83 protein-coding genes, 3 pseudogenes and 1 riboswitch (1 of these 87 cut by a window edge) are annotated in these 115,343 nt (G+C 73.3%); of the genes and pseudogenes, 30 read left to right on the top strand and 56 right to left on the bottom strand.

Going from position 1 to position 115,343, the window contains the following annotated elements; all coding sequences use genetic code 11:
• The 4 genes from BLU95_RS31405 to BLU95_RS31390 all read left to right on the top strand — a co-directional run.
• Positions 1-2,350 carry the 3' portion of a hypothetical protein gene (locus BLU95_RS31405; RefSeq protein ID WP_093862947.1) on the top strand. The gene continues 494 nt to the left of window position 1, outside the view, so 2,350 of the gene's 2,844 nt are visible here — the last part of the coding sequence; its start codon lies beyond the left edge, outside the window; its stop codon occupies positions 2,348-2,350.
• A 114-nt stretch (positions 2,351-2,464) separates the two neighbouring features.
• On the top strand, positions 2,465-5,341 hold the full coding sequence (locus BLU95_RS45275; RefSeq protein WP_093862946.1) for a helix-turn-helix transcriptional regulator: 2,877 nt from the start codon (positions 2,465-2,467) through the stop codon (positions 5,339-5,341).
• A gap of 131 nt (positions 5,342-5,472) precedes the next feature.
• Positions 5,473-6,060 (top strand): DUF6426 family protein, encoded by a 588-nt coding sequence (locus tag BLU95_RS31395; RefSeq protein ID WP_093862945.1) that lies wholly within the window; start codon positions 5,473-5,475, stop codon positions 6,058-6,060.
• Positions 6,057-7,172 (top strand): Fic family protein, encoded by a 1,116-nt coding sequence (locus BLU95_RS31390; RefSeq protein ID WP_093862944.1) that lies wholly within the window; start codon positions 6,057-6,059, stop codon positions 7,170-7,172. The genes BLU95_RS31395 and BLU95_RS31390 overlap by 4 nt, the downstream gene beginning before the upstream one ends.
• A 7-nt stretch (positions 7,173-7,179) precedes the next feature.
• Here BLU95_RS31390 and BLU95_RS31385 read toward each other — a convergent pair whose 3' ends face one another.
• The 9 genes from BLU95_RS31385 to BLU95_RS31345 form a co-directional block, all read right to left on the bottom strand.
• Positions 7,180-9,606: a serine/threonine-protein kinase gene (locus BLU95_RS31385; protein ID WP_093862943.1), complete on the bottom strand. Its 2,427-nt coding sequence runs from the start codon at positions 9,604-9,606 to the stop codon at positions 7,180-7,182.
• Between the two features lie 2 nt (positions 9,607-9,608).
• Positions 9,609-11,900 (bottom strand): serine/threonine-protein kinase, encoded by a 2,292-nt coding sequence (locus BLU95_RS41685; RefSeq protein WP_107452617.1) that lies wholly within the window; start codon positions 11,898-11,900, stop codon positions 9,609-9,611.
• A 60-nt stretch (positions 11,901-11,960) separates the two neighbouring features.
• On the bottom strand, positions 11,961-13,208 hold the full coding sequence (locus BLU95_RS31375) for a styrene monooxygenase/indole monooxygenase family protein (protein WP_093862942.1): 1,248 nt from the start codon (positions 13,206-13,208) through the stop codon (positions 11,961-11,963).
• Positions 13,209-13,390: 182 nt separating this feature from the next.
• Entirely contained in the window at positions 13,391-14,422 is a 1,032-nt protein-coding gene (locus BLU95_RS31370; protein ID WP_093862941.1) for a LacI family DNA-binding transcriptional regulator, read from the bottom strand.
• Between the two features lie 43 nt (positions 14,423-14,465).
• Positions 14,466-16,223, bottom strand: coding sequence for a glycoside hydrolase family 36 protein (locus BLU95_RS31365; protein ID WP_093862940.1), 1,758 nt, complete (start codon positions 16,221-16,223; stop codon positions 14,466-14,468).
• A gap of 8 nt (positions 16,224-16,231) precedes the next feature.
• Positions 16,232-17,140 carry a carbohydrate ABC transporter permease gene (locus BLU95_RS31360; protein WP_093862939.1) on the bottom strand — a complete coding sequence of 303 codons (909 nt, stop codon included), beginning with the start codon at positions 17,138-17,140 and terminating at the stop codon, positions 16,232-16,234.
• Complete coding sequence (locus BLU95_RS31355) at positions 17,137-18,069, bottom strand: carbohydrate ABC transporter permease (RefSeq protein ID WP_231977919.1); 933 nt, start codon at positions 18,067-18,069, stop codon at positions 17,137-17,139. The genes BLU95_RS31360 and BLU95_RS31355 overlap by 4 nt, the downstream gene beginning before the upstream one ends.
• Positions 18,066-19,409, bottom strand: a complete 1,344-nt coding sequence (locus tag BLU95_RS31350; protein WP_093862938.1) for an extracellular solute-binding protein — start codon at positions 19,407-19,409, stop codon at positions 18,066-18,068. The genes BLU95_RS31355 and BLU95_RS31350 overlap by 4 nt, the downstream gene beginning before the upstream one ends.
• Before the next feature lie 200 nt (positions 19,410-19,609).
• The gene (locus BLU95_RS31345) at positions 19,610-20,839 is read right to left on the bottom strand and encodes an aminotransferase class V-fold PLP-dependent enzyme (protein ID WP_093862937.1); all 1,230 of its coding nucleotides are present in this window, start codon (positions 20,837-20,839) and stop codon (positions 19,610-19,612) included.
• A 361-nt stretch (positions 20,840-21,200) separates the two neighbouring features.
• Here BLU95_RS31345 and BLU95_RS31340 point away from each other — a divergent pair, with 361 nt between their 5' ends.
• Complete coding sequence (locus tag BLU95_RS31340) at positions 21,201-23,555, top strand: collagenase (RefSeq protein WP_231977918.1); 2,355 nt, start codon at positions 21,201-21,203, stop codon at positions 23,553-23,555.
• Between the two features lie 157 nt (positions 23,556-23,712).
• Here the strand turns inward: BLU95_RS31340 and BLU95_RS31335 are convergent, their stop codons facing one another.
• The 15 genes and pseudogenes from BLU95_RS31335 to ribB all read right to left on the bottom strand — a co-directional run.
• Positions 23,713-24,867 carry an iron-containing alcohol dehydrogenase gene (locus BLU95_RS31335; protein WP_093862936.1) on the bottom strand — a complete coding sequence of 385 codons (1,155 nt, stop codon included), beginning with the start codon at positions 24,865-24,867 and terminating at the stop codon, positions 23,713-23,715.
• A complete protein-coding gene (pgk, locus tag BLU95_RS31330) occupies positions 24,857-26,152 on the bottom strand; it encodes a phosphoglycerate kinase (RefSeq protein ID WP_231978886.1) in 1,296 nt (431 codons plus the stop codon). The genes BLU95_RS31335 and pgk overlap by 11 nt, the downstream gene beginning before the upstream one ends.
• Before the next feature lie 5 nt (positions 26,153-26,157).
• Positions 26,158-27,249 carry an N-acetyl-gamma-glutamyl-phosphate reductase gene (gene argC / locus BLU95_RS31325; protein ID WP_231977917.1) on the bottom strand — a complete coding sequence of 364 codons (1,092 nt, stop codon included), beginning with the start codon at positions 27,247-27,249 and terminating at the stop codon, positions 26,158-26,160.
• Positions 27,246-28,271 carry a zinc-dependent alcohol dehydrogenase gene (locus tag BLU95_RS31320; RefSeq protein ID WP_093862933.1) on the bottom strand — a complete coding sequence of 342 codons (1,026 nt, stop codon included), beginning with the start codon at positions 28,269-28,271 and terminating at the stop codon, positions 27,246-27,248. Before BLU95_RS31320 ends, argC begins: the two co-directional genes overlap by 4 nt.
• A complete protein-coding gene (locus BLU95_RS31315; RefSeq protein WP_093862932.1) occupies positions 28,265-30,766 on the bottom strand; it encodes an amino acid adenylation domain-containing protein in 2,502 nt (833 codons plus the stop codon). The genes BLU95_RS31320 and BLU95_RS31315 overlap by 7 nt, the downstream gene beginning before the upstream one ends.
• Positions 30,753-31,724, bottom strand: a complete 972-nt coding sequence (locus BLU95_RS31310; RefSeq protein ID WP_093862931.1) for a phytanoyl-CoA dioxygenase family protein — start codon at positions 31,722-31,724, stop codon at positions 30,753-30,755. The genes BLU95_RS31315 and BLU95_RS31310 overlap by 14 nt, the downstream gene beginning before the upstream one ends.
• Complete coding sequence (locus BLU95_RS31305) at positions 31,721-33,025, bottom strand: condensation domain-containing protein (protein ID WP_093862930.1); 1,305 nt, start codon at positions 33,023-33,025, stop codon at positions 31,721-31,723. Before BLU95_RS31305 ends, BLU95_RS31310 begins: the two co-directional genes overlap by 4 nt.
• A complete protein-coding gene (locus BLU95_RS31300; protein WP_093862929.1) occupies positions 33,018-34,790 on the bottom strand; it encodes a thiamine pyrophosphate-binding protein in 1,773 nt (590 codons plus the stop codon). Before BLU95_RS31300 ends, BLU95_RS31305 begins: the two co-directional genes overlap by 8 nt.
• Positions 34,787-35,719 (bottom strand): transketolase family protein, encoded by a 933-nt coding sequence (locus BLU95_RS31295; protein ID WP_093862928.1) that lies wholly within the window; start codon positions 35,717-35,719, stop codon positions 34,787-34,789. The genes BLU95_RS31300 and BLU95_RS31295 overlap by 4 nt, the downstream gene beginning before the upstream one ends.
• Positions 35,703-36,524 (bottom strand): transketolase, encoded by an 822-nt coding sequence (locus tag BLU95_RS31290; RefSeq protein WP_037849208.1) that lies wholly within the window; start codon positions 36,522-36,524, stop codon positions 35,703-35,705. Before BLU95_RS31290 ends, BLU95_RS31295 begins: the two co-directional genes overlap by 17 nt.
• Before the next feature lie 50 nt (positions 36,525-36,574).
• On the bottom strand, positions 36,575-37,441 hold the full coding sequence (locus BLU95_RS31285) for an isocitrate lyase/phosphoenolpyruvate mutase family protein (RefSeq protein ID WP_093862927.1): 867 nt from the start codon (positions 37,439-37,441) through the stop codon (positions 36,575-36,577).
• A 9-nt stretch (positions 37,442-37,450) separates the two neighbouring features.
• The gene (locus BLU95_RS31280) at positions 37,451-38,722 is read right to left on the bottom strand and encodes an MFS transporter (RefSeq protein ID WP_093862926.1); all 1,272 of its coding nucleotides are present in this window, start codon (positions 38,720-38,722) and stop codon (positions 37,451-37,453) included.
• Positions 38,723-38,887: 165 nt separating this feature from the next.
• The gene (locus tag BLU95_RS31275) at positions 38,888-40,141 is read right to left on the bottom strand and encodes an ATP-grasp domain-containing protein (RefSeq protein ID WP_093862925.1); all 1,254 of its coding nucleotides are present in this window, start codon (positions 40,139-40,141) and stop codon (positions 38,888-38,890) included.
• 3 nt (positions 40,142-40,144) lie between these two features.
• Positions 40,145-40,387: a phosphopantetheine-binding protein gene (locus tag BLU95_RS31270; RefSeq protein ID WP_231977916.1), complete on the bottom strand. Its 243-nt coding sequence runs from the start codon at positions 40,385-40,387 to the stop codon at positions 40,145-40,147.
• A 290-nt stretch (positions 40,388-40,677) separates the two neighbouring features.
• Positions 40,678-41,346: pseudogene (ribB, locus tag BLU95_RS31265) on the bottom strand (3,4-dihydroxy-2-butanone-4-phosphate synthase); the annotation flags it as partial.
• A 147-nt stretch (positions 41,347-41,493) separates the two neighbouring features.
• A riboswitch (FMN riboswitch) is annotated at positions 41,494-41,624 on the bottom strand.
• Positions 41,625-41,980: 356 nt separating this feature from the next.
• On the opposite strand from ribB, the gene BLU95_RS31260 reads away from it, so the two are divergent.
• The 6 genes from BLU95_RS31260 (at position 41,981) to BLU95_RS31235 (ending at position 48,138) form a co-directional block, all read left to right on the top strand.
• Positions 41,981-42,667 (top strand): ribonuclease FAU-1 family protein, encoded by a 687-nt coding sequence (locus BLU95_RS31260; protein WP_231977915.1) that lies wholly within the window; start codon positions 41,981-41,983, stop codon positions 42,665-42,667.
• 214 nt (positions 42,668-42,881) lie between these two features.
• Positions 42,882-43,901: a zinc-dependent alcohol dehydrogenase gene (locus BLU95_RS31255; protein WP_093862921.1), complete on the top strand. Its 1,020-nt coding sequence runs from the start codon at positions 42,882-42,884 to the stop codon at positions 43,899-43,901.
• An 88-nt stretch (positions 43,902-43,989) separates the two neighbouring features.
• The gene (locus BLU95_RS31250) at positions 43,990-44,802 is read left to right on the top strand and encodes an LLM class F420-dependent oxidoreductase (protein ID WP_093862920.1); all 813 of its coding nucleotides are present in this window, start codon (positions 43,990-43,992) and stop codon (positions 44,800-44,802) included.
• Positions 44,799-46,061, top strand: a complete 1,263-nt coding sequence (locus BLU95_RS31245) for an MFS transporter (protein ID WP_093862919.1) — start codon at positions 44,799-44,801, stop codon at positions 46,059-46,061. Before BLU95_RS31250 ends, BLU95_RS31245 begins: the two co-directional genes overlap by 4 nt.
• A gap of 326 nt (positions 46,062-46,387) precedes the next feature.
• A complete protein-coding gene (locus BLU95_RS31240; RefSeq protein ID WP_286158662.1) occupies positions 46,388-46,972 on the top strand; it encodes an ABC transporter permease in 585 nt (194 codons plus the stop codon).
• A gap of 134 nt (positions 46,973-47,106) precedes the next feature.
• A complete protein-coding gene (locus tag BLU95_RS31235) occupies positions 47,107-48,138 on the top strand; it encodes an ABC transporter substrate-binding protein (protein WP_093862917.1) in 1,032 nt (343 codons plus the stop codon).
• A gap of 62 nt (positions 48,139-48,200) precedes the next feature.
• On the opposite strand, the gene BLU95_RS31230 is transcribed toward BLU95_RS31235, so the two are convergent.
• From BLU95_RS31230 to BLU95_RS31205, 6 genes are all read right to left on the bottom strand, one after another.
• Positions 48,201-49,514 carry a UDP-glucose dehydrogenase family protein gene (locus BLU95_RS31230; RefSeq protein ID WP_093862916.1) on the bottom strand — a complete coding sequence of 438 codons (1,314 nt, stop codon included), beginning with the start codon at positions 49,512-49,514 and terminating at the stop codon, positions 48,201-48,203.
• Between the two features lie 113 nt (positions 49,515-49,627).
• A complete protein-coding gene (locus BLU95_RS31225; RefSeq protein WP_093862915.1) occupies positions 49,628-50,851 on the bottom strand; it encodes an MFS transporter in 1,224 nt (407 codons plus the stop codon).
• A gap of 193 nt (positions 50,852-51,044) precedes the next feature.
• Positions 51,045-52,904 carry an asparagine synthase (glutamine-hydrolyzing) gene (gene asnB, locus BLU95_RS31220; RefSeq protein WP_093862914.1) on the bottom strand — a complete coding sequence of 620 codons (1,860 nt, stop codon included), beginning with the start codon at positions 52,902-52,904 and terminating at the stop codon, positions 51,045-51,047.
• Between the two features lie 129 nt (positions 52,905-53,033).
• The gene (locus tag BLU95_RS45270) at positions 53,034-55,049 is read right to left on the bottom strand and encodes an NAD-dependent epimerase/dehydratase family protein (RefSeq protein ID WP_286158591.1); all 2,016 of its coding nucleotides are present in this window, start codon (positions 55,047-55,049) and stop codon (positions 53,034-53,036) included.
• A gap of 44 nt (positions 55,050-55,093) precedes the next feature.
• Positions 55,094-55,930: a phytanoyl-CoA dioxygenase family protein gene (locus tag BLU95_RS31210; protein WP_093862913.1), complete on the bottom strand. Its 837-nt coding sequence runs from the start codon at positions 55,928-55,930 to the stop codon at positions 55,094-55,096.
• Positions 55,931-56,214: 284 nt separating this feature from the next.
• Positions 56,215-56,853, bottom strand: coding sequence for an LmbU family transcriptional regulator (locus BLU95_RS31205; RefSeq protein WP_093865255.1), 639 nt, complete (start codon positions 56,851-56,853; stop codon positions 56,215-56,217).
• A gap of 403 nt (positions 56,854-57,256) precedes the next feature.
• Between BLU95_RS31205 and BLU95_RS31200 the strand changes: the two genes are divergently transcribed.
• Positions 57,257-57,922 (top strand): hypothetical protein, encoded by a 666-nt coding sequence (locus BLU95_RS31200; protein ID WP_093862912.1) that lies wholly within the window; start codon positions 57,257-57,259, stop codon positions 57,920-57,922.
• A 31-nt stretch (positions 57,923-57,953) separates the two neighbouring features.
• Here BLU95_RS31200 and BLU95_RS31195 read toward each other — a convergent pair whose 3' ends face one another.
• Both BLU95_RS31195 and rpe read right to left on the bottom strand, forming a co-directional pair.
• A complete protein-coding gene (locus tag BLU95_RS31195) occupies positions 57,954-61,028 on the bottom strand; it encodes an AAA domain-containing protein (RefSeq protein WP_173862171.1) in 3,075 nt (1,024 codons plus the stop codon).
• 581 nt (positions 61,029-61,609) lie between these two features.
• Positions 61,610-62,293, bottom strand: a complete 684-nt coding sequence (gene rpe / locus BLU95_RS31190) for a ribulose-phosphate 3-epimerase (RefSeq protein ID WP_093862911.1) — start codon at positions 62,291-62,293, stop codon at positions 61,610-61,612.
• Between the two features lie 298 nt (positions 62,294-62,591).
• On the opposite strand from rpe, the gene BLU95_RS31185 reads away from it, so the two are divergent.
• On the top strand, positions 62,592-63,452 hold the full coding sequence (locus tag BLU95_RS31185; protein WP_093862910.1) for an SCO6745 family protein: 861 nt from the start codon (positions 62,592-62,594) through the stop codon (positions 63,450-63,452).
• A 64-nt stretch (positions 63,453-63,516) separates the two neighbouring features.
• On the opposite strand, the gene BLU95_RS31180 is transcribed toward BLU95_RS31185, so the two are convergent.
• The 6 genes from BLU95_RS31180 to BLU95_RS31155 form a co-directional block, all read right to left on the bottom strand.
• Positions 63,517-64,059, bottom strand: coding sequence for a DUF4188 domain-containing protein (locus BLU95_RS31180; protein WP_093862909.1), 543 nt, complete (start codon positions 64,057-64,059; stop codon positions 63,517-63,519).
• A gap of 136 nt (positions 64,060-64,195) precedes the next feature.
• Positions 64,196-64,837, bottom strand: coding sequence for a TetR/AcrR family transcriptional regulator (locus tag BLU95_RS31175; RefSeq protein WP_093862908.1), 642 nt, complete (start codon positions 64,835-64,837; stop codon positions 64,196-64,198).
• Positions 64,838-64,850: 13 nt separating this feature from the next.
• On the bottom strand, positions 64,851-66,428 hold the full coding sequence (locus BLU95_RS31170) for an amino acid adenylation domain-containing protein (RefSeq protein WP_159425054.1): 1,578 nt from the start codon (positions 66,426-66,428) through the stop codon (positions 64,851-64,853).
• On the bottom strand, positions 66,425-67,954 hold the full coding sequence (locus BLU95_RS31165; RefSeq protein ID WP_093865253.1) for an FAD-dependent monooxygenase: 1,530 nt from the start codon (positions 67,952-67,954) through the stop codon (positions 66,425-66,427). The genes BLU95_RS31170 and BLU95_RS31165 overlap by 4 nt, the downstream gene beginning before the upstream one ends.
• A 280-nt stretch (positions 67,955-68,234) precedes the next feature.
• Positions 68,235-69,221, bottom strand: a complete 987-nt coding sequence (locus tag BLU95_RS31160; RefSeq protein WP_093862906.1) for an aldo/keto reductase — start codon at positions 69,219-69,221, stop codon at positions 68,235-68,237.
• Between the two features lie 63 nt (positions 69,222-69,284).
• A complete protein-coding gene (locus BLU95_RS31155) occupies positions 69,285-70,766 on the bottom strand; it encodes a serine/threonine-protein kinase (protein ID WP_159425053.1) in 1,482 nt (493 codons plus the stop codon).
• 126 nt (positions 70,767-70,892) lie between these two features.
• Between BLU95_RS31155 and BLU95_RS31150 the strand changes: the two genes are divergently transcribed.
• Positions 70,893-72,041: a serine hydrolase domain-containing protein gene (locus BLU95_RS31150; RefSeq protein WP_093862904.1), complete on the top strand. Its 1,149-nt coding sequence runs from the start codon at positions 70,893-70,895 to the stop codon at positions 72,039-72,041.
• 75 nt (positions 72,042-72,116) lie between these two features.
• On the opposite strand, the gene BLU95_RS31145 is transcribed toward BLU95_RS31150, so the two are convergent.
• Positions 72,117-76,577, bottom strand: a complete 4,461-nt coding sequence (locus tag BLU95_RS31145; RefSeq protein WP_093862903.1) for a LamG-like jellyroll fold domain-containing protein — start codon at positions 76,575-76,577, stop codon at positions 72,117-72,119.
• Positions 76,578-77,017: 440 nt separating this feature from the next.
• Here BLU95_RS31145 and BLU95_RS45265 point away from each other — a divergent pair, with 440 nt between their 5' ends.
• The 4 genes from BLU95_RS45265 (at position 77,018) to BLU95_RS45645 (ending at position 85,965) form a co-directional block, all read left to right on the top strand.
• The gene (locus BLU95_RS45265; RefSeq protein ID WP_093862902.1) at positions 77,018-84,346 is read left to right on the top strand and encodes a polymorphic toxin-type HINT domain-containing protein; all 7,329 of its coding nucleotides are present in this window, start codon (positions 77,018-77,020) and stop codon (positions 84,344-84,346) included.
• Positions 84,325-84,723, top strand: coding sequence for a hypothetical protein (locus tag BLU95_RS42550; RefSeq protein WP_159425052.1), 399 nt, complete (start codon positions 84,325-84,327; stop codon positions 84,721-84,723). The genes BLU95_RS45265 and BLU95_RS42550 overlap by 22 nt, the downstream gene beginning before the upstream one ends.
• Before the next feature lie 427 nt (positions 84,724-85,150).
• Positions 85,151-85,492 carry a hypothetical protein gene (locus tag BLU95_RS42545; protein ID WP_159425051.1) on the top strand — a complete coding sequence of 114 codons (342 nt, stop codon included), beginning with the start codon at positions 85,151-85,153 and terminating at the stop codon, positions 85,490-85,492.
• A gap of 2 nt (positions 85,493-85,494) precedes the next feature.
• The gene (locus BLU95_RS45645; protein WP_093862901.1) at positions 85,495-85,965 is read left to right on the top strand and encodes an SUKH-3 domain-containing protein; all 471 of its coding nucleotides are present in this window, start codon (positions 85,495-85,497) and stop codon (positions 85,963-85,965) included.
• Positions 85,966-86,062: 97 nt separating this feature from the next.
• Here BLU95_RS45645 and BLU95_RS31130 read toward each other — a convergent pair.
• The 5 genes and pseudogenes from BLU95_RS31130 to BLU95_RS31110 form a co-directional block, all read right to left on the bottom strand.
• Positions 86,063-86,854, bottom strand: a pseudogene (locus BLU95_RS31130) (tyrosine-type recombinase/integrase); the annotation flags it as partial.
• 1,376 nt (positions 86,855-88,230) lie between these two features.
• Complete coding sequence (locus BLU95_RS31120) at positions 88,231-88,413, bottom strand: helix-turn-helix domain-containing protein (RefSeq protein WP_093862899.1); 183 nt, start codon at positions 88,411-88,413, stop codon at positions 88,231-88,233.
• A gap of 232 nt (positions 88,414-88,645) precedes the next feature.
• A pseudogene (locus BLU95_RS45640) lies at positions 88,646-88,843 on the bottom strand (hypothetical protein); the annotation flags it as partial.
• Entirely contained in the window at positions 88,840-89,307 is a 468-nt protein-coding gene (locus BLU95_RS31115; RefSeq protein ID WP_159425050.1) for a hypothetical protein, read from the bottom strand. The pseudogene BLU95_RS45640 and the gene BLU95_RS31115, both read right to left, overlap by 4 nt.
• A gap of 190 nt (positions 89,308-89,497) precedes the next feature.
• Positions 89,498-90,901: an MFS transporter gene (locus BLU95_RS31110; protein ID WP_093862897.1), complete on the bottom strand. Its 1,404-nt coding sequence runs from the start codon at positions 90,899-90,901 to the stop codon at positions 89,498-89,500.
• 356 nt (positions 90,902-91,257) lie between these two features.
• On the opposite strand from BLU95_RS31110, the gene BLU95_RS31105 reads away from it, so the two are divergent.
• The gene (locus BLU95_RS31105) at positions 91,258-92,061 is read left to right on the top strand and encodes a hypothetical protein (RefSeq protein ID WP_197698636.1); all 804 of its coding nucleotides are present in this window, start codon (positions 91,258-91,260) and stop codon (positions 92,059-92,061) included.
• A complete protein-coding gene (locus BLU95_RS31100; protein WP_093862896.1) occupies positions 92,058-93,359 on the top strand; it encodes a nucleotidyl transferase AbiEii/AbiGii toxin family protein in 1,302 nt (433 codons plus the stop codon). Before BLU95_RS31105 ends, BLU95_RS31100 begins: the two co-directional genes overlap by 4 nt.
• Positions 93,360-93,486: 127 nt before the next feature.
• Here BLU95_RS31100 and BLU95_RS31095 read toward each other — a convergent pair whose 3' ends face one another.
• From BLU95_RS31095 to BLU95_RS31085, 3 genes are all read right to left on the bottom strand, one after another.
• Positions 93,487-94,296 (bottom strand): alpha/beta fold hydrolase, encoded by an 810-nt coding sequence (locus BLU95_RS31095; RefSeq protein ID WP_093862895.1) that lies wholly within the window; start codon positions 94,294-94,296, stop codon positions 93,487-93,489.
• An 82-nt stretch (positions 94,297-94,378) separates the two neighbouring features.
• Entirely contained in the window at positions 94,379-95,101 is a 723-nt protein-coding gene (locus BLU95_RS31090; protein WP_093862894.1) for a hypothetical protein, read from the bottom strand.
• A gap of 20 nt (positions 95,102-95,121) precedes the next feature.
• Positions 95,122-95,553 carry an ATP-binding protein gene (locus BLU95_RS31085; protein WP_159425049.1) on the bottom strand — a complete coding sequence of 144 codons (432 nt, stop codon included), beginning with the start codon at positions 95,551-95,553 and terminating at the stop codon, positions 95,122-95,124.
• 186 nt (positions 95,554-95,739) lie between these two features.
• Between BLU95_RS31085 and BLU95_RS31080 the strand changes: the two genes are divergently transcribed.
• Genes BLU95_RS31080 through BLU95_RS43450 form a run of 3 tightly spaced genes read left to right on the top strand, consistent with a single transcriptional unit; the run spans position 95,740 to position 97,119 of the window.
• Complete coding sequence (locus BLU95_RS31080; RefSeq protein ID WP_159425048.1) at positions 95,740-96,600, top strand: helix-turn-helix domain-containing protein; 861 nt, start codon at positions 95,740-95,742, stop codon at positions 96,598-96,600.
• A complete protein-coding gene (locus tag BLU95_RS31075) occupies positions 96,597-96,830 on the top strand; it encodes a DUF397 domain-containing protein (RefSeq protein ID WP_173861988.1) in 234 nt (77 codons plus the stop codon). Before BLU95_RS31080 ends, BLU95_RS31075 begins: the two co-directional genes overlap by 4 nt.
• A gap of 55 nt (positions 96,831-96,885) precedes the next feature.
• Positions 96,886-97,119, top strand: coding sequence for a DUF397 domain-containing protein (locus BLU95_RS43450; RefSeq protein WP_197698635.1), 234 nt, complete (start codon positions 96,886-96,888; stop codon positions 97,117-97,119).
• A 57-nt stretch (positions 97,120-97,176) separates the two neighbouring features.
• Here the strand turns inward: BLU95_RS43450 and BLU95_RS31065 are convergent, their stop codons facing one another.
• Together BLU95_RS31065 and BLU95_RS31060 are read right to left on the bottom strand one after the other, a co-directional pair.
• Positions 97,177-97,725, bottom strand: a complete 549-nt coding sequence (locus tag BLU95_RS31065) for an NIPSNAP family protein (protein ID WP_093862890.1) — start codon at positions 97,723-97,725, stop codon at positions 97,177-97,179.
• Entirely contained in the window at positions 97,722-98,198 is a 477-nt protein-coding gene (locus BLU95_RS31060) for a hypothetical protein (RefSeq protein ID WP_093862889.1), read from the bottom strand. The genes BLU95_RS31065 and BLU95_RS31060 overlap by 4 nt, the downstream gene beginning before the upstream one ends.
• Positions 98,199-98,271: 73 nt before the next feature.
• Here BLU95_RS31060 and BLU95_RS31055 point away from each other — a divergent pair, with 73 nt between their 5' ends.
• Complete coding sequence (locus tag BLU95_RS31055) at positions 98,272-99,213, top strand: helix-turn-helix transcriptional regulator (RefSeq protein ID WP_093862888.1); 942 nt, start codon at positions 98,272-98,274, stop codon at positions 99,211-99,213.
• A 30-nt stretch (positions 99,214-99,243) separates the two neighbouring features.
• Here the strand turns inward: BLU95_RS31055 and BLU95_RS31050 are convergent, their stop codons facing one another.
• The 3 genes from BLU95_RS31050 to BLU95_RS31040 all read right to left on the bottom strand — a co-directional run bounded on the left by BLU95_RS31050 (position 99,244) and on the right by BLU95_RS31040 (position 103,864).
• Positions 99,244-101,991: a hypothetical protein gene (locus BLU95_RS31050; RefSeq protein ID WP_159425047.1), complete on the bottom strand. Its 2,748-nt coding sequence runs from the start codon at positions 101,989-101,991 to the stop codon at positions 99,244-99,246.
• A gap of 322 nt (positions 101,992-102,313) precedes the next feature.
• Positions 102,314-102,742 (bottom strand): SSI family serine proteinase inhibitor, encoded by a 429-nt coding sequence (locus BLU95_RS31045; RefSeq protein WP_093862886.1) that lies wholly within the window; start codon positions 102,740-102,742, stop codon positions 102,314-102,316.
• 129 nt (positions 102,743-102,871) lie between these two features.
• Positions 102,872-103,864, bottom strand: a complete 993-nt coding sequence (locus tag BLU95_RS31040) for a GlxA family transcriptional regulator (protein WP_502689873.1) — start codon at positions 103,862-103,864, stop codon at positions 102,872-102,874.
• Between the two features lie 207 nt (positions 103,865-104,071).
• On the opposite strand from BLU95_RS31040, the gene BLU95_RS31035 reads away from it, so the two are divergent.
• On the top strand, positions 104,072-104,983 hold the full coding sequence (locus BLU95_RS31035; RefSeq protein WP_093862884.1) for an NAD(P)-dependent oxidoreductase: 912 nt from the start codon (positions 104,072-104,074) through the stop codon (positions 104,981-104,983).
• Complete coding sequence (locus BLU95_RS31030; protein WP_286158590.1) at positions 104,980-105,714, top strand: maleylpyruvate isomerase N-terminal domain-containing protein; 735 nt, start codon at positions 104,980-104,982, stop codon at positions 105,712-105,714. The genes BLU95_RS31035 and BLU95_RS31030 overlap by 4 nt, the downstream gene beginning before the upstream one ends.
• Positions 105,715-106,072: 358 nt before the next feature.
• Here BLU95_RS31030 and BLU95_RS31025 read toward each other — a convergent pair whose 3' ends face one another.
• Together BLU95_RS31025 and BLU95_RS31020 are read right to left on the bottom strand one after the other, a co-directional pair.
• Positions 106,073-106,279 (bottom strand): hypothetical protein, encoded by a 207-nt coding sequence (locus BLU95_RS31025; RefSeq protein ID WP_093865250.1) that lies wholly within the window; start codon positions 106,277-106,279, stop codon positions 106,073-106,075.
• 239 nt (positions 106,280-106,518) lie between these two features.
• On the bottom strand, positions 106,519-107,223 hold the full coding sequence (locus BLU95_RS31020; RefSeq protein ID WP_107452615.1) for a TetR/AcrR family transcriptional regulator: 705 nt from the start codon (positions 107,221-107,223) through the stop codon (positions 106,519-106,521).
• Positions 107,224-107,277: 54 nt separating this feature from the next.
• Between BLU95_RS31020 and BLU95_RS31015 the strand changes: the two genes are divergently transcribed.
• The gene (locus tag BLU95_RS31015) at positions 107,278-108,321 is read left to right on the top strand and encodes a threonine/serine dehydratase (RefSeq protein ID WP_093862883.1); all 1,044 of its coding nucleotides are present in this window, start codon (positions 107,278-107,280) and stop codon (positions 108,319-108,321) included.
• 252 nt (positions 108,322-108,573) lie between these two features.
• On the opposite strand, the gene BLU95_RS31010 is transcribed toward BLU95_RS31015, so the two are convergent.
• The gene (locus tag BLU95_RS31010; protein ID WP_093862882.1) at positions 108,574-109,581 is read right to left on the bottom strand and encodes an ArsR/SmtB family transcription factor; all 1,008 of its coding nucleotides are present in this window, start codon (positions 109,579-109,581) and stop codon (positions 108,574-108,576) included.
• 55 nt (positions 109,582-109,636) lie between these two features.
• Here BLU95_RS31010 and BLU95_RS31005 point away from each other — a divergent pair, with 55 nt between their 5' ends.
• Positions 109,637-110,947 (top strand): MFS transporter, encoded by a 1,311-nt coding sequence (locus BLU95_RS31005; protein ID WP_093862881.1) that lies wholly within the window; start codon positions 109,637-109,639, stop codon positions 110,945-110,947.
• 253 nt (positions 110,948-111,200) lie between these two features.
• Complete coding sequence (locus tag BLU95_RS31000) at positions 111,201-111,662, top strand: hypothetical protein (RefSeq protein WP_093862880.1); 462 nt, start codon at positions 111,201-111,203, stop codon at positions 111,660-111,662.
• 236 nt (positions 111,663-111,898) lie between these two features.
• Here the strand turns inward: BLU95_RS31000 and BLU95_RS30995 are convergent, their stop codons facing one another.
• Positions 111,899-113,263, bottom strand: coding sequence for an FAD-dependent oxidoreductase (locus BLU95_RS30995; RefSeq protein ID WP_093862879.1), 1,365 nt, complete (start codon positions 113,261-113,263; stop codon positions 111,899-111,901).
• Between the two features lie 451 nt (positions 113,264-113,714).
• Between BLU95_RS30995 and BLU95_RS30990 the strand changes: the two genes are divergently transcribed.
• The gene (locus BLU95_RS30990; protein WP_159425046.1) at positions 113,715-114,818 is read left to right on the top strand and encodes a hypothetical protein; all 1,104 of its coding nucleotides are present in this window, start codon (positions 113,715-113,717) and stop codon (positions 114,816-114,818) included.
• Positions 114,819-115,343 lie beyond the last annotated feature (525 nt).

The following is a 115,343-nucleotide window of genomic DNA, read 5'->3' as shown; positions in this document are numbered from 1 at the left end:
CCCCGGCCGGCCGCTGGCGATCGTGATCGCGGAGCAGGCGGCCGAGAAGCTGAACATCCGGGTCGGCGACGTGCTGACGGAGGAACACCTGCCCGGCGGCAGGCCGTCGCCGGACACCGAGGTGGTCGGCACCTTCCGGGTGAACGACGACCACGACCCGTACTGGACCGACCTCTACTGCCTGCGCCGGCCCTGCCTGGAGATCCCGGAGACCTTCGAGTGGCTCCGGCTCTGGAAGGCGGTCGGCCTGACCGGCGGCGACGACCTGCCCCGGCTGATGGAGTGGGCCAAGGGCGGTGAACTCTCCTGGCGGCTGCCCATCGACCCGGACTCGCTGCGCGCCGACCGGCTGCCCGAGGCCGCCCACGAACTCGCGAGCTACCTGAGCGGCCCCACCGGCGCCGAGCTGGCGGCCGCCACCGGCCGCTCCGACCTGCGCACCTTCTCCACGCTGCCGGACCTCTTCGCGCTCGCCACCGCCCGCCGGGACGCCGCCGCCCCGCTGGCGGCGCTCGGTCCGGCCGGGCTGGCCGGCGTCGTCACCGTCGTCCTGTGCCTGGCCGCCGCACTGGCCGCCGACCGGCGCGGCCCCGAACTCCTGCTGCTCCAGGCCCGCGGCGGCTCCCGCCGGGGCCTGCTGCGGAGGCTGCTCGGCGAGGGTGCCGCGGTGGTCCTGCCCGGCGCCGCCCTCGGGACCCTGCTCGCCCTCCTGCTGCTGCCCACCCCCCGCTGGGGCCCCGCGCTGTCCGCCGCGGTGGCGGCCACCCTGTGCGCGCTGCTGGCCTTCCCGGCCCGCGCCCTGGTGCTGCTGACCCCCCGTCGTGCCGTCCGGCGCGGCGGTGCGCGCCGGCTCGTCGGGGAACTCGGCCTGCTCCTGCTGACGGCCGCCGCGGTGGTCGAGGTCCGCCGGCGCGGCGCCGCCCCGCCCGGCGCCGGGATCGACCCGCTGCTGATCGCCGCCCCGCTGCTGATCGCCCTCTGCACCGGCCTGCTGCTGGCCCGGATCCAGCCGCCGCTGATCGGTGCCCTGGCCCGGGCGGTCGGCCGGCGGCGCGGCGCGGTCGGCTTCCTCGGACTGGCCGGCGCGGCGCGCGGCGCCGGCGGCCGACCGCGCCCGGCCGTGCTGCCGACGCTCGCGCTGCTGCTCGCCGTCACCACGGCCGGGTTCGGCGCCGACGTGATCGGGGCGGTCGACTCCGGCCGGACCCGCGAGGCCCGCCTCGCCACCGGCGGCGACGTCATGGTGAGCGCCCCCAAGGGCTTCGGCCTGGCCGGTTCCTTCGCCGAGCGGGCCGGCCGGCTGCCCGGCGTCCGGGCCGCCACCGAGGTCACCCTGCTCACCGACGCGGCGGTGCTGCGCCCGGACCGGCCCCACCTCACCATCAGCCTGGTGGTCGTCGAGCCGACGGCCTACGCGGAGATCTCCCGCTCCCTCGGACGCGGCGCCTTCGACCCGGCGCTGCTGGCCGCGCCCGACGGCCCGACCGGACCGGACGCGCGCGAGGTCCCCGTCCCCGCCCTGTACTCGCGCGGGCTGGTCGAGCAGCTCGGCGGCCGGGCCGGGGCGGAGCGGATCTACCTGACCAGCACCGGCGAACTGCGCGCCCAGTACGCGGGCACGATCGACGCCACCCCGGCGCTGCGCGACTCCACCCACCCGTTCGTCGTGCTCCCGGCCGGGCCCGCCACCGCCCGGGTGCCCGGACTCGCGGACCACGGCCACTGGTTCGCCGTCGGCGACATCGACGCGACGGCCGTCCGCTCGCTGACCCGCGACCTGCCCGTGCACCCGATCGTCGCGGACACCGCGCGGCGGACCGGCGTCCCGGTGGTCGGCCCGGACCCGGACGACATCCCGGACGGCTACCTGGTGAAGACCAGCGCCGCGCTCACCGCCGAACTCACCGAGGACCCGCTGCGGCAGGCCGCGGTCCTGGTGTTCCGGGTCGGGACCGCCGGGGCCGGCGCGTTCGCCCTGATCGCCGCCCTGCTCACACTCGTCCGCGCCGCCCCCGACCGGTCCGCCGCGCTGGCCCGGCTGCGCACCATGGGGCTGCGCCCCCGTCAGGGGCTGGCGCTGATCCTGGTCGAGACCCTGCCGCAGACGCTGCTCGCGGCGGCCGGCGGCCTGCTGGCCTCGCTCGCCGCCGTCGTCCTGCTCGGCCCGGCGCTCGACCTGTCCGCCCTGCTCGGCACCGACGTGCCGCCGGGCCTGCCGCTGCGCCCGGGCGCGGTCCTCCCCCCTGCGCTGGCGCTGACCGCGCTGGTCACCGTCGGGGTGCTCGCGCAGGCCCTGATCGCCGGGCGCCGCCAGGTCGCCAAGGAACTCCGGGCCGGCGACACGGTCTGACCCCGGCCCGGACCGGCCCGCCGGAGGAACCTTGTGGCCCGGTTGTGAAGATCGCTAACATGCGCCGAGCGGCCTCGTGGAGCGGCCCCGGGGAGCGCCGGAGAAGGGCGGACCGTGGCAGGGCTGTCGGCGTTACCCGGACGGGACAAGGAGCGCGCCCTGCTGGCCCGGGCCGTGGACGGGCTGTGCGCCGGGCACGGCGCGGTGCTCGACCTCGCGGCCGATCCCGGCCTCGGCAAGACCGGCCTGCTGCACCTGCTCGCCCGGCTGGCCGCCGACCGCGGCGCCACCGTCCTGCGGGCCCGCGCCGAGGGCCCCGACGCCAAGCCGTACCAGGTGTACCGCGACGCCCTGGGCGGCGACGTCCCGCCGCCGGGCAGCGCCGACGGCATCCCCTGGGACACCGGCGCCGACCGCGACCTCCTCCGCGCCCTGCGCGACCGGTGCGCGGACCCGGCCGGCACCGTGCTCCTGCTCGACGACTTCCACCACTGCGACCCGGCCTCCGCCCGGCTCACCGAGCGCCTCCTCGGCGAACCGCCGCCGGACCGGCTGCTGCTGGTCCTCGCCCACCGCCCCCGGCAGACCCCGCCCGCCCTGCTCGCCGCGCTCGACGCCGCCAAGCAGACGGGCGCCGTCCTGCGCGTCGAACCCGCGCCGCTCACCGCCGCCGCCGTCGCCGCCCTGCTCCCGGCGGCCGACGAGCACCGCGCCGAGCGGCTGCACGCGGCCTCCGGCGGCAACCCCCGGATCCTGCACCTGCTGCTGGCCGCCGGCCCCGACCCGGACGACTGGCCCGAGCGTTCGGACGCCGCCGCCGGACCGCTGCTGCGCGCCGCCGCTCCCCTGATCGCCGAACTCGACACCCTCCCCCCGGCGGTCGCGGACGTCCTGGCGGCCGCCGCCGTGCTCGGCGAACCGTTCCGGCTCGGCGACGTCGCCCGGGTCGCCGGGGAGCACACCGACCGCACCGCCGACGCGCTCGCCGAACTCGGCCGGGCCGACCTGGTCCGCTCCCTCGGCCCGGGCCGCGACCTGGCCTTCCGGCACCCCGCACTCGGCCGCCTGGTCCACCACCGGCTCAACCCCGGCCTGCGACTGAACGCCCACCGCCGGGCCCTCGCCCTGCTCGAGGCACGCGGCGCCCCGGCCGCCGCCCGCGCCCGGCACGCCGAGCAACTGCTGCTCGGCGGAGGCCCCGCCGAGGCCGTGCCGGTACTCGTCGAGGGCGCGGCCGAGGTCGTCGTCCGCTCACCCGCCACCGCCGCCCGCTGGCTGCGGGCCGCGCTGGAGTCCGCGCCCGCCGACACCCATGACGCCCGGACCAGGGTCGCCCTGGCCCTGGACCGCTGCCGGGCCCTCACCGCCGCCGGCCGGCTGGAGCAGGCCCGGGCGCTCGGCCACGAGATCCTGCGCACGCCCGGCGGCCTGCCGGAGCCGCTCGACGTCCAGGCCCTGGCGGTCTGCGTCGGTGTCGAACGGCTGCTCGGCCGGTACGCCGAGGCCGACGCGATGGCCCGCACCGTCGTCGACCGGCTGCCCCGCCCGCTGCCCGCCCCGCTGCCCGCCGCGACCGCCGACCTGGTCCTCGACTACGGCCTGCTGCACGCCGTCCGCGGCACGGCGGCCGAGGTCCGCGCGCTCGCGCACGAAGGCGCCGCCGCCGCCGCGGCCACCCCCGGCGCCGAGGACGGCCGCACCGCGCTCCGCGTCCTCGCCGCCTTCTGCGACAGCTACGCCGGCGACTTCGCGCTCGCCGCCCCCGAGGTCGAACGCTGCGGCCGGCTCGTCGACGCCCGCCCGGACACCGTCGCCGGACGCGCCCCCGACGTCCTGGCCCTGCTCGGCTGCGCCGAGCTGTACGTGGAGCGCTTCACCGACGCCCACCGGCACCTCAGCCGCGGCCTCGCCACCGCCAGCGGCGGCGCCCACAAACACCTCGCCGTCAACCACCTGCTCGGCCTGTCGATCCTGGACCAGTGGGCCGGCCGGCTCGACCTGGCGCAGCGGCACGCCCGCGAGGCCGAACGGCTGGGCACCGAGATCGGCGCCCCCGACGTCGTCGGCCTGGCCATGGCGATGCGCGCCAGCGCGCTCCTGTGGGCGGCGCCCCGGCGCCGGACCGCCGAGGTGGTGGCGCTGGCCGAGCAGGGCCTGCGGCGCACCGTGCCCGGCAGCGGCTGGTGGGCGGGTTCCGCCGTCGGACTGCTCGCCCAGGCCCGGCTGGTCGGCGGCGACCCGGCCGCCTGCCTGCGCACCCTGCTGGAGGAGAGCGGCGGCGAGGACCTGCACCTGCTCCAACCGGCCGCCCACCCCTCGCTGTTCGCCCTGATGACCACGGCCGCGCTGCTGTGCGGCGACCTCGACACCGCCCGCCGCAGCGCCCGCGCGGCGGACGCGGCCGCCGAGCGGCTCGGGCGGCTGCCGTTCCAGCAGTCGCAGGCCGACCGCGCGGCCGCCGCGATGGCGTTCGTCGACGGCGACCCGGCGCGCGCGGCCGAACTCGCCCTGGGGGCCGCCCGGGTGCTCCGGGGGCTGCGGATGCCCGTCCAGTACGCCTGGACGGTGATCGCCGCCGCCCCCGTGCTCGCCCAGGCGCACGGCCCCGCGGCCGCCCTGGGCGAGCTCGACGAGGCACTCGACGCGGCCCGTGCCTGCGGCGCGCTGCGGTTGTGCGAGGACGGGGCCCGGGTGCGGGCCGCCCTGACGTCCGGCGGCGCCGGCGGCTCCCCCGCCGACCCGGTCCCCGACCCGTCCGAGCCGGCCGCCCTGCTCGGCTCCCTGCTCAGCGCCCGGGAACGCGAGGTGGCCGAACTCGCCGCCGACGGCCTGCCGTCCCGCCGGATCGCCGAGCGCCTGGTGCTCAGCCCCCGCACGGTCGACACCCATCTCGGCAGCATCTACCGCAAGCTCGGCGTCTCCTCCCGCTCCGCCCTCGCCCGGCTGCTGCACGGCCCCGGCGATCCGGCAGGTCGGGACCCGATTAGGTAGGCAACTTGCGCAGTTCTACCGATGCCCCGGTACGGGAGCGGCCGCGAGACTCGTCCGCGACGGGGGCGGGACACCGCACGCCGGACGCCCCGCGTTCCCCTCACCCTCGACCCCCCGACCGTGGAGAGACCGTGCAGCTCAAGAAGGCCCTCGGGGCCGTCGCCCTCGGCGTCACCGTCCTGACCGCCGTGCCCGCCCTGGTGGTGCCGCAGATGGCCGCCGCCGCCGACTGCTACACCAGCTGCGACCCCTGGGACGACCCGAACTACGTCAACGACCCGATCGTCGTCATCGGCCACAACCCCCCGCCGCCCAGCGAGGGCTGGCCCTTCCCCTGGCACGGCGGCGGTGGTGGCGCGGCCTCCGCGCACGTCCAGGCGTACGGCGAGAAGTTCGAGGACAAGCAGTTCTGCCGGAAGAACGGCACCCCCAATCCGGAGAAGCTCAACGTCACGGTCCAGGTGGCGACCGGGTACAAGGTGACGGCGAGCCTCTCGGCCGAGGCGCTGGGCGCCCTCAAGGCCGCCATCGGCGCCGAGGTCAACTCCACCGTCACGACCACCCACAGCGTGGACGTCACGCTCCAGCCGGGCCAGAGCTTCGGGGTGTTCGCGCAGTACCAGACGGTCACCTACTCGATCACCCTGCCCGGTGGTCAGACCCAGCTGGTCGACGTGCAGGTGCCGACCAACACCATCATCGACCACGCCTGCCAGTGACCGGCACACTCTCCGTGGCGGCACGACGGATCAAGCCCGTCGTGCCGCCGCCCGGCGCCGAGGCGGTGCCCGCCGAGGACCGCGCCCGGGCGCTCGAGGCCCTGGCCGCGCTGACCGCCGCCGCGGCGCACCTCGGCGACCCCGACCTCTTCCACCGGCCCCGGGCCCGCGACCGGCTGCACCTGCGCCACGTCGGGGCGACCGATCCCCGGCTGCTCGCCGGACAGTTGGCCTCGGCGGCGGAGAACCGGGTCGCGGCAGGGCTGCTCGCCGTCCGTTCGGTCCGCGCCGAACTCGCCGAACAACCGCTCGAGCGCCCGCACTTCACCCCGGACGCGATCGCCGAACTGCACCGGCTGCTGGTCGCCGCCGACCCCAACATCCCCGGCGGCGGCGGATTCCGCCGCACCACCGCCAGGATCACCTGGCCCGACGGGCAGCGCTTCGTCATCGCCGTCGCCCCGGGCCGGCCCCTGCTCGGGCAGATGGAACGCTGGTACCGCTGGGGCGCCCGCACCACCTCCCCCGCGCTGGACCTGGCCGCCCTCCAGGTGCTGCGGCTGTTCACCGTCCATCCCTTCCCCGACGGGAACGGCCGGATCGCCCGACTGCTGGCCCAGTGCGACCTGGTGGGCGCCGGGCTGCTGTCCGGGCTGCTGCTCGACCTGGACGGCTGGGTCGACGCCAACCGGGAGGCGCACGACCGGGCCGTGGTCGCGGCGGCCGAGGGCGATCTGCCGCTGTGGGGGCACTGTTCGCCCGCGCAGTCACAGAGACCGCCCGCCACCGCACCGCCACCCTCGCCGAGCACCGGCGGATCCTCGCCGCCGCCACCGCCCGCGTCGCCGACGACCCGGCGGCGGTCTCGGTGCTGGACGCGCTCCGCGCCGCCCCCGCCGTCTCGGCCGAGTCCCTGCGCGAGCTGCTTCCGGAGGACCCGCGCCCGGCCCTCGCCCGCCTGCGGAGCGCCGGGATCCTCGCCCCGCACCCCCGCCTGCCCGGGGCACTCGTCCACCCCGGCCTGCTGGCCGTGCTCGACGCCCCGTACGCACCGCCGGCGGACCACTGACGGACCGCCGGCGGACCACCGGGCGATCCCTGACGATCCCTGACGCTCGGTCAGCCCCGGGGCTTCCCGTCCGCGGGGATCGCGACCAGGCCCTGATCGGTGTTGCCGAGCAGGAGTCCGCCGCCCGCCCAGAGCGCGACCGGGCCGAAGCCGCTCGGCGAACCGCCGAACCGGAACGTCCACCGGGTGGCGCCGGTGGCCGCGTCCAGCGCGTAGACCGTGGTGCCGATGTAGAGGTAGACGTTGCCGTCCGCGCAGTGCAGGGCGGGCGGCTTCAGCGCGGTCGGTTCCCGGGGCATCCGGGCGGTCCACCCCGGCCGACCGGTGGCGGCGTCGTAGGCACGGACCTCCAGGGTCATGCCCAGGTTCGCGGTGTCGAACCCGGCGGCGTAGACGGTGGCACCGTCCGGGGCGGCCACCACGGCCTGGTGGAGCGTCGTGTCGGCGGACTGCCAGGCCACCTGGCCGGTGTCGGGCTCCAGCGCGTAGAGGTGGTCGGACAGGAAGAGGAAGCGCCCGCCGGCCGAGGTGTGCGGGCCGTCGTACCAGAGGGCGTTCAGCGCCGGGGTCGCCTGGGAGGCCGTGGTGGACACACCCGGGGCCGGTTGGTTCCAGCGGATCCGGCCGCCGTCCTGGGTGTCGACCCCGGTGATCCTCGGCGCGTCGCCGCGCAGGGTGGCCCGGGTCCACAGCAGGGTCCGCCCCGAGGAGGGCACCATCAGCTTGATCCGGCCCCAGTCCTCGTCCGGGGTGCGGGCCGTCCAGTTCACCTTGCCGGTCTGCGCGTCGACGGCCCAGACGGTGCCGGTCGACCGGTCCCCGTTCGCGCCGACGTTGGCGAGGCCGGTGACGAAGACCGAGCCGTCGAGCATGCCCGGCAGCGCGAAGGCCTGCACCAGGTTCGCCAACTCCCCGGTGTTCCAGACCTCCTGGCCCGTGCCGAGGTCGAGCGCGCGCAGCAGCCGGTCGAAGCCGACCCGGCCGCCGCTGGTAGCCGTGTACACCCGGGAGCCGTCCAGCGCGACCGTGGTGCCGCCCAGGTAGGTCGTGGTCGAGTCGATCCGGTTGGGCACCGGGCCCCAGAGCGGGCGGCCGCCGAGGTCGAAGGCCCAGATGTTGTCCTTGCCGACGGCGAGCACCGCCTTCTCCGAGCCCGCCACCTGGACCAGCGCCTCGGTGACCGGTCCGGTCCACAGCGGGGTGGCGACGGTGTCGGTCCCGATCGTGACGGCCGCCGAGGGGGTCGGGGAGGGCGTCGCCGAGGGGGTCCCGGACGCGGCGGCCGGGGCCGCCGCCACTCCGGACGAGGAGCTGCCGGGCGGCGTGCCACCGCCACGGCCGGAGCCGCCGCCGTCCGGCAGCCCGAGGGCGAGCGCGGCGCCTCCGCCCGCCAGCGCCGCGGCGCCGCCCGCCAGACCCCACAGCAGCTTGCGGCGGGACGGGCCCGCCGGCGGGGTCGGCGGCGGCGCGGCGGGGAGCAGCGGCAGGGTCGGGCGCGGCGGCGCGTCCGGGCGCAGCGGCACGGTCCGGTCGTCCACCGGGTGCTCCGGCAGCGGCATCGGTGGCGGTGTCGCGGCGGCGTCCGGTGCCAGGACGGCCGCGGCTTCCTCGATCCGCTCCACCAGCACCGGGTGCAGCCACGGTCCGCGCACCCCGAGCGGCGATCCGTCCCGCGCCACCGCGGCCAGCACCTGCGCGGGCGCCGGCCGGGCCGCCGGGTCCTTCGCCAGGCAGGCGGCCACCAACAACCGCAGCCCTTCCGGCACCGCCGACAGGTCCGGTTCCTCGTGCGCGACGCGGTTGAGCAGCGCCAGCGGGTGGCCCCCCGGCTCGCCGTCGAAGGGCCCGCGGCCGCCGGAGGCGGCGTGGACGAGGGTGGCGCCGAGCGAGAACACGTCGCTCGCGGGTGTCGCCGTCCGCCCCAGCGCCTGTTCCGGGGACATGTAGGCGGGCGTGCCGAAGATCGCGCCCTCGGCGGTGATCACACTGCCGTCGGCGGCCCGGGCGATACCGAAGTCGATGACGTGCGGGCCGTCCAGGGCCAGCAGCACGTTGCTGGGCTTGAGGTCCCGGTGGGTGAGCCCGACGGCGTGGATGGCGCGCAGTTCCTCGGCGATCCCGGCGGCCAGGATCCGCAGCACGTGCTCGGGGAAGGCCCCGACCAGCCGCGCCGCCTCGTCCAGTCCGACCCCCGGCACGAAGGCGGTGGCCAGCCACGGCAGCGGCCCGTCCGGATCGGCGTCCACCACCGGCGCGGTGAACGCCGAGGAGGCCGCGCGCGCCGCCCGCACCTCGTGCCGGAACCGGGCCCGGAAGCCCTGGTCCCCGGCGAGTTCGGGGCGGACGAGCTTGACCGCGACGGTGCGGCCGCCGGCCGAGCGGCCGAGGAACACCACGCCCATGCCGCCCGCGCCGAGCCGGCCGACCAGGGTGTAGGGGCCGATCCTGGTCGGGTCCCCCGGTTCCGTTCCGCGCATGGTCAGACTCCGTTCGCGAAGAGCGAGGCGACGGTGCCGGCGGAGCGGTCCGCGAGGCAGACCCGTCCCCCGCCCGCCGTCCAGGACAGGTTCTGCGGGTCGGTGCCGCGCAGGCCGGTGAACTTCCACCTCGGCCTGCCGTCGGCGGGGTCGAGCGCCCACAGCACGGCGTCCGGGCCGAGCCGGTACACATTGCCGTCGGCGCACTGGAGCCGGGCGGCCGCGGGCAGTCCCTGGTCGGGCTCGGGCGGCAGCGGGGTGCGCCGGCGGACCGTGCCGGTGGCGGCGTCCAGGGTGCCGAGCGAGGAGCCGCCGTCGGTGTCCTTCAGCTGGCAGAACAGCAGCGTGCCGTCCTCGGAGGCGGCGACGGCGTTCCAGGAGCCGCCGGTGGTCGGGAGCACCCCCGGCACGGTCCAGACCGGTTCGCCGGTGGCCGTGTCCAGGGCCGACAGCACGCCGTCGACGACGGTCAGGAAGCGCCCGCCGACGGCACCGAAGCCCTGCAGGGCGGCGTCCCGGGACCAGGCGGTCCGGCCGTCCCGGTCCAGGCCCTGCACGGTCTTCTCCCCGCCGACGAGCAGCCGGTCGCCCTCCGGCGGCAGCCCTCCGAACAGGGCGTATCCGTCGAGGCCGCGGAACCACGCGGTCCTCCGGGCCGCGAGGTCGACCGCCCAGACGTGGCCGCCGGTGGCCTTGCCCGTCCCGTCGCCGAGCCCGAACAGGTAGGCCCTGCCCGCCCGGACGCCGAGCACCTGGAGCACCCCGCCGGTGCGGAAGCCCTCGGTCTCGGCCCGCCAGGCCTCCTTGCCGGTCGCCGGGTCGACGGCGAGCAGCACCGTGGTGGTCGACACGGCCGGCTGCCCCGCCCCCGTGACCGCGGCGATCCGTGTCGCGCCGGTGTACAGCAGGCCGCCGTCCAGGACCGCCCGCCGGCCGGGGGTCCTGGTGATCGCCAGGATCAGGCCGGCCGCCCGGCCGTCGAAGGTCCAGGCCGCCGTGCCGTGCCGGTCGAAGGCGGTCAGGGTGCCCTCCCCCACGCCCACCACCAGGTCGCCGGCGGCGAGCGCCTGCGAACAGGACTCCGGCGGGGAGGTCTTCCAGGACAGCACGCCCTCCTTGACGTCGGCCCACGTGGGCCGGTCGACGGCCTGCGCCGCGCCGGACGCCGTCCCGCCGGGGGGTGCGCCCGCGGACGGCGTCCGCCGGCGCTGCCGGACGACGACGGTGGCGACGGTCCCCCCGGCGGCGAGCACCCCGCCACCGAGCCCCAGGCCGAGCAGCAGCGCGCGCCGGGGCGGGCGGCGCTCCGGCCCGGCCGGTGCGGGCGGGAGGTCCGGGGCCTCCGGGACGGTCGGCGCCGGGAGGACCGGCCCGTCGGCGACCGGGGGGACGCCGGGGTGCGGGCCCGGCTGCGGGGCGGTCAGCAGGCGCCGCACCGCCAGCACGTCCGCCGCCACGCCCGGCGGGAGCCAGCCGCCGGAGGTGTGCGGGCGGCCGGTGCGCTCGACGAGTTCGACCAGCTGGCGCGGCGTCGGCCGGTGGGCCGGGTTCTTCGCCAGGCAGGCCGCCACCAGGTGCCGCAGGCCGTCCGGCAGCCCGCCGAGGTCCGGCTCGGTGTTCACCACCCGGAACAGCACGGCCGCCGCCGCGCCCTCTCCGAACAGGGGCCGGCCGAGCGCCGCGTGGGCGACGGTCGTACCCAGCGAGAACACGTCGCTCGCCGGGGTCAGGGGTTCGCCGAGCGCCTGCTCGGGCGACATGAACGGGGCCGAGCCGATCACCGACCCGGTGGTGGTCAGCCCGGTGCCGTCGGCCGCCCGGGAGATGCCGAAGTCGATGACGTGCGGGCCGTCCAGGGCCAGCAGCACATTGCCCGGCTTGAGGTCCCGGTGGATCAGCTCCGCCCGGTGGATCTCGCCCAGGGCCTCGGCGAGCCCCGCGACCAGCGTCCGGAGCGTCGCCTCCGGCAGCGGACCGTGCGCGGACACCGCCCGCTGGAGCGACACCCCGGGCACGAACGCCGTCGCCATCCACGGCATCGCGGCCTCGGTGTCGGCGTCCACCACCGGCGCGGTGAACGCCCCCGACACCCGCCGGGCGGCCGCCACCTCCTGCCGGAACCGCGCCCGGAAGGACCCGTCCCCGGCCAGGTCCGGCCGCACCACCTTCACCGCGACGGTCCGCCCGCCGGCCGCCCGGCCCAGGTACACCGCCCCCATGCCACCGGCGCCGAGCCGGCCGGCCAGCACATAGGGCCCCGCCTGCCGCGGATCCGTCGGTCCGAGCTGCTCCACCCGTGTCCCCTCCCCGTGAGCCCCTCACCCTAGGCCGCACGGCGCGATCATGACAGCGGATCAGCCGCTTCCGCCCGGACCGGGAAGCGAGGCCAGATAGGCCGCCGTCAGCTCCGGCGTGGCCAGCCAGGCCGCGTGGTCGGCGGGTTCGGCGTAGGTGTTGGCCAGCCGGCGGGCCACCTGCTCGTGCTCGGCGGCGGCGCCGAACACCCCCTGGAGGTGCTCCGGCATCGTCAGCAGGTCCGCCGTCAGCGCCACCCCGTGGCGGGCGTGCCGCTCCCAGTGGCCCTCGAACAGCTCCGTCATCCACTCCACCGTGAACGGCCCGTCGCCCCGGCCGACGATCGCCCGCAGATACGTCTCGGCCGCCCGCGCCGCGCTGTTGGCGCCCTGGCCGGTGATCGGGTCGTTGACCACCAATGCGTCCCCGATGCCCAGCACCGCCCCACCGTCGTCCAGCCGTGCCACCGGGTGGCGCACCACCGGGGTCAGCGCGCCGTACAGCGAAGCGCCCGCGTCGGTCGGCTCGGCAGCGGCCCACGACTCCGCCTCCCACGGAATGAACTCCGCCATCAACTCCCGCATCCGGCGCAGTTGTTCGGTGCCCGTCGGCCGGTCGCCGAAACAGTCGAAGACGCTCCCGGGCACCGCCTCCCAGAGCAGGATGTCGCACGGTCCCGACCGGGTGAGGGCCGGCTGGAGGTACAACTCGCCGATTCCGGGCACCGCGTGCATCCGCGCCCGCGGGCCGGCCGCCGGATCGGGCGCGCCCACGCCGTGCGCGTACAGCGCCGCCAGTCGCCGCTGCGGGGCGTCGAAAGGCGAGCGGGCCGCGTCCCGTGCGAAGATCCCGGCCAGTTCGCCCCGCCCCACCGCGACCAGGGTCAGTTCGTGTGCCGCCGCCAACTCCCCCAGCCCGGACCGGTCCAGCTCCCGGTACTCGACCCGCCCGCCGCGCTCCTCGACCAGCTCCAGCCAGCGCGCCATCTTGATGCGCTGGTCCACCGACTGCGCGGGCTCGTCCAGGGTCATCGTGAACTCCAGTGCCCGCAGGCCGGGTTCGGGCACCAGTACGGCGTCCACCGAGCGCACCTGGGGTGCCTCCCCCGCCCACAGGTCCAGCCCGGCCGCCCGCTCCACCCGCAGCGCCGGGCCGAACATCGCCTGCGTCGACAGCACCGGCCCCGACCGCAGTTGCTCCGCCGTCCGGCCGGACACCACCGTCACCTCGTACCCACCGGCCGCCAGCAGCCCCAACGCCACCTGCAACCCCGCCTGTCCCGCCCCGACGATCGCAACCCGACGCATCCCGCACCTCCGTGCCGACGACGAACGAAGGAGGTGATGTTACGTCAGTTCGAGTGCTGAACCTCCGGTTTCCGCCGACGAGGCCCGGCATCCCCCGGTCGCCGGCGACGCCGGACGTCCGGTGGCCGTCCCCGAGGGGCGAGGGGCAGCAACCTCGGCCGGGACCTCCACGGTCCGCCCGGTCAGGTGCGCGGCACCGGGTGGTCGGAGCTCTCCCGGACCACCAGCTCGGCCGCCAGCTCGACACCCTCCGCCGGAGTCGGCACGTCGGAGCGCAACTGGGCCAGCAGACGGGTGACGACCGTGGTGGCGATGGTCCGCAGGGGAAGCCGCACCGAGGTCAGCGGCGGGTGGAGGTGGCGGGCGAGGGGGGTGTCGTGGAAGCCGGTGACGGCGAGGTCGCGGCCGACCCGGAGGCCCTCCGCCCGGGCGGCCTCGTAGATGTCGAGGGCGGCGAGGTCGTTGTCGGCGGCGAGGGCGGTCGGCCGGTCCGGGTCGCGCAGCAGGGCACGGAGGCCGCCGGCCGCGTCCTGCGGGGCGAGGGAGAGGCCGAGCCGGGCAGCCTCGCGGTGGAAGCCCTCGCGGCGGGCGGCGAGCCACGGCAGGGCGGTGGCCGCGCCGACGAAGGCGACCCGGCGGTGGCCGCGGGCGGCGAGGTGGCGGGCGACCTCGGCGGTGGCGGCCGCGTTGTCGATGTCGGCCCAGTGCTGCGGGAGGCCGGGCCCGGTGCGGCCGAAGGCGGCGAAGGGGATGCCGACCCGGGCCGCGTGGGCGGCGCGGGGGTCGTCGGGGAGGACGTCGGCGAGGACCAGGCCGTCGACCTGGCGGGCCGCCACCACGCCGTCGATCACCGCCCGGACGTGCTGCTCCCCCGCCGCCGGGCGCAGGAGCAGCACGTGGTGGCCCACCGCCCCGGCCGCGTCGACGAGGGCCTCGAGGAAGCCCGCCATCAGCGGGTTGGGGTCGAAGGGGTCGTCGACCGGGGCGAGGTAGCCGATGGTGCGGCGCTCGCCGGTGCGCAGCGACCGGGCGGACTGGTCGGGCCGGTACCCGAGCCGCTCGATCGCCGCGTTGACCCGGGCGAGGGTGTCGGGGCGGACCCGGTGCGGGGCGTTGAGCGTGTTGGAGACGGTCTGCCGGGACACCTCGGCCGCCCGGGCCACGTCCGCGATGGTGGTGACGCGGCGCGCGGGGCGTGCTCCCGGGGTGGTCATCGGTTCTCCTTCACATGGGCGCCGCGCCGCCGGGTGCCGGCCGTCAGACCCGGCGGAGGGTCAGCAGGCCGCCGCGCGGGACGTCGACGAGGCCGCCGTCCAGGTGGACGGTCGAGGTGCCGACGGTCCGGCCGCGGGCGTCCTGGACGGTTGCCTCGGCGGTGCCCCGGCCGCCGGTGAGACGGACCCCGGGGTCGGCGTCGGCGTTGGCGACCAGCAGCGTACGCCACTCCCCGGCGCCGTCCGTGCCGGTGGCGACCGGCAGTGCCGCGTACCGGGCGACGACGGTGGTGCCGTCGCCGACCGCGACGGCCATCGGGTAGCCGAGATCGGGCCGGGCCGGGCGGAACTCGCCGAGCTGCAGGGTGTCGACGTGGGCGCGGGAGACACCGAGCCAGAACGCGAGCGCCTCGCGCTGGGCGGGGCTCTGGACGGCGAGGTCGACGGAGATCTGCGGCACGCCGAACAGGACGTTGATCAGGTGGCAGGCGATCTGCTCGACCGGTTCGGCGGGGTGCCACATCAGCATGTCGGAGTGGACGGCGAGCGGTCCGGCGATCAGCCGGGTGTCGAGGACGCGCTGCCGGTTCTCCTGCGGGCTGAGCGGGCAGTCGACGGCCCGGACCATGGTGGCGTAGGGCCACAGGCCGGGGCTGACGTAGGGCTGGCGGTGCTCGATCATCGACTCGGGCGCGGCGGCCGCGGTCCGGCGGCGGATCCCGGCGAGCAGCAGGTGCAGTCCCTCGTCGACGGTGGCGCAGTCGGCCTCCGGCCCGGGGGCGGGCGGGTCCTGGACGCCGAACCAGTCGACGAAGTCGACCTTGAGCCCGTCCATGCCCCATTCCTCGACGGCCCGGGCGAGCCGGTCGACCAGGTGGGCGCGGACCGCCGGGTACCGGGGGTCGACGACGACGGCGCCCATGTGGGCGGCGTCCACGAGGGCGTACCGGCTCAGTTCGGCCCAGGCGGCGCTGTCCTTGCCGACGAACGGCAGCGCGTACCAGAGCATGTACTGGACGCCGAGGTCGTGGACGCGGGCCACGTGGGCGGCGGTGTCGGGCAGCGAGTGGGGTTCCCAGTCGCCGCAGTGGGCGTAGCCGCGGGTGCGGTCGGTGGTCATCCAGCCGTCGTCGACGATGATCGTGTCGAGGCCGAGCTCCTTGCCGAGGGCGGCCTGCCGTTCGACGCTCTCCGGGGTGATGTTCTGGTGCAGCGCGTACCAGGTGGAGTAGGCGGGGAGGCGGGCGGCGTCGGGGACGTGGACCGGGCGGTCCCCGGCCCACCAGCCCGCGAGTTCGGCGAGGCTGCGGCCGAAGTGCCGGCCGGAAGTGTCGATGCGGACGGTGAGGCGGCCGGCGGCCTGGACCCAGAACCGGAACTCACCGGTCTCCTCGACCACGCCGCCGCTCGCCAGCACCTCCTCGCGGTCGGCGGCGAAGGCGCAGACGGTGGTGTCCCCGGTGCCGACGAGGGCGGCGACGGGGGCGCCGCGGGAGAGGCCGACACGGCGCGGGGCGCTCCAGGAGGCGGGCAGCCAGCCGGTGCCGCGCGGCTCGGGGGTCCAGAAGGAGGTGACGTCGACGCAGGGGACGCGCCACTCGATCCGCACGTCACCGGTGCCGCCGTCGGGGTCCTCGGCGGTCACCTCGACGACGCCCTCGGCGAGGACGTCGACGGTCGCCGTCCCGGCGACCAGCAGCTCCAGCCGTCCGGCGAAGGGGGCGGGCACGTCCACCCTGCGGGGGCGGGCGGTGGTGGTGGGGGCGTGGGGTTCCCAGATCTCTTCGCTGGTGTCCGTCATGGTCGGGTTCAGCCCTTCGTGGCACCGGCCAGCAGGCCGGAGATGAACTGCCGCTGGAGGACCAGGAAGAGGACCATCATCGGCAGGGTGGATATCGCGGTTCCGGCGAGGATCGAGCCGTAGTCGGTGTTGGCCTTCATGCCCTGGAGGGTGGCGAGGGCGACCGGCAGGGTGTGCATGTCGGTGCTGCGCAGGGCGATCAGCGGCCAGACGAAGCTGTTCCAGGAGCCGAGGAAGAGGAAGATGCCCAGCGCGGCGAGCACCGGCCGCATGACCGGGACCACGATGCCGAACAGCACCCGCAGTTCGCCGGCGCCGTCGACCCGGGCGGCGTCGAGGAGTTCGTCCGGCATGGCGCTGAGGGACTGCCGCATCAGGAAGATCGCGAACGGCACGCACAGGCCGGGCAGGATCAGCGCCTGGTAGCTGTCGAGCAACCCGAAGGACATCATCATCTTGAACAGCGGGACGAGCATCACCTGGTCCGGCACGACCAGGGTCGAGAGCAGGACCGCGAACAGCACCGTGCGGCCGCGGAACCGGAACTTGGCGAAGGCGTACCCGGCCAGCAGTGCCACGACGAGCCCGCCGAGGGTCTGCAGGCCGGACACCAGGAGCGAGTTGAGCAGGACCCGGCCGAGGCCGATCCGGTCCTGGAGGTGCCCGATGTTGTCGCCCAGGTGGGAGCCGGGCAGCAGCTTCGGCGGCCAGGAGAAGATCTCGCCGTCACTGCGGGTGGCGGAGACCACCAGCCAGTAGAACGGGGCGATCGAGAGCCCGGTGACGGCGGCGAGCACCAGGGTGAGCGGCCAGCCGCGCAGCCGGCGCCAGGGACTCGGGCCGGTCGGCTCCGGGGCGGCGGGCGGGGCCGCCGGGCCCGGCGCGACGGGCCCGGCGGAGGTGGCGGCAGTGGTCATTCGCGTTCTCCCATCAGGCGCATCTGGGCCGCGCCGAGCACCGAGACGAGCAGGGTGAGCGCGTAGGCGATGGCGGAGGCGTAGCCGAAGTCGAAGTAGCGGAAGCCGTTGTCGTACAGGTACATCGAGACGGTGAGGGTCGCGTTGTCGGGGCCGCCGCGGGTCAGGACGTAGGGCTCGTCGAAGAGTTGGAGGGTGCCGATGGTGGAGAGCACCACGGTGAACAGCAGCACGGGCCGCAGCGCGGGCAGGGTGACGGAGCGGAACCGGCGGACCGGTCCGGCGCCGTCGACCATGGCCGCCTCGTACAGCTCCTTGGGGATGCCCTGCAGGCCGGCCAGGTAGATGACGGCGTTGTAGCCGGTGTAGTGCCAGGTCAGCACGAGGACGACGGCCATCCGGGCCCAGAAGCCGTCGCCGAACCAGTCGACGCCGGGCAGGCCGATCGCACCCAGGGCGTTGTTGACCGCACCGTCCTTGGTGTTGAGGAGGAAGGAGAACAGGATGCCGGTGGCGACCAGCCCGGTCACGGTGGGCATGAAGACGCCGAGCCGCCACACGGCGCGCCAGCGGACGAAGGCCGCGTTGAGGCCGACGGCGAGCAGGAGGGCGAGCGCGAGCATCACCGGGACCTGCACGACCAGGATCCGGGCGGTGTTGCCGAGCGCGGTCCAGAACAGCGGGTCGTGCAGCAGCCGCTGGTAGTTGGCGAGGCCGGCGCTGTGGGTGACGCTGCCGGAGCCGGCGGTCAGCGACAGCAGCATCGAGGAGATGATCGGGTAGGCCTTGAAGACCCCGAAGAGGATCAGCGCGGGCGCGAGCAGCAGGTAGGGCACGGCCCGGCGGCGGAGCCTGGCGCGCCGGACGGCGGCCGGGCGGACCGCCGCCGGGACGGCCGGCCGGGTGGCCGGAGGAGCGGCGGCGGTCACTTGATCTTGCGCCCGGTCTGCTGGGCCAGCTGCTTGGCCGCCTCCTGGAGCGCCTCGGCCGGGTCGCCGCCCTTGACCAGGACCTTGGTCTGGGCGTCGCTGACCAGCTTGAGGGCGCGGGCGTAGTCGCCGGAGTAGTTGGTGGCGTCGCCGCCCTCGGTGAGCAGGTCGGTGAAGGTCTTCAGGACCGGCTGGCCGCCGTAGTAGGCGCTCGGCTCGCTGTAGATCGGGTCCTGGTAGGCGGCGGTGAGCGCCGGGAAGACGCTGCCGGCCTTGAACATGGCGTTGACCGAGTCGGCCCGGGTGAGCGCGTACTCGACGAACTTCCAGGCGGCGGCGCGGCGGGGGCTGGAGGAGGCGACGGCCAGGTGGGTGGTGTTCACGATGGCGGTGCGCTTGCCGCCGGGGGTGACGGCCGGCGGCCGGGTGAGCCGCCAGTTTCCGCTCAGGTCGGGGAACTTGGTCTCGATGTAGTGCGCGGCCCAGGAGGGCTGCGGGCCGGCGCCGAGCTGGCTGTCCTTCATCTGGGTGCGCCAGGCGGTGGAGCCGGGCGTCTCCAGGACGAGCCCGGCGTCGTTGAGGCGCTTGACCAGGGTGAGGGCGCGGACGCACTCGGTCGAGGTCAGGGTGATGTCGCCCTTGAGGTCGAAGAAGAACGCGCCCTGCTGCTGCATCAGGGACTGCAGGAAGTCGACGTCGGGGCCGGGGGTGCCGGGCTTGTTGATGCCGACCAGGCCGACGCCGGGGTTGGCCGCCTTGAAGGCGTCGGCGGCGGCGATCACGTCGTCCCAGGTCTCGAACGTGGTCGGGTCGAGCTTGGCCCGGTCGAACATGTCCTTGCGGTAGAAGAAGCCCTGGGCGTTGACCTCCCAGGGGAGGGCGCGGGCCTTGCCGTCCTTGTCCGTGACGACCGGCCACAGGCCCTTGGTGAACTTGTCCTTGTGGGCGTCGGCGCCGAGGGCGGAGAGGTCGGCGAGGCCGTCGGGGAACTTCTCCAGGTAGCCGGGCAGGTAGTCGCAGCCGATGTGCAGGACGTCGGCGAGTCCCTGGCCGCCGGCCGCCAGGCCGACGGTGATCTTGTCCCAGATGGCCGGGTTGCCGACGTCCTGGACGTCGACCTTGATGCCCGGGTTGTCCTTCTCGAAGGCGGGCACGACGCCGCGCAGGGCGTCGGCGGCGCTGGTCCAGGACCAGACGGTGACGGTGCCGGTGGCGGCGTCCCCACCGGAGGAGCCGGAACCGCCGGAGCCGCCGCAGGCCGCGAGGGCGCCGCCGGCGGTGAGGGTCAGCAGGCCGGCGCCGGAGGCGCGGAGCAGGTCGCGGCGGGAGAGGTGTGACATGGCATGACCTTCCGAGGGGGTGGACGTCGAGCGGGACGGGTGGGACGTCGGTGGTGCCAGGTGGTGCATGCGGGTGGTGCGGACGGTGCGTCGGGGTACTCCGTGGTGCGGGGTACTCCGTGGTGCGGGGTGTTCGGGTGGTGCGGGGTGCCGGGCCGCCCCGCCGGGAGGCGGGGACGGCCGGGCCGCGGGGCGTCCGCTCAGGCGGTGCGGGCGCCCCGCCGTACATGGGCGAGCGTCGCGCCGAGCAGTTCGGCGGCCGCGGGGTCGGTGCTCGCGTGCGGGGAGAGCCGGATCCAGCCGGCCCGCAGGGTGGTCGCCAGGCCCGCGTCGGTCAGCGCGCGGTGCACGGCGACGGGGTCGGCGCCGGGGAGCCGCAACCGGGCGATGCCGCTGCCGACGGCGACCGGGTCCCCGGCACCGCGGTGGGTGCCGTAGGGGGCGTCCGCCGTCGGGCCGCCGCCGGTCTCGGCGCCCGCGGCGCGGGCGGCGGCGAGCAGTCCGCCGAGCACCTCACCGATCCGGGCCTCGATCCGGCCGGCACCCTCCTCCCGCACCAGGGCGAGCGCGGCGCCCAGGGCGGCGACGGCGGGGCCGTCGGGGTTGGTGAGGGTGTGGGCGACGGCTCCGGGCCGGGGCGGGCACGGGTGGGCGGGCGCGTCGATCGGGTCGACCACCCCGGACCAGCCGCCGAGCCCGGGTCCGATCCGGTCGGCGGTCCGGTCGCGGACCATCAGCACCGCCGCGCCCCAGCCGGCCCGGAGCCACTTCTGGCCGCCGGCGGCGAGCACGTCGGCCGCGTCGGCGGCGAACTCCACGGCGCCGAGGGCCTGGACGGCGTCGACCACCAGGATCCGGTCCGGCCCGATCAGTTCCTTGATCGCGGCCAGCGGCGCCCGGTACCCGGTGGCCGCATCGACGGCGCAGACGGCGACGGCGCGCACCCGGTCGTCCAGGTGGGCCCGGACCAGGTCGGCGGTGACCGGGCCCTCGATCTGACGGACCGTCAGTCCGCCGTTGCCGGCGGCGCGCAGCCAGGGGTAGACGGCGCCGGGGAAGTCGTTCCGCGCCACCAGCACCGTCCCGTCCGGGGCGGACCGGCGTCCCTCCGCACCGGCACCCCCCGCGCCCGCACCCCCCGCACCGGCGCCGACCGCACCCGCGCCGACCGCGTGGGCGGCGGCGAAGAGCCCGTGCGAGGTGGAGCCGACGAAGGCGATCTCGTGCGGCGCGCAGCCCAGCAGCCCGCCGGCCGTCCGGGCCGCCGCCGCGGTGTCCGCGTCGAGGCTCTCGAGCGCGTCCCAGCCGTGCCGGTGGAGCCGGTCGGCCTCGCGGAGCAGCACCCGGCGGACCGGTTCCGACACCGGCCCGAAGCGGGCGAAGTCCAGGTAGCCGAACGGCTCGGCGAACTTCTTCAGGTACTCGGGCATGACCTTTCCTTGGTCGGGCGGCGCAGTGATTTGAACGTTCAAATCCCACACAAACGAACAGAACCGATCAACCTTCAACGAGCGGGAGCCAGCAAACGCCCCCGGCCGATTCCCCGTCAAGACCCTGCGCGCCACCGACCCCCGGTCGAGACCCTCTCGTTACCGGCGGCCGATCTGCCCTCCGACCAGCCCTTGCGCAATGCAATTTGACATTACTATTTTACTGGCCAGTGAGTCGAGAGATCATCTTCGTTTCCCTCGGCGTCACCCGTACTCCCGCACGGTCCGGCGGACCCGGCGCCCCCCACGGCTCCGGCCCCCAACCCGCCCACCCCGCGCGCCCCCACCCCATGGAGTTCCTGTGCCAACCACCCCGCGCCTGCGCTCGGCCCTGCTCTCCGCGGCCCTCGCCGTCACCATGGCCGCCCCGCTCGTCCAGAGCGCCCGGGCCGTCGCACCCCCCGCCGCCGAGCGGGCCACCGACCCGGCCACCGCCTTCGGCGGGACCGCCGCCCATCCCGCCGGCCCCACCGGCGACGTCGCCCACGGCAGCAGCACCACCGGCGCCCCCGGCCCCGAGGGGGCACCCGGCAACGAAGCGCTCCAGCCCACCACGGACGCCACCCGGCCGGCCACCGACCCGGCCACCCCCGTGGCCCAGGCCGCCCCGGCCGCCGCGGACGCCTCCGCGGCGTGCTCGCTCGCCTCCTTCACCGCCCTGTCCCCGGCCGCCCTGGCCGACTTCCTCGCCGACCGATCGCACACCTACGAGGGCTGTCTGCGCCCGCTGCTGGTCGACTGGAGCCCCGGGCTCGCCAAGGTGCTGACCCCGGCCCACGTGCGCGCCGTCGCCGACCGGATCACCGCCCTCTCCCCCGGCTTCGACAGCGCCAACAACCGCAACCAGCAGGAACTCTGGTACTACCTGCACGTCGCGGTCTACTTCGACTACGGCCGTGCCGAGCTCGATCTCAACGACGACGCCACCGCGGCCGCGATCGACCGCGCGATCGCCGCCTACACCGCCAACCCCCGCGCGTTCGACCCCACCACCGCCGCCGGCAACACCATGGGCGAGCTGCTCCAGACCTCCACCGCCCCCAAGCTGCGCCCCGGCCGGCTCCCGCTGCTGGAGCGGGTGCTGCGCCAGTACGCCACCCCCGGCACCGCGTACATCGGCGACCGGGGCTGGAACTGGGCCCTGCAGGCCGTGCTCCAGCTCAACTTCCAGGGCGTCAACAACGTCACCGAGGACGGCGGCGCCTTCCGGGCCGCCGCCGTCGCCGCCCCCGGCTACCGGCAGGCGATCCGCGCCTTCGCCGGCTACGGCCACCTCAAGGGCACCGACACCGAGTGGGCCGTCGGCGACGCCATGAACGAGTACGCCCGGTACGCCGCGGTGGACTCGCTCAAGGCCGAGATCAGGGCCGAGATCGGCGCGGTGGTCGGCACCGTCCAGAACACCTTCGGCCGCCTCAGCCGCCCCTGGCTCAACCTGGCCGTCCCGCTCAACGACTTCGGCCTCTGCGGCCAGTACGGGGCCTGCCGGGCCGAGCTCACCCGGCAGTTCTTCCCGAACACCTACACCTACGACAACGGCTCCCTGGTCATCCGCACCGCCCTCGACCGGGCCACCGCGGACCAGCTGTACTACGCCACCAAGCAGGTCAAGGCCCAGTTCTTCCGGGTCCTCGGCACCGACCGGCCGCTCGCGGACGACACCCACCCCACCCTCACGGTGCAGCTGTACGACACCAAGACCAACTACCGCTCGCTCCAGTACCTGCTGTTCGGGATCGGCGACGTCGAGAACGGCGGCATGTTCATCGAGGAGAACTCCACCTTCTACACCTACCAGCGGACCACCGCCGAGTCGTACTTCAGCCTGGAGGAGCTCTTCCGGCACGAGTACACCCACTACCTGAACGCCCGCTGGGCGATCCCGGAGTCCGGCTACACCACCCGCTGGCCGGGCAGCGCCACCTTCGCGATGAACGAGGGCACCGCCGAGTACTTCGCCGGCTCCACCTCCAGGGACGGCGTCAAGGCCCGCAAGTACATGGTCCGCCAGATCGCCCAGGAAGGCGCATCCGGCACACCGCGCCTGACGATCGATCAGATCCTGCACGCCAGCTGGGAGACCCTCGGCTTCCGGGTCTACCCGTACGCGGCCACGTTCTTCAACCTGCTCGGCGAGCACCACCCCGACCAGCTCGCCGAGATGTACCGGCTGCTGCGCGCCGACGACGTCACCGGCTACAACGCCTGGCGCGACCGCCTCGGCCGGGACGCCGCCCTCCAGCGCGAGTACAACGCCTTCCTGGACGCCGAGATCCCGCTCGCCGACAACCTCTACGTGCCGGTCACCACCTACACGCCGAACAGTCGGCTCAGCTACGCCTGGGCCTCCGAGGTCCAGGACGCGTTCGCCCGCGCCACCCAGAACACCCCGGTCTGCAAGGACAACGCCGACTGGAACAACACCATGCGGTTCACCTGCACCGGCCGGATGACCGCCAACCTCACCAACACCCTCGACGCCGGACAGGTCCGTGCGGACATGGCCGCCACCGTCGACTACTTCCTGCTCGCCCGCGGCGGCGCCGCCGCCAACAACCTCGCCGACATGAACTGCTGGTTCGGCCAGGTCGAGGTCTGGCCCACCGGCCGCGCCGGCAGCGCCGACTACACCTGCGAGGGCCCGCTGCGCCGGTGACCCCTCCCCGCCACGGCGCGGCGGTGCCCGACCGGCCCGCCCTGCACTGACCCGCGCGGCCCCGGACCGACCGTCCGGGGCCGCGCGGCGTTCCGGGCCCCGGACCCGGTCGGCGGGCCAGCGGGTCGGCGAGTCGGCGAGTCGGCGGGTCAGCGGGTCAGCGGGTCAGGCTGGCGCGGTAGAGGGAGCGGACCAGCCCGGTGCCGACCTCGGGGTGCGGGTCGTTCTCCAGGTTGCCGCTGAGCCCCGCCACGAAGGTGTCGATGTCCCGTTCGGTGTAGCCCTGTTCGGTCAGCGAGGTGCCCAGGCCGGTGCGCGCGAGCAGCGCGTCCACGGCGGTGGCGGCGTCCCGGTGCCCCAGGGTGTCCCCGATGGCGTCGAACGCCTCGTCCGCGAAGGGGCGGGCGCTGCGCAGCCAGGCGGGGTAGAGCATTGCCAGGCCGCGCCCGTGCGAGAGCGGGTTGCCGGCGACGGCACCCATGGCCTGCTGGAGGCGGTGCGGCAGGCAGGTGCTGACGGTGGTGACGTTCACCCCGCCCAGCAGGGCGGCCAGTGCCATCGCCTCCCGGGCCTCGGGCGTGGCCGCGCCGCGGGCGAGCCCGGGCAGGTGGTCGCGGATCAGGGCGAGGGCCCGGTGGGAGTACGCCCGGCTGCGCTCGGTCGCGCGCTTGGCGACCGCGCCCTCGACCGCGTGGGCCAGCGCGTCGAAGCCGCTCTCCAGGGCGACGGCGACGGGCAGCCGGTCGGTGAGGTCCGGGTCGACGAGCGCGATCCTGGGGGCCACGTCCTCGCCCCGGATCCCGGACTTGAAGCCCCGCACCACGTCGGTGACGATGGCGCCCTGGGTGACCTCCGAGCCGCTTCCCGCGGTGGTCGGGACGGCGACGACCGGCAGCGCGCCGGCGGAGCCGGGCAGGGTGCGGCCGATCAGCTCGCGCACCGTGTCGGCGTCGCCCGCGACCGCGACGGCCTTCGCGGCGTCGATGGCGCTGCCGCCGCCGAGGCCGACCACCAGGTCGCAGCCGTTCGCCCGGGCCAGTGCGAGCGCCTCGTCGATCTCGTCCGAGCGGGGGTTGGCGCCGATCCGGTCGAAGACCGTGACGGCGAGCCCGGCAGCGGTGAGCGAGCCGAGCGCCCGGTCCAGGATGCCGGTGCGGCGCATCGCGGTCCGGCCGCAGACCAGCAGGGCGTGGCCGCCCAGCGGGGCCGCGAGCGGGCCGAGCCGGTCGAGCACGCCCCGGCCGAGCAGCACCCGGGTGGGGACGGGCAGGTCGTCCAGGTCGACGGTGCCGGGGTGCGGGTCAGCGGTCATCGTGGGCGGCTCCTCGCCGGGGCTGGTGCGGGGTCGGATCGGTGCCCGGCCGCCGCGGGGCCGGGTCGGTGCGGGCGGCGTTGGCGTCGAGTGCCTCGAACACCGCGCAGGTGCCCTCGACCAGGTACTGCAGGGCCGAGCCCCCGCCGGTGGAGCGCGGCCCGTCCCAGGGCAGTTCGGCCACGGTGTCGCCGCCCAGCAGCAGCGTGCGGCCGGGGGCGTGCGCCCGGGCGGCGAGCACGGCCGCCGCCGCGTGCCGGTTGCCCTCGGCGTGGCGGCCGGGGGTGCCGGCGACCAGGACCCGTCCGGCGCGGCGGAGCAGCTCGATCGCGCCGGGCTGGACCTCGAAGTCGACGATGGCGTGGTCGTCCGGCACGCCCCGGTCGAGCGGCAGGTGCCGGACGGTGCCGTCCGGGCCGGCCGCGACGACCACGCGCGGCAGGTGGATGCCGGCCCCGCCGGTGCGGGCCAGGACCTCGCGGGCCACCCGGGCGCAGCCCTCGGGGTCGCTGCCCAGCTCGGAGCGGCCGATCCGGTGGCCGGTGACGGCGAGCAGGGTGTTGAGCACGACTCCGCCCGGGATCACCAGGTGGTGGGTGCGGGTGAGGCCGCGCAGGCCGATCAGGGTCTTCTCCGGTTTGACGCCGCCGAGCACCGCGACCGAGGGGCCGTCGTCGCCGGCGCCGTCACCGGCGCGGTCACCACTACCGTCGGCTCCGGCGTTGCCACCGGCTTTGCCACCGGCCGCGGCTCCGGCCGCCCAGGGGTCGAGGGCGCGGGCCTCCCCGACCAGCCCGGCCGCGGCCCAGCCGGGAAGGTGGTCGAGCAGCCCGGTGTTGGAGGCGTGCCGCCGGTGCGCCTTGGAGAAGCCGCCGATCGCCACCCGGTCGCCCAACCTGGCCAGGTCACGGGCGAGTTCGGGGTCACCGCGCTCCTCGCGCGGGTCCAGCCGGGTGTTGCCGAACAGAGCGATCCCGCCGGGCTCCAGCGCCAGGGCCCAGCCCCGGGCGCGGGCCGTGCTGTTCTCCGGCAGGTACGCCACCGGACGGCCGAGCCGCCGGGTGAGGTAGTCGGCGAGGTAGTCCAGGTGGCGGGCGCTGCCGTCCTTGGCGCTGCCCTGGTGGCTGAGCAGGGCGGTCCGCGCGCCGGCGTCGGACAGCCGGGCGAGGTCGGCCAGTTCGACGTCGATCCGGCCGGTGTCGGCGAGCGCGGGACCGGCGTTGAACCCGGCCGAGTAGATCCAGCGCTCGCCGGGCGCCGGGGTGTGGTCGGCGAGCAGCCGCATCCTGGTCACAGGCCGTAGTGCCCGAGGCCGGCGCGCTCGTCGAGGCCGAACATCAGGTTCATGTTCTGGATCGCCGACCCGGCCGCCCCCTTGACCAGGTTGTCGGTCACCGCGACGACCTTGGCGAAGCCGCGCACCGGGTCGTAGTCCACCCCGATGTGGCAGAAGTTGGAGCCGATCACCGAGGTGAGGCTCGGGTAGACGCCGTACTCCTTGGCGTTGAGCCTGCCCTTCTTGGCGAAGGTGTTGACGCGCACGAAGTGCTCGCCGGCGTAGTGCTCCCGGTAGAGGTCGAGCAGGGCGGCGCGGTCGAGGTCCGCCCGGGCCTCCGCCCGGACCGCGACGCTGGCCTGGATGTAGATGCCGCGGACGAAGTTGCCGTGGGCGGTGGTCATGTCGACCACGGGCGCGCGGCCGGCCAGCGGGGCGAGCTGGGTCTCCAGCTCGGGGGCGTGCCGGTGGCCCTCCAGGCTGTAGGGCAGCATCGAGGCGAAGGCCTCGGCGTGCATGATCTCGGTGAGCGGCTTGTTCCCGGCGCCGGAGGTGCCGTTGACCGCGGCGAGGTGGATCGCGGTGTCGAGGTCGGCGAGCCCGGAGCGCAGCAGCGGGGCGAGGCCGAGCACGGTGGTGATGGCGTAGCAGCCGGGGTTGGCCACCAGCCGGGCCCCGGCGACCCGGTCGCGGTACAGCTCGGTGACGCCGTAGACGGCCTCCGGCAGCAGCTGCGGGCTGGCGTGCTCCTCGCCGTAGACCTCGCGGTAGCGGTCGGCGTCGGCGAACCGGAAGTCGGCGCTGACGTCGACCACCTTGACGCCGCGGTCCAGGAAGTACGGCGCGGAGCGCATCGCCTCGCCCGAGGGGGTGCAGAAGAACACCACGTCGAGGTCGCCGGCCCGCTCCCGCAGCTCCTCGACGGTGGTGAAGGCGAGCCCGCTGCCGAGCAGGTTGGGGTGGACCCGTTCGAGGTCCTCGCCGCCGCGGGCGGTGGGCAGGACGGTGCCGACGCCGGGGTGGTTCAGCAGCAGGCGGCAGAGTTCGCCGCCCGCGTGCCCGGTGCCGCCGACGATGCCGATGGTGAGCGTCATTCGTGTCCTCACGGGGTGATGATGATCTTTCCGGTGGCCGGTTCGCCGGCGGCCATCAGCGCCATCGCGGCGCCGGTGCCGGCGAGGCCGAAGTGGTGGGTGACCATGGGCCGCGGGTCGACGCTGCCCTCGGCCAGCCAGCCGATGACGGCGTGGAAGTCCTCGGCGGTGGACAGCGAGGAACCGATCACCCGGACCTCCTTGCCGACCAGGGCGTTGACCGCGACGGCGGGCGGGTGGTCGAAGAAGCTGACTACGACCACGGTGCCGCCGGGCCGTACCGCCCGGACCGCCTCGTCCACCGCGCCCGGGTGGCTGGCGGCCACGAGCACCACGTCGGCGTCCGGCACGTCCGGGCCCGGGGCGGTCCCGCCGGCCAGGACGTCGAGATAGCCGTCGGCGCCGAGGGCCCGGGCACGGCGCCCCTTGTGCGGGCCGAGGTCGGAGCAGACCACGGTGCCGAAGCCGAGCCGTTTGGCGGCGACCAGGCAGCCGAGGCCGATGTTGCCCGCGCCGATGATCCGCACGGCCCGCCCGTCCGCCGGTCCGGCCAGCGCGACGGCGTGGTGGGCGATCGACAACGGCTCGACCAGCGCGCCGAGTTCCGGGTCGGTGCCGGCGGGCAGGCGGTAGGTCATGGCGGGCCGCAGCGTCACGTACTGCGCGAAGGAGCCGTCCCAGCCGAGGTCGCACAGATTGGCCTTGGCGCCGCACAGGTTGGTGCGCCCCCGGGCGCACATCGGGCAGTCGCCGCAGTGCGCGTAGGCGGCGGCGCAGACGAGCTCGCCCTCCGCGAACCCGCCGGCCGGGGTGACGACGGTGCCGCACAGTTCGTGGCCGAGCACGGTCGGCGCGGTCTTGTACGGATGGGCGCCGCGGTAGGTGGCCAGGTCGGAGCCGCAGATGCCGGTGGCGAGCACCCGGACCAGCAGCTCGCCGGGGGCGACCGGCGGCAGCGGGGTACGCCGGTGCTCGATCCGCCCGTAGTCGATCAGAACCGCGCTCTCCATCGTGTCCTGACGTGTCGTCAGCACTGGTTGGGCACCTCCTGGCCGGCCAGGGCGGCGGCCACCGAGTCGACCAGGATGCGGCCGATCCGGACCTGCGAGTCGACCGACATCGCGCCGATGTGTGGGGTGATCACCACGTTGTCCAGCTCGTGGAGCCGGTTCGGGCGACCCTCCTCGGCGACCACGTCGAGCCCGGCGCCGGCGATCCGGCCCTCGGCCAGCGCCTCGTACAGCGCGTCCTCGTCGACGACCAGGCCGCGCGAGACATTGACGAGCAGGGCGGTCGGCTTCATCGCGGCCAGCGCGGCGGCGTCGATCAGGTGGTGCGTCCGGTCGGTCAGCGGGACGGCCAGGCAGACCACGTCGGCGGCCGGCAGCAGCGTCTTCAGCGGAGCCAACTCGTAGTCGAGACGCTCCAGTTCGTGGCGGCGGTCGTCGTCGGGACGGGCCACGTCGACCAGTACCCGCATGCCGAGGGCGCGGCCGAGCGCCGCGATCCGGGAGCCGATCCGGCCGTAGCCGACCAGGCCCAGGGTCTTGCCGCCGAGTTCGGCCCCGGAGAGCGCGGCCTTGTTCCAGATCCCGGACCGCACCTGGCGGTCCGCGAGCGCCAGGTGGCGCCCGACCGTGAGCATCAGCCCGAGGGCCAGCTCGGCGACGGCCGGGGCGGAGACGGCGGGGATGTTGAAGACGGTCGCACCGGCCTTCCGGGCCGCCCCGACGTCGATGTTGTCGATCCCGGAACCGGCCCGGGCGATCACCTTGAGCCGGCCGGCCGCCGCGATGACGGAGGCGTCCAGGCGCACCCCGCTGCGCAGCACGATCACCTCCTGGTCGCGCACCAGTCGGAGGAGTTCGTCGACGGGCGGGCGCAGCGCCACGGTGACGTCGTAGCGGCGGCGCAGCTCGTCCAGCGCCCCCGGGTCGATCGGGTCGAGCACCAGGACGCGGACGCGCGGCGCCCCGGCCCGCGGCGCCAGCTCGGCCAGGGCCCGCCGGTCGAGCTTGCCGGAGGAGGTGAGCGGCAGCTCGTCCACCGGGTGGAAGCGGTTGGGGACCAGCTGCGCGGGCATGGTGGCGCGGGCGAACCGCCGCAGCGCGGCGACGTCCGGCTCCTCCGGCCCGGCCGGGACGACCAGCGCGGTCAGCAGTTCGTTGCCCGCGCCGTCCCGGACGACCAGCGCGGCCGCGTCGCGGACCTGCGGGGCGGCCCGCAGACCGGCCTCGACCTCGCCGAGTTCGACCCGGTGGCCGCGGAGCTTGACCTGCTGGTCGTTGCGGCCGAGGTAGGCGAGCCCACCGTCGGGCAGCCGGCGGGCGAGGTCGCCGGTGCGGTACATCCGGCGGCCGTCGAGGGTGCGGAAGCGCTCGGCGGTGAGTTCCGGCCGGTTCAGGTAGCCGTCGGCGACCCCCGACCCGGCCACCCACATCTCGCCGGTCGCGCCGTCCGGGACCAACCGGAGTGCGTCGTCGCGCAGTTCGATCGCCAGGTGGGGCAGCGGGCGCCCGATCGGCGAGGCGGTGCCGGCGGCCAGCTGCTCCGGGGTGAGCACCAGGTGGGTGGCGTGAACGGTGATCTCGGTGATGCCGTACATGTTGACCATGACGGGCGCCGGAGCGGGCGCGGCGGCGAGGAAGCCGCGCACCACGTCGAGGTCGACGCTCTCGCCGCCGAAGACCACGTAGCGCAGCGCGGTCGCCGGGGCGCCCGAGTCGCCGTACTCCCGGGCCAGGTGGCGGAAGGCGGACGGGACCTGGTTGAGCACCGTGATCCGCTCGTCGGCCAGCAGCCGCAGGAAGTCCTCCGGTGCCTGCGCCGTGGCGGCGGGCACCGGCACGGCGGTCGCGCCGGTCGCCCAGGCGCCCCACAGCTCCCAGACCGAGAAGTCGAAGGAGGCGGAGTGGAAGAGCGTCCAGCGGTCCCCGGTGCCGAGGTCGAACAACGGCAGGGTGGCCCGCAGCAGCTCCAGGACGTTGCCGTGGGTGACCACACAGCCCTTCGGCACGCCGGTGGAGCCGGAGGTGTAGATCACGTACGCCGGGTCGTCCGGGCCGGGTGCGGCGCCGGCCGGACCGGCGGGCCCGGCGGCCTCCGGGTCGGCGGCCTCCGGGTCGGCGGCCTCCGGGTCGATCACGGGCAGCGCGTCCAGCCCGCAGGCCGCGGCCCGGCCGGGATCCCCGACCAGGGCCGCGAGTCCGGCGTCCGCGGCCATGAAGCGGAGCCGCTCGGCCGGGTACGACGGGTCGAGCGGCACGTACGCCGCACCGGACTTCAGGATGCCGAGGATCCAGGCGGGCGCCCGGTGCGAGCGCTCCAGGAGCACGCCCACCAGGTCGCCCCGGCCCAGGCCGGCGGCCGTCAGCCGGGCGGCGACGGCCCCGGCCCGCCGGTCGAGCTCGGCGTAACCGAGCTGCTCGCCGCCGCCGGCCACCGCCGCCGCGTCGCCGCGCACGGCGGCGACGCGGGCGAACAGCTCCGGCAGCGACCGGGCGCCGGCCGGCAGGTCAGACAGCTGCATGGTTGCCACCGACCGCCATCACGTCGCCCTGGCCGACCGGCTTGTAGTAGTCGGTGGGGTGGACCTGGTCGCCGAAGTCGCCGAACATCCGGCGCAGGCGCGGCGACATCCGGTCCAGCACCTCGGCCGGCTGCTGGAGGTAGTCGTGCGGGCGGTGCCACAGGTGCCCGTAGCGCAGGATGAAGGTCTTGCGCTCCTGGACCTTGTTGGGCGCCACGGCGTGCCACAGCGAGTACGGGAAGATCAGCACGTCGCCCGGCGCGGCCTTGACCTCCAGGGCGTCGTCGGGCAGCACCCCCTGGCGCAGCGGCTCGTCGAGCTCCTCGATGTAGCAGAGCGCCGTCCGGTCGGTCGGCACCTTGCGGTGGCTGCCGGGGACGAGCAGGAAGTTGCCGCTGTCGGACTCCGTGGTGTCGGTGAAGAACACCTGCGCCTTGATCTGCAGGCTCGGGCTGCCGTGGACGAGCCGCAGCTGCTGCAGGTACTCGCCGCCGTCGGTGTGCCAGTACTCGAGCGCCTCGTCCTGGAGCGAGCGGACGAAGATCTCGGTGCCGAGCAGCTGGACGCTGCCGGCGAGCAGCGACATCATCGGGCCGACCAGCTTCGGGTGGTCGAGGAAGTAGTCCATGCCGGCGGTACGGGCCACCGCGTCGCGCACCCGGACCGTGTGGGCGCGGTCGGTGAAGCTGGCGTGGTTCTCGATGGTCCGCGCGCCGTCGGCGACCACTTCGTCGATGACGGCGAGACCGCGCTCCACCTCCTCGGGGCTGAACAGGCCCTTCAGGTGGAGGTAGCCGTTCTGCTCGTAGCTCTCGAACTGCTCGTCGGTGAGCGGCGTCCAGTCGCGCTCGACGGCGGTCTCGACGGTCGACTCGCGAATGGTCGCGATGTGCATGCCGGTGTCGTGCATGGTGTTCTCCCTCGTCGACGGGTCGGTGGGTGCGGGCGCGCCGGTCACGGGCGCAGTTCCTCGGCCCACTCGTACAGCCGGGCCTCCACCGCGTCCCACAGGGCCAGGACGTCGGGGGCGGTGTACCAGTCGGTCTTGAACATGACGTTCACGGTGACGCCGTCCTCGTCCTCGTCCCAGAAGGTCGCGATCGCGGCGTCGTGCCAGCCGTTGGAGATCCGCAGCGGCTCGGTCCGCACACCGGGGATCTCGATCTCGCCGACGCTGCGGCGCATGCCGAGCGGCCGGGCGTTGAAGGTGACGTACGGGACGGTGGCCTGCCGGCCGAGTGCCGACGGGTCCATCAGGCCGATCAGGGCGGGCCACGGCAGGTCGCTGTCGTCCAGGGTGACCAGGATCCGCTCGCGGAAGTGCCGCAGGTACTCCACCGGGTCGGGGTGCCGGCCGGGCTCGCTGGCCAGCACCGTCTTGCTGGCGAACCAGCCCACGGCGTGGGTGAGTCCGGGCAGCTCCCGGTTGGCGGTGGACAGCGTGGTGGCGACCACCGGGCGGCCCGAGCGCTCGTACAGCGCCCGGTGGAGCGCGGCGTGCATGAGGTTCAGCGCGGTCATCCGCAGCGGGCGGGCCACCGCGGCGAGGTCGCGGCACAGCTCGCCCGGCAGACGGCGGACGAAGTCCTCGTTCTCCTCGTACCGGATGCCGGTCGCGCCGCTGAACCCCTCGACCGGCATGGCCGGGATCGCGCCGACGCCGTCCAGCCGGGCGGCCAGCCGGGCGAGCGCGGCGCGCCCGGCCGGCGAGTCGACGGCGAGGTTCTGCCGGCGGACGAACTCCTGGAAGGGGAGTTCGACCGGCGGCAGCGGCGGCACCGCCGCGCCCACCTCCTGCCCGTAGAGCACGGCGAGGTCCCGGATCAGGGCGTTCAGCGACCAGCCGTCGCTCACCATGTGCTCGGTGACGAGCGCGAAGTACGTCTCCTGCGGCGAGCGCGGGAGCACCACCAGCCGCGCGACCGGCCCGTTCTCCAGGTCGAAGGGCTCGATCACGGCGTCCCGGACGGCGGTCCGGTCGGCCTGCTCGTCCGCCCCGGCGGGCAGCCGCCGGACGTCCTGCGGCTCGGCGGCGCCGACGTGCCACAGCGCCCGGTCGGTGTCGAAGCCGCTGAGCAGGGCCGGGTGCCGGCGCTGCACGGCGTGCCAGGCGCGGTTCAGCGCGGCCACGTCGAGCGTGCCGTGCAGGACCAGCGGCAGGGTGCTGTGGTGCGGGTTGAAGACGCCCCGCCCGGCGTCCTCCCGGGTCTGGCCGAGCCGGTGCCGGTGGTTCCAGGAGGCCCGCAGGGTCTCACGCATGGTTCAGCTCCCGCTCCCGGACCAGGTCGGTGAGCGCCGGGAGGTCGTCCGGCCCGCCGGCCCGGACCATCGAGGCGCCGTCGTGGGCGCGGCGCCCGCCGTCGGCCCGCAGCGGACGCAGCAGCAGCTGCGCCGGGTCGCAGACCACCTCGACCAGGGCCGGCCCGTCCTCGGCCAGCACGGCGGCGATGTCGGCGTCGAGCGTGCCGGTGTGCTGCAGCGTGCGGTACGGCAGCCGGAACGCGGTCGCGACGGCGGAGAAGTCGAGGGTCTCGGGCTCCTCCAGCTCCGGTCCCCCGACCAGCGCGGCCTGGGACTCCCGGATCGAGGCGTAGCCGCCGTTGTTCAGCACGAACACCTTGATGCCGAGCCCGTACTGGCTGATGGTGGCGAGCTCCTGGATGTTGAGCTCGATCGCGCCGTCGCCGACGATCACCAGCACCTGGGCGTCCGGCCGGGCGAAGGCCGCGCCGACCGCCATCGGCACGGCCGCGCCCATGTTGAGGAAGGCGGCCGAGGTGATCTCCCGCTGGGAGGCGGTGAACTCCAGGGTCTGGCCGGTCACGTAGTAGGCGCTGCCGGTGTCGACCACGAAGACGTGGCCGGGGCCGGTCTGCGCCTCCAGCCGGTCGACGAACCGGTAGGAGTTGATCGGGCCGTCCGGCCGCTGCTCGCCGACGGTGGGGTGGGCGGCCTTGAGCGCGGCGCACTCGGCGAGCCAGGCCTCGTGGGCGGGGGCGGCGGGTTCGGCCGCCTCCTCCTGGAGCGCCTCGACCAGCCGGCCGACGTCCATGCAGACCGGGAAGTCCACCCGGACGCCCTTCTTGGTCAGCTGCGACGGGTCGATGTCGACCGCGACGACGGTGGCGTCCGGGTCGAAGGCGTCCGCGTCCTCGCCGACGAAGGCGGTGGACAAGCTGGAGCCGAGCGAGATCACCAGGTCCGAGCGGCCCATGATCAGCCCCGGGTAGAGCCGGCCGCGGATGCCGCCCTGACCGAAGCAGAACTCCGAGTCGTAGGGCAGCAGGTCGGTGCCCAGCCGGGAGGTGACCACCGGGATCCGCAGCTTCGCCACCATGGCCTGGAACGCCTGCACGGCGTCGGCCTGCCGGACGCCCTGGCCGGCGACGATCAGCGGGCGCTCGGCGGAGCGCAGCATGGTCATCAGCTGCCGGGCGGTCTGCCGGGCGCCGGAGCCGCGCGGTTCGGCGGCGGGCGGCTCGGCCCCCTCCAGGGCGTCCGGGTCGACCAGCGCGGCCTGGACGTCCAGCGGGATGTCCAGCCAGACCGGGCCCGGGCGGCCCTCCAGGGCGTGCCGGACGGCCTCGTCCAGGTGGCGGCGGATGTCGCCGGGGCGCTCCACCACCGCGGAGTACTTGGTCATGCTGCGGGCGCTGTGCACCACGCCGAAGCCCTGGACGCCGAAGGAGCGGACGCCCTCCTCCATGTGCCGGGTCTCGACCTGGCCGGAGACCACCAGCACGGGCACGCCGTCGGCGTACGCGTCGACCAGTCCGGCCAGCGCGTTGACGGCGCCCGGGCCGCTGGTCACCAGCGCCACCCCGAGCTCGCCGGTCAGCTTGGCCGCGCCGGTGGCCATCAGCGCCGCCGCGGTCTCGTGCCGGGCGCAGATGGTGACCAGGCCGGGCCGCTGGCTGAAGGCCTGGTCGAGGTGGATGGAGCCGGTGCCGGAGAGGCTGTAGCAGGTGTGCACGCCCAGCCCGTGCAGGTAGGCGGCCGTGTAGTCGGCCACGGTGACGGTCATGCCAGCCACTGCGCCACCCGCTTCGCCACGCCCTGCGCCGTCAGGCCGTAGTGCTCGTAGAGGAACTCGGCGGGGCCGATCGGTGCGTACTCGTTCGGCACGCCGAGCTGCAGCACGGGCACCGGGTGGGTGCGGACGACGGTCTCGGCGACCGCGCCGCCGAGGCCGCCGTTGAGCACGTGGTCCTCCGCGACCACCAGGCGTCCGCTCCGGCGCGCGGCCCGTCCGATCGCCTCCGCGTCGATCGGCCGGACCGAGCCCAGGTGCAGCACGCCGGCCCGGATGCCGTCGGCCTTCAGCAGCTCGGCCGCCTCCACCAGGCGGGTGGTGAGCAGGCCGGTGCCGACCAGGGTGACGTCCTCGCCCTCGCTCAGCTGCACCGAGCCGCCGGACGCGAAGGTGTGGTCGGCCGGGAACAGCTCGGGCGTGTCCAGCTTGCTGACGATCCGGATGTAGACCGGACCCTCGATGGTCATCGCCTCGCGCAGGGCGGCCACGGTGTCGTTCGGGGTGGCCGGCGCCAGGACGGTCATCCGCGGGATCGACCGCATCCAGGCGAGGTCCTCGACGGCGTGGTGGGTGCCGCCGAGCGCGCCGTAGGCGAGGCCGCTGACGAAGCCGCAGAACACCACGTTGGCGTTGGTGTAGGCGGCGTTCTTGATCTGCTCCAGCGCCCGGGCGGTCAGGAAGCAGGAGGCCGAGTAGACGAACGGGCGCAGGCCCGCGTTGGCCAGGCCGATCGACACGCCGACCAGGTTCTGCTCGGCGATGCCGACGTCGACGAAGCGGTCGGGCAGCTCGGCCTGGAAGCCGAGCGCCGAGTGGGTCTCGGCCGAGTCGTTGTTGACGATGCAGATCCGCTCGTCGGCGCGGGCCATGTCGAGCAGGGCCGCCGAGAAGGCGGCGGCGCAGTCAGTCGTCGGTGCCATGCTCAAGCTCCCGGAGTGCCTGGTCGAGAAGGTCGGGGGTCAGTCGGCGGCTGTGCCATTCGAGGTTGCGCTCCATGAAGGAGACGCCCTTGCCCTTGACCGTGGAGGCGATCAGGCAGGTCGGCCGGCCCGGCTCGAGCGGCGCGCCGCCGAGCACGGTCAGCAGTTCCTCGACGTCGTGGCCGTCGACGACGCGCACGGCCCAGCCGAAGGAGCGCCACTTCTCGTCCAGCGGCTCCAGGGCGTTGATGTCCTCGGTGCTGGCGCCCTTCTGGGCGAGGTTGCGGTCGACGATCACGACCAGGTTCTCCAGCCCCCGCGACGCCGCCAGCATCGCGGCCTCCCAGTTGCTGCCCTCCTGGAGCTCGCCGTCGCCGGTGAGCACGAAGGTCCGGCGGCCGGAGCCCTGGACCCGGGCGGCGAGGGCCGCGCCCACGCCGAGCGAGAGGCCGTGGCCGAGCGAGCCGGTGTTGAACTCGATGCCCGGCACGCGGGTGGAGACCACCGTGCTCAGCCGCGAGTCCGCCGCGCCGTAGGTCGCCAGCTCCTCCTCGGGCAGGATGCCCCGGAGCGCGAGCACGCTGTACATGGCGGCCGAGGCGTGGGCCTTGCTGAGGATGAAGCGGTCGCGGTCCGGGTCGTCCGGGCCGCCGCGCAGCACGCCGAAGTGGAGCGCGCAGAGGATGTCCATGGCGGAGAGGTCCGCCCCGATGTGGCCGGTCCCGGCGGTGCTGACCGTGGTCAGCGCGAGTGCTCGGGCCCGTGCCGCCCGACGGCGCACCAGCGCCACGTCTTGCGACGACAAGTCTTGATCCTTTCGGTGGGTCGGGGTCGTGGTCGAGGTGGTCCCGGCGGTCAGGCCGTGAACTCCTGCCACTGGTCCAGGCGCTGGAGCGCGAAGACGTCCTTGACCCCGGCGATGCTGTCCTCCAGGTGGGCCGAGTGCCCGGTCTCGTAGATCGAGCCGAGGGCGGACCGCAGGGAGGTGATGGTGGCGCGCAGGCCCTGGTTGGCGTAGATGACGGCGGACACACCGGCCGCGCGGGCCTCGTCGGCGTGCCAGTCGGGGTAGGTGGTGGGCACCACGACGACCGGCAGCCGGTCGTCCCACTGGTCGAGGAAGGACAGCACCTCGTCCTTGGTGGCCTGCTTGGAGTGGACCAGGACGGCGTCGGCACCGGCGTCGGCGTAGACCGCGCAGCGCTTGAGCGCCTCGTCGACACCCAGTCCGCTGATCATCGCCTCGGTGCGGGCGATGACGAAGAAGTCCTCGCTGCGCTGGGACTTCTTGGCCGTCTCGATCTTGTGGGCGAAGGCGTTCACGTCGAGCAGGCTGTGGTCGGCCGCCGCGAAGCTGTTCATCTTCGGGAAGATCTTGTCCTCCATGCACACGGCGGTGATGCCGGCCTGCTCGTACTCGGCCACCATGTACGCCACGTTCATGCTGTTGCCGAAGCCGGTGTCGCAGTCGGCCACCACCGGGACGGAGAGCGCCTTCTGGATGTGCGCGGCCGCGTCCAGGTACTCGCTCATGCTGAGCAGGCTGGCGTCGGGCAGGCAGCGGGCGGCGGAGATCTCGAAGCTGGAGGCCCAGACGGCCTGGAAGCCGACCTGCTCGGCGATGACGCCGCCGAGCGCCGAGTGCGCGCCGGCGATCCGGACCAGCGGGTGCTCCGCGAGGACGCTGCGGAACGAGGGGTAGCTGTGGGGGGTGGGACTCACGTGGTGCTCCTACGTCTGGGGTGATGGTTCATTTGACGGTTCGTCGGACACGCCGGCCGGCGGGGCGTCCCGGACGAAGGCCCACAGGGCGATCAGGCCGCAGATCACGAACACTCCGGCCAGCAGCAGCCAGCCCGCGGCGCCCATGCCGAGCGGCAGCATGACCACCAGCGCGGGCCCGAAGAACTGCTGGAGCCCCCGGCCGAGCCCGAACACGCCCTGGTACTCGCCCATCCGGCCCTCGGGCGGCAGGGTGAAGGACAGTCCCCAGCCGCCGGCGGACTGCGCGAGTTCGCCCAGGGTCATCAGGACCGTGCCGGCGAACAGCAGGACGACGGCCAGTGGGGTGTCGGCGGCGCCGGACCCGGCGAACAGGCAGCAGGCCAGCGCCATCAGCAGGCCCGCCCGCAGCAGCAGGCGACCGGAGCCGGACACGGTGTCCGAGCCCTTGCCCGCGGCGACCTGGAGCAGCACCACCAGCACGGTGTTGACCACCGTCAGGGCCGCCACCAGGGCGCCCGGCGCACTGGTGCGGTTGACGATCCACAGCGGTACGCCCACCGCGAGCACCGGCTGGAACAGCTCCAGGATCCCGGAGAGCGCGGTGGCCAGCAGGAACCGGCGGTCGCGGAAGGCCTCCCAGGAGCGCCCCGCGGTGGCCGGGACCACCTCCGGTCCGTCCGGCCGCAGGCCCAACGCCATGATGGCACACAGCAGTTGGAGGGCCACGTTGACCGCGATCACGAGCAGGAAGGCGATCCGCGAATCCGTCGCCAGCGCGGCCCCGGCCAGGCCGGCGCCGGCCGTGAAGCCGAGATTGAACAGGCTGCGCATCCTCGCCCGGACCCCCGCGGAGCGGGCGGAGCCGAACAGGGCGTGGGTCAGGGCCGCGCGCAGCGGGCTGCCGACAGTCTCGCACACCGCTATCGCGCAGGCCACGGCCGTGAACGCGGGCACGCCCTCGACGAAGGCGTAGCCGACGAACAGCACCGCGAGCAGACCGTAACTGGCCGCCAGCGGCCGGCGCGCGCCGAACCGGTCGGCGACCCGCCCGCCCGGGACGGTGGCGAGGAACCCGCACAGCCCGGCCGCCGACATGGCCACCGAGACGCTCTCGGCGGACAGCCCGACGGTCCTGGTGAAGAAGATGGCACTGGAGGTCAGGAAGAGGCCGGTGCCGAGCGACTGGGTGAGCGTGAGCACACCCATGCGGCGCTCGGCCCCGGGCGCCGGGACGAGTTCCCTCAGGAACCCGGCGGCGGCCGAGCCGATGGTAGGCATGAGTCATCCAGGGGGTGGTTCGCGGAGGTGGGCACGTCCGGGGCGTGGTTCGCGGGGGTGGACGCGACCGGGGCCGGGCCGCGGCCCTCCGAACCCGGCGGTCCGGGCAGTCCGGGCGGTCCGGGCGGCGCCGACGGCCCACCGGGCGTCCCCGGACGGGACGCCTCAGACGTGGTCGAGCAGGTCCCGGGCGGTGCGTCTGACCGGCCGGCCGTCGACGTCGAACTCGTAGGCCAGCAGGGCGACCGCCTGCTCCACCAGCGCGGTCATGCCCCGGTGGTCGGCGGCCGAGCCGCACAGCATGTCGAGCAGGGTGGTGGAGGTCCCGGCGGCCAGCTCGGTGCCGGGCCGCACCGCGAGCCGGTACGACTCGACCCCGGGCAGCGCCCGGACGGCGGCCTGGCCGTCGACCCGGGTCAGCCGGCCGCCCCCGGTGGGGCCGGGGGTGTAGTACTGGAAGTGCACCCGGTCCGGACGGGCCGGGAGCGGCCCGGGCTCGCGTCCGAGCGCCAACTCACCGGCCAGCGCGACCAGATCGAGCCCGACGGACCGTCCGGCCAGATCGGTCTGGTCCCCGCCGAGGCGGCCGTTGACCTCGATCAGCCGGGGCCCGGCGGCCGTCAGCTTGATCTCGGTGTGCACCAGACCGTGCGTGACCCCGAGCGCCCGGAGCGCCCGGTCGGCCAGCCCGACCACCTCCGCCTCCGGCCCGGGGGCCAGCTGCGAGGGCCAGAACTGCCCGGACTCCCGGAACGGCGGCGCCAGCGGCAGCTTTCCGGTGACGGCGAAGTGGCGGATCCCGGCGGGTGTGACGGCACTCTCCACCGACACGTAGTCCCCGAACGGCGCGCAGTCCGCGCCCCGCAGGAACTCCTCGACCACCAGCGCCGGTTCGGACCGCAGGAACTCCTCGACCACGGCGGCGCCGCGGTCCGGATCCGTCACCAGGACGGTGTTCCGGCTGCCCTCCCCGCGGACCGGCTTGACCACGGCGGGCAGGCCCACCTCGGTCAGCGCGGCGCGCCAGCCCTCGGCGTCGGTGAGCAGCGCGCTGCGCACACTGTCCACCCCCGCCTCCCGCAGCCGTCGGCGCTGCGCCGCCTTGTCGGTCAACACCCGGACGGTCTCCGGGGTGTTGAACGGCAGGCCGAGCAGTCCGGCGAGCCGGGCGGTGTCGGCGAGCATCCGTTCGCTGAACGTCAGGATGCCCGCGGCCCCGTACTCGCGCAGCCGGGCGGCGGCGGCCCCGTCACCTTCGGCCAGCGTGACGACGCCCGCGCAGTTCTCCTCGAACAGCGGGCCGACCTGCCGGGCGTGGTCGGAGTCGGCCAGCGCGACCAGTACCGGAGCCGTGCGCCCCAGGGCGATCACCTCGCGCGGCGAGGCCGAGCCCTGGTCGTAGACGACGACGATGGCCATCGCTCAGGCGCGATCGAAGAGTCGTGGGTCCTCGACGGCCTCGGCGAGCTGCCGGAGGGTGCTGCGGCGCAGCACCGCCGACCGGGGCATGTCCAGACCGGACTCGATGGCCCGGGTGGAAATCGCGAGGGCCAGCAGGGAATCCCCGCCGAGATCGAAGAAATCGGCGTCCAGGTCGTCGACCGGCGTGCCGAGGACTTCTTCCCAAATAATTCTGAGTGTTTCCGTGGTGCTGGTGTCGGACATACCAGGCCTCTCCCCGTCGGCGTGCATCCGTGAATCGATTATTGGAGCAGGGTTGCGGAACTGTCAATTCCGGGAAAACAGCCGGTTAACCGGAGCCGGTGCCGGAATTCCTGCGGGCAGGGCGAATCACGGCACCGCCCCGGAAATGGAATTCCCGGCGGAACCGCCCCCCTGCGGCCGGTTTCCCGGCGGAATCAGCCGGCGGCCACCGCGACCGCCGTCCGTGCCGCTCCGGCCGGGACCGCCGCCCCGGCCGCACCCTCCGGGACCGCCGCCCCGGCCGCACCGCCCGCGGTGCGCAGGTACTCGATCAGGTCGGCGATGGAGATCAGCGCCAGGCCGTGCCGGCCGGCGAACTCGCGCAGCTCCGGCAGTCTGGCCATGGCACCGTCGGCCATCGCGATCTCGCAGATCGCCGCCGCCGGACGCAGGCCGGCCAGCCGGCACAGGTCCACCCCGGCCTCGGTGTGACCGGCCCGCGCCGGCACACCGCCGTCGACCGCCCGCAGCGGAAAGACGTGGCCCGGGCGCACCAGCTCGGCCGGGCGGGTGCCCGGCTCGGCCAGCAGCCGCAGGGTCAGCGCCCGGTCGGCCGCCGAGATGCCGGTGCTGATGCCGGCCGCGGCGTCGACCGAGACGGTGAAGGCGGTGCGGTGGTGCTCGGTGTTTTCACGGACCATCTGGTCCAGTTCCAGCCGGTCGAGGTCGGCGCCGGTCATCGGGGCGCAGAGCAGTCCGCGGCATTCGGTCATGGCGAAGGCGACCAGCTCGGTGGTGGCGAGCTCGGCGGCGAAGACCAGGTCGCCCTCGTTCTCGCGGCTCTCGTCGTCGACGACGACGACCGCCCGGCCGGCCGCGATCTGCGCGACCGCGTACTCGACGGAGTCGAACGGCTGCTCGGTGTCGCCGGCCGCGTACGAGGTCGCGTCGGCGGTGGTCGTGCCCGTGGTGTGGCCCATCGGAACTCTCCTCGCGCTCGGGGCGCGGACTTCCGGGGCTGCTGGAGCATGGGCGTGCAGGGGCGGTCGTCGACCGCATTCCGGTGGAAGCGGCCCGCGACCGACCGGCCGACGGGAATCCCCCCGGCCGTCGGAAAAACCTGCCCGCCGCGCACTGCCTCCCTTCCGGACTTTAACCGTCGGTCCAGGAGTTTCACCTGGTCAACCGGCCGCTGGCGGCGGACGGGTCGCGGACTGTAACCGCCGGTTCGGAATTTCACCGACCCCGGAGTGCGCAAACGTCTTGAACAACGCCCGTCAACCTCGCACACTTGCCGCGATCTTGACAAGACGTCGGTGAACGGGTGGAGCCGTGGGCTGCATCACACGCCGAACCGGGGGTTCCCGACCCCGCCGTTCGGCGGGCATTGCCAATGCCGTCCGAGCGTGCTTAAGATCCGGACCGCCGATGCCTACCCACGAGTAGTGACCCCCGTTCGACCTGCGTCGAACCACTGGGGACGGGGTCCGAGGGGCGGGCGTTCGGCACTCCGGCGGGGGCCGGAGTCTCGCCGCCCGCGTTCCGGGGGCGGCATTGCGAAACGGGGGCAAGACGTTCATGCACGATCCTTCGAGGAGTCCGGGGCGCTCCGCCGTGTCCGTCGGCGACGAACCCGGCGCAGGCGCGGCCGGGCCGGCGAACGACCTCGGCGCAGCCGTTCCGACGGCCGTCCCGGTCTCCGAACCCGTCTCCGCAGGCACCTTGTTGACGCCGGGTCAGGTGGTGCTGCGGCGGGAGATCCTCGACGGACGGGTCTGGCTGAGCCACCCCGTCCGGGTCGTCGCCCACGAACCCGACCTGCTCGCCGTGTACCTGGCCCACGACACCCGGCTCTCCTTCGGCGAGGGCGAGTTCAGCTGGGGACCGCACGGCTGGAGCACCGTCGCCGACCGCTGGCGCAGCCCCGGTGTCCTGCAGCTGCAGCGCCCCGGCGAGGCCTACGCCGTCTGGGCCTTCCGCGACCCGGAGACCGACGAGCTCTCCGGCTGGTACGTCAACTTCCAGGACCCGTACCGGATCACCGACGAGGGCGTCGACACCCTCGACCACGAGCTCGACCTCTGGATCCCGGCCGACGGCGGCCCGTACCGCTGGAAGGACGTCGAGGCCTTCGAGGAGCGCGCCCGCACCGGCGGCTTCACTCCCGAACAGGCCGCCGCCGTCCGTGCCGAGGCCGCGGCGCTCGCCGCCCGGATCGACCGCGGCGACACCTGGTGGACCGAGCGGTGGACGCACTGGCGACCCGCCGCGCAGTGGACCGCTCCCCCTCCCCCGGCCTGAGCCGACCCCCCGCCGTCCGGGCGGTCCACCCGACCGACCGGCCCGTCGGGGCGCCACCCGTGCCCCGGCGGCGCGACCGCACGGCGCCACCCGCACCGCGGCACCCCCGTGCCCGCGGCGGCCCGCACCGCGGCAGTCGCACCGCAGCAGCCGACACCGCTGCACCACCGCAGTACCGCACCGCAGCACCACAGCACCGCGAAAGGAACGACCGATGCGCATAGCCCTGGTGACCTCCCCCGGCTCCGTCGAGATCCGCGAGACCCCGCGCCCCGAGATCGGCGAGGACGACGTGCTCGTCCGGATCGCCGCCTGCGGGCTGTGCACCATGGAGGCCAAGCTCTACACCGGCGCCATGCCCGTCTACCCCGTGGCCGCCGGCCACGAGGTCTCCGGCCGGGTCGAGCAGGTAGGTGCGCGCGCCGCCGCACTGGAGGACGCCCCCGCCGTCGGCGATCTGGTCACCGTGGACCTGCTGACCCGCTGCGGCACCTGCCGCCACTGCCGCTCCGGCAACAGCGCCATCTGCGCCTCGCCGCAGGGCAGTCTGCTGCCGGACGGCAGCATCAGCATGGGCGCCGGGCTCGCCGAGTACGTGCGGGTGCCGGCCGCCCACGCCTGGCCGGTCGGCGACGCCGACCCGCTGCACGCCGCCATGGGCGAGCCGCTGGCCTGCGTGGTGCACTCGTTCCGGCGCGGCTCCTTCCAGCCCGGCGACCGGGTCGCGGTGATCGGCGGCGGCTTCATGGGCCGACTGCACCTGCTGCTCGCCCAGCACCACCAGGCCCGCTCGGTCACCGTGGTCGAGACCGACGGCACCCGCCGCACCGCGGCCCTGGCGGCCGGCGCCGACCACGCCGTGACGCCCGAGGAGCTCGCGGAACTCCCCAAGGCCGACGTGGTGTTCGTCACCATCGCCTCCCGCGAGGCGATCGCCGCCGGCTTCCGCGCCGCGGCCGACGGCGCCCGGCTGGTCCTCTTCGGCGGCTCCCACGACACCCCCGACGCCGTCCTGCCCGGCTACGAGGTGCACCGCCGCCAGCTCACCGTCACCGGCTCGTACAGCCAGGAGCCCGCCGACTGGCGTGCCGCCGCCGCCCTGCTGCGCGGCGGAGCTCTCGCCGCCGGCCTGGCCCCGCTGGTCACCTCCCGCCACGAACTGGCCGACACCGGCGAGGCGCTGACCGAGAGCTCCGGCTCCCCGGTGTTCCGGGTCTTCGTCGAACCCCGCTGACTCCGCACCCCCACACCCTCCTGACACCCCGTCGGGCGCCCGCCAGGCGTCGGACACCCACCCGCACCCGCACCACCAGGAGACCCCCATGAGCACCACCCCCGACGCCACCCGCCCCACCCTGCGGATCGGCGCCCAGCTCCACCCCCAGCACTGCGACCTGGTCGACCTGCGGGCCGCCTGGCGTGCCGCCGACGAGCTCGGCGTCGACTCGCTGTGGACGTGGGACCACTTCATGCCGCAGACCGGCGACCAGAACGGCCGCCACTACGAGTGCTGGTCGCTGATGGCCGCGATGGCCGTCGAGACCAGCCGGGCCACCATCGGCACCCTGGTGACCTGCACCGCCTACCGCAACCCGCACCTGCTCGCCGACCAGGCCCGCACCGTCGACCTGCTCAGCGGCGGCCGGGTCGTCCTCGGCGTCGGCGCCGGCTGGTTCGAGCAGGAGCACCGCGAGTACGGCTACCCCTTCCCCGGCCCCGGCGGCCGGATCGACGCCTTCGAGGAGGCCGTCACCGCGATCCGCGACCGCCTCACCAAGCTCAACCCCGCGCCCGCCGGCCCGCTGCCGATCCTCATCGGCGGCGGCGGCGAGAAGCGCACCCTCCAGGCCGTCGCCCGCTACGCCGACCTGTGGAACTGGTACGGCTGGGACTCCACCGACCCGGTCGCCGAGTTCGCCCGCCGCAGCGGAGTGCTCGACGACTGGTGCGCCAAGGTCGGCCGCGACCCGCGCGAGATCGGCCGCACCGTGATGATCGACGCCCCGCAGACCGGCCTGGCCGAGGCGTTCGCGGCGGCCGGCGCCACCGAGATCATCGTCTCCGTCCCCGGCCCGTTCGACCTCGCCCCGGTCCGCGAACTGCTCGCGCTGCGCGACGGCCTGGCCGGCCGATGACCGGATCCGGGCAGCCGGGCGGGCGTCCCGGCGCCGGGTTCCACGGCCTGATGGCCGCCCTGCTGGCGTCCAGCGCCGGGATCGGACTGGTCTTCCCGCTGACCAGCATCTACATCAGCGACCGGCTCGGGCTGGGCGGAACCGGCGCCGGCACCTACTTCGTGGCGATGGCGGCCGCCGGGTGCGCCGCCGCGGTCCTCGGCGGCCCCCGGGCCGACCGGGGCAGCGCGGCGGCGGTCGGCGCGGTCGGCACCACCTCGCTGGTGCTCTCGTACGCGCTGCTCGGCGCGGCGGGCGGCAGCCTGCCCGTGACGGCCTCCGGCCTGCTCGCGGGCGTCGGCTACGGCCTGCAGTACGCGGCGATCACCGGGGTGGTCACCGCCCTGGTCCCGGCCGCGCAGCAACGCCGTGCCTTCGTGCTGCGCCATGTGATGACCAACGCGGGCATGGGCCTCGGTGCCACCGGTGGCGGGCTGCTGCTCGCCGCCGGGCACCCGGCGGGCACCCTGCCCTGGCTGTACGAGGCGGCGGCCGCCGCCTCGGTACCGCTCGCCGTGCTCTTCCTCCTGGTCCACCGGCGCCGCCCGGCCGTGCCCGCGGTGCCCGGCGTGCCCGGCGTGCCCGACGTGCCCGGCGGCGTCGCTCCGGACCGGGAACCGGACCCGCCGGGCTACCGGGCACTGCTGCGCAGCCGTCCGATCGCCCTGCTGATGCTCGCCCAGGCGCTCTTCGCGACCGCCGGATTCACCCAGATCGAGGCGACCGTCCCGCTGCTGCTGCACCACGGCATGGGCATCGGCCTGGCCGGCGTCAGCGCCGTCACCGCCGGCAACGCCCTCGTCCTGCTGCTGCTCCAGCGCCCCGTCGCCCGGCGCCTCGAGGGGCTGGCCGAGGAGGCCGCCCTGATCGCGGCGCCACTGCTGTGGTGCGCCGCGTTCGGCGCCGGCGCCCTCGCCACGGCGACCGACGGCGCCGCCAGGACCGCCCTGCTGGCCGGCTTCGCCGCGCTGTTCGCGATCGGCGAGATCGCCTACTCCTCGGCGTTCTTTCCGCTGCTGGTACGGTTCTCGGGCCCCGCCTCGCTCGGCCGGGGCAGTGCGCTGTCCTCGCTGGCCTGGAGCACGGGGACGGCCGTCGGGCCACCGCTGGGCATCGCGGTCGTGACGGCCACCGGCACCGGCACGGGCTGGCTCGCGCTCGCCGCGGGCGCCGCGGCGGTCCTGGCCGTCACCCTCCTGCTGCGCCACGCGGCCCGATGAGGAGCGCACCGAGCCGGCCGCAGCCCGGCGCCAGAACCACCCACCCTGCGTACGGGGAGACGAACGGAGCTTCCGTGTCAGAGCTGAAGACCGCCCACCGGACACCGTCGGCACCGGCCACCACCCCGGTGTCCCGGACCGACGCCCCCGGCCGGTCCGCACGGACCACCGGCCGGCTGGCGACGGTACTGCCGCCGCTGGTGTTCGGCCTCCTCCTGGTGGGCACCTGGGACCTCGTCACCCGGACCAAGGCCGTCTCGGCGTTCTTCCTGCCCTCCCCCGGCACCGTCGCCCGGGCCTTCGTGGACGCGATCACGGACGGCGGACTGCTCGGCTACGCCTGGCAGACCGTCGTGGAGAGCGCCGCCGGCAGCGGCCTGGGCATCGCGGCGGCCCTGCCGCTCGGCTACCTGATGGCCCGCAGCACCGTCGCCGCCCGCGCCCTGCAGCCCTACCTCGCCGCCTCCCAGGCCGTACCGGCGGTGGCGCTCGCGCCGCTGCTCGCCCTGTGGATCGGCTACGGGCTGCTGCCGATCGCCATCCTCTGCGCGCTGCTGGTGTTCTTCCCGATGCTGGTCAACACCATGCTCGGCCTGCGCGAGCTCGACCGCGAGGTGCTCAACGCCGCCCGGGTCGACGGGGTGGGCCGGTGGGGCATGCTGCGCCACATCGAGTTCCCGCTGGCGCTGCCGAGCATCCTCGCCGGGGTGCGCACCGGGTGCACGCTCTCCATCACCGGCGCGGTGGTCGGCGAGTTCGTGATGGGCGGCGAGGGCCTCGGCCAGTTGCTGGCCGTCCAGCGCGGCCAGGCCGACTCCACCGGCCTGTTCGTCTCGCTGCTGACCCTCACCCTGCTGGCCGCCGCCACCTACGGAGCCGTCCGGCTGGTCGAGCTGACCGTGGACCGCTGAGCACGGGCTCCCCGCTCCTCCCGCTCCCTGCCCGTTCCCGTTCCCGTCGGCTCTCCCGCACCCTGCCTTTCCCCGTGCCCGTGCCCGTACTCGCGCCCGTACCCGTCGAAATCCCTACGAACAAGGACTGTCGCATGCCCAAGACCACCGCCCGCGCCGCCGGGGCGCTCGCCCTCCTCCTCGCGGGCAGCGCCACGCTCTCGGCCTGCGCCTCCGACCCGACCGCCGCCGAGTCCTCGGACGGCAAGACCGGCGGCGCCGTCACCGTCGGCCTCACCTACATCCCGAACATCCAGTTCGCCCCCTTCTACGTGGCGGAGAGCAAGGGCTTCTACAAGGAGGCCGGACTCAAGGTGACACTTCGTCACCACAGCTTCACCGACGACCTGTTCGGCGCCATGACGGCCGGCCAGGAGGACGTGGTCTACGCCGGCGGCGACGAGATGCTGCAGGCCCGGGCCAAGGACGTGCCGGTGGTGGACATCGCCACCCTGTACCACACCTACCCGGTCGCGATGCTGGTGCCGCAGGACTCCCCGATCCGCACCATCGCGGACCTGCGCGGTCACAGCGTCGGCACCCCCGGCCCCTACGGCGAGACCTACTTCGGTCTGCTGGCCCAGCTGAAGGCCGGCGGACTGACCACCAAGGACGTCGACGTCCAGCACATCGGCTTCACCCAGCAGGCCGCCCTGGTCGGCAAGAAGGTCGACGCCGTGATGGGCTACCTCAACAACGACGCCGTCCAGTTCCAGCAGGCCGGCCTGGCCGTCCGCGCCGTCGAGGGCACCGGCGACGCCTCGGCCCTGCCCCTGGTCGCGGCGGGCCTCGGCGCCACCAGGACCACCCTGGACAAGCGCGGCGACGACATCCGCAAGTTCGTGGCGGCCACGCTGCGCGGCGTGCAGTACACCGTCGACCACCCGGACGAGGCGGTGACCCTCAGCAAGAGCTACATCCCGGGCATGAACGACCAGAAGCAGCAGGACTCCGCGCTCGCCGTCCTGCGGGCCACCGCCCCGCTGATGCAGCCGCCCGCCACCGGGAAGCCGGGCCTCAACGACCCGGCCACCTGGGACCGGATGGCCGCGTTCATGCAGGAGCAGGGCCTGATCGAGAAGCCCGCCGCCCCGGCCGAGGCCTTCAGCAACGAGTACCTCCCGTAAGCTGCGGGCGCTTCGGACGCAGTGGGGGCCGGCCGGGTCCGGCCCCCACCCTCGGCCCCCGGTCAGCGGCGGCCGAGGGAGCGGTACGTCCAGCCGGCCGCGCGCCACGCCTGCGGGTCCAGCACGTTGCGGCCGTCGACGACGGCCCGGACGGCGACCTCCTCGCCCAGGGCCACCGGGTCGAGCTCCACGAACTCCCGCCACTCGGTCAGCAGCAGCACCACCTCGGCCCCGCGGGCGGCCGCCGCGGCCGAGGCCGCGTAGGACAGCTCGGGGAAGGCCTTGCGGGCGTTGTCCAGGGCCGCCGGGTCGTACACCGAGACCTGCCCGCCCTCGCGCGCGACCGCCGCCGCGACGCCGAGCGCGGGCGAGTCGCGGATGTCGTCCGACTCGGGCTTGAAGGCGGCGCCGAGCACGGCGACCTTCCGTCCGGCGAAGGACCCGGCCACCAGCTCCCGGGCGTGGTCGACCGCGCGGGTGCGGCGGCGCAGGTTGATCGCGTCCACCTGCCGCAGGAACTCCAGCGACTCGCCCGCGCCCAACTCCTCGGCGCGGGCCACGAACGCCCGGATGTCCTTGGGCAGACAGCCGCCGCCGAAACCGAGTCCGGCGGCGAGGAAGCGCCGGCCGATCCGCTCGTCGTGGCCGAGCGCCTCGGCCAGCCGCACCACGTCGGCTCCGGCCGCCTCGCACACCTCGGCGATCGCGTTGATGTACGAGATCTTGGTCGCCAGGAAGGCGTTCGCGGCCGTCTTGACCAGCTCGGCGGTGGCGTAGTCGGTGACGACGGTCGGAATGTCGCCCAGCGGTCCGTACAGGTCTCGCAGCAGGCCCTCGGCGCGTCCGGGGCGCACCCCGAGCACGATCCGGTCGGGCGACAGGGTGTCCTCCACCGCGTGGCCCTCCCGCAGGAACTCGGGGTTCCAGGCGAGTTCGGCGGCCTCCCCGGCGGGCGCCAGTGCGGCGATCCGGGCGGCCAGCCGCTCGGCCGTGCCGACCGGGACGGTGGACTTGCCGACGACCAGGCAGGGCCGGTCCAGGTGCGGGGCCAGGGCCGTTACGGCGGCGTCGAGTTGGGAGAGATCGGCGGCCCCGGAGTCCTTGCGCTGTGGCGTGCCGAGGCAGAGGAAGTGCAGGTCGCCGAAGGCGGCGGCCTCCTGCGGGTCGGTGCCGAAGCGCAGCCGCCCGGCGGCCAGGTTGCGGCGCAGCAGCTCCCCCAACCCCTGCTCGTGGATGGGCAGTTCACCCTGATTGAGGGAGCGGACCCGGTCCTCGTCGATGTCGGTTCCGAGGACGTCGTGGCCGAGTTCGGCCATGCAGGCGGCGTGGGTGATGCCGAGGTAGCCGCTGCCGATCACCGTCAGGCGGTGGCGCACGGTCGGTCTCCTGTCGTTGTGGGGGTGCGTGGCATTGCCGGACGGGGCAGGGAGACCGGCCGGCGGAGGGACCGGCCGGGGAACGGAGGGGCGGCCGGGGGGAGACGGCGAGGTCAGTCGACGGCCCGGGTCAGCCGGCGCACGGGCCGGACGGCGAGCAGCGCGAGCGCGCAGCCCAGCCCGACCACGGCGCCGAGGAACAGCAGCCGGTGCACGCCGACCAGGCCGCTGACCGGACCGGCCACCGCCTGACCGAGCGGCACGGCCAGGATGGAACCGGCGATCTCGTAGGCCGCGACCCGGTTCAGCTTGTCCTCCGGAATCCGGGTCTGCACCGAGGTCGCCCACTGGACGCCCCAGAACGCCCACCCGATGCCACTGACCAGGTAGCCCGCCATCAGCAGCGGCACCGGCGGCACCAGCGCGGCGGACAGCGGCATCAGCGGGAAGAGCAGCATCGCCACCGCCCCGCCGAACAGCGGCCGGGCCGGGCGCAGCCGGATCGCGACCAGGCCGCCGAGCACGCAGCCGACGCCGAAGGCGCTCTCCGCCCAGCCGAAGGCCGCCTTGCCGTGGGCGTCGATGATGGAGACCGCGCCGACCGGTGTGATCGGGCCCCAGACCGCGACGCCGAGGACCCACCAGATCAGGATCACCGACCACAGCCAGGAGCGGGAGCGGAACTCCGTCCAGCCCTCGCGCAGGTTCTGCAGGGTCGAGGCGCTGCGGTCGGGCTCGACGTGGGGCAGTCGCAGGGCCGTCAGGCAGAGCCCGCTGACCACGAAGGTGATCGCCGTCGCGGCGAAGACCGAGGCCGGGGAGACCACGGCGACCAGGGTGCCGGCGAGGGCCGGGCCGGCCATCGTGGCGACGCCCTGGCTGACCCGCAGCACGCCGTTGGCCTGCTGCGGGTCGGTGGCGACCTGGGGCACGAGGCTGGTCAGCCCCGGCTGGAACATCGCGGTGGCGAGCCCGCCGAGCACCGACGCGAGGACCAGCAGCCACAGCGGCGGGTGGCCGAGCCAGAGGCAGAGCGCCAGACCGGCCTGGATCGCGCAGCGCGCCCCGTCGGCGGCGATCATCTGCGGCCGGGGGTGGAACCGGTCGGCGAACACCCCGCCGAACACCACGAACAGGGCGAACGCCCCCATCCAGGCGCCCAGCGCGACGCCGACGGCGCCCACCCCGAAGCCGAGCGAGAGCATCGCCACGGCCGTCGCGACGGGGATCATGGTGTCGCCCAGCACCGCCATGGTGCGGGCGGTGAAGTAGAACCCGAAGTTGCGGGTCCACAGGCGGGCCGGCGGGGCGGGCGGCGCGGCCAGGGTCGCGGCCATGGGGCTCCTTCGAGGGAGGTTCGGACGTCCGCCGGGGCGGGCGGGTGCTCGGGGACGGGCGGGTGCGCTGCTTCGAGGGGCGGCGTGCGCGGGGAGGCTGCTTGTGTCGGGAGGCTGCGTGTGTCGGGAGGCTGCGGGTCGGGAGGCTGCGGGTCGGGAGGCTGCGTGCGTCGGCGCCGGTGTCGGCGCCGGTTCAGAGCGCGAGTTCGACCCCGTACGCGCGCAGCCAGGCGTCAGTCTGCAGGGCGGTCTCGAGCGCGGCCCGGCCGACCCCCTTCACCAGGGCGTCCGCGCCGTCCCGGGCCACCGCCGCCCGGAGCCCGGGCGCGAGCAGCGGAGCGACCGGGCTGTCCGGGTCCAGCACGACCCCGGCCAGCCGCTCCCGCAGCACCCGGTCGTAGCCGGCGTCCCGCAGGTTGGGGTAGGGCGTCTTGATCCGCATCGCCACCGGTTCGGGCAGCAGGTCCTTCATCGCCGCCCGCAGCAGGCTCTTCTCCCGGCCGTCGAACGCCTTCATCTCCCAGGGGATGTTGAAGGTGTACTCGACCAGCCGGGGGTCGGCGAACGGCACCCGGATGTCGAGCCCGGCCGCGCTGCCGAGGCGGTCCAGCCGGTCGAACAGCACCCGGGTGTGGCGGGTGTGCGCGAGGTAGGTGACCTCGCGGTAACGGGCCTCGACCGGGTCGGCGAGCGCGTCGGCGGCGGCGAGTTCGGCGACGGCGTCCCGGTGGCAGTCCTCCTCGTAGCCGGCCAGGTCGAGCTTGCCGAGCAGTCCGGCGTCGAAGACGACGTCGGTGCCGAGGAAGCGCGGACGGCCCTCCGCCACCCACGGGAAGGTCGGCCGGGCGATCCACTCGGGCAGCCGGTTCCAGTTGTAGCCGCCGAAGACGTCGTCGCCGCACTCGCCGGACAGCGCGACGGCGGCGTGCCGGCGCGCCTCGCCGAACAGCAGCCGCAGCGAGGCGTACTGGTCGCCCTTGTTGATCGGGATGTCGTAGGCGGCGAGCACCGAGGCGCGCAGCGCGGGGTCGAGCAGGTCCAGGCCGGCGAGCGAGATCTCACCGTGCTCGGTGCCGGCGTGCTCGGCCATCAGCCGGGCGTAGTGGTGGTCCTCGTTGCCCTGCGCCGCCACGCCGTCGGCGCCCGGCTCCTGGTCGTTGACGGCGAGCGAGCGGATCGGACCGCGGCCCTGGCGGTGGGCGAGGTCGGCGGCCAGCGCGGTGAGGGTGCTGGAGTCGAGGCCGCCGGAGAGCAGCGAGAGGGGCAGTTCCTCGCCGTCCAGGTGCGGGGCGACGGCGTCCTCCAGCAGCGTGCGGACGGTGTCGACGGTGGTGGCCAGGTCGTCGGAGTGGCCGGCGACCCGCAACTGCCAGTAGCGGCGCTCGGTCGCGCCCGTGCGGCCGACCCGCAGCAGCGCGCCGGGCAGGACCTCGCGCAGGCCGCGGAAGATCGCGTGGCCCGGGACCCGGGCGACGGAGAGGATGTCCCGCAGGCCGTCGGCGTCGAGGACGCGCCGGAAGCCGGGGTGGGCGAGCACGGCCTTGGGCTCGGAGCCGAACAGCACGCCGTCCGGGGTGGCCGCCCAGAAGAGCGGCTTGACGCCCATCCGGTCGCGGACCAGCAGCAGTTCCTCCCGGCGCGGGTCCCAGAGGGCGAGCGCGTAGCTGCCCTCGATCCGGGTGACGAAGTCCTCGCCCCAGGCCAGGTACGCCTGGAGCACGGCCTCGGCCTCGCCGCCGGTGACGGCGCGGTGCCCGGCGGCGGTGAGGCGGTCGCGCAGCGCGCGGGCGTTGGTGAGATGGCCGGCGAAGGAGAGCACGGCGAGCGGGCCGGTGTCGCCGGGGGCGGTGACCGGCTGGGGGTGCGGGTCGCGGGCGGTGCGGCGGTGCCCGAGGGCGGCGTGCGCGGAGCTCCACAGCCCCTCGCCGTCGGGCCCGCGCCCGGCCAGTGCGGTGGTCATGGCCCGGACGACGTCCTGCCCGTCCGCGGGATCCGCGGGGTCGTGGGAGGGGGTGGCGTGGGAGAAGTCGACCCAGCCGGCTATGGCGGACATGCGGTACTCCAGGGGTGGGCGGTGGCGGGCTCGTTGCGCTGGCGGCAGCGTGCGGGGAGGGGACGCGGTGGGGGCGGGGCGGGGCGGGGTGGCCGGCGGCACCGGACGGGGCGCCGCCGGCCGGTACGGTCACGCCCGCGCGTCGGGCCCGTTCGGGGCGCCGGGGACGGCGGGTACGGAGGCGGCGACGGTGTAGTCGCCGTGGATGTCGCAGGCCCACCACTGGGCGAGGGCGCGCATGCTCTCGCGCAGCTCGGCCGAGGGCTGCCAGTGGAGTTCGGCCCCGATCAGGTCGGTCGCCATGGTCCAGCGGTCGACCGTCGGGTCCTGGACCCACTCCCAGGGCGTACGGCGCGAGACGTCGGCCAGGAACCCGGCGAGCTCCTGCTCGTCGAAGGCCGCCGAAGCCACGTTGAACACCGGCCGGGCGGGCGGCGCCGCCAGCACGGCGCGCAGCGCGTCCGCGAGGTCGCGGTGGTCCAGCACCTGGTGGCGGCCCAGCGGGTTCAGGGCCAGCGGTCGCCGGGTCCAGGCCAGGTTCACCCACCGCACCAGCGGGCTGTCCTGCGGCGCGTACCGGCCGACCGGGTCGGCGAGGCGCAGGAGCTGCACGGCGACGCCGTGTTCCGCGCCCCAGGCCAGGACGGCCTGCTCCTCCCGCCACCAGGCCAGGGCCACCGGATCGGCCGGGGCGGCGGCCGGGAGTTCCTCGGTGACGGTCCGTTCGCGGATGCCCCGGTAGACGGCGGAGGACCCGGCGTAGACCACCCGCTCCACCCCGGCCTTGGCGGCGGCGGCGAGCACGTCGGCCAGCAGGCCGTCGTCCTCGGGGCGGCCCAGGTGCACCACGTACCGGACGCCGTCGAGGTCCCCGGCGGACGGGCGCCCGGCCGGCTGCACCGCGTCGTGGCCCGCGCCCCGGCCGGTGCCGTGTCCTGCGCCCTCGCCGGTGCCGTGTCCTGCGTCGGCGAGCAGCCGGGCCAGCTGCCGGGCGAAGGCGGGGTCGCCACCGGTGACGGCCACCCGGGCGAGCGGGGCCGGGCGGGGCGTGCGGGCGGCCGGGTCGGCTCCGGCGCGGCGGCCTGCGGCGAGCGCGGTCAGCGCGAGGTCGCGCACCGCCGGGGCCGCCGCGAGCAGTTCGGCGGCGGTGAACTCCTCGCACAGACCGCCCGATCCGAGCGTCTCCATGACCGCGGCGGCGATCCCCGGGTCCGGCTCCGGCAGGTCCGCGGTGACGGCGCCGAGGGCGAACGCGGTCAGCCACACGGCCCGGCCGGCGCCGTCCGGCAGACCTGCCGCGGCGTCCGGGCCGGCGGCCGCGAGGGCGGCCAGGCAGGCGTCCAGCAGGCCGGTGCGGGCGAGCTGCCGCTCGGTCTCCAGGTACTCCCACTCGGTGCCCCGCAGGACGGCGCAGCGGGCCTCGCCGTACTGGTAGAAGGGCACCACCGGGAAGCGCGGGCACGGCCCGTCGGCTTCCGCCGGACCGGCCGCGCCGGTGAACAGGGTCGCCTGCCGGAAGCCGTGGTAGGTGTTGCCGGCGAGGCTGGGCAGGTCGTCGTGCTGCACCGTACTGGGGGTGCAGAAGCGCACCGGCATGCCGATCGCGTTCAGGTAGCGCTGCACCACCACGTCGTAGGGCCAGCCGCCGCCGTGCTCCCGCTGGTACGCCTCGTAGCCGCGGGCGGCCTCGGCGGGCAGCATCAGCGCCTGGCAGGGCACGTGCTCCTGGAGGGTGTACGCCCAGGGCGCGCCGGCGAGCGCGGCGAGCCGGGCGACGGCACCGTTGCGGGCCTCCCAGCCCGCGTAGAGGGCGATCGCCTCGCCGGGGGCCGCCGCGGCGGCGCGCTCGGCGTGCTCGTAGAAGCCCTCGGCGAGCACCACGTCGTCCTGCAGCACCAGGTGGTGGGTGGCGTCGGGCGCCACGCAGGACCAGGAGAGCGGCGCCACCCGGAGCGCGGTCGGACGGCCGTCCGGCTCGGGGTCCATGATCACGAGGACGCGGCCCCGGGGGTCGGCGTCGGCGAGCCGCCGCGCCTCCTCCGCACGCTTGGGGTGGCTCATCACCGCGCCGCTCAGCCGTACCCGGGCCGAGTCGCCACGGGCGTCCGTGCGGCTGTCCTTACTGCTGTCCGTACTGGCATCCATCGAAGTACCTCGCTGTGGGGGGGTGGGGGTCCGTCGGGGTCGGATCAGCGGGTGGCGCCGGCGGTCCCGCCGTTTCCGGCGCTCCCGTCCACGCTGTCGGTGCCGTCCGCGCCGGCGTTGCGGACCTTGCGCTCGTTGTCGTTCAGGCCGTGGTCCGACCCCTGCTCGCGCTCCAGCCGGATCATCGCCGCGGGGCGGTAGTTGAGGATGTACGCCCGCCGCACGCGGTCGCTGGTGTTGCCGCGGGAGTAGTGCAGGGTGGTGCCGGAGTGCGCGATGCCCTGACCGGCCGTCACCGGCACCGCGGTGGCCCCGGGCTCGTCCTCCGAGCAGTCGCACTCGATGTTCTTGCCGTCGCTGGTGGGGCGGTGCGGGCGCAGCGGCCGGGTGTGCGAGCCCTTCACGTACCACATGCAGCCGTTGTCCGGCCCGGTGTCGTCGAGGGCCACCCAGAGCGAGACGGCCCGGGTGTCCGGCAGGTCGATCCAGTACGCGGCGTCCTGGTGCCAGGGGGTGGGCACCGCGGTGTGCGGGGCCTTGTGGATCAGCATGTCGAAGTCGAGCATCGCGTCGTCGCCGATCAGCTCGCGGGCGAGGGCGAGTCCGCGTTCGTGCAGCGGCAGGTCGAGGATCGGCGGGTGGAGCGCGGAGGGCCACATGATCTGGGTGATGTTCTCGACGCCGGCCTCGGCGCCCTCGGCCCGCGGCGCGTGCGAGCCGAGGTCGGAGCGCTTGTCGCCGCTCTCGATCTCACCGCTGAGGAAGCGGTCGTAGATCGCCCGGTACGCGTCGACGTCGTCGGCGGAGAGCAGGGTTCCGGCGAAGACGAATCCGTCCTCCCGGAATACGCCGACCAGGTCGGGGTTCGCGCTGACGGTCATGACTTGATCCTTTCCCGTGTACGGTCCGGGGCCGGTGGAATTCGCCGCGTCCGATCGGCGCGGGCACGGCGGAACGCCGTGGATTCGTTCCGTCGCTTCATTCCGCGGTCGCGATTCGCGATTCCTGGTGCGCGGCCCGATGGCGGATCGGGTGTTCGCCGTTCCGGCGTTTCCCGACCCCGGTCATCAAATAGCCGGTAATTCGGCGCGTCAACGTCCGTCGTTCCGTCCACCCGCCCCCCGGTCCGCCGACCGGGGGGCGGGGACCCCGGGCCCCGGGCCGGTCAGCCCGCCTCGGCGATCCGCATCCGCTCACGGTCCTCGGTGGCCCGGCGCGCGGCGGCGTCGAGCACCTCCAGCACCCAGGCGGAGAGATCGCGGTTGGCCCGGTCGGCGGCGTCCTCCCAGAGGCCGTGGCGGGCCTGGGTGACAGCGAGCCGGAGTTCGACCGCGATGGGGCGAGCGCCCGCGCCGGGCGTGGTGGCGGTGCGGATCCGGCGGCGGAGTTCATTGCGGGACCAACGGCCCTGCTGCGCCCGGTCGAGCCAGTTGTCCTGCACCTCGGGATCCAGCGAGGCGACCTCGGCGTGGTGCTGCATGCTCAGCACCGGCCTGCGGCGGCCCGGCGGGAATTTCCGGGCGACCCAGGCGTAGTTCCGCAGCGTCTGGTAATCCAGCGCGGTTTCGTCAATGGCCCGTCGGTAGCGTTCGGGATATCGGTCCTGGCCGTAGACCAGCCAGTCGCCGAGCCACCAGGTCGCGGAATCCGCCGCGGTTCCGAGATCCTGCCCGATGCGCATCCACGCGTCGATCGGGAGCCTGGCCGGGAGGGCGAGCGAGGTCTGGTCCCTGGAGAGTTCCGACCCTCTCCCGGTACGCCTTCCCAGAATCCTCACGTCGTCCGGCCGATCCGCCCTTCGCATGCTGTCCTCCCCGTTGTTCAGCAACAGTCGATCATTTTGGGGAACGAACCGCACCGCTTCAAGGTCTAGACCAGCCTTCGGAATCCCCCGCCGCACCCCCACCGCGCCCCGGGCACTTCCCCCACCGCCCGCCGTCCGGCCGGCCGCACCGCGCGCCGCACCCCCTCGCACGGCCCGCCGTCCCACTCGCCGTCCCGCCCGCCGTCCCGCCGGCGAGACATGGCCGCGTCAGAAACCGCAGACCAGACCCGGTTCGGCCGCCCCGGAACCGGAAACCCGGCCCCCCGCCGCCCGCTCCCCCGGACCACGGATCTGGCGACCCACCCACCCCCGTGGCCACAATCGCACCGCTCCGGCCCCCACCGGGGAGGCCAGGACACCACACACCACCGAAGGAGCCGACGTGACCACCCGGGAGAGCGTTTCGGAGCACGGCCTGACCGTCCGCGCCCAGCACCGGCACAACCCGTACGACCACCTCTTCGACGACGCGGGCTTCGCCGGACTGCTGATCGACCTCGGACTGCGGCGGGCAGCCAGCATCTGGCGCAACCACACCGCCGCCGCCGGCACCGCCCCCCGCGACCCGTACCCCCGGGCGAGCATGGGCTTCGTCCTCCTCGACCCGACGGCCGGCCCCTGGGTCCCCGACCCCGAGTCGGTGATGGCGGTGATCACCGTCGGCGAGGACGCCCACCGCTTCCTCCCCAAGGCGGCGGCCAAGGCCGCGGGCCACCGCCGGCTCGGCCGCAACTACGGCGAGGCGGTCCTGACCGACCCCCACCTGTGCGGCGGCGGCGCCTTCCGCTACGGCCACTCCGCCGAGATCCGCGGACAGATCGTCGGCGCCAGCTCCCAGTCCACCGACCAGGACCTCTTCGAGGCCGCCCGCCTCGCCACCGACCTCGTCGACGCCCTCGCCGAGGCCCAACTCTCCTGGGAGGACCGCACCGGCCCGAGCGACTGGTACTCCCCCACCGACACCCCCCACCCCCGCTACCGGGACATGGTCGCCTTCGCCCTCCCCCCGGCGGACCCCTCCACGATCACCTCCGCCCAGATGATCTGACATATCGTCAGCACCATCGCGATCTTCCCCCTCAGGGGAGCCAGCGGGCGGCCTGCTCCCTGGTCACTCGCGCGGCATCGACGTACCAGAGCCTGTTCGGCTTGTCCCAGCCGGCTTTGAGGAGCCTCTTCGCGTCGTCCTTCTCGCCGTACGGGACATTGAGATAGAGCCGCCCGTCGACGACGTCCCCCGGGCGTATGCCCGCCGCACCGGTAGCGGCGCGCGGGGACGGAGCAACCCTCACGCCGCTCGCCGCGTCCCCCGCCGCCCGCGGGTTCCACGCGGGCCGCTCCTTGCGGGCCCGGTCGATGACCCGGGCGACCCGTTCGCAGGACGCGGGGTCGGTGAAGCGCATCATCAGGTCGGTCGGTCCACTGCTCGCGAGCAGGTTGAGCGAGCCGTGCCAGAGCACGGAGTCGTCGAGGATGAGCACCTTCTCGTGCATGCGGTCACGGAAGCCCACCTGACAGCCGGCCGCCCTGAGGATGTCGATCTGCTTCCGGTGACGGGCCGCCCCGGCCTCCTCCCGCTGCTCCTCCGGCGACCGGGTGTGGACGACGACCCTCACTCCGTCGGCCGCACGGGCGCCCAGCAGCGCCGACCAGTGGCGCACCGGCGTCGGATCGAGGAAGGCGCAGTGGACCTCGATGCTGGTCCGGGCGCGGGCGATGTCCCACTCCACGGCCTTCTGCACCTCGTCGGCGGGGAAGAAGGCAGGCCGTGCCAGCTCCTCGTCCGACAGGACCGACAGCTGAGCCGCGTCACGGGTCGGGATCAACTGGTCGGCCGAGATCACCTGGGCACGGCTCTCCAGATGGTCGAGCATGGCCCGGGCCTCGCTGTGCGGGCTGAGGTGCTTGCGCAGGTGCTCGACGTCGGCCACCACGATCAGGTGGTCCTGGGCCCGGCTGAGCGCGACGTTCAGCAGGCGGCAGGTCTGGGAGGAGAGACCGGTTCCGGCGTAGAAGATGCCGGGGTCCTTTCCGGCGCCGACCGCGGTGTCGAAGACGACGATCGGGCGCTGACTGCCCTGGAACCGGTGGATGGTGTCCACCAGACCCTCGTAGTCCTCCCCGAACCGGTACTTCAGGCTCCCCTTGAGTGCCCTGACCTGTGCCCGGTAGGGCGCGATGACCGCCAGCCGGTCCGTCGCGCGCTCCCCCGGTGCGGTCTCCGCGCTCCCCCACTTGCGGCCGGGGAGCACTCCCTCGTACTGGAGGCCGCGGACGAGTTCGTGGACGACGGCCTCGTTCACGGTGTTCGCGCGGTAGTCGGGGCCCGGGATCCGCTGCTTGGAAGTGTCGACGAGGATCACGGGGGCATCCACCAGCGGGTTGGCCGGGATGCGGCTGCCGTCGGCGCGCCCTGTCGCGAGCGGCGCGTCCGGGTACGCCACGACGTTGACCACCCGACAGATCGCCTCACGCATGCGGTACTGGGTGTCCAGTGCCACCAGGCGCGGGTCCTGGCGCACGGAGCCGTTCCCGCTCACCAGGCCGGCCGCGTGGAAGGCGTCGCGCGCGGTCCAGTCCCGGGCGTGCGCACGCTCCTCCTCGGTGGCCCTCCGGTCGCCGTCCCCCTTGGTGACGGCGGGCAGCTGCCGGAAGTCGCCTGCCACGACGAGCCGCTTCCCCGCCAGACCGGCCGCCAGCCAGGCCGAGGGCAGGTCCACCATGCCCGCCTCGTCCACCACCACGACGTCCACCCGGTCGAGCAGCTTGCGCGACTGCACCGCCTTGGCGACCGTGGCCCCCATGACCCGGCACCGGGACCGGACGGTCTGCTTGATGCGGGAAAGCTGCCGGTCGAGGTCCTGGATGCGCTCCTGAAGAGTGCCGGCCTCGCGGACGAGCGTCGTGTACGCGGGAAGGCCGACGAGCCGGGGCCGCAGGCCCGCGAGGGTCCCGCTCGTCGCGCCGATCCGGGCCGCGAGCTCCTCCGCCTGCTTCCGGGCGGCCGCTCCGACGTACTGGGACGTGGAGGCGGCCTCGGTCGCCCGCGTCAGGTCCGCCCTCAGCGCGGTGAGCCGCTGCTCCCTCCGCGCGGCGAAGAGACCTCTCGGGTCCCCCACCTCACTGACGGCCAGCCGCAGCCGGGCCGCCTCGGCCTCGGCCCGCAGTGCGTCGCGTTCCGCGGTCCCGGCGGATCCGGCCGCCTCCTGGCGGGCGCTCCGGTCCCTGTCGAGACGCTGCTCCAGCTCCCGGACCTCGTCGTACAGCGCAACGCCCGCCCGGAGGTGCCGCAGCGCCTCCCGCGCCTCCCGCGCCGCTCCGTCCAGCTGCGCCGAGACCCGGCCGGCGACCCGGGCCGGGTCGACGAAGTCCCCGTACCGCTCGCGGAGCGACGGCAGTTCGATCTCCCCGGCCCGCTGGACGAGGCCCTCGGCGAAGCCCTGCTCGGCCTCCAGCAGGTCGCATATCCGCTCCAGCGCCTGATCGACGGCGACCTTGGTCGGTGCCAGGAAGAGAACGGTGTGCCCCTGCCGGACGTTGCCCTCCACGATGTGGCCGACGACATCGGTCTTCCCCGTCCCCGGCGGCCCCCAGAGGAACAGCACCTCGCTCGCCAGGGCCTGGGCGACCGCGGTCCGCTGACGCGGGTTGAGCTTCAGCCCGTGCCAGCCGGCGACCCACCTCTCGGGGTCCGCCGCCAGCGCCACCGTCGGCGCGCCCTGCCCGACGACCCAACCGGCGCTCTCGACCCGGATGCCGCCGTCCTCCGCACCCGCGGCTTCCAGCCGCTCGGCGAGTACCAGCAGCCCCGCCGAATCGTCCTTCCGCACCTGCACGTTGCGCGCCCCGGGCGGCAGCCCCTCGCTCACCACCAGCCGGACCCTCCCGTCCGGCATCGGGGAGGCCTCGGCGGGGATCCAGGCGCCACGTGCCTGGGCGGGACGCACGAGGACGGGGCCGCCGTCGAAGGACCCCGGCCACCTGTCGCACCCGAAGAGGTACTCGTAACGACCCTCCGAGGCGGACACCGGCCGCCCGTCCGAGAGCGCCGCCTTCTCCGCGTCCTTCGCCTCGTCGCGGCGTTCCGCCCGGATCTCCGCCTGCACGGCGGCCAGGAGTTCGGGAACCGGATAGGGCTGCTCGGCCTGCGTCATGAATCTGCACTCCCCCGAAACGTCTGCACAGTGCTTCGTCCACTGTACGGACTGCAGGCGACAGCGCCGCCGAGTTCGGCCGGACGCCTCCGGGGGGCCGCGGCCGCCGTACGTCTCCGACCAGCACCGGCTCCGACCAGCACCGTGGCGAGGACGGACGTGCACGGGACCGGTCCCCCGAGCCCCGAGGATCCGCCCGGGACCGGCGGCTCCGGACTCCTTGCCCGGACCGGCGGGGGCGGCAGGGCGGCAGGTCAGCTCGACCTCGGCGAGTCCGCCGACGGAGAGCGGGCCGCGGTTGTCAGGCTCCGGTCGTCAGGCCGCAGTTGTCAGGCTCTGGTCGTCAGGCCGCGGTTCTCAGGCTGCGGTCGTCAGGCTGCGAACCGGTCCCGGGCAGCGGGGTTGCCCACTGCAGGCTCACCACCGCACGCGTCGGACCGGCGCGGCGGCCCCCGGTACCGGTACCGCGGGCCGCCGTGCCCGGCCGAACGGGCCACCGCGCCCCGGCCGAAGGAGCCGTCGCAACGATCGTCCGGCCGAACACCCGCTCGGAACGGTCCGCGACGGCGGCGCCGGCCGCCTCAGTGCGCGCAGGCCCACCAGGCGTCGGTGGTGGCGCCCTCCGCGAGGGTGCGCAGCTTGGCGACCGCGGCGGCCGGGTCCTCGGCGCCGTAGACGGCGGAGCCGGCGACGAAGACGTCCGCGCCAGCCTCGGCGCAGCGCTCGACGGTGCTCGCCGACACGCCGCCGTCGACCTGGAGCCACAGCTCGAGGCCGTGCTTGGCGATGAGCTCCCTGGTCCGGCGGATCTTCGGCAGCATGATGTCGAGGAACGACTGGCCGCCGAAGCCGGGCTCGACGGTCATGATCAGCAGCATGTCGAGTTCCGGCAGCAGGTCCTCGTAGGGCTCGATCGGCGTGGCCGGCTTGAGCGCCATCGACGCCCGGGCGCCCTTGGCGCGGATCTCGCGGGCGAGGCGGACGGGGGCGGCGGCGGCCTCGGCGTGGAAGGTGACCGAGCCGGCGCCCGCCTCGACGTACTGGGGCGCCCAGCGGTCCGGGTCCTCGATCATGAGGTGGCAGTCGAGCGGGATGTCGGTGGCCCGGGCGAGCGATTCGACGATCGGGACGCCGAGGGTCAGGTTCGGCACGAAGTGGTTGTCCATCACGTCGACGTGCAGCCAGTCCGAGCCGCGCACCGCCTCGGCCTCCTGGGCGAGGCGGGCGAAGTCCGCGGACAGGATGCTGGGGTTGATCTGCGCCATGGGGCCTGTTACCTCTTCTTGCCTGCGTGCCGAGGGTGTTCGGAGCCCCGGGGGTCCGGGGCCCGGCGGTCGGGGCCCGGACCCTGGGGTCCGGACCACCGGGTCCGGGGCGCGCGCGGGGCGCGCCCGTGCCCATCATCCCCCGCGCCGTCGGAGGCGTGTCACCGGTGAGACCTCCCCGTGACCGTCATCACACCGGGGGCGGGGTTATCGTGACCGCCACCGTGGTCATCAGGCCTGTACGACACCGCACCCCTCCCCCTCGCGCTCCCCGCGCTCCCTCGAGGAAGGTCCTCCGTTGGCCGATCTGGTCCACCCCGCCCGCGCCCTGTGGTGGCTGTTCGAACCCGTGCACGCCGTCACCTACTTCACCCCCGAGGGCCTCGCCGCCTTCGAGGAGGCCGGTCTGCGCGGCGTCGCCCGCAGCTACTTCGGCGGCCGGGCCGCCCCGCTCGGCGCGGTGGACGCCCCGCCGGTGATCGCCGCGTTCTTCAACTTCGCGCCCGCCCCGATCGAGCGCGCCCTCCCGGCGATCTGGAAGCTGGCCGCCCCGGAGGCCGCGCTCGCCGCCCGGATCAGCGGCGCCTCGGCGGCCCTGGAGCGGCTGCTGGAGCACGTCGACCCGGCGCGGATCGAGCTGGCGGCGGACCTGCTGGCGGACGCGGTCACCCGGTTGGACTGCGCCGGACGGGTGCTGGCCGCCGCCAACGCCGCCCTCCCCGTGCCGTCCGACCCGCACGGGCGGCTCTGGCAGGCCGCCACGGTGATGCGCGAGCACCGGGGCGACGGCCACGTCGCCGCCCTGGTCGCCGCCGGCCTGGACGGCTGCGAGGCGCTGGTGGTGCGCTGCGCCCTGGACGTGCGGCGCGAGGCGCTGCAGCCGTTCCGCGGCTGGACGGACGCCGAGTGGGACGCGGCGGCGGCCCGGCTGGTCGAGCGCGGCTGGATCACCGAGCGCGGCACCATCACCGAGTGCGGCCGGATCCGGCACCAGGCGCTGGAGGCCGCCACCGACCTCGCCGCGGCCCGGGTCTGGGAGCACCACCCGCGGGCCGAGCTCGACCGGCTCGCGGCGGCGCTCAAGCCGATCTCGGCCCTCTGTCGCGCCGCACTGCCCCCGATCAACCCGATCGGCCTCCCGGCGGCCACCACCGCCTGAGCCGTCTCCCGACGGCACGCCGCCCCCGCGGAGGGAGTCCGCGGGGGCGGCCGCCGTTCGCTCCTCACTCCGACGTGTCCGCCGGGGTCGCGTCGGGCCCCTTCCCCTCCGGGTCCGAGCGGAAGGCCAGCCGCTGCCTGGCGCCGCGCCCCCGGCTCTCCACCGGCAGCACGCCGCTCGCGCCCGCGAGCCCGAACGGCGGCATGTCGAAGTACACGGACTCGTAGCCGCCCTCCGGCACGATGTACGCCTCGTGCCAGAGGCCGACGTGTCCGCGCATGCTGCCCTTCTTGAGCTTGTTGTTGGCGATCTTCCAGACCCGGTGGTGGAAGGCGTCCGGCGCGGTCGCGTACGCGTAGAGCTTCTCCTCGGACTCCCAGTACTGGACCGCGTAGTAGGTGCGCGGCGAGGCGGTCAGCAGGACCTTCCCGCGCAGGCCGCGTTCCGGTTGCCGGCCCAGCTCGTGCAGCATCCGGAACATCGCCAGCAGCATCGGGAACCACTGGTGGACGGCCCAGAACCGGTTGATCCGCATCCCGATCAGCAGGACGACGGTCTCCCCGGTGGCGGCCGCGGTGGTGAAGCCCGGAGTCGGTTTCGCGAACACGTCTGCCCCCAGCCCTGTCGGCTCTTCCGACCCTCCCGCCCCTTGGGCTACTCGCGGGTAGAGGTCGATGTAATCGGCGATTACATCAGCGTGCACCGACCCGGTCAACCCTCCGCGCACACGAAGTTCCCTCCTGTCAGCGGGGGTTGGCGATTCCCCGGCCGAGGGTGTCGAGCACCTGCGCGGCCACCTCCTCCGCCTTCTCCGCCGGCAGGTACCCGTCCAGGACCATCTGCGCCAGCCCGTACACCAGCGCCTGCCCCGCGAAGCCCACCAGCTCCGGATCACCGGGCCGCAACAGGCCGGCCTCCTGGTCGGCGACGATCACCTCGGTGTACGCGCGGTCGATCCCCGACAGCCGCTCCCGCAGCTCCGGCTGCGGGGCCGGCGCGAACACCCGGGACCGCACCAGCGCGAACCGGTGCGGGTGCCGGACGGCGTACCGGACGAAGCCCAGCCCCAGCGCCCGCAGCACCGCCCGCTGGTCCCCCGCCCCGTCGGCGGCTCCGTCCCCGGCCCCCGTCGCCGCTGCGATCCCGGCCCGTTGCCAGCTCTCGAAGTCCGCCAGCACCCGGTCCGCCACCGCCGTCAGCAGCGCCCGCCGGTCCGCGAAGTGCCGGAACGGCGCCCCCGCCGACACCCCCGCCCGCCGTGCCACCTCCCGCATGGTGACGCTCTCCTGGCCCGCCTCGTCCAGCAGCTCGAACGCCACCGCGACCAACGCCTCGGGCAGCGCCCCGTGGTGGTAACTACCGCGCTCCGCGGGCCTCTCCGTCATGCGGGCAGTGCTATCACAGCTGTCGCGCCATCGGCAGCGCGGGCGGTGCCGGAACCGCGGGCACCCTCGGCAGCGCGGGCAGCGCCAGCAGGTGCCGCAGCACCTCGACCGGGACCGCCGGATTGGACGCCGCGCCCTCGGCCGTCCGCACGTCCGTGATCAGCCCGGCGAGCACGGACTCCGGCAGCCGCCGGGCCCGCAGTGCCCACAGCGCCCTCAGGCGGACGACCCAGTCCTCGTCGTCGACCAGCCGCACCACCGAGTCCACCGACAACCGGGGATCGTCCAGCGCCCGCAGCCGGACCCCGTGGTCCTCGTCGCGCCCGAACCGCTCCACCAGCTCCACCGGCGCCGCCGGGTCGTCGAGCGCGAGCTGCCGGAGCACCGGATTCGGGTCCGCCGCGAACCGCATCGCGCCCGCCCGCGGGAAGTTCGGGTGCTCGCGGAACCTCGCCGCCGAGCGGCCGCGCCAGTCCACCCACATCTCCAGCAACAGCCCGGACGGCGCCTGGGCGCAGTGCTCCGCGAGCAACAGGCGGACGGCGAAGTCCTCGTCGCCGGCGAGCACTTCGACGACATCCGCCGGCAGGTCGCGGACCCGCGCCACACTGCGCCGCACCAGCACGTGGGCGGACGCGGCACAACGCCGCATCTCCGCCGCGTCCCCCTGCCGCTCCAGCACCCACGGGAGCGCACCGCAGTGGTCGCGCGGATCGATGTCGACGGGGATCCGGGCGCGCTCCTCCTCGGTCAACTCCGGCCGCAGCGAGACCTCGAGGCGGACGTCCGGGTCCTCGTCCCGGGCCAACTGCGCGACCAGGGCGGGACCGAGCCCGGGATTCCGGGCGAGCGACCGTCGGACCCGGGCGTCTCCGTGCGCCAACTCCCCGGCCAGCTCCGGGGCCAGTGCGCACCGCTCGACCACGCGTTGCCGGTCCGCGGCCTCGAACTCCGCCGTCAGCGCCACGAACTCGTCCGCCGACAGCGGATCCTCGGCGTACCGGACGAGCGTCGCGGCCGCCCGGACACCGGAGTGCGGGTCGGCCAGCAGGGCGGCCCGTGCCGCCTCGCCGAGGTGCGGCCACGCCCGCACGACCACGAGCGCCCGGACGCTGCCCAGCGGGTCGTCGAGCAGCTGGAGCAGCTGTCGCACCGAAAGGCCCTCACGACAGGCGAGTTCATCCCGTACGAGGGGACTCGCTCCGACCAGGAGTACGTCCAGCTCCGCTTCCTCCAGTCCCAGGTCCGGCCCACAGAGGCTCAGGACGATCCACCGCACCCGAGGACTCTCGTCTCGTAGCAGCCGACGCCGCTGGGCGTCGGTCAGCCCGGGCCGCTCCGCCGCCAGCGCCCGCACCGCGGCCACCGGGTGGGCGATCCACGCGTCCACCACCGCCTCCGGGAGCACCAGGTACGTCAGCTCGCGCAGCAACGGGTCGGTGGGCCCGCACTCCTCGATCAGCCGCACACCCAGCTCCGGTGGCATCGCCGGGTTCAGCAGCGCCCCCTTCCGCCACGCGTCCCGCAACTCCGTCGTGGTGTCGGCCAGTTCGAGAACCGGTGCCCAGTCCGCCGTCTCGTCCCCGGTCATCGGCCGTCCACCGGCCCCCGGGCCGGGGCTCCCCACCAGGTGGCCAGTGCGTCCTCCAGCCCGCCCTGGTCGTCGCCGACCCAGGCCACATGGCCGTCCGGACGCAGCAGCAGCGCCGGCGCGCCCGTCGCGGCGGGAGCGCTTTCGGTGTCGCCGGCGACGTCGAGGACGTGGTCCACGCGGTCCTCCCACCCGTCGACCGACAACCGGCCACCAGTGCGGTCCAGGAGCAGCCCGCGGCCCTCGTGCATCAACCCGTAGAGGCGGCGGCCGCCCGACAGGGGCAGGTCGCGCAGGCGCCGGCCGAGCAGCTCGTGACCGCCGCCCGGAGCGTCGCCGCCGTCCGGAGCACCGGCACCCATGTCGTAGCGGATGTCGACCGCCGTGATCATGCCGGTGATGTAGCGGTTGACGTCCTCGAACTCCATCAGCCTGGTGAGCAGTTCGCGCAGCGCGGTCGGCCCCGAATCGGCGCCGAGCAGGGTCATCTGGGCGCGGGTGTTGCTCAGCACCCGGGCAGCGACCGGGTGCCGCTCGGCGTGGTAGCTGTCCAGCAGCCCCTCCGGCGCCCAGCCGGCGACCTCGGCGGCGAGCTTCCAACCCAGGTTGAACGCGTCCTGCACACCGAGGTTGAGCCCCTGCCCGCCGGTCGGCGGGTGGATGTGCGCGGCGTCGCCCGCCAGCAGCACCCGGCCGACGCGGTAGTGCTCGGCCTGCCGGGTGGCGTCGCCGAAGCGGGAGAGCCAGTGCGGCGAGTGGGCGCCGAAGTCGGTACCCGCGACGGCCCGCAGCCGCGCCTTGAAGTCCTCCAGCGTCGGCGGCGTCGACCGGTCCTCCGCGACGCCGTCCGCGGGCACGATCACCCGGGCGACCCCGGCCCGGCCGTCCACGTCGGGCGCCACACCGAACCGCAGCTCGGTCCGGCGCACCCGCTCCACCACCTCGGCGACCTTGGCCGGGTCCTCGGTCAGCTCCAGGTCGCCGATCAGCGTCTCGACCTTGGCGGGCTCGCCCGGGAAGCCCACCCCGATCGCCTTGCGCACCGTGCTGCGCCCGCCGTCGCACCCGACCAGGTAGTGCGAACGCAGCCGGGTACCGTCCGCCAGCTCGACGTCCACGCCGTCGGCGTCCTGGTCCAGCCCGGTCACCTCCTGGCCGCGCCGGATCTCGGCCCCGAGCTCGCGCGCCCGTTCCTCCAGCAGCCGCTCGGTGACCGCCTGCGGCGTCGCCAGCCCGTACGGGTGGGCGGTGTCCAGGCTGTCCGGCCAGGGCGCCATCACACCGCCGAACAGTCCGCCCACCCGGAACTTCTCGCTCACCGCGAGGAAGCGCTCCAGCAGCCCCCGCTGGTCCATGATCTCCACGCTGCGCGCGTGCAGACCGCGCCCGCGCGACTCCCCGGTCCGCTCCGTCAGCCGCTCCAGCACCACGACGTCGACCCCGTGCAGCCGCAGCTCGCACGCCAGCATCAGCCCGGTCGGCCCGCCGCCGACCACGATCACGTCCACCGTCGAACGCACGTCCATGTCCACGTCCACGCCCACGTCCATCACCGCTTGCCCCGTCCCGCCGTGTCCTGCCATCCACCAAGGGAGACAAAGAAGACCAAATCCCATGAATCAGCCGTTTTCATCGTCGCCCGGTTCAGGTCGGTCATTCTGCGCCACCCCCACCCCCTTGCGGCAAGGCCCCCCACCCGCTATAAGTTAAGAGTGGCAACGAGTGGGGTTTTCCTCGTTGCCTTTGTTCTTGCCCCGGCCCCTCCCCCACCGGCGACGGCAGGGGAGGGGCCGGCGGACAACTCCCCTACCAGGCGTAGTCCTCCGGAGCCGGCTTCCGCCCCGGGAAGAGAACGTCCAGGCGCGCGAGCAGGTCGTCGTCGAGCTTGATGTCCAGCGCGTGCACCGCCGCGTCGAGGTGATCGAGGGTACGCGGGCCGACGATCGGGGCGGTCACGACGGGACGCGAGAGCAGCCACGCGAGGGCGAGGTCGGCGGGGTGCTCGCCGAGTTCGTCGGCGAGGTCCTCGTACGCCTGGATGCGGTCCCGGTTGGCCGCCAGGATCTCGCCCGCGTGCGGGAGGCCGCCCCGGACCCGGGTGCCCTCCCGCTCCTTGCGCAGCACGCCGCCCAGCACGCCGCTGCGCAGCGGGGACCACGGCAGCAGGCCGAGCCCGTAGTGCTCGACGGCGGGGATCACCTCCAGTTCGATCGTCCGGTCCAGCAGGTTGTAGAGGGACTGCTCGCTGACCAGGCCGAGGAAGTGCCGCGCCCTGGCGGCCTCCTGGGCCTGGGCGAGGTGCCAGCCGGCGAAGTTGCTGGAGCCGACGTAGATGATCTTGCCCTGGGCGACCAGGACCTCCATCGCCTGCCAGATCTCCTCCCAGGGCGTGTCCCGGTCGATGTGGTGCATCTGGTAGAGGTCGATGTGGTCGGTGCCCAGCCGGCGCAGGCTGGCCTCGACGGAGCGGCGGATCGCGAGGGCGGAGAGCCGCCCCTCGTTCGGCCAGTCGCCCATCGGCGCGTACGCCTTGGTGGCGAGCACGGTCCGCTCGCGGCGGCCGTCGCCCTTGGCGAGCCAGCGGCCGATGATCTCCTCGGTGCGACCCTTGTGGTTGCCCTCGGAGTCGCGGCCGTAACTGTTCGAGGTGTCGAAGAAGTTGATGCCCCGTTCGTGGGCGCTGTCCATGATCAGGTGGGCATCCGACTCCTCGGTGTGCGGGCCGAAGTTCATGGTGCCCAGGCAGAGTCGGGAAACGGTGAGGCCGGTGCGGCCGAGGTGGGTGAACTCCATGCGCCCCACCCTCCGCCGCACCGGCCGTACTGTCCAGCACATTTGGCCCCGGCGCCCGGTGCCCTACCGGCGGCGGCTGCCCGGGACGAACATCCAGAGCAGCCAGGCACCCGTGCCCAGCAGGAGCATGTTGACGGCGATCTGCCACGGCAGCTCGCCGAACGCCGTCAGCCAGCCGCCGTACTTGACCTCCAGCAGGGTGCAGGTGAGGTACCAGAGGCCGAAGTCCGCGACGACGGCCGCGACCCACACCAGCGCCGGGTGCCGGCGCGGCCGGGGCAGGGCGTTGGTCAGTGCCAGGACGCCGGTGATGGCCAATGCCAGCGACGCGAACCTGTCCGGCAGTTGGTCGAGGTAGTTCCACGGCAGGACCGAGCCGACCAGCCAGATCAGCGCCAGACAGCCGATGAAGCGCACCAGCACCGCCACCGCCGGACTCGGCCCGGACCGTTCCGGTACCGGTGCTGCCTGTACGGCCGGTGCCGCTGGGGCCGGTGCGGATCCCGCCGCCGGCGCCGCCGTGGGAATCCCCCACCCCGCCGCCACCGGATCCTGCCAGCCCCCCTGCGGGAACCCGCCCGTCGGCCGGGGCGTCGCCAGCGGCCCGGGCCCGACCTGCGGCGGGATCCGCACCGGCCCCAGCGGCACACCCCCGGACATCACCGGCGGCGGCCCGAACGCCCCTCCCGGTGCCCCTCCCGCTGCCCCTCCCCCAGCCACACCCCCTGCCCGCGCCACCGCCTCCAGTGCGGCCAACGCCTGCTCCGCCGTCGGCCGCGCCGCTGGGTCCTTGGCCAACAGCGCGCCCAACAACGGCGCCAACGCCCCCGCCCGCACCGCCGGCCGCGGCTCCTTCGTCACCACCGCCACGCACAGCGCCCCGAAGGTCTCCCCGCTGAACGGCGCCTCGCCCTCCACCGCCGAGTACAGCGTCGCGCCCAACGCCCACAGGTCGTTCGCGGGCGCGGCGGGCCGGCCCTCCAACTGCTCCGGCGCCATGTACGCGGGCGTGCCGATCACCGCCCCGGTCCTGGTCAGCGCCGTGGTCGCGTCCGCCATGTGCGCGATCCCGAAGTCCGTCAGGATCACCCGGTCGCCCATCAGCAGCACATTGTCCGGCTTGAGGTCCCGGTGCACGATGCCCGCCGCGTGCGCCTGCTGGAGCGCCTTCACCATCGCCGCACCCAACTCCGCCACCCGCGCCACCGGCAACGCACCGCCCCGCGCGACGGCCGCCGCCAGCGACGCCCCCGTGACGAACTCCATCACGATCACCGGAGCACCCTCGTACTCGACCACGTCGTGCACGGTGATGATCCCGGGATGGTTCAACCGCGCCGCGGCCCGCGCCTCCCGCAGCACCCGCTGCACGAGCTGCTCCCGCTCCGCCTCCGTGACGCCCTGCGGCAGCAGCACCTCCTTCACGGCGACGTCCCGGCCCAACGTGGTGTCCCACCCCCGCCAGACCCGCCCCATGCCACCCTGGCCGATCAGCTCCACGAGCTGGTACCGGCCCCCGATCAGTGCCCCGCTCACCGCTGCCACGCGCAAACCCTAGCGCTCCCCCCACCCCCCGCTGACGGCGGATCAACAAATCGTTTCCCCCGGCCCCCGGCCTCCGCCTACCGTTGGCGCGCCAACAATCCTGCACCTCGGAGACGGAACCACCCCATGGACCACGCTCACCCCGACCACCACGGCTGGGCCGACGAGGGCTACGGCGCGGTCGCCGACGCCTTCGCCCGCAACTACGCCGACTTCCCGGAGCTCGGCTCGGCCGTCACCGTCCACGTCGGCGGCCGCAAGGTGGTCGAACTGTGGGGCGGCGTCGCCGACGAACGCACCGGCCGGCCCTGGCAGTCGGACACCCTGGTCCCGGTCTTCTCCTGCGCCAAGGCCCTGGTCTCCCTCTCCGCCCACCTGCTCGCCCAGCAGGGCCGCCTCGACCTGGACGCGCCGATCGCCACCTACTGGCCCGAGTTCGCGCGCCACGGCAAGGAGGCGATCACCACCCGCATGGTGCTCTCCCACCGCGCCGGCATCCCCGTCCTCGACGCCTCCCCGACCTTCGAGGAGATCGCCGCCTGGACCCCCGTCGTCCGCGCCATCGAGGACCAGAAGCCCCTCTGGGAGCCCGGCACCGCCCACGAGTACCACGGCCACGTCTTCGGTTTCGCGATCGGCGAGGTGATCCGCCGCATCACCGGCCTCACCCCGGGCGCATGGTTCCGCGCCACCCTCGCCGAACCCCTCGGCCTGGACGCCCACCTGGGCCTCCCCGTCACCGAACTCCCCCGCCTGGCCCGCCTCGCCGAGGCCGAGGGCCGCCGCCCGATGCCCGGCCCCGAGCACCTGCTCACCCGCATCGTCACCATGAACGGCACCCTGGTCTTCCCCGGCCTCGACGAACCGCACGGCTGGAACGACCCCGCCCTGCACACGATCGAACTCCCCGGCGCGGGCGCCGTCGCCACCGCCACCGGCCTCTCCGCCACCCTCGCCGCCGCCGTCACCGGCCTCGACGGCACCCCGCCACTCCTCACCCCCGCCACCGTCGCCGACGCCACCCGCGAACTCACCTCCGGCCCCGGCCACCTGGGCTTCGACATGGGCGCCCGCTGGGGCTCCGGCTTCCTCCTCCCCTCCCCCGCCTTCCGCCCCATGCTCACCCCCACCAGCTTCGGCAACGACGGCGCCGGCGGCCAGTTCACCTTCGCCGACCCCACCGCCTCCCTCACCTTCGCCTACACCACCAACCGCATGATCGGCCACGCCGACCCCCGCGCCGACAACCTCGTGGCGGCCCTGCCCCGCCCTTGACGGCCGAACGGACAGCCGAAGGCCCCCGCCGCAGGACTGCGACGGGGGCCGGAGGGTGACCTGACGTACCGCGGGTCAGGTCGCGGGATTGAGGTACCAGCGCTGGTTCGCGCCGGCGTGGCAGTCCCAGATGCCGAGGCGGGTACCGTTCTCGGTCACCCAGTCCGGCAGTTCGAGACAACGGCCCGAGTTCGGGTTGTAGAGGCTGTTGTCGGCACGGCGCAGCCACTTCTGGCCGCCCTTGAGGTTGTCGCAGTCGGCCAGGACGACCGGCGCACCGTTCCTGGTGGCCTCGTCCTGCACGGTCACGCACTTGCCCTGGATGATGAGGGCGTGGTTGTCGGTGTTGAACTTGAACTGCTGGTTGGGACCGTTCCAGCAGTTCCAGATGCCGATGTCCATGCCGCCACCGATGTTGTCAAGGCACTTGCCGCTGTCGAGGGCGCTGCGCACGGAGATCGTGGTGGCGCTGATGGCGAGGTTGCTGACCTGGGGGTCGGTGAGGGCGTAGGGGTAGGCCCGGACGTCGCCGATGGCGCCGCGGAAGTGGTCCTCGGCCGGGTAGTAGACCGTGGTGGCCGCGCCGATGGCGAGTGTTCCGCCACTGAACCAGGGGTGGGGGTTCCTGGCGGAACCGACGGCCCGGCCGTTGACGTAGAGCGTCATGGTGGCGGTGTCTGCGTTGTAGCTGCCCACCAGATGGGTCCATTGGCCGACCTGCGGGCGGGCCTGCTCCGTACCACCGGCGAGGTAGTAGGTGGTGGTGAACCGCCAGTCCTCGTGCGGGGCGACGAAGGCCCAGGTACCGACCGAGGCCGAGTACTGGAGGTAGAACGGGCTGCGGTCGTTCCCGTTCAGCGCGAGCACCGTTCCGTAGCCCTCGGCGGTGTCGAGCTTGACCCAGGCGGCGATGCTGTAGCTGCGACGGGTGTCGATGCCGGGCGCCTGGGAGCTGCGGTAGTAGTTGGCGCCGCCGAACGTGGCGGCGCTGTCAGCGACGCCGTTGCGGTCGGCCGTGAACCCGACATGGCCGATCCCGACCAGCGCGTTGGTCGCGTTGCTGTCGACCACGGGCACGGTGGCGTCGGCGTGGAGCGTGTTCTGGCGGTCCAGGGTGTACCAGTCCGGGGTAACCCGGATGTTGGCGACCGTCTGCGGGCCCGCGTCCCAGTCCATGCCGGGGTTGGCGGCGTCGCCCGAGCGGTGGCCCCACCAGATCTGGATGTCGCCGGTGTCGGCGTTGCGGCCCCACAGGCCGGGGGCCCCGTTGCCGAGCAGGTCTCCGTCGGAGCCGAGCACGGGCCAGGTGGCGACGGGCACACTGCCGATGAAGGCCGGACCGGAGATCCCGGTCACGGTCGGGACGACCAGCGGGTTCCCGTTCTCGTCCATGATCGGGTCCCCGAAGTCGGGGTCGACGACGTCGAGGTTGCCGGTGGTGAGGGTGTAGGCGGTCAGCTGGCCCGACCACTGATCCACGTCCGCCGGGCGCATGTTGCGTGCCCAGATGCCGGGGTGCCCCTGGCCGGCCCAGTCGCCCGGGGTGATGAGTTCCATGTCCTTCCAGCCGCCGGAGGCGAGGCGGACGGGCTGGCCGAGCGCATTGGTGCTCGTGGCCGGGAAGAACCACAGTTCGCCGTCACTGCCGTCGACGTTCGACTCCACCGTGACCAGGCCGGTCTTGTTCTTGAACTCCAGCTTGATGTCGAGATCGGTGTGGGCCGGGTCCCCGAGCGCCGCCACACGCAGAGTGCGCGACCAGTCCGCCGAGTAGCCGTTGCAGTAGGCGGAGTCGTTGGGCGGCGTCACACAGGCCGGTCGCGCCAGCGCGACCTTGCTGTTGTACCGGCCGGTGGAACGACTGTTGCCGGGGTTGCCATAGACGTAGAGGTCAGGGTCGTCCTTGACATGCACGAACAGGTCATCGACATGCTTGCCACCGGTGAGCGCGCCGCGGTGGCTGAATTGAACCGCGTTTCCGGACCAGGTGCTGCTGTCCGGAGTATCCGCCGGTACCGCCGCGAGCGCGGCGGTCGGGCTCTTGGCCACCGTGTTGCCCGGGATGCTGTAGGTGCGGAGATTGCCGGCCTGGTCGGCGGTGAGGATGTCGGCCGCGCCGTCACCGGTCACGTCACCGAACACCGGCTGCGGGCCGTCCGGGTTCCAGGGCACGTAGAAGGCGTACTGGGTGACGGGCGAGACATTGCCCGCGTTGTCCTCGACCTGGATGTAGGCGATGTTGGTTCCCCAGGCTGTGGGGAAGACGGGCAGCCCGCCCGAGGGCAGCGAGTCTCCGCACTGCCAGGAGGCTCCCTCGAACTGCGGGTCGAAGCTCCAGCGCGCGCAGACGACGCCGGAGGTCTGGCCGCCCGAAGGGTTCGGGTCGACGGGGGTGTAGGGGATGTTGCCCCATTCGCCGGAACGCAGCCTGCTGCCCTGTCCGTTGCCCGACGGGGGAAACTGGGTCGCCAGCGCCTCGTCGGACAGCTGGTCGTAGAGCGACGGGACCTGCACGGTCGGCGGGGTCTGGTCGACGCCGAAGTGGCAGGCGGGCGTGGATCCCGACATGCCGACCAACTGGTCGCTGGCCATGATGCTGTAGCCGTAGACGTGACCGTCCTGGATCACGCCGTTGGGCACCCGGTACGCCGCGTTGCTGCCGTTGCCCACGGGGCCGGTGTAGTCCGAGGCGACGTCAGGAACACCGGGAAGGGTGTAGTCCCAGATGTGGCTCCATGAGTACAGGGTCTGCTGGACGGGGCTGCTGACGGTCGCGTTGAGCGTGACGCCGTTCAGGTCGGCTCCGGCTCCCAGCCAGCCCCAACCGCTTCCGTCACAGCCCGGCACGCTCCGGTCCGGCGAGACGGTCCGCGGAACGGGGTAGGTGTAGGGATCGGTAGGGGTGTTGGGAGCACGGTCGTACTCGACCACCACGATCGGCCGGTAGTCGAGGCGCTTGAAGGCGAGCTTGTCGTTCTCGTCACCCTCGACGGTGAACGTCATGGCATTGGTCTGCCACGCCCACTGCTGGTAGGCCGACGTCACGTCGAAGCGGAAGTCGATGCCGTTGGTGCAGCCCGGATTCCCGGACCCGGGGACCCAAGCGGGATCCCCGACCCGGCCGCCGAGGTGGGTGGGAGCGTCCTGCCAGGTCGTACTTCTGTCAATTGGCTTGTTGACGACGAAGAGGTTAAGAGGATATGCCTTTTTGCAGTCCCAGTTGGACGACTTGGCCTGCCACATCGTCATAACAGCCTTGTTGATGATCGTGCCGCTGAAGCCGGCAGAGTCGATCTGGAAGAAGGACCGTTCGATTCCCGTTCTCTGGACGTACTCCTGAGCACCGACGCCGGGCCGGTTGTACGGCTCCTGGGGCGTAGCGGTCTTCAGGAAGTTGTTCTGTCCCGGGTAGGCGGACTGGGTCCAGGTCCAGCCGTTGCCGGTGCGGTCGTCGTAGATCCAGCCCGGGTCGATGAACCAGGGCCCCTCCCCGTGGGCGAGCAGGTCCTGGTCGGGGCTCAGGGTGATGCCGCCGCTGCCGGCGGTGGTGGGCATCACCGACACCTTGGCGCTGTTGCCGGGGCCGTCGATGCTACTTGTCGCGGGACCCTCGGGATCACCGCCGGCGGCGCCCGCTTCAGCAGCGGTCGAACCGAGGGCCGCGAAACCGATCTTCGCCAGGACCGGGGCGACCGGGGCCGGGGTGGATGACGCGGACGGGCCCGGGACAGGAGCGGACGACGTCGACGGGGCAGGACTGGACGGCGTGGACGGGGCCTGAGCAGCCGTGCTGCTGTCCCACATCCGGGGAGCGGGGGCGTGCCAACGCACGGTACCGTCCTCAGCGGCGGCCGAGAGACTGTAGTCGACCTCCGCCTTCACCGTCACACCCGCGGTCGTCACGGGGAATGTGACGGCTTTCAGCGCCGGGTTCGCAGCAGCCTCGGCGTTCTTCACCACCAGGACGGTACTCAAGCCGCCGAACTTGGTGGCGGTGGCCTTCAGGTCGATTCCAGGCGCGACCTCGGGGTAGAGCACACCGTCGCCGTCCTCGTCCACATGACCTTGTGTCAGCGCGAACGGCGAGTTGAGCGTGAGCTGCTTCCCGTCCGTACTGGTGAGGGTGGCGAGCGCGCCGGATCCACCGGCCGACAGGTGGACACCGGCGCCCGAAGCCTTCGGACGGAAACCGCCCTTGGGATCGGCCACCAGCGTGGCATCGAGATCCGCCCACGCGCCGTTCTGCTTGACCCGCTGCCGTTCCACATGCTGCGTCTTCTGGAGATGTCCCTCGGGGGTGGCGACCGTCTCGCTGTAGTCGTCGGTGAGCGAGGGCACGGGCACAGCCACGCCCGTGCTCTTGGCCTGGGCGATCGCCTTCTCCGCCTCGGTCGCGGGCGGCCGCATCTTCGCGTGTGCGGCGTCGGCCTCCGCCATCACCTGGGCCAGGCTCTTGGCTCCCGGCTGCGGCGCGGCCATCGCCGCCGGCGCCGGGAGAACGGCGCACAGGGCGAGCCCGAGGCCGAATACGGGCACACGTAGCGCCAGGGTGCCGTCGCGGCGCCGAATAGGGCGTGATCTGGGGGACGTGGGCACGGCGAAGCCTTCCCGAGAGGAGATTCGTGCGGATGCTGCCGACCGGCACTGCGCACAGGACAGACGAAACCTGCTCACGCCCGCGACACTCCGTCAACGCTATTTCCGTGCCCAAGGGCCGGTTTGGCAGTGCTTCGCACCATTCGCACCCGAGGTGATTTGAATCACCGTAGGCGATCTTTGTCGACTCCTCGACATGGAATGTAAGCAACCCATAAAGTCGGCTGACTCTTGATCACCTGGCCGTTCCCACGGGCACGGTCACCAACGGAGGGGTGACGGTGCTCTTTCACCGTGCACGCTCGGCCCGGTCTCGGGCCTCCTACTCACGACGATCACGGACCGCCCTGGTCAGTACCCTCGCGGTCGTCGCCTCCCTCATGGTTCCGGCCGGAGGCATAGCCTTCGCGGCGGCGCCGGACTACCACCGCGTCTGGTCACCGCCGCAGACACCGATTCCGGGCACGGAGTCGGTCGCCGGCAAGGACGCTCCCGGTCCGGCGACGGCCCGGGCCAAGACCGAGCCCGCCAAGCCCGCCCAGGACAGGAGCGGAAAGAACGCTCCCGCCGGGGCCGCCGCGGTCGAACTCGCCCAGGCGCCGGCGGCCGGTACGACCACCGCCCGCTCAGACGGCCGCGGCAACACGGTCCAGGAGCCGGCCGCGGCAGCCGCGAAGAAGGCCGGCGATCTCCCGGTCTGGGTGTCGTCCGTGGCCGGCGGCGACAACCCGTCACCCGCCCGCCGGGCCGACGGCGCCGGATCCGAGACGAACACCAAGGTCAGTGTCACGGTCGCCGACACCGCCACTGCAAAGGCCGCTGGCGTCAGCGGCGCGCTGGTCTCCCTCTCCCTCGCGGACCAGCACACCGCCACCAAGGCCCGGGTGAGTCTGGACCCCGTGGCCCTCGCCCCCGCCTACGGCGGCGACTGGGCAAGCCGCGCCACCCTGGTCGCCCTGCCCGCGTGCGCGCTCACCAGCCCTGGCGCGGAGCAGTGCCGGACCCGCACTCCGGTCCCCTCCCACCTCGACCCGCAGACGAAGAAGCTGGTCGCCGATGTCGACCTGCCCGCCGCCGCGCCGGTGGCCTCGCCGTTCGCGAAGGGCTTGACCGCATCTGCGGCAGCCGGGGCGCCCGCCGCGGCGCCCGCCATGGTCCTCGCCCTGCAGGGAGCACCGAGCAGCGGCTCCGGCACCTACAGCGCGACCAGCCTGAACCCCAGCCAGGGCTGGGCCGCCGGTGGATCCTCCGGCTCGTTCACCTACAACTACCCGGTCCAGATGCCGCCCAGCCTCGGCGGTGGCGTCCCGCAGATCGGCCTCTCCTACGACTCGGCGTCCGTCGACGGCAAGACCTCCGCGACCAACTCCCAGGCCTCCTGGATCGGTGAGGGCTGGGACCTGGGCTCGGGCTTCGTCGAGCGCTCCTACCAGCCGTGCTCGAAGGCCGGCATCACCGGCTCCGGCGACCAGTGCTGGGACAGTGCCAATCTGACGCTCTCCCTGGCGGGCCACTCCGGGCAGCTGATCCCCAACGACGGGTCCTGCGACACCTCCAACCCGCGGGACGAGCAGTCCAAGTGCACCTGGCGGCTGCAGTCCGACGACGGCACCAAAGTCGAGTTCCTCACCGGCGCCGACAACGGCACCTGGAACGGTTCATTCCTCAAGGTCACGGACACCAGCGGCACCGTCTACTACTTCGGTCTCAACCACCTGCCCTCGGCACAGGGGACTCCGACCAGCACCGGCCCTGCCAGCCAGTCGGCCTGGACCGTCCCGGTGTTCTCCCCGAAGCCCGGTGACCCCTGCTACGACGCCGCCAAGGGCAATGCGTCCTGGTGCCGAAGCGCTTGGCGCTGGAACCTCGACTACATCGTCGACCCCCACGGCAACCTGACCACCTTCACCTACGACCCCGAGACGAACCACTACGCGCTCGGTGCCGGCCAGAACCACGGCGGCAACGGAGACAACCCCGCATACACCCGGGCCGGCGCTCTGCACGTCATCGGCTACGGCCAGCTCCTCTCCGACCAGCTGAACAGCAACGGCACCCACCAGCCCGCCTCCCAGGTCGTCTTCGAGAGCGGTGAGCGCTGCCTCGCCGGAGAGACTCCCTGCAAGGAAGAGAACCGCACCCCCGAGAACGCGGGCAACTGGCCCGACGTCCCGGTGGACCAGCAGTGCGCCGCAGAGGGAGCCTGTGCCAACGCCGGCCCCAGCTTCTGGACCAGCCGCTGGCTCAACACCATCACCACCCAGGTCCGCGTCAACGGCGAGTTCCGGACCGTCGACTCCTACAAGCTCACGCACTCGTTCAAGGATCCGCACGACACCAGCAACAACCCGGGTTCACCCGCCCAGAACACGGGCGACCCACAGATCCCCTGGCTCGAATCCGTCCAGCGCACGGGGCACAGCAGCGGTCAGAGCGACACGGTCCTCAACCCCATCACCTTCCAGGGCATGGCGCTGCGCAACCGCGTCGACGGTCTCACCCCTTCGAGGTCGGACTTCATCCGCTACCGGATGGAGAAGATCACCACCGAGACCGGCGGCACCGTCAGCGTCGACTACTACAGGGAACAGTGCTCACGCACCGCCAACGTCATGCCGCCCTCACCCGACGGCAACAAGCTGCCCTGCTTCAACGTCAAGTGGTACGAGCCCAACGCCACACCGACTGACAGTCCCGTCGACGACTGGTTCCTGCGCTACCCCGTCCACACGATGACGGTCGATCCACGCTCCGACCTCGTTCGCGGTGTTCTCCCCCAGACCACCACCTACACCTACGGCGACGCCGCCTGGCACCGCAACGACGCCGCGGGCGTCGACAGTGCCGTCCGCACCTGGGACCAGTTCCGCGGCTACGCCTCGGTCACCGCCGTGAGCGGTACGGAGGGCGACGGGCCGCAGAGCAAGACCGCCACGTTCTACCACCAGGGCATGAAGGGCGACCACGACGCCGCCGGCGCATCGCGGAACGACGCCAAGACCTGGGGTCCGACCGCCGGTTCCGTCCCCGACCACGACTGGCTCTCCGGCCAGGTCCTCGAATCGGCCACCTACGCCGATGCCACCGCCGCCGCCACCGACCCGTCCGCCACCAGTGTCAACTCCAGCGCCGAGCCCGCGGTGGTGGCCACCCACAGCCGGGGCCCGTCCCTGCCCCCGCTCGAGGCCCGGTACGCCTCGCCGTCCTGGAGCACGGTGACCGCGAAGGCCAGGATCTCGGGCGACGACTGGCGCACAACGACGGACACCACGTTCGTCGAAGCGAGCGCGCCCTACCGCCCCTCGAAGGTCCTGCAGCAGGCCGACGGCACCCCGGACGTCTGCATCCGCACGGACTACGCGGCCAACCCGTCCTCGCCGATCGTCAACGCCGTCTCCCAGACGCTCACCGTCTCCGGCCCGAACGCCTGCGACGCGACCCCCACGGCGGCCAACACCGTCACCGGCGGTCGCACGCTCTACGACAACCAGCCCCACGGCGGCCTGGGCACCACCGCGTCCGCCACCGGTCTCCAGGTGCTGGAGAAGTACGACGCCAACGGCACCGCCCAGTGGACCACCACCGGCAACAGCACCTACGACGCCTACGGCCGTCCGACCACCGTCACCGACCCCACCACGACCGACAGCGCGCACCCGAACGGTGCCGCCACCACCACCGTCTACAGCTCCGCCGCGCCGGGCGAACTGCCCAACAAGAACACCGTCGTCGCGCCCGCGCCCGCCGGTACCCCCGAGGCAGCTACCGGCTGGACCTCCACCGTCACCCTCGACCCCACCCGGTCCCTTCCCCTGACCACCACGGACGTCAACGGCCGTACCGTCACCCAGACCTACGACGCCCTCGGCCGACTGAAGGAGGTCTGGCAGGCCGGGCGCGCCACCAGCTCGCCCGCCGACTACAAGTTCACCTATCAGCTCAGGAACGACGGTCCGTCCTCGATCACGACCCAGACGCTCCGGGCCACGTCGAGGTACCAGCAGTCCGTCCAGATCCTGGACGGACTCGCCCGCGTCGTGCAGACGCAGACCGACCCGGCGATCTCGGCCTACGCGGGCCGACTGATCACCGACACCTTCTACGACTCGCACGGCCGCGCGGCCGCCACCAACAACACGTACTACAACAACCTCAACCCGCCCAGCACCGTCCGGTTCGAGCCCGACAACGCCAAGGTCCCCAGCCAGTCCAAGACCTCCTTCGACGGCATGGGCCGCGTGGTCGCCAGCCAGTCGCTGGCGTACGGCGTCCTGCAGACCACCATGGTGACCTCGTACCCCGCACCGGGCCGGGTCGACGTCACCCCGCCGACCGACGGCCGGGCCACGACCACGATCTCCGACGCACGTGGGCGCACTCTGCAGCTGTGGCAGTACCGCACCCCGGCCCCGACCGGGAACCCGGGCGACGCGGACGTCACCTCCTACAGCTACTCCCAGGTGGGCACTGAGGCTTCCCGCACGGATGCCGCCGGCAACACCTGGACGTACAGCTACGACCAGCGCGGCCGCCGTACCGGCACCAGTGATCCCGACGCCGGCACCAGCACCGTCACCTACGACACAGCTGGCAGGGTGGCCGGCTCCACGGACGCCCGCGGTCAGAGCATCGTCTCCACCTACGACCTGCTCGGCCGGCCGACGGGTACCTACAAGGACTCCGTCAGCCCCGCCAACCGGCTCACCGGCCGCACGTACGACACCGTGGCCAAGGGCAAGCCGGCCAGCTCGACCCGCTACGTCGGCGGCCAGAGCGGCGCGGCGTACACCACCGCGGTCACCGCGATGGACACCGCCTACCGGCCGACGAAGACCACCGTCACCATTCCCGGTAGCGAGGTCGGGCAGACCAACCCGCTCACCTTCACGTACCAGGCCGTCTACAACCCTGTCACCGGTGCGCTCACCAAGACGGGCCTGCCCGCGGTCGGCGACCTGTTCGCGGAGTCCGTCACCTACAACTACGAGGCCTACGGTCTCCTGCACGACATCGGCGGACTCGGCGGCATCGCCTACGACGTCCAGTCCGACTACGACGCCTACGGCCGCAACATCCGCTCCACGATGAACCCGTACGGCACCCAGATCGTCGCGACCAACACCTTCGACGAGTCGACCGGGCGCCCGATCAGCCAGTTCGTCGACAAGCAGACCGCGACCACCGGCTCGGTCCAGCAGACCACCTACGCGTACAACCAGGTCGGCCGGATCACGGCGATCCGCAGCATCCCCAACAACACGCCGTCCGCGACCGACCTGCAGTGCTTCAGCTACGACTACCTCGGTCGCCTCAGCACCGCCTGGAGCGACACCGGGCGCCTCCACCAGGAGCCCGCCCCCGCGGTCGGCGGCCGGGGCCGCTGCACCAACGACACCCCGACCAGCGGCGCGCAGGTGCCGGCCCAGACCACCGTCGGCGGCTCCGCACCCTACTGGCAGAGCTACCAGTACGACCTGACCGGCAACCGCACCGGCATGGTCGCCCACGACCCCGGCGGCGACACCTCCCGGGACATCACCACCACCCAGACGTTCCCGAACGCGGGCACTCGTAACACCCCGACGACCGCTCCCGGAAGCGGCGGCGGAACCGGCGGGCCGCACGCGCTGCTCACCTCCACCAACCGCGTGGGCAGTGACAACCCGACCACCAGCACCTCCCAGTACGACGCGGCCGGACACACCACCGCCGTGACGGACACCGCCGGCACCACCACCCTCACCTGGAACGGCGAGGACCGCCTGGAGTCGGTCAACAAGACCGGCAGCGGCGCCACCACCTATGTGTACGACGCCGACGGCAGCCAGCTCGTCCGGCGCAACCCCGGCAAGACGACCATCAACCTCGCCAACGGCGACGAGCTGATCTACGACACCGTCACCAAGTCGCTGACCGCCTCGCGCTACTACAACATCCCCGGCGGCATCACCCTGGTGCGTCAGGGCGGCAACGTCCTCACCTACCAGTTCGCCGACCACCACGGCAGCAACTCCCTGGCCATCAACGCCCGGACACTGGCGGAGAACCGGCGCCCCACCGACCCGTTCGGCAACCCCCGTGGCAGCCAGCCCTCCATCTGGGCGGGCGACCACGGCTTCGTCGGCGGCACCAAGGACGACATCACCGGCCTCACCAACCTAGGCGCCCGCCAGTACCAACCCACTACGGGCCGCTTCCTCAGCCTCGACCCCGTCCTCGACGCCGGCGACCCACAACAGTGGAACGGCTACGCGTACTCCGAGAACGACCCGGTCAACAAGTCCGACCCGAGCGGCCTCCGCTCGGAGGAGTGCGGCACCCTCTACGCCTGTGGACCGGCCGGCACCATCACCATGAGCAATGCGGCGGAAACCACCGCGAACTACATGCCTGGTGTCGTGCCCCCGACGGCGGACCTCACTCCGTTCACCACCGCTAACGTTCCCGGACCCGGATCCGGTAGCGGCGGTGGTCCAGTCTCCACGCCAGTGAACGCAAGCGCCAAGAAGGCCGAAACGGCCAAGAACAAGGTCGTCGACGCCGGCAAGAAGCTCGCCAAGATCGTCGCCGACGAGTTGGGCATCACCGACGCCATCGACTGCGTCACGACCGGGAACCTCGGATCCTGCGGCGAGACCGCACTCAACGTCGTGAGCAGCATGTTCAGCGGCGGCCCTCTCACCAAGCTCCTGGCCAAGTACGCCTTCCGCTGGAACAAGGCCTACGAACTCGCCAAGACCATCAAGACACTCGCCGGCGAACTCTTCGACGGTCTGAAAGTCTGGCGCAAGGAATCCAAGGCCGCCAAGGAAGCGGAAGACACAATCGCCGCAGCCTGCCCGATCCGTCGCCACAGCTTCCCACCGACCACACCCGTCCTACTCGCCGACGGCAGCGCCAAGCCCATCGGTGACATCGCCGTCGGCGACCAGGTCCTGGCCACCGACCCCCAGACCAACACCACCTCCGGCGAAGCCGTCGTCAACACCATCGTCACCCCCGACGACACCCTCTTCACCGACCTCACCCTCACTTCCACCACCGCCTCCCCCAGCACCCTGACCTCCACCCAGCACCACCCCTACTGGAACATCACCACCGCCCGTTGGACTCAGGCCGCCGACCTCCAGTCCGGCGACACCCTCCTCAGCGCCGACGGCACCCCTGTCACCATCCAGTCCATCCGCAACTACGAACTGGCCCCTACCGAGGCCCGCGACCTCACCGTCGCCAACCTCCACACGTACTATGTGCTGGCAGGAACCACGCCGGTCCTTGTGCATAACATCGACCTTGGGAAGTTGAATGCGTGCCCAACAACTTCATCAACCCACTTTGCGGACGTGACAGTTCTCGATGGGCAAGGAAACGTAGTACATGAGTATCCAATTCGGAGTGGAGCTCAAACTCCCCCGGAGGCTGCAATGGGGCCCCGAGGCGGCGACATCCTTAGCCACACAGAAAATCGCGCAGCACGGATGGCGGGCGGGGTGCCTAGCTACGGCAGGCGGATCATCCGCGACGACGAGTTCTTTCTGGAAAAGCCTGTCCCGCTCGATGGATACGTTGTCATCAACGGAACCTCCTCCCCTTGCTCCAGCTGCAGGGGAGCCATGGGACGCGCCGCCGAGGATACCGGCTCCACGTTCGTCTACACATGGCCGAGTGGATCCGGCGGGCTCAATTCATGGCAAAGCAGGGCAGGCTAATTGACATCTCCAGTGAACCCAGGAAAATCCAGAGGAGAAACGCATTGAGCGGCCAGCGCATTGACCCCGTGGAGATCATCGCGAGAGTCGGTGGCGTGCGACCCGATGTCGGAGGGAGCGAGCGAGCTTTTGACGTCTGGGTGCATCTCGCCCGAAAGGCCGGCTGGGACGTCATCGACGACCCGGGATATTCGGCAGCCGATAAGGGCACTGCCTGTGGCATTGTGTCCCTGGAGGGCCTGAAATACAGGATCCATTACGGATTGCACGTTCGCCAGGACATGGCAGACGACTCTACCGGCCATCTCACCTGGCGGCCAGTTCTTGCTCATGCAGCATGGGCAGAGCCAATTCTGGATGGATATGAACTCCGCTAGGCGAATTCTTTGAATCAGCAGGGCCTCGTCGGATTGCTCCGACGGGGCCCTGCATTGCTTGATTATTTTCCTTTGCCCCCTTCGAATCGCAGCAGCTTACGACTTCCCCGATCATGCCCGATCCCAGACCAGACAGGGTATCGACCAAAACCGCTACACCACCGACGCACGCACCTGACGGCCCGTCGTTGCGTATGCCTCTGACAGCAACGTCGGCGGCAACAAGCCCGTATAACAATGCACTTCCATGCACCTCTACGCACGGGTAGGTTTCCGCCCGCCTGCGAGAACGCAGGCCGGAAGGTGCCGCCTACCACACATACTATGTTGTGGCGGGTGGAGTCCCGATCTTGGTTCACAATTCCTGCGGGCCAGATATGGGAGCAGCTGCCCGTGCAGCCGCAAAAACGCGCCTCAGGACGCAACAATGACTTCCGTTGCGAATATCAGAGGTACGAACATCACGGAAATTGGCTACTCCGGACCCTCCTCTCGCCCTGCCTTCCTTGAGCACGAGATCGAGGAGGCCGCCGCCGACGGCGGTCAGATGTTCGGGGGTGACGCGGCAAACTGCGCGGAGATGCGCGCATGCAATGCCTTGTTTGCTAATCATGCAGCAGACTTCGAGGAAACGTTCGGGCGCCCGCTGCAACTCAGCGACATCGAATTTCTGACGGTCAGAAGCGCTACTGGCGCACCAGAGGCGGCATGCCTATCCTGTCAGAGCGCGCTTGTGCGGCGTGGCGCGACTGATCTGTCGAGAGGGTGAGCATGGACTTCGCTATCCGTGGCCGAGGTCGCAGTCTGGCTGAAGCAGCAGGCTGGAGCCCAGAGCGCGCGGTCGATATCTCTGGACTTGTCCATGAGATGAGGCACGTTGGCTTCGATGTATCAACTGCGGCCCACAATTTCCTAGAAGAGTTCTGGCGCCTGCGGATCGAGCATCAGCCAAGCATCAACATAGATGGAAAAGACATATTCTGCTGGACAGAATTCGATCCGACTCGGATATGCACGGAGCGCGATGCGAGAACTGCGACCCTGTGCTCTGAGGTGGCCGGTGAATCACTGTGCCCAGTGGGAATTGACGGATTCCACCTCACTGTGTACATTTCGCCTTCCGGCAAGTTCTTCGCCGGGATGGACGCCTCGGTATTCGCATATTCTGGCTCTGCTGACGAATTCTTTGCGAAGCTAGCAGATGGAACCAGACCGCAGCTTATAGGGGCCTGGGTGCTGTAAGTTCTGGTCAGTTTATTGAGGAGCTTGCAGAGGCCCCGCTGGATTTGATTCCTGCGGGGCCTCTGTGGCGTCTGACGGGCAGTAGTTGACGGCAACGTCAGCGGACGTGGGCCGCACAAAGAGGCGAGTCGTCGCCATCGTCGGGCTGGGTGGTGGTCCCGGCGGGGTTGTGAAGGGCGCGTCCGAGGAGATCGACAGCATCGCGCTGGAGGCGGACGTGCGCGTAGACGCTGGCGGTGACGCCTATGTGGGCGTGGCCGAGGATTTCCTTGATGACGACGAGTTCGACGCCCTGTTCCAGGAGAAGGGTTGCGGTCGAGTCTCGGAGGTCGTGGAAGCGGATCTGACGGAGTCCGGCTCGGCGGAGGAGTGCCTTGAAGTGTCGGGCGAGGGTGGCGGGTTCGATCGGGTGGCCGTCAGGCCGGGTGAAGACGTGACCGCTCTCCTTCCAGTTCCGGCCGGCCTTCTCCCGTTCCCGGGCCTGCTTGTCGCGGTGGTCGCGCAGTGAACGCAGGCAGGGAGCGGGCCGAGCCATGCGACGTTCGGAGCTGACGGTCTTGGTGGAAAGGGTGGTCAGGCCGCCGGTGCTGGTGCGCTGGAGGGTGCGTCGGATGCTGGCGGTGCTGGCCGTCAGGTTGAGGTCTTCCCAGCGCAGGCCGAGGAGTTCGCCCTTGCGGAGTCCGGCGCGGAGGGCGAGTTCGAACAGGGCGTGCAGGCGGTGACCCTGCATGGCGAAGAGGAAGGTGCGGGCTTCGTCGGTGGTGAGGGGTTCGAAGCGGCGCGGTCGGGGTGTGCCGGTGCGGACGTTTCGGACGACGTTGCGCGGGATCTATTCCTCGCGTACCGCTTGCTCCAGCGTGGTCTTGAGCACGGAGTGGATGTAGGCGACAAAGCCCCGAGGTGGAAATTTCTCAGCCGAGGACCATCACGGCGGTCAAACTGACAGCCCGTACGTCAGCTGGACCACGTCACCCGACCTTGCCTATCAAAGGGCGATCAGCGGCAAATCTGGAAATGGCGCAGTGATCACGGCAAGGCTTCCCAATATCGACACGTCGGGACAACACGATGGGAGATCAGATCACTGGAGTCTTCCCGACGTACAGCTGTGAATTCTCCGGGCGCGAGACACTTGAGGAGGCGACTCACCGTTTCAAGCGGATGCTCCGCCCGACAGTACTCGGGCGGCCGGTGGCACCGTATCTCCGGATGCGGTACGAAAACACCAGGACCGGCAGCGGAAGTCTCGGAGTGTCGCGTGGCTTCACCACGATTGATGTGCTGCTCAGGGAGTTGACGCTGCTGGAGGGAGCTGTGAGTAGTTTCGTGGAGTGGGAAAACTTCCAGGGCGAACTGTGGCACGTCACCTGGGACGGCTCCTGGATCGTTAACAGGCGCACCCGGAGCGAACCACTGTCCGAGAGTGCTGTGCTCAGCACCCTGGGATGCCCAGTGCCCTGAGATGGGGTTGCCGGGAAGGCCTGTAGGTGATTTCACGCTGGCTGCGGCAGGGGCCGTCGCGTTCGCCGATGAATGCGACGGCCCCGTCGGCATCTTCGTCGCACCAAGAGGGCGGCGTGTTCAACATGCATACTGACCTGAAGCACCGTCGCCTACACGAGCGGGTGAGGTAATTGTCGGAGATCCTCAGCGGACCACCAACGATGCAGACGGCGAGCACGCACTGAGCTTGTCGCCGCATAGTGAGTACACCCTCCCACGATGAGCGCCGCGCCGAAGCGATCCAGCCTGCCACAGGACACCCCTATCTCTTCGAATTTTCTGATGGCTATCCATAATGAACAGATGCACCGCCATCGACATGGCTACCGGTGGCGGTACATGTGTGCCTGGGCGTCGCAAGCGATTGGCACTCTCGATGGGGTTGTCAAGCGTGCAGCTGAGCAGGGCAACGACTTCACACTGAAGGCGGAGCCGAACGAGAGGGCGCAGAAGGGACATCGCAGTCGAGGTGTTCAGAGTCGCCATACTTGATCAAGGCAGCCCGCTGATGTTGCCCGGGCGCGCAACATCACCAGCGGAGATTGCTTTAGGGCTCCGCCCCAGGCCCCGACCCTTTCTCTGGGGAGGCCGAGTGCCGGTGCGGATCCGTCGTGGTGATGGGTGGAGAGGTCGCAGGAGGGGTTCCCTGTCTCCCGCCCCCGGAGGTGCACCAGGAAGCTCCCGGGGCCGCCAAGGCCGAGCGCAAGCGTCTCAGGGTGAGCCTTCCCTCGCCGTTGGCTCGGTTCTTCTTCTGGGCTGCCATCAGGCTGCCTCCTGCAGTCGGGAGGCCACGAACGAGCGGTACGAGCCGTACGGGATGCGGCGGGCCCGGCCGATGGTGATCGAACGCAGTCGATTGGTCCAGATCAGGTCGTAGACTGCCGAACGGCCGAGCCGCAGCCGGCCCGTGACCTCGGGGACGGCAATCAGGTCGTCGTCGGACACCGCTCGCCTCCTGCTCGTTCGAGGGCCTGGTCGAGGGCGGCACGGCAGCGGACGCGTTCGGCGACGGCCCGCCGGAGGCGGGTGGTGAGGGGCGACATGTCGGGGTCGCCGCGGCGCACGGGTTCCCAGAGGTAGCGGTGGGGTTCGGTGCGGGCGGCGGTGTCGCGAGGATGTCGAGGACCCAGGTCCGGCGGCCGGTGCGGTGGTCGGCGAGGGTCTTGCCAGACCACTTGCGGGATACCAGCACCCGCCGACCGTCATGGCCGATGTGTTCGCGCTTGTGAGCGCGGGAGCGGCAGGCGCCGGGGCGCAGGGCGGGGTGTGCGTTCTTGGGCTGGATGCCGTGGCGGAGTTCGGCGGCGAGGCGGTCGACGTGGTCGCTCTCGGTCGTGCCGGTCGGGGTGTGGCACTCGGCGACGGACTTGGTCAGGCAACCGACGCATCGGGCCGCCTGCGGTGAGCCGACCAGGACGCCCTGGGCGTCGAGCTGGGGCCGAAGCGGATCACGTGCACGGGCTGGGCTTCGGGGTCGTCGTCGATGCCGTCGAGGGCTTCGTCCCAGGTGGGCAGTGGTCCGCCGGTTACCTGGTCGACGAAACCGCCGAATTCGGGTGACCAGGTGGACGCGGCGTCGCGCGGGTGGACCGTCCGGTCGGTGGTCGGCCACTGGGTGGCCGCGACGACCTGGCGCAGTTCAGCGCGGGAGACCGTGCAGCGGACGCCGGTCCCGGCGAGCTGGGTATCGATCTCGCCGAGCAGAAAGGCGGGTTCGCCGGCCTCCGCTCCGGTGGCCACGGCCTGGGCCTTCGTCAGGTCGGCCCGCAGTTCGCCGAGGTACTGATGCGCGGCGGTGCCGGTACGACGGACGGCCACCGGCCGGACTCGGACACTCATCAGCAGCAATCTTTGCTGATATCTCCAGCTGGCGGGGCCACCCGGGTGCCAGCGTCGCCGGGCGGGCCCGGGACTCGAGGGCCAGCTGAAAGCCCCGCTCCCGGTGTCCGTCCACGGCGGACGGACACCGGGAGCGGGGGCTCCTCCGGCAGGGCCGCAGGCTCGGACGTCTGCGCGCGGAGCGGGAAGGTCAGCGCACCGACTGCGCCACGCGCTGGGCCGGGACGCCCTTGCGTGCGCCCGTCGCCCCGGCGGGCGCCGGCTCGGCGGCGGCCGGGGCCGCGCCCAGGGCGGTGCCGCGGGTCTCTTCGGCCCACAGGACGCACACCAGCAGGCCGAGGGCCGTCGTGCCGGCCGCGATCAGCATCGTCGGACCGGTGCCGAGGCCGGTCAGGGAGAGTGGCAGCAGGTAGGTGCCGACGGCGGCGCCGATCCGGCTCACCGAGGTGGCGACGCCGACGGCGGTGGCCCGGATCTCGGTGGGGAACAGCTCGTTGGGGTAGGTCCAGTCGAGCACGTTCGGTCCGCCGCAGAGGAAGGCGTAGGCGCACAGCGCGGTGAGCGCGACGGCGGCGGGGGCGGTGGGCCACACGCCGAGCAGGGCGAGCGGGACGGTCATCAGGGCGAACGACCAGATGATCACCGGCCGTCGGCCCCGGGTGTCGATCAGGCGCAGCGCGGGGTAGCAGCCGAGCAGGAAGACCAGGCTGATCAGGCCGGTGCCCAGGGTCTCCATCACCGTGCCGCCCGGCATGCCGAAGGACGAGAGGATCTGCGGGCCGAAGGTGAGCATCGCGAAGAGCGGGCCGACCTGGCAGAGGAAGAACAGGCCGCAGAACAGGGTGCGGCGCCGGTAGGGCGGGGTCATCAGCAGGCGCAGCCCGCCGGGCCCGGCGGCCTGTGCGGGGTCGGGCATCAGTTCCCGGCCGTCGACCCGCACGCCGAGGTGCTTCTCGACCACGCGCACGGCGTCACCGACCCGCCCGTTGGCGGCCAGCCAGCGCGGGGACTCCGGCGAGCCGCGGCGGATCACCAGGAAGACGACGCACAGCACGGTGGAGCTGGCCAGCATCCAGCGCCAGCTGCCGGGGCCGGCCAAGCGCAGGAAGGCGTAGCCGGTCACGTAGGCGAGGACGGAGCCGGCGTACCAGGCGACGATCTGCTGACCGAGCAGCCGCCCGCGGTGCTTGGCCGGCAGCCACTCGGCGAGCAGCGAGGTCGCGATGGGGTAGTCGGCGGCCACGGCCATGCCGAGCACGAAGCGCAGCAGGGCGATCGCCCACACCGTGTCCACCCAGAAGGAGAGCACCGAGCAGGCGACCATGACGAGCAGGTCGGCGGTGTACATCACCTCCCGGCCGATGCGGTCGGTCAGCACGCCGAAGAGCGCGCCGCCGACGAACATGCCGACCAGCGCGGCGGCGCCGATCAGGCTGACCTCGGCGGTGGAGAGGCCGAGTTCGGGGCGCATCCCGATGAGGGCGACGCCGACGATGCTCAGGATGTAGCCGTCGAGCAGCGGCCCACCGGAGCAGGCCAGGGCCAGTCTGCGGTGGAAGGCGGTATACGGGGCGTTGTCGATGGTGCTGGACATGGGTCTTCGGGTCCTCCGGAGCGCACGGTGTACTTCCGCACGGTGTGCGCCGGGTAGACGGCAGGGATCGGCACCGCCCGGCGGGTGGTGCCGTCGCCCGGTGTGAGCAGGCGACCGTCCACGGTTGCCCGGGCCGGGAGGGGGCGCCACCGGGCCGAAGGTCGGGCGAATTCGTGACCAAGGTCCCGAAGCGGACGGGCCCTCCGCCCGTGCCGCCGCGGCCCCTGTCCAGTCCTGGCGGGCCCGGGACCGCCTCGGCCCGCCGCACCGCCCCGACGGGTGACCCTCCTCACTCGGGGGCACTTTCCGGGACCTTCGCGGCCCCGGCGGGGGCGTTGTCACAGGGGAGTGCCAGCATGCTGCCCATGCTCGCCACCTGTCCCGACCAGCGCCGCAACGACCCGTCGGACCTGCCCGGCCTGCGAGGTGACTTCGAGGTGCACCTGACCGTGGGGCCGGGCGCCGCCGAGGCGCTGGCCGCGTGGGCCGCCGACCACGGCCTGAAGTTCACCCACATCCTGCTGGCCCGGGGCACGGCGCCCTCCCAACCGATGCTCACCCTGCGTGCCCGCGGCACGCTGGAGGAGACGGCTGCGGCGACCGCCCGCACCGCAGAGCGGCTGGCCCGGTCCGGGTTCGCCGTCCTGCGCACCAAGATCGAGGCCACGCCGTGGGCCGAGGGCGTCCCTGCCACGGACGCCGACGCCGCGGCGCACGGGCCGCACCGGTACTTCGAACACCACCTCAAGCTGCTCCTGCCGCCCGCGACACCCGTCGGCGCCGCCGCTGGCAACAGCCCCGCTCTCGCAGCCCTGGCCCCCCTGGCCGCCCTCGCCGTGCGGCACGACGCCCACCTCTCGCACAACCCGCGCCGCACGCGCGAGGACGGCCACCGCGAATGGTTCGTCACCCAGCGGTGCCGCCACGTCGGCCTGGCCACCGCTGGCCGGCGCCTGGACGCGCTGCTCGCGGACCTCGCCACCGCCGGGCACCGGGTGCTGTCGGCGGAGCGCGAGTTCGTCGCCGTCGACAGCGACGAGGCCCTGGACGCGGGCTGGATCACCGAGCACGACCACCCGGCCGGGCCCCGCGAAGCAGCGACCGGACCAGCAGAAGCAGCAGAACCAGAAGCAGCAGCACGAGAAGGAGACTCGCGATGACCGACGACCTGTCCGCGCCGTCCACCCAGTGGGCAGAGTTGGAGTACGGGCCCTGGCAGGGCGTGCGGCTGCCCCGCACGCCCCCGAGCGAGGAGGTCCGCGAAGACCGCGACCTGCCCCGCAGCGTCCACCCCATCGACGACGAGGCGGTCACCCAGCAGCCCGTCTTCGACCCCGCCCTCGCCTCGTACAGCCGCGCACTGCGCCCGAGCGAACCCGCCTTCACCGACCCGGACCTCGCCGGGCGCTGGCTCGCCGCCCGCAGGACCGCCCTCGACACGGTGCTCTCCGCCGTCGCCGCCTCCCCGTGGGCCGAGCACCTGGTGCTGCGCGGCAGCGTCCTGCTGCGCGCCTGGTACGGCGAGCAGGCCCGCGAGCCCGGGGACCTGGACTTCGTGGTCCGCCCCGTCGACTGGCAGCTGGAGGACCCCCGCACCGACCGCATGCTGAACGGACTCGCCACCGCCGCCGACCACTTCTCCACCACGGGCGGCGACGAGCAGCACACAGGGGTACGCCTGCACGCCGACCGGGCGCTCAGCGACGAGATCTGGACCTACAGCCGCATCCCCGGCCGCCGGCTCGTCATACCCTGGACGGCGCCCGACGTTCCGGGCGGCACCGTCCAGCTGGACTTCGTCTTCACCGAGCACCTGCCCGTCGAACCGCAGTCCTACCGGCTCCCCGGCGTCACCGGCCCGCTGCTCGCCGCGACGCCCCAGCTCTCGCTGGCCTGGAAGATCCTCTGGCTGGTCTCCGACAACCACCCCCAGGGCAAGGACCTCTACGACGCCGTCCTGCTCTCCCGCACCGCCGAGGTGCCCTACGACCTGCTGCGCGCCGTCTTCGCCCAGGCCGACGAGGGCTCCTGGTGGTCACGGTCGCCGGTGCTGCCGCAGCACATCGGCGAACTCGAGGTCGACTGGGACGAGTTCGCCAAGGACCACCCGCAGTTCGCCGAGCCGGTCGAGGAGTACCCGGCGCAATTGCTCGCCGCCCTCGGCGCCACCTTCGCCGGACGCACCGAGTACGCGCTGCGCGCCCAGTGGCTGGCACCGCTGATCGGTGACCTGCGGGCGGTGGTGGCGGAGGAGGGCCTGGACGCCGTCCTGCGGCGCACCTCCGAGCAGCACACGGGGACCGCCGACTCCCTGGTCATCGTCTGCGAGCTGCTCGGCGGCGACCTCGACACCGCCCGGAGGGCCATCGCCGACCACCACGGCGGTGAGGACGACTGGCGCGTGCGCGGACTCGCGGACGCCGCCGAGCGCTTCACCGCCCAGCGCGCCGCCGGCTGACTCCTGCCCGGTGGCACCTCGACCATCCGTCACCTCTCGCGACCGATGCCCGGCGCCGCGCCGGCCTCACACCCCTCCGGCCCGGTCCCGGGCTCGGTCCCGTTACCGCCCGGGTGGAGCAGGACGCTCACCCGAGGGCATGCGGGAGGGTGGTGCGGACCCAGCGTTCGGGTTCGGAGAGGTGGGGGGTGTGGCCGGCGTGGGGGTAGACGTGGCGTTCGGGTTTGGGGAGGGAGAGGTCGATCAGGTCGAGGATCTCGCCGTACATGGGGGCGCTGTCGTCGCTCTGGGTGAGGAGGACGCGTTCGGTGAAGCGGTTGAGGGCGGTGAGGTCGAGGTCGAGGGCGTCCGGGTCTCGGAGTTCGTCGAGGTAGGTGGGGGCGTTGCGGATGTAGGTGTGGCGGACCGGGGCCGGGAGTTGGTCCCAGGCGCCCGGGCCGAAGGCGACGGTGTTGGTGTAGAGCTCGGCCGCGGCCGCTGATTCGGCCTGTTCGAGAAGTTCGCGGACCGAGGAGATCCGTTCGGAGAAGGCGACGCCGAGGGGGCGGAGTTCCGGGTCGGCGAGGAGGGTGCCGGTCGCCGGGGGTTCGTGGACGGTGACGCCGCGCAGCAGGTCCGGGCGGGCGGCGGCGAGGCGGAGGGCGACCAGGCCGCCGTAGGAGTCGCCGCAGACGTAGGCGGGCGCCAGGCCGAGTCCGACGATCAGGCCGGCGAGGTCGGCGGCGTCCTCGTAGACGGAACCCTGGGTGAGCAGGTCCTCGCTGCGGCTGTGTCCGCGGCGGTCGTAGGAGACGACGGTGGTCTCCTCGGCGAGGCCCGGCAGTACGCGGACCCAGCTGTCGGCGTCCGTCCAGGAGCCGTGCACCAGCACCACCCCCGGCCCGGCACCCCGGGTCTCGTAGTAGAGCGACACGCCGTTCACCCTGATCTCGGCCATCGAGAGCCTCCCGACCTCGGTCGTGCACCCTCCAGCCTGACACAGAAGGGGGTGGAGGAGGGGATGGAGGGAGGGGCGGGGATCAGATCAGGGGCGGGAAGAGGCCGCGGTCCCAGTGGCCGAGCCAGGAGGCGGTCACGGAGGGGAGCGGCAGGCCGGCGGTCGACTCGTCGTACGGGAGGACGGCAGTCGGTGCGAGCCACCCCTCCCCCGGGTCGATGCGCAGCCGGAGGGCGTGGATCGGCCTGCGGAGGGTGACGTAGAGGCGCAGGTCGGCGGTGGTCGGGGTGTGGGTCGCGTAGTCGGCGTGGACGGTGCGGCAGACGGACTTGATGTCGGTGGTGGCGAGGAGGAGGTACCGGCTGCCCGGCCCGAGGTTCACGCAGAGGCGTCGGCGGGCGGTCTCGCGGGTCGGGTACGGGACGGGCTGGTGGTTGTCGATGTGCAGGCCGAGGCGGAGGCCGGTGTCGGGGTGGGTGTGGGTGGAGGACAGCCCCGGTGGGTCGGTGGTTTCACCGAGAGTGATCGGAAAGGGATCGCCGAGCATTTCGACGAGGGCGGTGGCGGTCGGGACGTCGAAGACGGTCTCCGGGAGCCGGAAGAGTTCGACGAGCCCGCTGTCCCGGGTGAAGACGCTGGGCGCGAACCGCTCCGGGTAGCCGTCCGGGAGCGGTTCCCATCCGCCGTCCGGGACGGCGACGGTGGTCTCGTACCCCGGTCGGAGGGTGAAACGGCGGACACCGGAGATCTCGCAGCGCGCGTGCAGGCGGGCGGGGTCCTGGAAGGCGATGGCGGCGGGGTGCATGGGGCCTGGTCCTCAGGAGTTCAAGAGGTGGGAGGTGGTGGTGGGGCGGCGGAGGGATCGAGCAACATCCGCACCCAGACCCGCTTTCCGGCCCCCTTGCGGGTGACCACCCCGAAGTCGTAAGCGAGTTGGCGGACGAGGTCGATGCCGCGTCCGCACTCGCTGAAGCGGCGCGGTGCGCGGGAGTGGAGCGGGAGGTCGTGCCGGGGGTCCCACACTTCGAGGCGGCAGTCGCCGTTGAACTCCTGGAGGTGGAGCCGGACTTCCCCATCGCCGGCGCAGGCGTGCACGACGGCGTTGGTGACCAGTTCGGAGGTGATGAGGACGAGGTCGTCGACCCGGTCGCCGGACCAGCCCCAGGAGGCCAGTCGGTCACGGATCTCCCGGCGGGCGGTACGCACCGAGGTGCTGTGATCGACGAGTTGGGCCTCCCAGGTGCGGAAGGCAGGCATACCCGGAGTGGACATGGAGGAGGCCCCTTCAGGAGCGTGTCCGATCGGTCACGTTGAGTGTGGGGCATCCAAAATCGAAACTGCAACAGCATTGCTCGAAGAAATTAATTGATCTTGAAGCGGACTTGAGACCCCGGCCTCGATCTGGTGAGACTGGACATCCATACTCGATGGGAGGGGCGCCACTTGAGCAAGCAACTGTCGGCGATCAGGCAGATCCGACTCGGCGACGAACTGCGCGCCTGGCGGCTGGAGAACAACAAGACCCTCGTCGACATGACGGCCGGTCTGAAGGGCTGGAGCCCCGGTCGGCTGAGCAGAATCGAACGCGCCCAGCAGCCGATCAGCCGAGCCGACCTCGCCAAGCTCCTCGACCACGCCGGCGTCATCGGGCAGGACCGGGACGATTTGGAGAGCCTGCTCGGCGACAGCCCGCCCAAGCAGTGGTGGCGCGACCTGGACTACTCCGAGACGATCACGCCGGCCTTCGCCGAGTATCTGGCACTGGAAGCCGACGCGTCCCGCATACTGAACTACTTCCCGTCCGCATTCCCGGGCCTTGTGCAGACCGAGGGCTACGCCCGCGAGATGATCGCAGCAGGCGTCGACGCACCCAACGACGAGTTGGTAGAAGCGGGAGCCGAGGTGCGGATCCTCCGCCAACGCAGGCTGACCGAAGACCCCCGGCTTGAGTTCAAGGCGTACTTCGGCGAGGTGGCCCTGCTCATCGCGGGCGACCTGAGCGTCCTCGCCGAGCAGATCCGGCATGCGATCAAGGTCGCCGACTACCCCAATGTGACACTGCGCATGGTGCCGCTGAGTGCAGGTCGGCCAGGCGTCCTGGCCTCGGGAATTACCCTCATGCACTTCCCTGACGACCAGTCCGATGGCTTCGTCTTCGTCGAAGCCATCGGCGGTATGCTCCCCAGGAGAACGGGACGCGACGTCAAGCGAGCCGAGAGGACCTTCGTGCGCGTCGAGCAGTTCGCGTTGTCGCCGGAAGACACCATCGCCGCACTCGAACGCAAGCTGGAAGAGCTGACGTGAGCAACAAGCACGACCCCTACGACCACAGTCCCGCCGACGCGATGTGGTCCAAGTCCCCGTTCTCCGCCGAGGGCAACGGGGATTGCGTGATCGTCGCCCGCTTTGCCAACGGCGATGTCTGGCTCGGCGACGACAAGAACCCCGGCCGGCCCCACCTCGCCTTCGACCGTACCGAGTGGGCCGCCTTCGTCAAGGCGATCGAGACGCAGGCTCCCAACTTCACCGCCTGACCGTCGAGGGCCCTGCCCCCTCGGGCAGGGCCCTCTCCGATCCGTAGGAGACCACGTGACTGCCAAACACGACCCCTACGACCACAATCCCATCGAGGCAGCCTGGTCCAAGTCCCCGTTCTCCGGGGAGGCCAACGGCAACTGTGTGATCGTCGCTCGCTTCCCCAACGGGGACGTGTGGCTCGGCGACGACAAGAACCCCGGCCGGCCCCACCTCGCCTTCGACCGCGCCGAATGGACGGCCTTCGTCCAGGCGATCCAGGCGCAGGCTCCCAACTTCACGGTCTGACGAAGCAACACACGGCGGAGTGGGAAGTCGGATACACCGACTTCCCACTCCGCCGCGTCAAACCCGCGCCAGGCGCAGCCACTGCGACCGCCACGGCGGCGGCTCCGCAGGACCGTTGAACCAGACCCTGACGTCCTCCCCCTCCCGTACCGGCAACGCCGGGAAGTCGTTCACCGCGTGTTCGGTGCGGTGAAGGGCCTGAGCCGGGCCCAGGTGCCGGGCGGCGTACGCGTCGAACGCCGCCGCGTCCGGCGGGTGGCAGACGGTGGCGAGCACCTCCGCATTTACGGCCTCGAAGCCCGGCCCCCGGAGCAGCAGCACGTTGTCGCTGTCGACCATGGTCGCGTTCGCCGCCTCCCGGTGCTCCCGCCACACCGGCCCGCCGTAGAAGGCCTCCAGCGAGCGCCGACGGCTCGCCATGTCGGGGAAGGCCCGCAGCCAGACGAAGCGGTCCGGGTCGTCCAGGTCCCGGAAGCGCCCGCCCACCGCGATCCCGACCGCCTCCTGTCCCGTCACGAACTCCCGCTCGAACAGCTCGATCAGGGTGTCCCGCGCCCCCGGGTGCAGGGTGTACTGCCGCAGCTCGACGATCAGCGACGTGCTCACAGGCCGGCCGTCGCCGGGCCGGTGCGGGTGAAGTCCATGACCCAGTTGAGTTCCCAGGTCACTCCCCCGTCGGCCGAGAACTCCTGCTCCCAGCGCGCCGCGTCCGGGCCGAGCCGGTGCCAGGTGAAGTGGACCCGGATCGGCCGTCCCTCGTAGGTGTCGTCGCCGTAGAAGTCGCCCCGGTCCCCCGTGAAGCCGCCGGTCACCGGCGGGTCGAGTCGGCCGGTCCGGCTGCTGGACCAGTGGATCGACCACTGCCCGGCCTCCCGGTCGAACAGCCGCAGGGTCACGCCCCGGCGGCCGTCGAGAGTGGGGAAAGTGATCTCGTCGATGTTGCCGGCGCCCTCGAACAGCGGCCGGACCACCGACCGGCCCGGGAACTCCTCCCAGCGGCCGGATGCGGGGTCGAGCGGGGTGGTGGAACGGCGGTTGGCCACGTCCCAGGAGCCGTGGAGGAAGTCGAAATCGTTCATGCGCCGCAGGCTAGGGGCGTTCCACTGACACCTCCTGTCAGTGAAGTCGGTGGAGTGCCGGATACTCGGCGCCATGCGCGCGAGCCGACTCGTCACCCTGCTGCTCCTGCTCCAGAACCGGGGCCGGATGACCGCCCGGCAGCTAGCCGAGGAGCTGGAGGTCTCCGTCCGCACCGTCTACCGGGACGTCGAGGCCCTCGCCGCCGCCGGCATCCCGCTGTACGGGGACGCCGGGCACGCGGGCGGCTACCGGCTGCTCGACGGCTACCGGACCCGCCTGACCGGGCTCACCGGGGACGAGGCACAGGCCGTCTTCCTCGCCGCGCTGCCGGAGGCCGCCGCCCAGCTCGGACTCGGGGAGGCCCTCGCGACCGCCCGGCTGAAGCTGGACGCGGCGCTGCCTGCGGCCCTGCGCGAGCACGCCGGGCTGATCCGGCAGCGCTTCCTGCTCGACGCGCCCGGCTGGTACGGCGACGCCGACCGTGCTCCGCGCCCGCACCTCGCGGCCGTCGCCACCGCCGTGTGGGAGCAGCGGGCGGTGCTGCTGCGCTACCGGCGCTGGCGGGCGCCGGAGGAGATCGAGCGGCGGATCGAGCCGTACGGGCTGGTCCTGAAGGCCGGGCGCTGGTACCTGGTCGCGGGCGGGGCGTCGGGGCTGCGGACGTACCGGGTGGACCAGATCCTCGGGCTGCGCCTGCTGGACGAACACAGCGACGCCCCCGCCGGCTTCGACCTGGCCGCCCACTGGCACGCGCACGTGGCCGACTTCCGGGCCCGGCTGCACACCGGGGAGGCACTCGTCCGGGTGACGGCGGAGGGCGCGCGGCGTCTGGGCCTCACACGTTCGGGTGGTGATGAATGGACGGAGGCCCGGGTGCCGATCGAGTCGGTCGAGCACGCGCACGGGGAGTTCCTCCGTCTGGGCGCGGACGTCGAGGTGCTGGCGCCGGCGGAGCTCCGGGAACGCATCGCCGGCACCGTCCGAAAGCTCGCTGCCCGCTACGACGCGTCGTAGCGGGCAGCGGGACTCATCTTTCGGCGGGGATCACCCCTCGGTGATCTCCAGCGTGAGCGGTCCACCGGGCACCGGCTGCCCGCCCGGGGTGCCGTAGCCGGTACGAAGCCAACTGGCGTCGACGATCTCGAAACCGACGGTGTAGGTACCCGCCGCGATCCCGTACGGGACGGAGACCGAGAGAACGGCCTTCCCGTCGGCGCCGACGGTCGTTCCGCCGCTGACCTGGCCGACGACCGTGCCCGCACTGTCGTACAGGTAGCTCGAGAAGCCGTTGACGGGAGCGACGGGGGCGACTACCTGCGCGTAGACGACGAAGGACCGGTTGGGCGCCTGGCTCTTCGGGATGCTGGTGACGTTCAGAGCGGCCGAGGTCACCGTCGGCGGCGTGGTGTTCGGGAGACCCCGGACCTGCACGCCGATACCGGGCGCCCAGAAGTCCGAGCCGTAGACGGCCACGTTCCCGGCGCCGTCCGTGATGGCGGCCCCGGTGAGGGCGCAGCCGGACGGCGAACCGTTGTTGGACTGCCCGAGTCCGGCCGGGACCGAGTAGCTGCCGTCCGGCTCCGCGGTCGGGGTCGTCGACGAGGAACCGCACGGGCCCGTCCAGAACAGCTGGATCGAGCGGACGCCGCCCTGCGCGCCCCGGACGTTCATCGACACCTTGAACGGGGCGGGTCCCGTCCAGGTGTTGAGTTCGTTCGGCGTCGCGGTGAACCCGTCGGCCTGGACGGTCCCGTTGGAGGTGACCGTGATCAGCGGGGCGTTGAGGCCGTTGAAGGACTTGGCCTGGCCCGCGTTGTTGGTGAGCGTCACCGAGGCGACGCTCCACGTCCCGGCCGGTGCCGTGGAGGGGATCAGCACCACGGCGGAGCAGTACGGGTGGTTGGCGTCGGACTGGCAGGTCGAGTAGAGCTGCCCGTCGTAGGTGGAGTTCTCGAACGACCCCGTGAGCGTCGCCCCACCGGGGCCGACCAGCTTGACCGTGCCCTTCCAGAAGCCCGACTGCTGCTCCTGGATGCCGAGGTTGTAGACCACATAGGCGTTGTTGCCCGCGTACACGTAGGCGGGGCGGCCGGTGTAGACGGTCGACACGGTCGGCTGGAGCGCCGTCGTCGTCGAGACCTGCGAGGTGGCGGTGAGCACGTTGCCGAAGCCGGCCAGGGCGGATCCGGCGAGCACCTGGCGCTGCTGGCTCTGGATCTCGTGGAGGGTCACCAGCGAGACCGCCCACTTCGCGGTGGCGGCGCCCGCGTAGCGGGGCACGGCGAAGCGGTAGGAGTAGGTGGCGCTCGCCGCGTTGCCGGAGACGAACGAGGCCCCGCCGTAGACGTTGTTCTCCTGGAGGAAGGAGACCACCCGGCTCTGGCCGACATAGGTGTCCGGCGCGTCGCCCTGCTGGCGGATGACGATCGTGCCGCCGTTCTGGCGGGCCTGCGGGTCGGAGTCGGTCACGGTCCAGGTGAGGGTGACCGCGGCGGTCCCGGTGGAGGCGTCGACGGTCGGCTGGGAGAAGCTCAGGGCGGACAGACCGAGCCGGTCGCCCGCGCTGAAGTAGCCGAAGACGTCCGCGACGACGTCGGTGGAGCCGACGTGGTTGTAGAACGCCACCTTGCCGTCCGCACCGACCGGCACCGTGACCAGGTTCGGCACCGTCTGACCGGCCGAGAAGTTCAGGTTGGAGGCGGAAGGAACGTTCCTGCCGCTCGGGTAGACGGAGAGGAAGCTCTCGGCGGTCGGCTCGGTCACCGTGACGTTGAGGACCACCGCGGTGACGCTCCGGGCCGGGACCTCCGAAACGCCCGCGACCTGGAGGCCGATGCTCGCGTCCTCGCCCACCTGGGCCTTCACACCGCCGGTGCCGGTGCCGTCGCGGGTGTCCAGCAGCCGCTTCGGCGTCCCCAGCGTCCGGAGCACGCCGCCGGTCCGGGGCTCGCCGGAGACGTAGTAGCCGGCGAGGTCGGCTACGACGTCGGTGGAGCCGACGTGGTTGTAGAACGCCACCTTGCCGTCCGCACCGACCGGCACCGTGACCAGGTTCGGCACCGTCTGCCCGGCCGAGAAGTTCAGGTTGGACGCCGAGGGGACGGCGTTGCCGCTCGGGTACACCGTCAGGAAGCTCTCGCCGGTCGGCCCGGTGACCGTGACGTTCAGGACCACGGCGGTGACGTTCCGGGCGGGCACGCCCGCGACGCCCGCGACCTGCAGGCCGATGCTCGCGTCCTCGCCCACCTGGGCCCGCACGCCACCGGTGCCGGTGCCGTCACGGGTGTCCAGCAGCCGGGTCGGGCCGTTGGCGACGAAGGTCGAGGCGGCCTTGTCGAGGGTGAAGTAGCCGGCGAGGTCGGCGATGACGTCGGTGGTGCCGACGTGGTTGAAGAAGGCCACCCGGCCGTCGGAGCCGACCGGGACGGTGACCTGGTTGGGCACGGTCTGGCCGGGCGAGAAGTTCAGGTTGGAGGTGGTGGGGCGGGTGCTGCCGGTCGGGTAGACGGCCAGATAGCTGTCACCGGTCGGGTTGGTGACGGTGACATTGAGGACCACCGCGGTCGGCCGGACCGAGGGGTTGCCGGACACCTCGGAGACGTCCAGGACCAACGGGCTCTGCCCGACGGGCCGTACGTCGCCGCCGGTGCCGGTGCCGTCGCGGGTGTCCAGCAGCCGGGTCGGGCCGCTGGGGACGAAGGCACCGGCGAGGTCCTGCTGATACGGCAGCGTTCCGCCGGCGAGCTTGGCCGTGGTCTCCTCCGGCACCGCCGGTGCAGCTGCTGTGGTCACCGGAGCCGGCGCGGGGCCGGCGGCCGCTGCCGCCGTGGCCAGGCCGGGAAACAGCGTCAGGCCGGCCGCCACGGCGAGAACCGCCCAGCGGCCTGACCTCCCGCCGGGCCCGGAACCCGGTCGTCGCGTGAACATGCTTCCCCCGTCTCGTCGAACCCCCGACCCGGACGGGCGGGAATCGCGCACGCCTCGACGGGGACGAGACATTGAAGCAGAACGATCACTTGCTTCGCGCACGAGTATTCGAGAGGCCCCGGACGCCGGTGGACGTCCGGGGTCCGGGATCCGGGATCCGGGATCCGGGGCCTCAGGGGCAGGGAGTTCAGAAGTCGAAGACCGCCCCGGTGGTGCGGAGCAGGACGCAGTGGTTGCCGTAGGTGTGCCGGAAGGAGAGCGGGTGGCCCCGGTAGGTGCCGGAGGCGGTGGCGGTGTAGGGGTCGTACTGGTCGGTACAGACGCCCGGGTCGACGTCGAGCCGGGCGAGGTCCCCGTTCACCGAGTCGACCAGGCGGCAGGCGGTGACCGGGTCGGGGTGGGTGGTGGCGGTGCCGCCGAAGGGCGGGCACTCGAGGGTGACGGTGCGGGGCGTTCCGCTGGAGGGGGTGTCACCGTGGGCGACGGTGAGGCGCAGGCTCGTCCCCGGGGCGAGGACGGTGGTCGGGGAAGCCGTGCTGATGGGGCCGGCGATGCTCGCGAGGGCGGTGGTGAGCAGCGTGGTCGCGAGGAGGGCGAGGGCGCGGGTCGTCTTCACGCCCGGCGCAACGAGCCCTCGGTGGCGGCGTCACGGCAGATCGCGGTACTGGAGTGGGAAGTCGGTGACGCCGACTTCCTGTGCGGTGAGGTCCTGGCCAGAAGGCACCGCGCGTCAGGTCACGCCAGGTCACGCCGGGGCGGCCGGTGAGCGGAAGGCGCGGCGGTAGTCGGTGGGCGTCACACCGACGCGGGCGGTGAAGTGGCGCCGCAGGTTGGTGGCGCTGCCCAGCCCGCTGCGCTCCCCGATCCGTTCCACCGGGAGGTCGGTGGCCTCCAGGAGGGACTGCGCGCGGGCCAGGCGCTGGTTCAGGAGCCACTGGAGCGGGGTGGTGCCGGTGGCGGCCTGGAGCCGGCGGAAGAAGGTCCGCGGGCTCATCCGCGCGCGGCGGGCCAACTCGTCGACGGTGATCGGGTGTTCGAGGTTCTCGGTGGCCCAGGAGAGCACCGGGGCGAGGCTGTCGTCGTCGGCGACCGGGACCGCGAGGTCGACGAACTGGGCCTGTCCGCCGGGGCGGTGGGCGGGCACCACGAGTTTGCGGGCGAGCTGGTTGGCGACGTGGGCGCCGAGGTCGCGGCGGACGATGTGCAGGCACAGGTCCAGCCCTGCGGCGACACCGGCGCTGGTGAGCACCTGGCCCTCGTCGACGTACAGCACTCCGTCGTCCACGGTGACGGCCGGGTACCGGCGGGCGAGCTCGGCGGTGTGGGACCAGTGCGCGGTGGCCCGCCGTCCGTCCAGCAGGCCGGCGGCGGCGAGGGCGAACGCGCCCGTGCACAGGGACACCATGCGCGCGCCCGCCGCCGCGGCCCGGCGGAGTTCGGCCACCAGCGCGGGCGGGATCTCCCGCTCGCCGGTCACGCAGGCGTCCGGTACCGAGGTGACGACCACGGTGTCGGCGTCGGCCAGGGCGTCCCAGCCGTGCTGGGCGCGCAGGGAGAGGCCGAAGCCGCCCGGCGCGCGGGCCGGTGGGGGCGCGTCCGGGGTCTCGGCGCACAGGCGCAGCTCGTACCAGCGGTCGGCGAGGTCGGGCTGCGGGATGCCGAACACCGCGCAGGCCATGCCGAGTTCGTACATGTCCCAGAGCGGGATCTCGGCGTGGTCGACGACGGCGACGGCCACCGTGCCGGGCCGCGCGACCATATCGGACGCGGAGACGGGGGCGGTCATCGGCTCCACCTCTCTGGCAGGAACAGTTCGACGAAGGGCAATCCTGCCACTGTTGGCGCTTCCCGGGCGCTGGAAACGTGGGTCCTGCCGATCAAGAACCGCGACACAACGGCACGAGCGGACAAGCACCGACGAACGCCCTGAACGGGAGACAACCCCATGACGCACGAACAGCCGCAAGAGGCAGAGCACAAGGCGCGAACCACCGCCCCCGAACCCGTGACCGTCCTCGGCCTGGGCGCGATGGGCACCGCGCTGGCCGAGGCCTTCCTCGCCGCCGGACACCCGACCACCGTCTGGAACCGCACGCCGGGCAAGGCCGAAGCCCTGGTCGGGCGCGGCGCCGTCCCGGCCGCCTCCCCGGAGGCCGCGATCACGGCCGGCGGCCTGATCGTCGCCTGCGTGCTCGACTACGACGCGCTGTCCGCCGTGCTGTCGGGCCAGGAGGCGCTGTTGAGCGGCCGGACCCTGGTCAATCTGACCTCCGGCTCGCCCGAGCAGGCCCGCGCGTTCGCCGACCGGGCCGCCGGAATCGGCCTGGACTACCTGGACGGCGCGATCATGATCACCCCGCCCGGGATCGGCGGTCCGGACGCGACGGTGCTCTACAGCGGTGCCCCCGACGTCCTGGCCCGCCACCGGACCGCGCTCGCCGCCCTCGGCGAACCGGTCGACCTCGGCCCGGACGCGGGGATCGCCGGACTGTACGACACGGCGCTGCTCGGGCTGATGTGGTCCGCCCTCAGCGGCTGGCTTCACGGCGTCGCCCTGGTCGGCGCGGACGGCGTCCGCGCGGCCGAGTTCACCCCGGTCGCCACGCGGTGGCTGTCGGGTGCCGTCGCCGGCTTCGTCGGCCGGTACGCCGGACAGGCCGACGCCCGGACCTACCCGGGGGACGACGCCAGCCTGGACGTGCATCTGGCCGCGATGGAACACCTGCTGCACGCGAGCCGGGCCCGTGGGGTCGACACGACGCTGCCGGAGGTCTTCGCCGACCAGGTCCGCCGGGCTGTCGCCGCCGGACACGGTGGCGACAGCTACGCGCGGCTGATCGAGGTGATCGCCAAGTGAGTGCTCCGTCCGGTGTCCGTGGTGTCGGGGCCGGTTCGCGCACGGGGGCTTCCCCCTCCCCCTCCCCCACCCCCGCCGCCTCCACCACCACCTACGCCGCCTCCACCTCTGCCCTCACCCTCTCCCTCGCGCCTGACTCGCCGTCCGCTGCCGAATGGGCAGCGCTGGTCGTGGACGCCGCCGAGGTGACCACGACCGTCCTGGAACGGGCGGCGGACGCCGACTGGTCGCGCCGCCCCGAGGGGAGCGACTGGACCGCCCGGGCCACCCTGGACCACCTCGCTCTGGGCGTGCTCGGCTACGCGGGCCTGCTGACCGCGCGGCCCACCGATCGGTACATCACCCTCTTCGGCTCACTGGACCCGGCCGCTCCGATCTCCCACTGCCTGGAGGGACTGCGGATCGCCGCCGAACTGCTGGCGGCAACCGTCCGCACAGCACCGCCGGAGGCCCGCGCCTGGCACCCCTGGGGCCACTCGGACAGTCCGGGCTTCGCCGCGATGGGGATCGTGGAACTGCTGGTCCACGGGTGGGACCTGGCCGGGGCGTTCCAGCTCGACCGGCCGGCGCCGGACCGTCTCGCCGGCCCGGCGGTGGCCCGGCTCTTCCCGGAGGCCCCGCCCGGACACGGTGGCCCGGACACCCTGCTCTGGTGCACCGGCCGCACCGCACTGCCGGACCTCCCCCGCCGCCCGGCGGGGGAATGGCGGTGGGACGGTCGCGTGCGCTGAGTACCGGACGCCACCGCACCGACGGACGGTACACGCGGCGCAGGACGGCGGCCGCCGTGCACCACAACACCCGCAGGAGCGAGGGACGAAGGCGGCGCCACAGCTCGACACCCCGACCCGGGCCGGGGACAGCAACAGGACGGCGGACAACGACATGACAGGCGAAGTACTCGACCACGGGGCCTCGATCCCGGGGCCGCCCCACCGGCTGCCCCACGTCCCACAGCCTGCCGTTTCGGCGCCCCTGCACGCTTGTACCGATCGGCACCTTTCTGCTGCGTCCGACGCACCGGTGCCCCCTGCCGATCGGCAGGGGGCACCGGTGAGAGCCAACACTCCGGGCGCAGCGGCGCCGCACTTACCCCGCGTTGGCGCCGGAGTTGCCGTCGCCACTGTTGACCTGGCGGCGCTGGGCCTTCTGGTAGCTCCGCACCAGCCGGCCCGCACCGACGGTGGCCGCCGCCACGACGCGCGTCCAGCGCGGGCCCCCGCGGTCGGCCCACACCACGCACACACAGCCCCCGATGACGAGCGCCAGTACGCCGATCAGCACTGCACCGATCATGTCGCCCACCCCTAAGTCCTTCGTTCTCGTACGGCTGGAAGCATAGTCCCAGGTCGGGCGCCGGTTCAGCAGCCCGGCGCGCGGATCGGGCAGGCCGGACGGGACGGGCACGCCGACGACGCGGGAGCGGACCGACGCGCGGATTGCCTGCGCGCGCCGGACCGGGCCGGCCGCACGACGACCGGCCCGGCACCGGAAGGGCCGTCCGGGAAGAACAGAGTTGCCCTTCCGGGCACCGCTCACTCCCCGGACGAGTCCGACGGCGACGAGGCCGGCGGGGAGTCCGACGGCGACAAGGCCGGCGGGGAGGCGGGCGCAGCGGCGCGGATCAGCTGGCGCAGCGCCCCGTAGTACACCTCGTGGTCGGTCACCACGGGCACGATCTCGGCGATCCCGCCGCTCAGCACGGGGAAGTCCTCCGGGTCGAGCGCGGCCAGCGCGGCACGCGTCACGGCCCGGGTGGCTGCGGGGTCGCGGTGGTCGACGAAGCTCGCGCTGCCGAGGGTGAGCAGGTACATCCGCCGGTAGGCGGTGATCGCCTCCTCGGCGGTCATCCCGGCCGCGATGCTGTCGGCGAGCTGCGGTTCGACGAGCCGGGCGAGCAGGTTCCGGCCCATCCAGGGGCGGCTGCCGCGCAGGGCGACGAGCCCGGGGTGGGCGGTGAGCAGCCGGTACAGGGCGGTGAACCGGCTCTCGGTGGCGTCGGCCCAGGGGGTGCCGGGCGCGATGTCCGGGAGCCGTTCGGCGAGGTGGTCGGTGACCAGGTCGAGCAGGCCCGCCAGGTCGGTGCAGCGGCGCTGGAGCGAGGCGACGGAGATGTCCAGCCGGGCCGCGAGGGTGCGGAAGCTGAGGGCGGCCGGGCCCTGGTCGTCGACGACGGACAGGGCGGCGACCGCGATGCGTTCGGGTGTGGCGCGGTCGAGGGAGGCGGATTGCCGGGGCATGCGGCACAGCGTACGGTACGCCGTACCGGAAGACGGACCCGTGGAGGCGGCACCATGCGACAGCAGCTCGGCTACGACGACATCAAGGCGGCGGCGGAGCGGATCGCCGGTCACGTCCGGCCGGTGGCCGTCGCGCCCGCCGAGGGCCCCGGGGCCACGGGGCTCACCGGGAGCACCGGGAGCACTGGGAGCACTGGGAGCACCGAGGGTGCCGAGCTGTGGCTGGCGCTGGAGTACCTCCAGCACACCGGGTCGTTCAAGGCGCGCGGCGCGCAGAACTTCCTCCGTGCCCACCGCGAGGGCGGGACCCTGCCGGACGCGGGAGTCACCATCGCCTCCGGCGGCAACGCCGGGATGGCGTGCGCGTGGGCGGCACTCCGGCAGGGGGTGCGGGCGACCGTGTTCCTGCCCGCCAACGCGCCGCAGGTGAAGATCGCCCGGCTGCGCTCGTACGGGGCGGACGTCCGGCTGGTCGGCACGGAGTACGCCGAGGCGCTGGCGGCCTGCGAGGAGTTCGCCGCGACCAGCGGCGCCCTGGCCAGCCACGCCTACGACCATCCGCTGATCGCGGCGGGCGCGGGCACGCTGATGGAGGAGATCCACGCACGGCTGCCCGGCCTGGACACCGTGCTGGTCGCGGTCGGCGGCGGCGGGCTGTTCGCGGGCGTGGCCACGGCCGCCCGGCAGCACGGGATCCGCGCGGTGGCGGTCGAGCCGGAGCACTCCCGCGCGCTGCACGCCGCCCTCGCGGCGGGCCGGCCGGTGGACGTCACGGTCGACTCGGTCGCCGGTGACTCGCTCGGCGCCCGCCGGGCCACCGCCCTGGCGGTGGACGCCGCCCGCCCGGAGGAGGGCGGCACCGGCGCCCTTTCGGTGCTGGTGCCGGACGAGGCCGTCGTCCGGGCCCGCCGGGAGCTCTGGGAGGACCGCCGGATCCTGGTCGAGCACGGCGCCGCCACCGCCCTCGCCGCCCTGCTCACCGACGACGGCGCGCCCGATGACGGCACCACCGGCACCGCCTACGGCTACCGCCCCGCCGACGGCGAGAAGGTCTGCGTCGTCCTGTGCGGCGCCAACACCGACCCGGCCGCGGTCTAGGTGCTCCGACCCACGAGGCAGGGGACGCGGCCGGCAGGTGGCGTTCCCGCTCGCTGCGGCAGGCCCTGACCCGGGCCCGTCCGTCGAGCGGGGCACGGTCGGAGCGTTCGGCCCTGCCGCTGGCCCACGGCCGACCTCGCCGCCCCCGACCCCCCGGCCCCCCGGCCCCCGGCCCGCAGGCCCGCAGGCCCGCCGCCCGGGGGCATTCGCTCCCGGGCGGCACGGCGCCGGCACGGGCCCAGGAGACACCTCCTACTCCCCCGCCCCACCCCCCAGCCGGTCCCCCAGCGCCGTCCGCCGGTACAGCACCTGCCGCCCGTCCCGGGCCCGGGCGACCAGGCCGTTGGCGTGCAGCACCCGCAGGTGCTGCGAGACGGCGCTCGGCGTCACCCGCAGCCGGCGCGCGAGTTCGACGGTGGCCAGCGGCTCGTCCAGCATGGTGAGCAGCCGGGCCTTGGCCGCGCCGACCAGTGCGGTGAGCGCCCGGGGCTCGACGACGGGCGGGCGGGACCAGAGGGTCGCCACGCCCCGGCACGGGTACGCCAGCGTGGGCGCGCCGTCCGGGCTGAGCGGTGGCGCCGGCTTGTGGGCGAACACGGACGGCAGGAGCAGCAACCCCCGCCCCGAGGCCAGGACGTGGTGCCGGCCGATCATGTCGGCGATGTGCAGCACCCCCCGGTTCCAGCGCAGGGAGGGGTGCATGTCGGCGAAGAGCAGGCGGGCGCCGCCGAGGGCGAGCCGGCGCGCGCGGTAGGTCATGTCGGCCTCCAGCAGCATCCGCATCCCCGGCCACTCCGGTCGCACCGCGATCTCCCAGTAGCGCCGCAGGAGTTCGCACAGCTCGTCGCGCAGCCGGCGGACGGCCGCGTCGCCGGAGCCGGCGCGGTCGAGGGCGGTGCGCAGGGGCTCGGGCGGCGGATCGGGGAGGTGGGTGTCCAGCAGGTCGCGCCGGACCACCGCCGGGGCGGTGCGGCGGACGACGGCCAGCTCCTCCTCGAACGACGGCGCGAAGCTCGCCGGAGGGGGAGTGAGGAAGTCCGGCACCGTCCGCCGCGAGGCGACCAGGGAGAGCAGCAACCCGCTGTCGAAACCGTCGAGTTCACCGATCGACCGGAGGACGGACCGCCGCCAGGGCAGGTGCAGCGCCGACAGGCCCGGTTCGCGCAGGACACGCAGGCTGAGCACGGTCTCGTTCAGCGACGAGAGGGCGAACCGGGTGTCCGCGAGGTCCTCGACGCCCAGCTCGAAGGTGATGACCATGAAGCGCCACGCTACATCGATTGGCAACGGCGCGCCGCCGGGCCAACCTCCGGGTATGACTCGCCGCCTGCTCCTGCTGCTCACCGTCACCTGCGCCGTCGGCGTGGGAACGATCTACTTCCCGCAGGCGATCACCCCGCTGATCGCCGCCGGCCTGGACACGTCCGAGAGTTCCGCCGCACTGGCGGTGACGTTCACTCAGATCGGTTACTCCATCGGCATCTTCCTCATCGTGCCGCTCGGCGACCGAATACCCAACCGCCGACTGCTGACCACCCTGCTCGGACTCACCGGCGTCGAACTGCTCGCGGCCGGCTGCGCGCCCACCCTGCCGGTACTGCTGGCGGCGAGCGTCGCCGTCGGCACCACCACGGTGGCCGCCCAGGTGGTGTCGCCGATGGCGGCCGGGCTGGTGCCGGCCGACCGGCGCGGGGCCGTGATGGGCACCCTGCTGAGCGGGGCCACCGGCGGCATGCTGCTGGCGCGGACGTTCAGCGGCACGCTCGGCGAGTACCTGGGCTGGCGCGCCCCCTACCTGGCGGCGGGGGTGCTGACGCTGGTGCTCGCGGCCGTCCTGACCCGCGCCCTGCCGGACGTCACCGCCGTCGCACCGGCCGTCCGGCCGTCGTACGGGTCGCTGCTGGTCGAGCCGCTCCGACTGCTGCGCGACGAACCCGAGTTGCGCCGATCGGGCTTCTACCAGGCCATGGTCTTCGGCGGGTTCTGCGCCGTCTGGACCTGCCTGCCGCTGCTGCTCACCGGGCCCGAGTACGGGTTCGGCGCGCAGACGGTCGGGCTTGTCGCACTGGTCGGGGCGGCGACGATGGTCTGCACGCCGTTCGCCGGACGGCTGGTGGACCGCCGGGGCGCCGACCCCGTGAACCTGGCCGGGCTGCTCGGCGCCCTCGCCTCGGCGGCGGTCCTGGCGGCCGGGGGCGGGGGCGGCGCGGCGGGGCTGGCCGTCCTGGTGGGCGGCACGCTGCTGCTGGACGTCTCGATGCAGTCCGGCATGATCGCCAACAAGACCCGGGTGTACGAGCTCCGGGCCGACGCCCGCAGCCGGCTCAACACCGCCTACATGACGTTCGGGTACCTCGGCGGCAGCGTCGGCTCGTGGCTCGGACTGCGCGCCCACGCCCTGGCGGGCTGGCCGGGCGTCTGCACCCTCCTCGCCCTGCTCACCGCCCTCGCCCTGAGCCGCCACCTGTTCGAGGCGCGCCGCCGCCGCACCGCGGCGCCGGCTGTCCGCGACCACCTTCCGGAGCGGCCGCGCGAGGACGACCGGCGGGACGGCCGAACCAGGGAACAGCGGACCGAACAACCGACCCGGCAGCGGGCCAGGCGCGAGCACGAGCCCACCCCGTAGCCCCCGCGGCACACCCCGCAGCCGGCACCCCTCCCCGGAGCGGCCGATCCGGAGCGGCCGATCCGGAGCACACGGTTCTCCTGTCGTTCGAGCCACCGGCCCGTTAAGGTCGCGTTCATGACAATAACCCCGGGGCGACCGCTCCCGAGGAAGCCCCGCTAGCATTCGCCCCGCAGAGCACAGACGCGCACACCCCGACAGACGCGCACGCCCCAGACGCGCACACCCCGCCCACCCCGACCGGAGGTCGCCCGTGGCCCGGCTCTACGTCCGCAACGGCATCAACCCCGACGACCCGGAGGCGCCCGTGGTGGCGCTGCTCGTCGATCCGGACGGCCCGCCCGGCGAGCGCGCCGTCGCCAAGCTGAGCTGGTACGGACACGAGGGGGACGGCGCCTTCTTCCTCCTCCCCACCGACGGCTGGGCGGAGCACGCCCTGGACGGGGACCGCCTGACCGTCGCGGTGGCCGCGTACCCGTTCACGCTGGAGCAGATCGGCGCGGACCCGGCTGCGTTCCCGGAGCGCTCGCCCGCCGCCCCCGACGCGGCCCTGGTCCTGCACGCGGAAGCGGAGGTCGACCCGGCACTGTACGCCCGGGCCGGCACCGCCACGGCCGTGTTCAACGCCCACCCCGGGATCGCCCTGGAGCAGGTGATCGCCGGCGAGGACGCCTGGCCGGTCGTCCTCGCCCCGCCCCCGCCCGCCGAGGACTGAGCCCGGCAGCCCGGGGTCCGAGATCGGGAGAAGGAAGCGGCCGCCGGTCGGCCGTACGGCCGGCCTGATCCGGGTCCAGCTCACCGGCAGGGCCGCCGACCGGCTCCGGAACGAGATGCCCGAGTGGGCCGATGCCGCCCCGGCCCGTCGACGGGACGGACGTCCACCGTCGACGGGCCGGGGCCGGGCTCGCGTTCGATCTCAGCCAGGACCGACCCGGCCAGAACCGGTCCGGCCTACGCCCCGCTGTGCCGGAGCATGTCCTCCCGCTCCACCACCTTGACCCGCTCCCGCCCCTCGGCCTCGCCCAACGCACGCTCGTGGGCGTCGAGTTCGTACCAGCCCCGCCAGGTGGTGAACCGCACCCCGCGCTCCCGCAGGTACGCCGGGACCGCCTCCGGGTCGGGCTCGACGGCACCCGGCAGCCTGCCCTCGGCCTGGTCGGCGAGCAGGCAGGCCACGGTCTCGTTGGCGTCACCCTTGGTGTGACCGATCAGACCGACCGGCCCGCGCTTGATCCAGCCGGTCACGTACACCGCGTCCTGGTGCGAGCCGTCGGCGGCGAGCACCCGGCCGGCCGCGTTCGGCACCGTGCCGGAGACCGGGTCGAACGGCAGCTTGGGCAGCTCGTCGGAGTAGTAGCCGATCGCCCGGTAGATCGAGCGGACGTCCCAGTCGGTGAACTCGCCGGTGCCGCGGACGTTGCCGGTGCCGTCGAGCTCGGTGCGCTCGGTGCGCAGCCCGGCGACCTTGCCGTCCTCGCCGAGCACCTCGACCGGAGACTCGAAGAAGTGCAGGTAGAGGCGGTGCGGGCGGTCGCCGACGTCCCGGATCGCCCAGTTCTCGATGGTCGAGGCGACCATGTCGACGTGCTTGGCGGCGCGCCGCTCGGCGATCGAGCCCTCGTCGTAGTCGATGTCCTCGGGGGCGACGATGACCTCGATGTTGGGCGAGTGGTCGAGCTCGCGCAGCTCCATCGGGCTGAACTTCGCCTGGGCGGGGCCGCGGCGGGCGAAGACGTGCACCTCCTGGGCCCGGTTGCGCTTGAGGCCGTCGTACACGTTCGGCGGGATCTCGGTGGGCAGCAGCTCGTCGGCGGTCTTGGCGAGGATGCGGGCCACGTCCAGGGCGACGTTGCCGGCGCCGAGCACGGCGACCTTCTCGGCCTCCAGCGGCCAGGTGCGCGGCACGTCGGGGTGGCCGTCGTACCAGGAGACGAAGTCGGCGGCACCGTAGGAGCCGTCGAGACCGACACCGGGGATGTCGAGCGCGCGGTCGGCCATCGCGCCGGTGGAGAAGACCACGGCGTCGTAGAACCGGTGCAGGTCGTCCAGGGCGAGGTCACCGGGGTAGTCGACGTTGCCGAACAGCCGGACCTCCGGCTTGTCGAGCACCTTGTGGAGGGCGGTGACGATGCCCTTGATCCGCGGGTGGTCGGGCGCCACGCCGTACCGGATCAGACCGAACGGCGCGGGCATCCGCTCGAAGAGGTCGATGGAGACCCCGGGCTGCTGGGCGGCGTCGGACTTCAGCAGGGCATCGGCGGCGTATATGCCGGCGGGGCCGGCGCCGACGATCGCGACGCGGATCGGGCGGGTCATCTCGGGGCGATCCTCCGGACGGGGACGGACAGGACTGGATGGGGCGGCACAGCGGGCGGAACGGCACAGCGGCGGAACGGCAAGGCACGGAACGGCACAGCGGGCGGGACGGAACAACACCGAACGGCACAGCACCGAACGGAACAGCACGGAGCAGAACCGTGCCCGGTCGAGCAGCACGGTGCCCGGTGGGGCGGACGGACGAGAGTTCCCCACGTCCACCCAACCCCGCCGGACCTTGCCACTGTAGGCGGTGTGGATCTATGGGCCCATAGAGCGAACCTATGGCCGATCCGGGAACAAGGACGAGGCCCCGCCCGCAGCCGGACCCGACCGCCCCGGGGATCCGCCCGGTGCGGACAAGGTCCAAAAACCGACGCCCCGACCCCGCCGCCGTGCCCTAGCCTTTTCCCGCACCACCCATAAGGTCTAGACCATAGAGTGGGGAATCATGAATTCGCTTGTGGGGAAAGCCCGGTGGACCGGGGCTCTGGCCGTGGCCGCGGCACTGCTGCTGACCGGGACCGGCATCGGGGCGGCCGCCGCCGAGCCTGCTCCGGGCCCGGCGAACGGCACCGCGGTCGGCTGGCGGGCACTCGGGCTCGCCGTCAGCCCCGAGGGGACCAGGGCGTACGTCGTGGCGGCGGACCGGTCCGGCAGCCGGACCCCGGTCGTCCTGCGGACGGTCGACCTCCGCAGCGGGGCGGTCGTCGCCGAGCTGCCGCTGGCCGAGGACGGCGACGCCGGAAGGCCCGTGGTGAGCCAGGACGGCCGACGGCTCTACCTGGTGGTCGCGGACCGGCTGGTGACCGTGGACACGGTGGCGGGCACCGTACTCTCCCGCACCCCCGCCCCCGAGCAGGAGCGCCCGGCCGGCTGGACGCCCGGCGCGCTGACCGGCCTCGCCGTGAGTCCGGACGGGTCCAGGGTCTACGCCGGACAGAACGGCCCGGCAGGCGACGGCCAGGGCGTCCGCCCCGGCCGGGTGCTGGTGTTCGGCACCGGCCCGGGCGCCTTCACCGGGACCCTGCCGCTGCGCGGCTACGGCGTGGGCGGGTTCGCGCTCCAGGCGGGCGGCGCCACCGGGTACGTCGCCACCGACCTCGGCGTCGAGCACCTCGACACCACCACGGCGGTGCCGACCCCGCTGGCCCCGGTCGAGCGGCTCGGCGCCACCGGCGAGCTGGCCGCCTCGCCCGACGGCCTGCGGGTGTACGCGCTGGGCATCCAGGCCTCCGCCGGGACGGGCTACGCCATCAGCACCGCGACCAACACCGCCCGGCCGGTCTTCACCTTCGCCACCGCTCCGGCCGACCTCCACTACGTGGCGGTGAGCCCGGACGGCGGGCGGCTCTACCTCCTCAAGGACAGCTGGACGCCGCAGGCCTCGGTGCTCGCCTACAGCACAGCGACCGACACCGCCGTGCCGGGCGAGACGCTCACCGGTTTCGGCCTGGACGGCGTCTCGGCCGCGGCGGTCGTCCCCGGGGCGCACACGCTCCTCGTGGCCGGGACCCGCGGCCAGGGCTCCTACCTGCGGACCGTCGCACTCTGACCCTCCCCGCACCGGCACCTCCCCCGGCACCTCCCCGCACCGATGCCGCCCCCTCCGGCCCGAACCCGGCCGGAGGGGGCGGCCGCACCCCACCCGTCACCTCTCACCTCGCACCTCTCACCGAACCTCCACAGCACCCACGGAAGGGCGTCGCCACCCCCTCCGGCCGAGGTCGCGTCAACCGGTCAATGCCGGACGCCACTTGCCCGATCGAGCAGCGGCAGCCACCCGAAGAGGCACCGGGGACCCGTCCCGCCGACGCGCCCGACCGACCGCCCGTGACCCGACCGGGCGCCGGTTCCCGCGCAGGTCAGGCCCGGTCGTCCACCGACCGCCGGAGTGCCGATCGGGGCTGCCGGGACGAGGGTTGACACCGGAAGTTGGTCTAGTCCACCGTAGGGGAACACGCGTTTGACGAGGCCGGAACAGCCGTCGGCACTCCTTGTCGGACGAGCAATCCACCCTCATCCCACGCCCCGTCAGGGCCGCGGCCGCCCTCCGCCGCCGCCCGGCCCTGCCCCGCGC

The sequence above is a fragment of the Streptomyces sp. TLI_053 genome (genome assembly GCF_900105395.1).
Lineage (GTDB): Bacteria > Actinomycetota > Actinomycetes > Streptomycetales > Streptomycetaceae > Kitasatospora.
The sequence above is the reverse complement of the archived record's forward strand: the minus strand, read 5'-3'. Positions and strand labels throughout refer to the sequence as shown.

Coding starts and splice junctions, on each gene's coding strand:
- BLU95_RS31385 (WP_093862943.1), bottom strand. CDS start 9,606: ATGCGCGGAACGGAACCGGGGGACCCGACCAGGATCGGCCCCTACACC.
- BLU95_RS31375 (WP_093862942.1), bottom strand. CDS start 13,208: ATGCGTCGGGTTGCGATCGTCGGGGCGGGACAGGCGGGGTTGCAGGTG.
- BLU95_RS31370 (WP_093862941.1), bottom strand. CDS start 14,422: ATGACCACCCCGGGAGCACGCCCCGCGCGCCGCGTCACCACCATCGCG.
- BLU95_RS31365 (WP_093862940.1), bottom strand. CDS start 16,223: ATGACGGACACCAGCGAAGAGATCTGGGAACCCCACGCCCCCACCACC.
- BLU95_RS31360 (WP_093862939.1), bottom strand. CDS start 17,140: ATGACCACTGCCGCCACCTCCGCCGGGCCCGTCGCGCCGGGCCCGGCG.
- BLU95_RS31350 (WP_093862938.1), bottom strand. CDS start 19,409: ATGTCACACCTCTCCCGCCGCGACCTGCTCCGCGCCTCCGGCGCCGGC.
- BLU95_RS31345 (WP_093862937.1), bottom strand. CDS start 20,839: ATGCCCGAGTACCTGAAGAAGTTCGCCGAGCCGTTCGGCTACCTGGAC.
- BLU95_RS31335 (WP_093862936.1), bottom strand. CDS start 24,867: ATGACCGCTGACCCGCACCCCGGCACCGTCGACCTGGACGACCTGCCC.
- pgk (WP_231978886.1), bottom strand. CDS start 26,152: ATGCGGCTGCTCGCCGACCACACCCCGGCGCCCGGCGAGCGCTGGATC.
- BLU95_RS31315 (WP_093862932.1), bottom strand. CDS start 30,766: ATGCAGCTGTCTGACCTGCCGGCCGGCGCCCGGTCGCTGCCGGAGCTG.
- BLU95_RS31305 (WP_093862930.1), bottom strand. CDS start 33,025: ATGCGTGAGACCCTGCGGGCCTCCTGGAACCACCGGCACCGGCTCGGC.
- BLU95_RS31300 (WP_093862929.1), bottom strand. CDS start 34,790: ATGACCGTCACCGTGGCCGACTACACGGCCGCCTACCTGCACGGGCTG.
- BLU95_RS31295 (WP_093862928.1), bottom strand. CDS start 35,719: ATGGCACCGACGACTGACTGCGCCGCCGCCTTCTCGGCGGCCCTGCTC.
- BLU95_RS31280 (WP_093862926.1), bottom strand. CDS start 38,722: ATGCCTACCATCGGCTCGGCCGCCGCCGGGTTCCTGAGGGAACTCGTC.
- BLU95_RS31275 (WP_093862925.1), bottom strand. CDS start 40,141: ATGGCCATCGTCGTCGTCTACGACCAGGGCTCGGCCTCGCCGCGCGAG.
- BLU95_RS31270 (WP_231977916.1), bottom strand. CDS start 40,387: ATGTCCGACACCAGCACCACGGAAACACTCAGAATTATTTGGGAAGAA.
- BLU95_RS31255 (WP_093862921.1), top strand. CDS start 42,882: ATGCGCATAGCCCTGGTGACCTCCCCCGGCTCCGTCGAGATCCGCGAG.
- BLU95_RS31250 (WP_093862920.1), top strand. CDS start 43,990: ATGAGCACCACCCCCGACGCCACCCGCCCCACCCTGCGGATCGGCGCC.
- BLU95_RS31245 (WP_093862919.1), top strand. CDS start 44,799: ATGACCGGATCCGGGCAGCCGGGCGGGCGTCCCGGCGCCGGGTTCCAC.
- BLU95_RS31235 (WP_093862917.1), top strand. CDS start 47,107: ATGCCCAAGACCACCGCCCGCGCCGCCGGGGCGCTCGCCCTCCTCCTC.
- BLU95_RS31225 (WP_093862915.1), bottom strand. CDS start 50,851: ATGGCCGCGACCCTGGCCGCGCCGCCCGCCCCGCCGGCCCGCCTGTGG.
- asnB (WP_093862914.1), bottom strand. CDS start 52,904: ATGTCCGCCATAGCCGGCTGGGTCGACTTCTCCCACGCCACCCCCTCC.
- BLU95_RS45270 (WP_286158591.1), bottom strand. CDS start 55,049: ATGGATGCCAGTACGGACAGCAGTAAGGACAGCCGCACGGACGCCCGT.
- BLU95_RS31210 (WP_093862913.1), bottom strand. CDS start 55,930: ATGACCGTCAGCGCGAACCCCGACCTGGTCGGCGTATTCCGGGAGGAC.
- BLU95_RS31205 (WP_093865255.1), bottom strand. CDS start 56,853: ATGCGAAGGGCGGATCGGCCGGACGACGTGAGGATTCTGGGAAGGCGT.
- BLU95_RS31195 (WP_173862171.1), bottom strand. CDS start 61,028: ATGACGCAGGCCGAGCAGCCCTATCCGGTTCCCGAACTCCTGGCCGCC.
- rpe (WP_093862911.1), bottom strand. CDS start 62,293: ATGGCGCAGATCAACCCCAGCATCCTGTCCGCGGACTTCGCCCGCCTC.
- BLU95_RS31175 (WP_093862908.1), bottom strand. CDS start 64,837: ATGACGGAGAGGCCCGCGGAGCGCGGTAGTTACCACCACGGGGCGCTG.
- BLU95_RS31170 (WP_159425054.1), bottom strand. CDS start 66,428: ATGACCGGGGACGAGACGGCGGACTGGGCACCGGTTCTCGAACTGGCC.
- BLU95_RS31165 (WP_093865253.1), bottom strand. CDS start 67,954: ATGGACGTGCGTTCGACGGTGGACGTGATCGTGGTCGGCGGCGGGCCG.
- BLU95_RS31160 (WP_093862906.1), bottom strand. CDS start 69,221: ATGGAGTTCACCCACCTCGGCCGCACCGGCCTCACCGTTTCCCGACTC.
- BLU95_RS31150 (WP_093862904.1), top strand. CDS start 70,893: ATGGACCACGCTCACCCCGACCACCACGGCTGGGCCGACGAGGGCTAC.
- BLU95_RS45265 (WP_093862902.1), top strand. CDS start 77,018: ATGGTTCCGGCCGGAGGCATAGCCTTCGCGGCGGCGCCGGACTACCAC.
- BLU95_RS42550 (WP_159425052.1), top strand. CDS start 84,325: ATGGCAAAGCAGGGCAGGCTAATTGACATCTCCAGTGAACCCAGGAAA.
- BLU95_RS42545 (WP_159425051.1), top strand. CDS start 85,151: ATGACTTCCGTTGCGAATATCAGAGGTACGAACATCACGGAAATTGGC.
- BLU95_RS45645 (WP_093862901.1), top strand. CDS start 85,495: ATGGACTTCGCTATCCGTGGCCGAGGTCGCAGTCTGGCTGAAGCAGCA.
- BLU95_RS31115 (WP_159425050.1), bottom strand. CDS start 89,307: ATGAGTGTCCGAGTCCGGCCGGTGGCCGTCCGTCGTACCGGCACCGCC.
- BLU95_RS31110 (WP_093862897.1), bottom strand. CDS start 90,901: ATGTCCAGCACCATCGACAACGCCCCGTATACCGCCTTCCACCGCAGA.
- BLU95_RS31105 (WP_197698636.1), top strand. CDS start 91,258: ATGCTGCCCATGCTCGCCACCTGTCCCGACCAGCGCCGCAACGACCCG.
- BLU95_RS31100 (WP_093862896.1), top strand. CDS start 92,058: ATGACCGACGACCTGTCCGCGCCGTCCACCCAGTGGGCAGAGTTGGAG.
- BLU95_RS31095 (WP_093862895.1), bottom strand. CDS start 94,296: ATGGCCGAGATCAGGGTGAACGGCGTGTCGCTCTACTACGAGACCCGG.
- BLU95_RS31090 (WP_093862894.1), bottom strand. CDS start 95,101: ATGCACCCCGCCGCCATCGCCTTCCAGGACCCCGCCCGCCTGCACGCG.
- BLU95_RS31085 (WP_159425049.1), bottom strand. CDS start 95,553: ATGCCTGCCTTCCGCACCTGGGAGGCCCAACTCGTCGATCACAGCACC.
- BLU95_RS31060 (WP_093862889.1), bottom strand. CDS start 98,198: ATGAACGATTTCGACTTCCTCCACGGCTCCTGGGACGTGGCCAACCGC.
- BLU95_RS31055 (WP_093862888.1), top strand. CDS start 98,272: ATGCGCGCGAGCCGACTCGTCACCCTGCTGCTCCTGCTCCAGAACCGG.
- BLU95_RS31035 (WP_093862884.1), top strand. CDS start 104,072: ATGACGCACGAACAGCCGCAAGAGGCAGAGCACAAGGCGCGAACCACC.
- BLU95_RS31025 (WP_093865250.1), bottom strand. CDS start 106,279: ATGATCGGTGCAGTGCTGATCGGCGTACTGGCGCTCGTCATCGGGGGC.
- BLU95_RS31020 (WP_107452615.1), bottom strand. CDS start 107,223: ATGCCCCGGCAATCCGCCTCCCTCGACCGCGCCACACCCGAACGCATC.
- BLU95_RS31015 (WP_093862883.1), top strand. CDS start 107,278: ATGCGACAGCAGCTCGGCTACGACGACATCAAGGCGGCGGCGGAGCGG.
- BLU95_RS31010 (WP_093862882.1), bottom strand. CDS start 109,581: ATGGTCATCACCTTCGAGCTGGGCGTCGAGGACCTCGCGGACACCCGG.
- BLU95_RS31005 (WP_093862881.1), top strand. CDS start 109,637: ATGACTCGCCGCCTGCTCCTGCTGCTCACCGTCACCTGCGCCGTCGGC.
- BLU95_RS30995 (WP_093862879.1), bottom strand. CDS start 113,263: ATGACCCGCCCGATCCGCGTCGCGATCGTCGGCGCCGGCCCCGCCGGC.
- BLU95_RS30990 (WP_159425046.1), top strand. CDS start 113,715: ATGAATTCGCTTGTGGGGAAAGCCCGGTGGACCGGGGCTCTGGCCGTG.